At 64.2% G+C, this 115,086-nt stretch carries 105 protein-coding genes, 4 tRNA genes and 1 pseudogene (2 of these 110 only partly in view); 76 read left to right on the forward strand and 34 right to left on the reverse strand.

The window, feature by feature from the left end; all coding sequences use genetic code 11:
* The 4 genes in view from B7E02_RS03630 to B7E02_RS03645 are tightly spaced (each overlapping or abutting the next) and all read left to right on the forward strand, a layout consistent with a single transcriptional unit that may run on beyond the window.
* Positions 1-431, forward strand: the final stretch of a protein-coding gene (locus B7E02_RS03630) for an ABC transporter permease (protein WP_080793181.1). Its footprint begins 610 nt before the window's first position; only the last 431 of its 1,041 coding nucleotides appear in the window; the start codon falls outside the window, past its left edge; it ends in the stop codon at positions 429-431.
* On the forward strand, positions 428-1,285 hold the full coding sequence (locus B7E02_RS03635) for an ABC transporter permease (RefSeq protein WP_080793183.1): 858 nt from the start codon (positions 428-430) through the stop codon (positions 1,283-1,285). The genes B7E02_RS03630 and B7E02_RS03635 overlap by 4 nt, the downstream gene beginning before the upstream one ends.
* Positions 1,282-3,012: an ATP-binding cassette domain-containing protein gene (locus tag B7E02_RS03640; RefSeq protein WP_080793184.1), complete on the forward strand. Its 1,731-nt coding sequence runs from the start codon at positions 1,282-1,284 to the stop codon at positions 3,010-3,012. Before B7E02_RS03635 ends, B7E02_RS03640 begins: the two co-directional genes overlap by 4 nt.
* The gene (locus B7E02_RS03645) at positions 3,009-5,186 is read left to right on the forward strand and encodes a zinc-dependent metalloprotease (RefSeq protein WP_080793186.1); all 2,178 of its coding nucleotides are present in this window, start codon (positions 3,009-3,011) and stop codon (positions 5,184-5,186) included. The genes B7E02_RS03640 and B7E02_RS03645 overlap by 4 nt, the downstream gene beginning before the upstream one ends.
* Before the next feature lie 7 nt (positions 5,187-5,193).
* Here B7E02_RS03645 and B7E02_RS03650 read toward each other — a convergent pair whose 3' ends face one another.
* From B7E02_RS03650 to B7E02_RS03690, 9 genes are all read right to left on the reverse strand, one after another.
* On the reverse strand, positions 5,194-6,255 hold the full coding sequence (locus tag B7E02_RS03650) for an NAD(P)-dependent alcohol dehydrogenase (protein WP_080793188.1): 1,062 nt from the start codon (positions 6,253-6,255) through the stop codon (positions 5,194-5,196).
* A 45-nt stretch (positions 6,256-6,300) separates the two neighbouring features.
* Positions 6,301-7,248, reverse strand: a complete 948-nt coding sequence (locus B7E02_RS03655; RefSeq protein ID WP_080793190.1) for an arsenic resistance protein — start codon at positions 7,246-7,248, stop codon at positions 6,301-6,303.
* A 21-nt stretch (positions 7,249-7,269) separates the two neighbouring features.
* A complete protein-coding gene (gene rfbA / locus B7E02_RS03660; RefSeq protein WP_080793192.1) occupies positions 7,270-8,136 on the reverse strand; it encodes a glucose-1-phosphate thymidylyltransferase RfbA in 867 nt (288 codons plus the stop codon).
* Complete coding sequence (locus B7E02_RS03665; protein WP_080793194.1) at positions 8,133-9,536, reverse strand: sugar nucleotide-binding protein; 1,404 nt, start codon at positions 9,534-9,536, stop codon at positions 8,133-8,135. Before B7E02_RS03665 ends, rfbA begins: the two co-directional genes overlap by 4 nt.
* Positions 9,537-10,547: a dTDP-glucose 4,6-dehydratase gene (gene rfbB, locus B7E02_RS03670; RefSeq protein ID WP_080793196.1), complete on the reverse strand. Its 1,011-nt coding sequence runs from the start codon at positions 10,545-10,547 to the stop codon at positions 9,537-9,539.
* Between the two features lie 21 nt (positions 10,548-10,568).
* Positions 10,569-11,813, reverse strand: coding sequence for a hypothetical protein (locus B7E02_RS03675; RefSeq protein ID WP_080793198.1), 1,245 nt, complete (start codon positions 11,811-11,813; stop codon positions 10,569-10,571).
* Positions 11,810-13,198, reverse strand: a complete 1,389-nt coding sequence (locus B7E02_RS03680; RefSeq protein WP_080793199.1) for a M1 family metallopeptidase — start codon at positions 13,196-13,198, stop codon at positions 11,810-11,812. Before B7E02_RS03680 ends, B7E02_RS03675 begins: the two co-directional genes overlap by 4 nt.
* Positions 13,199-13,210: 12 nt before the next feature.
* Positions 13,211-15,226 (reverse strand): prolyl oligopeptidase family serine peptidase, encoded by a 2,016-nt coding sequence (locus tag B7E02_RS03685; RefSeq protein ID WP_080793201.1) that lies wholly within the window; start codon positions 15,224-15,226, stop codon positions 13,211-13,213.
* An 85-nt stretch (positions 15,227-15,311) separates the two neighbouring features.
* The gene (locus B7E02_RS03690; RefSeq protein ID WP_080793203.1) at positions 15,312-16,403 is read right to left on the reverse strand and encodes an alpha/beta hydrolase; all 1,092 of its coding nucleotides are present in this window, start codon (positions 16,401-16,403) and stop codon (positions 15,312-15,314) included.
* A gap of 570 nt (positions 16,404-16,973) precedes the next feature.
* Here B7E02_RS03690 and lpdA point away from each other — a divergent pair.
* On the forward strand, positions 16,974-18,383 hold the full coding sequence (gene lpdA, locus B7E02_RS03695; RefSeq protein ID WP_080793205.1) for a dihydrolipoyl dehydrogenase: 1,410 nt from the start codon (positions 16,974-16,976) through the stop codon (positions 18,381-18,383).
* Between the two features lie 70 nt (positions 18,384-18,453).
* Positions 18,454-18,963 (forward strand): Cys-tRNA(Pro) deacylase, encoded by a 510-nt coding sequence (ybaK, locus tag B7E02_RS03700; RefSeq protein WP_080793206.1) that lies wholly within the window; start codon positions 18,454-18,456, stop codon positions 18,961-18,963.
* Between the two features lie 37 nt (positions 18,964-19,000).
* Here the strand turns inward: ybaK and ramB are convergent, their stop codons facing one another.
* Positions 19,001-20,425, reverse strand: a complete 1,425-nt coding sequence (gene ramB, locus B7E02_RS03705) for an acetate metabolism transcriptional regulator RamB (RefSeq protein ID WP_080793208.1) — start codon at positions 20,423-20,425, stop codon at positions 19,001-19,003.
* 486 nt (positions 20,426-20,911) lie between these two features.
* Between ramB and B7E02_RS03710 the strand changes: the two genes are divergently transcribed.
* The 6 genes from B7E02_RS03710 (at position 20,912) to B7E02_RS14730 (ending at position 25,999) form a co-directional block, all read left to right on the forward strand.
* Positions 20,912-21,685 (forward strand): succinate dehydrogenase cytochrome b subunit, encoded by a 774-nt coding sequence (locus tag B7E02_RS03710; RefSeq protein WP_080793210.1) that lies wholly within the window; start codon positions 20,912-20,914, stop codon positions 21,683-21,685.
* A 22-nt stretch (positions 21,686-21,707) separates the two neighbouring features.
* Entirely contained in the window at positions 21,708-23,720 is a 2,013-nt protein-coding gene (locus B7E02_RS03715; RefSeq protein ID WP_080793212.1) for a fumarate reductase/succinate dehydrogenase flavoprotein subunit, read from the forward strand.
* Positions 23,720-24,469 carry a succinate dehydrogenase/fumarate reductase iron-sulfur subunit gene (locus B7E02_RS03720; RefSeq protein WP_080793213.1) on the forward strand — a complete coding sequence of 250 codons (750 nt, stop codon included), beginning with the start codon at positions 23,720-23,722 and terminating at the stop codon, positions 24,467-24,469. The genes B7E02_RS03715 and B7E02_RS03720 overlap by 1 nt, the downstream gene beginning before the upstream one ends.
* A gap of 57 nt (positions 24,470-24,526) precedes the next feature.
* Entirely contained in the window at positions 24,527-24,871 is a 345-nt protein-coding gene (locus B7E02_RS03725; protein WP_080794406.1) for a hypothetical protein, read from the forward strand.
* Positions 24,872-25,119: 248 nt separating this feature from the next.
* A complete protein-coding gene (locus B7E02_RS14725) occupies positions 25,120-25,515 on the forward strand; it encodes an IS5 family transposase (RefSeq protein ID WP_080793216.1) in 396 nt (131 codons plus the stop codon).
* Positions 25,499-25,999 (forward strand): IS5 family transposase, encoded by a 501-nt coding sequence (locus B7E02_RS14730; protein ID WP_218672379.1) that lies wholly within the window; start codon positions 25,499-25,501, stop codon positions 25,997-25,999. Before B7E02_RS14725 ends, B7E02_RS14730 begins: the two co-directional genes overlap by 17 nt.
* Positions 26,000-26,064: 65 nt before the next feature.
* Here the strand turns inward: B7E02_RS14730 and B7E02_RS03740 are convergent, their stop codons facing one another.
* Positions 26,065-27,045, reverse strand: coding sequence for a DNA glycosylase AlkZ-like family protein (locus B7E02_RS03740; protein ID WP_080793217.1), 981 nt, complete (start codon positions 27,043-27,045; stop codon positions 26,065-26,067).
* Positions 27,046-27,107: 62 nt separating this feature from the next.
* Here B7E02_RS03740 and B7E02_RS03745 point away from each other — a divergent pair, with 62 nt between their 5' ends.
* From B7E02_RS03745 to B7E02_RS03770, 6 genes are all read left to right on the forward strand, one after another.
* Positions 27,108-28,445, forward strand: a complete 1,338-nt coding sequence (locus B7E02_RS03745; protein WP_425429773.1) for a DUF445 domain-containing protein — start codon at positions 27,108-27,110, stop codon at positions 28,443-28,445.
* Between the two features lie 25 nt (positions 28,446-28,470).
* On the forward strand, positions 28,471-28,980 hold the full coding sequence (locus B7E02_RS03750) for a CGLAU_01105 family protein (RefSeq protein WP_080793224.1): 510 nt from the start codon (positions 28,471-28,473) through the stop codon (positions 28,978-28,980).
* Between the two features lie 27 nt (positions 28,981-29,007).
* Entirely contained in the window at positions 29,008-29,319 is a 312-nt protein-coding gene (locus tag B7E02_RS03755) for a DUF2516 family protein (protein ID WP_080793226.1), read from the forward strand.
* Between the two features lie 168 nt (positions 29,320-29,487).
* A complete protein-coding gene (locus tag B7E02_RS03760; RefSeq protein ID WP_425429774.1) occupies positions 29,488-30,138 on the forward strand; it encodes a TetR family transcriptional regulator in 651 nt (216 codons plus the stop codon).
* Positions 30,135-31,796, forward strand: coding sequence for an MDR family MFS transporter (locus B7E02_RS03765; protein WP_080793229.1), 1,662 nt, complete (start codon positions 30,135-30,137; stop codon positions 31,794-31,796). The genes B7E02_RS03760 and B7E02_RS03765 overlap by 4 nt, the downstream gene beginning before the upstream one ends.
* 95 nt (positions 31,797-31,891) lie before the next feature.
* The gene (locus B7E02_RS03770; RefSeq protein ID WP_080794411.1) at positions 31,892-33,445 is read left to right on the forward strand and encodes an MDR family MFS transporter; all 1,554 of its coding nucleotides are present in this window, start codon (positions 31,892-31,894) and stop codon (positions 33,443-33,445) included.
* Between the two features lie 158 nt (positions 33,446-33,603).
* On the opposite strand, the gene purU is transcribed toward B7E02_RS03770, so the two are convergent.
* Positions 33,604-34,518: a formyltetrahydrofolate deformylase gene (gene purU, locus B7E02_RS03775; RefSeq protein WP_080793231.1), complete on the reverse strand. Its 915-nt coding sequence runs from the start codon at positions 34,516-34,518 to the stop codon at positions 33,604-33,606.
* Between the two features lie 50 nt (positions 34,519-34,568).
* On the opposite strand from purU, the gene deoC reads away from it, so the two are divergent.
* Entirely contained in the window at positions 34,569-35,228 is a 660-nt protein-coding gene (deoC, locus tag B7E02_RS03780) for a deoxyribose-phosphate aldolase (protein WP_080793232.1), read from the forward strand.
* On the opposite strand, the gene B7E02_RS03785 is transcribed toward deoC, so the two are convergent.
* The 3 genes from B7E02_RS03785 to B7E02_RS03795 all read right to left on the reverse strand — a co-directional run bounded on the left by B7E02_RS03785 (position 35,217) and on the right by B7E02_RS03795 (position 38,568).
* Positions 35,217-35,543 carry a metal-sensitive transcriptional regulator gene (locus B7E02_RS03785; RefSeq protein ID WP_080793234.1) on the reverse strand — a complete coding sequence of 109 codons (327 nt, stop codon included), beginning with the start codon at positions 35,541-35,543 and terminating at the stop codon, positions 35,217-35,219. The genes deoC and B7E02_RS03785 overlap by 12 nt on opposite strands.
* Before the next feature lie 10 nt (positions 35,544-35,553).
* Complete coding sequence (locus B7E02_RS03790; RefSeq protein ID WP_080794414.1) at positions 35,554-37,767, reverse strand: heavy metal translocating P-type ATPase; 2,214 nt, start codon at positions 37,765-37,767, stop codon at positions 35,554-35,556.
* Positions 37,768-37,959: 192 nt separating this feature from the next.
* The gene (locus B7E02_RS03795) at positions 37,960-38,568 is read right to left on the reverse strand and encodes a hemin receptor (RefSeq protein ID WP_245802153.1); all 609 of its coding nucleotides are present in this window, start codon (positions 38,566-38,568) and stop codon (positions 37,960-37,962) included.
* A 221-nt stretch (positions 38,569-38,789) separates the two neighbouring features.
* Between B7E02_RS03795 and B7E02_RS03800 the strand changes: the two genes are divergently transcribed.
* From B7E02_RS03800 to B7E02_RS03820, 5 genes are all read left to right on the forward strand, one after another.
* Entirely contained in the window at positions 38,790-40,736 is a 1,947-nt protein-coding gene (locus tag B7E02_RS03800; protein ID WP_245802154.1) for an HtaA domain-containing protein, read from the forward strand.
* Between the two features lie 113 nt (positions 40,737-40,849).
* Positions 40,850-41,959, forward strand: a complete 1,110-nt coding sequence (locus B7E02_RS03805) for a heme/hemin ABC transporter substrate-binding protein (RefSeq protein WP_080793238.1) — start codon at positions 40,850-40,852, stop codon at positions 41,957-41,959.
* Positions 41,956-43,074, forward strand: coding sequence for a FecCD family ABC transporter permease (locus tag B7E02_RS03810; RefSeq protein WP_080793239.1), 1,119 nt, complete (start codon positions 41,956-41,958; stop codon positions 43,072-43,074). The genes B7E02_RS03805 and B7E02_RS03810 overlap by 4 nt, the downstream gene beginning before the upstream one ends.
* 17 nt (positions 43,075-43,091) lie before the next feature.
* Positions 43,092-43,913: a heme ABC transporter ATP-binding protein gene (locus B7E02_RS03815; protein WP_080793241.1), complete on the forward strand. Its 822-nt coding sequence runs from the start codon at positions 43,092-43,094 to the stop codon at positions 43,911-43,913.
* 310 nt (positions 43,914-44,223) lie between these two features.
* Positions 44,224-45,099 (forward strand): HtaA domain-containing protein, encoded by an 876-nt coding sequence (locus B7E02_RS03820; RefSeq protein WP_245802155.1) that lies wholly within the window; start codon positions 44,224-44,226, stop codon positions 45,097-45,099.
* A 107-nt stretch (positions 45,100-45,206) separates the two neighbouring features.
* Here B7E02_RS03820 and B7E02_RS03825 read toward each other — a convergent pair whose 3' ends face one another.
* The 3 genes from B7E02_RS03825 to B7E02_RS03835 form a co-directional block, all read right to left on the reverse strand.
* Positions 45,207-46,019: an LmeA family phospholipid-binding protein gene (locus tag B7E02_RS03825; protein WP_080793245.1), complete on the reverse strand. Its 813-nt coding sequence runs from the start codon at positions 46,017-46,019 to the stop codon at positions 45,207-45,209.
* Positions 46,020-46,087: 68 nt separating this feature from the next.
* The gene (locus B7E02_RS03830) at positions 46,088-46,903 is read right to left on the reverse strand and encodes a class I SAM-dependent methyltransferase (RefSeq protein ID WP_080793246.1); all 816 of its coding nucleotides are present in this window, start codon (positions 46,901-46,903) and stop codon (positions 46,088-46,090) included.
* A gap of 7 nt (positions 46,904-46,910) precedes the next feature.
* On the reverse strand, positions 46,911-47,414 hold the full coding sequence (locus B7E02_RS03835; protein WP_080793248.1) for a DUF2505 domain-containing protein: 504 nt from the start codon (positions 47,412-47,414) through the stop codon (positions 46,911-46,913).
* 24 nt (positions 47,415-47,438) lie between these two features.
* On the opposite strand from B7E02_RS03835, the gene B7E02_RS03840 reads away from it, so the two are divergent.
* Positions 47,439-48,572, forward strand: coding sequence for a UDP-N-acetylmuramate dehydrogenase (locus B7E02_RS03840; RefSeq protein ID WP_080793250.1), 1,134 nt, complete (start codon positions 47,439-47,441; stop codon positions 48,570-48,572).
* 117 nt (positions 48,573-48,689) lie between these two features.
* Here B7E02_RS03840 and B7E02_RS03845 read toward each other — a convergent pair whose 3' ends face one another.
* Positions 48,690-50,396 (reverse strand): long-chain-fatty-acid--CoA ligase, encoded by a 1,707-nt coding sequence (locus B7E02_RS03845; RefSeq protein ID WP_080793252.1) that lies wholly within the window; start codon positions 50,394-50,396, stop codon positions 48,690-48,692.
* A 93-nt stretch (positions 50,397-50,489) separates the two neighbouring features.
* On the opposite strand from B7E02_RS03845, the gene mshA reads away from it, so the two are divergent.
* Genes mshA through B7E02_RS03865 form a run of 4 tightly spaced genes read left to right on the forward strand, consistent with a single transcriptional unit; the run spans position 50,490 to position 54,525 of the window.
* Complete coding sequence (gene mshA / locus B7E02_RS03850; RefSeq protein ID WP_080793253.1) at positions 50,490-51,770, forward strand: D-inositol-3-phosphate glycosyltransferase; 1,281 nt, start codon at positions 50,490-50,492, stop codon at positions 51,768-51,770.
* Positions 51,771-51,826: 56 nt separating this feature from the next.
* Positions 51,827-52,573 (forward strand): phosphoglyceromutase, encoded by a 747-nt coding sequence (locus B7E02_RS03855; protein WP_080793255.1) that lies wholly within the window; start codon positions 51,827-51,829, stop codon positions 52,571-52,573.
* A 12-nt stretch (positions 52,574-52,585) separates the two neighbouring features.
* Positions 52,586-53,836, forward strand: coding sequence for a sensor histidine kinase (locus B7E02_RS03860; protein WP_080793257.1), 1,251 nt, complete (start codon positions 52,586-52,588; stop codon positions 53,834-53,836).
* Positions 53,833-54,525 carry a response regulator transcription factor gene (locus B7E02_RS03865; RefSeq protein WP_080793259.1) on the forward strand — a complete coding sequence of 231 codons (693 nt, stop codon included), beginning with the start codon at positions 53,833-53,835 and terminating at the stop codon, positions 54,523-54,525. Before B7E02_RS03860 ends, B7E02_RS03865 begins: the two co-directional genes overlap by 4 nt.
* A gap of 14 nt (positions 54,526-54,539) precedes the next feature.
* On the opposite strand, the gene B7E02_RS03870 is transcribed toward B7E02_RS03865, so the two are convergent.
* Complete coding sequence (locus B7E02_RS03870) at positions 54,540-57,113, reverse strand: ABC transporter permease (protein ID WP_080794416.1); 2,574 nt, start codon at positions 57,111-57,113, stop codon at positions 54,540-54,542.
* Positions 57,114-57,272: 159 nt separating this feature from the next.
* Positions 57,273-58,178 carry a DUF3109 family protein gene (locus tag B7E02_RS03875; RefSeq protein WP_080793261.1) on the reverse strand — a complete coding sequence of 302 codons (906 nt, stop codon included), beginning with the start codon at positions 58,176-58,178 and terminating at the stop codon, positions 57,273-57,275.
* Positions 58,179-58,211: 33 nt separating this feature from the next.
* Between B7E02_RS03875 and B7E02_RS03880 the strand changes: the two are divergent.
* The 5 genes and pseudogenes from B7E02_RS03880 to B7E02_RS03900 all read left to right on the forward strand — a co-directional run bounded on the left by B7E02_RS03880 (position 58,212) and on the right by B7E02_RS03900 (position 61,823).
* A pseudogene (locus B7E02_RS03880) lies at positions 58,212-59,141 on the forward strand (Ppx/GppA family phosphatase).
* A gap of 22 nt (positions 59,142-59,163) precedes the next feature.
* Positions 59,164-60,036 (forward strand): hypothetical protein, encoded by an 873-nt coding sequence (locus tag B7E02_RS03885; RefSeq protein WP_080793263.1) that lies wholly within the window; start codon positions 59,164-59,166, stop codon positions 60,034-60,036.
* Positions 60,037-60,127: 91 nt separating this feature from the next.
* Positions 60,128-60,943 (forward strand): pyrroline-5-carboxylate reductase, encoded by an 816-nt coding sequence (proC, locus tag B7E02_RS03890; RefSeq protein WP_080793265.1) that lies wholly within the window; start codon positions 60,128-60,130, stop codon positions 60,941-60,943.
* 255 nt (positions 60,944-61,198) lie between these two features.
* A complete protein-coding gene (locus tag B7E02_RS03895) occupies positions 61,199-61,390 on the forward strand; it encodes a helix-turn-helix domain-containing protein (RefSeq protein ID WP_080793266.1) in 192 nt (63 codons plus the stop codon).
* Between the two features lie 331 nt (positions 61,391-61,721).
* Positions 61,722-61,823 carry a 30S ribosomal protein bS22 gene (locus tag B7E02_RS03900; RefSeq protein ID WP_003855542.1) on the forward strand — a complete coding sequence of 34 codons (102 nt, stop codon included), beginning with the start codon at positions 61,722-61,724 and terminating at the stop codon, positions 61,821-61,823.
* 83 nt (positions 61,824-61,906) lie between these two features.
* Here the strand turns inward: B7E02_RS03900 and B7E02_RS03905 are convergent, their stop codons facing one another.
* A complete protein-coding gene (locus B7E02_RS03905; protein ID WP_080793268.1) occupies positions 61,907-62,968 on the reverse strand; it encodes an HAD-IB family hydrolase in 1,062 nt (353 codons plus the stop codon).
* 134 nt (positions 62,969-63,102) lie between these two features.
* On the opposite strand from B7E02_RS03905, the gene B7E02_RS03910 reads away from it, so the two are divergent.
* The 5 genes from B7E02_RS03910 to B7E02_RS03930 all read left to right on the forward strand — a co-directional run bounded on the left by B7E02_RS03910 (position 63,103) and on the right by B7E02_RS03930 (position 66,899).
* Positions 63,103-63,360, forward strand: a complete 258-nt coding sequence (locus tag B7E02_RS03910) for a glutaredoxin family protein (RefSeq protein WP_080793270.1) — start codon at positions 63,103-63,105, stop codon at positions 63,358-63,360.
* Between the two features lie 88 nt (positions 63,361-63,448).
* Positions 63,449-64,876, forward strand: coding sequence for a glutamyl-tRNA reductase (locus B7E02_RS03915; RefSeq protein ID WP_080793272.1), 1,428 nt, complete (start codon positions 63,449-63,451; stop codon positions 64,874-64,876).
* A 1-nt stretch (position 64,877) separates the two neighbouring features.
* Positions 64,878-65,777, forward strand: a complete 900-nt coding sequence (hemC, locus tag B7E02_RS03920) for a hydroxymethylbilane synthase (RefSeq protein WP_080793274.1) — start codon at positions 64,878-64,880, stop codon at positions 65,775-65,777.
* A 140-nt stretch (positions 65,778-65,917) separates the two neighbouring features.
* A complete protein-coding gene (locus B7E02_RS03925) occupies positions 65,918-66,286 on the forward strand; it encodes a hypothetical protein (protein WP_080794418.1) in 369 nt (122 codons plus the stop codon).
* Between the two features lie 79 nt (positions 66,287-66,365).
* Positions 66,366-66,899, forward strand: a complete 534-nt coding sequence (locus B7E02_RS03930; RefSeq protein WP_080793275.1) for a DJ-1/PfpI/YhbO family deglycase/protease — start codon at positions 66,366-66,368, stop codon at positions 66,897-66,899.
* Between the two features lie 32 nt (positions 66,900-66,931).
* Here B7E02_RS03930 and B7E02_RS03935 read toward each other — a convergent pair whose 3' ends face one another.
* Positions 66,932-67,249 (reverse strand): hypothetical protein, encoded by a 318-nt coding sequence (locus B7E02_RS03935; RefSeq protein WP_080793276.1) that lies wholly within the window; start codon positions 67,247-67,249, stop codon positions 66,932-66,934.
* Between the two features lie 439 nt (positions 67,250-67,688).
* Between B7E02_RS03935 and B7E02_RS03940 the strand changes: the two genes are divergently transcribed.
* The 13 genes from B7E02_RS03940 (at position 67,689) to ccsB (ending at position 83,304) form a co-directional block, all read left to right on the forward strand.
* Positions 67,689-69,482, forward strand: coding sequence for a bifunctional uroporphyrinogen-III C-methyltransferase/uroporphyrinogen-III synthase (locus B7E02_RS03940; RefSeq protein WP_080793278.1), 1,794 nt, complete (start codon positions 67,689-67,691; stop codon positions 69,480-69,482).
* A gap of 36 nt (positions 69,483-69,518) precedes the next feature.
* Positions 69,519-70,529 carry a porphobilinogen synthase gene (gene hemB / locus B7E02_RS03945; RefSeq protein ID WP_080793280.1) on the forward strand — a complete coding sequence of 337 codons (1,011 nt, stop codon included), beginning with the start codon at positions 69,519-69,521 and terminating at the stop codon, positions 70,527-70,529.
* 54 nt (positions 70,530-70,583) lie between these two features.
* Positions 70,584-71,162 carry a hypothetical protein gene (locus B7E02_RS03950; protein ID WP_245802156.1) on the forward strand — a complete coding sequence of 193 codons (579 nt, stop codon included), beginning with the start codon at positions 70,584-70,586 and terminating at the stop codon, positions 71,160-71,162.
* A 66-nt stretch (positions 71,163-71,228) separates the two neighbouring features.
* Positions 71,229-71,726: a hypothetical protein gene (locus B7E02_RS03955; protein ID WP_080794422.1), complete on the forward strand. Its 498-nt coding sequence runs from the start codon at positions 71,229-71,231 to the stop codon at positions 71,724-71,726.
* Between the two features lie 68 nt (positions 71,727-71,794).
* Positions 71,795-74,401 (forward strand): heavy metal translocating P-type ATPase, encoded by a 2,607-nt coding sequence (locus tag B7E02_RS03960; protein WP_080793282.1) that lies wholly within the window; start codon positions 71,795-71,797, stop codon positions 74,399-74,401.
* A gap of 144 nt (positions 74,402-74,545) precedes the next feature.
* The gene (gene hemE, locus B7E02_RS03965; protein WP_080793284.1) at positions 74,546-75,622 is read left to right on the forward strand and encodes a uroporphyrinogen decarboxylase; all 1,077 of its coding nucleotides are present in this window, start codon (positions 74,546-74,548) and stop codon (positions 75,620-75,622) included.
* Positions 75,623-75,634: 12 nt separating this feature from the next.
* The gene (locus tag B7E02_RS03970; protein ID WP_080793285.1) at positions 75,635-76,981 is read left to right on the forward strand and encodes a protoporphyrinogen oxidase; all 1,347 of its coding nucleotides are present in this window, start codon (positions 75,635-75,637) and stop codon (positions 76,979-76,981) included.
* 63 nt (positions 76,982-77,044) lie between these two features.
* Positions 77,045-78,382, forward strand: a complete 1,338-nt coding sequence (gene hemL / locus B7E02_RS03975; RefSeq protein ID WP_080793287.1) for a glutamate-1-semialdehyde 2,1-aminomutase — start codon at positions 77,045-77,047, stop codon at positions 78,380-78,382.
* A gap of 7 nt (positions 78,383-78,389) precedes the next feature.
* Complete coding sequence (locus B7E02_RS03980) at positions 78,390-78,998, forward strand: histidine phosphatase family protein (protein ID WP_080793289.1); 609 nt, start codon at positions 78,390-78,392, stop codon at positions 78,996-78,998.
* A 6-nt stretch (positions 78,999-79,004) separates the two neighbouring features.
* Positions 79,005-79,628, forward strand: a complete 624-nt coding sequence (locus B7E02_RS03985; protein WP_143336635.1) for a TlpA family protein disulfide reductase — start codon at positions 79,005-79,007, stop codon at positions 79,626-79,628.
* Positions 79,629-80,435 (forward strand): cytochrome c biogenesis CcdA family protein, encoded by an 807-nt coding sequence (locus tag B7E02_RS03990; RefSeq protein WP_080793290.1) that lies wholly within the window; start codon positions 79,629-79,631, stop codon positions 80,433-80,435. It abuts the gene before it with no gap.
* Between the two features lie 60 nt (positions 80,436-80,495).
* Positions 80,496-82,130 carry a cytochrome c biogenesis protein ResB gene (locus B7E02_RS03995; protein WP_080793293.1) on the forward strand — a complete coding sequence of 545 codons (1,635 nt, stop codon included), beginning with the start codon at positions 80,496-80,498 and terminating at the stop codon, positions 82,128-82,130.
* A gap of 148 nt (positions 82,131-82,278) precedes the next feature.
* On the forward strand, positions 82,279-83,304 hold the full coding sequence (ccsB, locus tag B7E02_RS04000; protein ID WP_080793295.1) for a c-type cytochrome biogenesis protein CcsB: 1,026 nt from the start codon (positions 82,279-82,281) through the stop codon (positions 83,302-83,304).
* 137 nt (positions 83,305-83,441) lie between these two features.
* Here ccsB and B7E02_RS04005 read toward each other — a convergent pair whose 3' ends face one another.
* Both B7E02_RS04005 and B7E02_RS04010 read right to left on the reverse strand, forming a co-directional pair.
* A complete protein-coding gene (locus B7E02_RS04005; protein WP_080793296.1) occupies positions 83,442-83,831 on the reverse strand; it encodes an ArsR/SmtB family transcription factor in 390 nt (129 codons plus the stop codon).
* Positions 83,832-83,976: 145 nt separating this feature from the next.
* Positions 83,977-84,333, reverse strand: coding sequence for a hypothetical protein (locus tag B7E02_RS04010; protein WP_080793298.1), 357 nt, complete (start codon positions 84,331-84,333; stop codon positions 83,977-83,979).
* Between the two features lie 93 nt (positions 84,334-84,426).
* On the opposite strand from B7E02_RS04010, the gene B7E02_RS04015 reads away from it, so the two are divergent.
* Positions 84,427-84,747, forward strand: a complete 321-nt coding sequence (locus B7E02_RS04015) for a DUF4229 domain-containing protein (protein ID WP_080793299.1) — start codon at positions 84,427-84,429, stop codon at positions 84,745-84,747.
* Between the two features lies 1 nt (position 84,748).
* Here the strand turns inward: B7E02_RS04015 and B7E02_RS04020 are convergent, their stop codons facing one another.
* The gene (locus B7E02_RS04020; protein WP_080793301.1) at positions 84,749-85,642 is read right to left on the reverse strand and encodes a 1,4-dihydroxy-2-naphthoate polyprenyltransferase; all 894 of its coding nucleotides are present in this window, start codon (positions 85,640-85,642) and stop codon (positions 84,749-84,751) included.
* Between the two features lie 152 nt (positions 85,643-85,794).
* On the opposite strand from B7E02_RS04020, the gene B7E02_RS04025 reads away from it, so the two are divergent.
* Positions 85,795-86,661, forward strand: coding sequence for a glycosyltransferase (locus B7E02_RS04025; protein WP_080794426.1), 867 nt, complete (start codon positions 85,795-85,797; stop codon positions 86,659-86,661).
* Here the strand turns inward: B7E02_RS04025 and menE are convergent.
* The 6 genes from menE to B7E02_RS04055 form a co-directional block, all read right to left on the reverse strand.
* Positions 86,658-87,788, reverse strand: coding sequence for an o-succinylbenzoate--CoA ligase (gene menE / locus B7E02_RS04030; protein ID WP_080793303.1), 1,131 nt, complete (start codon positions 87,786-87,788; stop codon positions 86,658-86,660). The genes B7E02_RS04025 and menE overlap by 4 nt on opposite strands.
* Positions 87,789-88,129: 341 nt before the next feature.
* A complete protein-coding gene (locus tag B7E02_RS04035) occupies positions 88,130-88,462 on the reverse strand; it encodes a DUF3349 domain-containing protein (protein ID WP_080793305.1) in 333 nt (110 codons plus the stop codon).
* Positions 88,463-88,520: 58 nt separating this feature from the next.
* Positions 88,521-88,796: a hypothetical protein gene (locus tag B7E02_RS04040; RefSeq protein WP_080793307.1), complete on the reverse strand. Its 276-nt coding sequence runs from the start codon at positions 88,794-88,796 to the stop codon at positions 88,521-88,523.
* Positions 88,797-90,020 carry an inorganic phosphate transporter gene (locus tag B7E02_RS04045; protein ID WP_080793309.1) on the reverse strand — a complete coding sequence of 408 codons (1,224 nt, stop codon included), beginning with the start codon at positions 90,018-90,020 and terminating at the stop codon, positions 88,797-88,799. It lies immediately after the preceding gene.
* A gap of 980 nt (positions 90,021-91,000) precedes the next feature.
* Positions 91,001-92,749: a DUF2075 domain-containing protein gene (locus tag B7E02_RS04050; RefSeq protein WP_080793311.1), complete on the reverse strand. Its 1,749-nt coding sequence runs from the start codon at positions 92,747-92,749 to the stop codon at positions 91,001-91,003.
* Positions 92,736-93,056, reverse strand: a complete 321-nt coding sequence (locus tag B7E02_RS04055) for a nucleotide pyrophosphohydrolase (protein WP_080793314.1) — start codon at positions 93,054-93,056, stop codon at positions 92,736-92,738. The genes B7E02_RS04050 and B7E02_RS04055 overlap by 14 nt, the downstream gene beginning before the upstream one ends.
* Positions 93,057-93,771: 715 nt before the next feature.
* Here B7E02_RS04055 and B7E02_RS14485 point away from each other — a divergent pair.
* On the forward strand, positions 93,772-94,167 hold the full coding sequence (locus B7E02_RS14485) for a transposase (protein WP_080793317.1): 396 nt from the start codon (positions 93,772-93,774) through the stop codon (positions 94,165-94,167).
* Positions 94,085-94,666, forward strand: coding sequence for an IS5 family transposase (locus B7E02_RS14920; protein WP_425429775.1), 582 nt, complete (start codon positions 94,085-94,087; stop codon positions 94,664-94,666). The genes B7E02_RS14485 and B7E02_RS14920 overlap by 83 nt, the downstream gene beginning before the upstream one ends.
* On the opposite strand, the gene B7E02_RS04070 is transcribed toward B7E02_RS14920, so the two are convergent.
* Complete coding sequence (locus tag B7E02_RS04070) at positions 94,663-95,622, reverse strand: 1,4-dihydroxy-2-naphthoyl-CoA synthase (protein WP_080793320.1); 960 nt, start codon at positions 95,620-95,622, stop codon at positions 94,663-94,665. The genes B7E02_RS14920 and B7E02_RS04070 overlap by 4 nt on opposite strands.
* Before the next feature lie 68 nt (positions 95,623-95,690).
* Here B7E02_RS04070 and B7E02_RS04075 point away from each other — a divergent pair, with 68 nt between their 5' ends.
* The 5 genes from B7E02_RS04075 (at position 95,691) to B7E02_RS04095 (ending at position 100,886) form a co-directional block, all read left to right on the forward strand.
* Positions 95,691-96,707, forward strand: coding sequence for an o-succinylbenzoate synthase (locus B7E02_RS04075; RefSeq protein WP_080793321.1), 1,017 nt, complete (start codon positions 95,691-95,693; stop codon positions 96,705-96,707).
* A gap of 40 nt (positions 96,708-96,747) precedes the next feature.
* A complete protein-coding gene (gene menD, locus B7E02_RS04080) occupies positions 96,748-98,379 on the forward strand; it encodes a 2-succinyl-5-enolpyruvyl-6-hydroxy-3-cyclohexene-1-carboxylic-acid synthase (protein WP_080793323.1) in 1,632 nt (543 codons plus the stop codon).
* A complete protein-coding gene (locus tag B7E02_RS04085; RefSeq protein ID WP_080793325.1) occupies positions 98,380-98,817 on the forward strand; it encodes a DUF3592 domain-containing protein in 438 nt (145 codons plus the stop codon).
* 101 nt (positions 98,818-98,918) lie between these two features.
* Complete coding sequence (locus B7E02_RS04090; protein WP_080793327.1) at positions 98,919-100,148, forward strand: glycosyltransferase family 4 protein; 1,230 nt, start codon at positions 98,919-98,921, stop codon at positions 100,146-100,148.
* Between the two features lie 45 nt (positions 100,149-100,193).
* Positions 100,194-100,886 carry a demethylmenaquinone methyltransferase gene (locus B7E02_RS04095; protein WP_080793329.1) on the forward strand — a complete coding sequence of 231 codons (693 nt, stop codon included), beginning with the start codon at positions 100,194-100,196 and terminating at the stop codon, positions 100,884-100,886.
* A gap of 7 nt (positions 100,887-100,893) precedes the next feature.
* On the opposite strand, the gene B7E02_RS04100 is transcribed toward B7E02_RS04095, so the two are convergent.
* On the reverse strand, positions 100,894-102,207 hold the full coding sequence (locus tag B7E02_RS04100) for a geranylgeranyl reductase family protein (RefSeq protein WP_080793332.1): 1,314 nt from the start codon (positions 102,205-102,207) through the stop codon (positions 100,894-100,896).
* 185 nt (positions 102,208-102,392) lie between these two features.
* Between B7E02_RS04100 and B7E02_RS04105 the strand changes: the two genes are divergently transcribed.
* From B7E02_RS04105 to rpoB, 15 genes are all read left to right on the forward strand, one after another.
* The gene (locus B7E02_RS04105; protein ID WP_080793334.1) at positions 102,393-103,445 is read left to right on the forward strand and encodes a polyprenyl synthetase family protein; all 1,053 of its coding nucleotides are present in this window, start codon (positions 102,393-102,395) and stop codon (positions 103,443-103,445) included.
* A gap of 78 nt (positions 103,446-103,523) precedes the next feature.
* Positions 103,524-103,606: transfer RNA gene (locus B7E02_RS04110), tRNA-Tyr, on the forward strand.
* A 284-nt stretch (positions 103,607-103,890) separates the two neighbouring features.
* Positions 103,891-103,963: transfer RNA gene (locus B7E02_RS04115), tRNA-Thr, on the forward strand.
* 58 nt (positions 103,964-104,021) lie between these two features.
* Positions 104,022-104,093: transfer RNA gene (locus B7E02_RS04120), tRNA-Met, on the forward strand.
* A 149-nt stretch (positions 104,094-104,242) separates the two neighbouring features.
* Positions 104,243-104,315, forward strand: a tRNA-Trp gene (locus B7E02_RS04125).
* Between the two features lie 26 nt (positions 104,316-104,341).
* Entirely contained in the window at positions 104,342-104,677 is a 336-nt protein-coding gene (gene secE, locus B7E02_RS04130; RefSeq protein ID WP_080793337.1) for a preprotein translocase subunit SecE, read from the forward strand.
* Positions 104,678-104,922: 245 nt separating this feature from the next.
* On the forward strand, positions 104,923-105,846 hold the full coding sequence (nusG, locus tag B7E02_RS04135) for a transcription termination/antitermination protein NusG (protein ID WP_080793341.1): 924 nt from the start codon (positions 104,923-104,925) through the stop codon (positions 105,844-105,846).
* A gap of 238 nt (positions 105,847-106,084) precedes the next feature.
* Complete coding sequence (gene rplK / locus B7E02_RS04140) at positions 106,085-106,516, forward strand: 50S ribosomal protein L11 (RefSeq protein ID WP_080794428.1); 432 nt, start codon at positions 106,085-106,087, stop codon at positions 106,514-106,516.
* A gap of 65 nt (positions 106,517-106,581) precedes the next feature.
* Positions 106,582-107,292, forward strand: a complete 711-nt coding sequence (gene rplA, locus B7E02_RS04145; RefSeq protein WP_080793343.1) for a 50S ribosomal protein L1 — start codon at positions 106,582-106,584, stop codon at positions 107,290-107,292.
* Positions 107,293-107,634: 342 nt separating this feature from the next.
* Positions 107,635-109,080: a phytoene desaturase family protein gene (locus B7E02_RS04150; RefSeq protein ID WP_080793345.1), complete on the forward strand. Its 1,446-nt coding sequence runs from the start codon at positions 107,635-107,637 to the stop codon at positions 109,078-109,080.
* Between the two features lie 9 nt (positions 109,081-109,089).
* Entirely contained in the window at positions 109,090-109,710 is a 621-nt protein-coding gene (locus tag B7E02_RS04155) for an SIMPL domain-containing protein (RefSeq protein ID WP_080793347.1), read from the forward strand.
* A 307-nt stretch (positions 109,711-110,017) separates the two neighbouring features.
* On the forward strand, positions 110,018-110,533 hold the full coding sequence (rplJ, locus tag B7E02_RS04160) for a 50S ribosomal protein L10 (RefSeq protein ID WP_080793351.1): 516 nt from the start codon (positions 110,018-110,020) through the stop codon (positions 110,531-110,533).
* Positions 110,534-110,615: 82 nt separating this feature from the next.
* Positions 110,616-111,002, forward strand: a complete 387-nt coding sequence (gene rplL / locus B7E02_RS04165) for a 50S ribosomal protein L7/L12 (RefSeq protein WP_080793353.1) — start codon at positions 110,616-110,618, stop codon at positions 111,000-111,002.
* A gap of 147 nt (positions 111,003-111,149) precedes the next feature.
* On the forward strand, positions 111,150-112,130 hold the full coding sequence (pgfA, locus tag B7E02_RS04170; RefSeq protein ID WP_080793356.1) for a cell envelope lipid trafficking protein PgfA: 981 nt from the start codon (positions 111,150-111,152) through the stop codon (positions 112,128-112,130).
* Positions 112,131-112,493: 363 nt separating this feature from the next.
* A protein-coding gene (rpoB, locus tag B7E02_RS04175; protein ID WP_080793358.1) for a DNA-directed RNA polymerase subunit beta crosses the window boundary here: on the forward strand, positions 112,494-115,086 show its 5' portion. The gene runs 905 nt beyond the window's last position; 2,593 of the gene's 3,498 nt are visible here — the first part of the coding sequence; the start codon lies at positions 112,494-112,496; the stop codon falls past the right edge of the window.

A 115,086-nucleotide genomic window follows, 5' to 3' on the forward strand; every position in this document is an offset into this window, starting at 1 on the left:
CCGACGGCCCCGCGGCACTCGTCCTCCCCGCACTTGCACTCTCGCTTCCTCTGGCGGCAATTCTGTCGCAGGTCCTCCGTGATGGAATTGAGAACGCGATGGAGCAGCCCTTCGCCCTGACCGTGCGTTCGCGCGGCGTCAGCGAATCGACTCTCAGACTCCGGCACGCGCTCCGGCATGCACTGCTTTCGGTATCCACCGTCTCCGGAACACTGCTCGGCGGCGTGCTCGCCGGTTCGATTCTCACCGAGACGGTGTTCGGACGCCCCGGCATCGGCCAGGTGATGCTGCTGGCGATCAGTTCCAGGGACATGCCACTGATTCTGGGACTGGTCGTGTTGTCAGCCCTGGTGTACTCCCTCGTCAACGCGATCATCGACGTGGGCTATGTGGTTATTGATCCACGTCTTCGGAAGGGAACCGGTTCATGAGTACGGCGAATGCCATTCTGGCTGCTCCGAGAATAGACAGCGCACGGCGGGTACCCGTGGGGACACTGCTGGCGGGACTGATTGTCATCGCCCTGGTCGCCGCCGCGCTGGTCCCGTCCCTGTTCACCTCCTTTGATCCGCGGGAGGCGGCCCTTGGTTCGGTTTTCCAGCCTCCATCACTCTCGCATCCCTTCGGCACCGACCAGCTGGGCCGTGACGTCTTCTCACGGGTGGTCCACGGCGCCCGCTATTCTCTGCTGATCGGGATCGGCGCGGCGCTGCTCTCCCTTGCGGTGGGCACCCTGCTCGGGCTGCTGTCGGTGTACCTGCCCCGGGGTCTCGACCGCCTGGCACAGAGGCTGATCGACATCCTCCTGGCGTTCCCGGAGCTGCTGCTCGCACTTGTGATCGTCGCGGTACTGGGGCGCGGACCGCTCAACACCCTCATCGCGGTGGGGCTGTCGGGCATCGCCGGTTACGCGCGACTCGTGCGGTCCCAGGTCCTCGCGGTCCGGTTGTCCGGATACGTCGAGCACGCGCGGGTGGTGGGGGAGAGCCCCGGCTGGATCATCTACCGCCACGTCCTGCCCAACATCATCCGGCCACTGGCCATCCTTGCAACGATCGGGGTGGGCACCTCGATCCTGTCCGCGTCCTCCCTCAGCTTCCTGGGGCTGGGCGTCGCCCCTCCGACACCGGAGTGGGGTGCGATCCTCTCCGAGGGACGCAGCTACCTTTCAGTGGCGCCCTGGACGAGCATCTTCCCGGCGACCGTCGTCGCCGTATCCGTCATCAGTATCACCGTTCTGGGGCGCAAGCTGCAGGCGGTCATTTCACGAGGAGGACAGCAATGATCAGTCAGGATCTAGACACCGAAACCCGGATCCGTCGGAAAACCACCGATCAGGGGCCCGGCGTGACGGGAGGGGAAGTCAGAACGGATCCGATCTTCTCGGTTCGTAATCTCACCGTCTCCTTTCCGGGGAGGGGCCCGGAACCCGTCGTCAACGGCGTTTCGCTGGATGCCCACCCCGGCGAGATTGTCGCACTGGTCGGTCAGTCCGGATCCGGGAAGTCCGTCACCGCCCGCACCCTGATCGGACTGGCGGGTGAGGATGCGGTTGTCCGGGCGGATGAGATCCGGCTCGGGGCCCGCAACCTCCAGGAGCTGACGGAGAAGCAGTGGCAGGGCATCCGCGGCAGGGAGATCGGATTCGTGCTCCAGGATGCGCTGACCTCCCTCGATCCGCTGCGCAGAATCGGCAAGGAGGTCGGTGAGGCGATCGGGAGGGCACCCCGTGCCCAGATCGACGCACAGGTGGAGAGGGCGCTGCTTCAGGCGGGGATCCCCGACCCCGAGATCCGCAGGCGGCAGTATTCCCATGAACTCTCCGGCGGATTGCGGCAGCGAGCCCTCATCGCATCGGCACTGGTCAATCAGCCGGGACTGATCATCGCCGACGAACCCACGACCGCCCTCGACGTCACCGTCCAGAAGCGGATACTCGAACTCCTGAGGGCACTGGCCGATGGTGGCCGCGCCATCCTGCTGATCTCCCACGATCTGGCTGTGGTGTCCTCCATCGCGGATCGGGTACTGGTCATGCGGCACGGTGAGATTGTGGAATCCGGTCCGACCGTCGAGGTCCTCGGCCGACCCCGTCACTCCTACACCCGCAGGCTCCTCGGCGCCATACCCAGCGAGCGGACCCGGGGCCGGAAGCTCCATGTTCCCGAGGGCGCTGAAGCCGCCGGCACCGAGTCCGCGGCGCACATCCACGAGGACACGCGGCAGTTCGATGCCCAGCCCCTGTTCACGGTCAGGAAGGCCACGGTGGTCTTCCCCGGGCCGAAGTCGAGCCGGCGCACCGCCCTCGACGGGGTTGATCTGCATATCCAACCAGGGGAAACCCTGGGTGTGGTCGGTGAATCCGGATCGGGAAAGAGCACCCTCGGACGGGCCATCATCGGACTTCAGAAATTGGACGAGGGGCGTATCGACGTCTTCGGCCAGCAGTGGAGCGCCCTGCCAGAAAGGCGCAGGCGGCCCCACCGCCACAGGGTGCAGACGATCACCCAGGACCCCCTCGGTTCCTTTGATCCGCAGTTCCGGGTTGATCAGCTACTTGAACAGCCACTCCGACTCCATTCCGGCCTGGACAGGCACGCTCGCCGTGAGGAGAGCCTCCGGCTCCTCGGACTCGTCGGCCTGGACGAGGCCACACTGACCGCGCGCCCGGGGCAGCTGTCGGGGGGCCAGCGACAGCGCGTGTCGATAGCGCAGGCACTGGCAGGCAAACCTGATCTGCTCATCGCCGATGAGCCGGTGTCCGCCCTCGACGTGATCACCCAGGCGCAGGTCCTCGATCTTCTCCAGGAAGTGCAGAAACTGACCGGCCTGGCGATGCTGTTCATCTCCCACGACCTGGGGGTGGTCCAGCATCTCAGTCACCGGATCGCGGTGATGAAGGATGGTCGGATCGTTGAGCAGGGCACCACCGATGAGGTGTTCCGCAACAGCCGTCACCCCTACACGCGAGAACTCCTCGATGCGGTTCCGACTCTGGAGGCGGTCGCATGAGTCGGCTGACCCGATCCGGGACCACACTCCTCCTGCCCTCCCACACCGGCAGGGCACTGATCTATGGAGCCATCGAACATGGTCTCGGTTCCAGCAGGATACTGATCGATCGCGGACAATCCACCAAGGTCCTGCTGGTGCGGTGGCGCAGCGACGGGGAACGTGTCGTCTTCGATTCGCTTCCGCACCGTCTCGGCAGCGGCAGCGGCGACGACGATGCTGACCTGGCGGTGACAGAAGCGTTCGCGACCGAGTTCCTGGCCGCGGTACCCGTGGTCGAGGGGCGTGGTGGGCTCGCCGTGGATATCACGGAACTTCTCCTGGCTGATCCCTTCCACCTCGCGGAATCGCTGTCGCAGCAACCCTGGGGAGGCGCCTCCGAGAAGAGCAGGTACAGAGTTGTTCCCGCGGCATCCCGGGTCCGTACCGACAGTGAGCGCGGTGACATCGCCACCGACCTGGTCTTCCGGAGGTCCCCGGGGGTAACGGATCCCCGCCACAACCCTTTCAGCACCTTCGCCTCCACCGAGGAGGAGGCCGAAAGCTGGCTGCCCTCCGACAACATATCCCTTACGCTGCGTACCTGGATCACAGCTGTGCCCGGGGAGGTGGCTGTGCTGGCGCACCATCCGAGGTCCGGGGGCAACGGACCGCGGAGCATTGATCCTCGACGAAGCGATCACATCGACCTCGCGGTCCAGCCACGATTCCGCCCCGGTGCGCCCATCACCTATCTTGTCGATCCCGCCATACCCGAACCCTTCCGGACTGCGGTGGTCGAGGGAGCGAACTGGTGGCGATCCGCCTTCGCGGAGGTGGGCATCACCTTCGAGGCACGGCTGCCACTTGCGGGGGAGTCATTGTGGGGCGAGCGCACCAACGCCATCTTCTGGGTGCACCGGACCGGCAGGGGCTGGTCCCTGGGCAATTCCCAGGCCGCACCGCTGACAGGGGAGATCCTGCGCGGAACCGTGCGCTTGGGCAGTGAGCGGATCATCCAGCTGCGCCAGTTGTTCGAGGCACTGCTCCAGCCCTACGGCGCCACCGATGAAAAGGAACGGTTGGACAGAATCGACTCCGTGCTCATTGAGCGTGTCCGTCTGCTGTCCGCCCACGAGATCGGGCACTCCTTCGGATTCGCGCACAACTTCACCACCCACACCCACCTGCGATCCTCGGTGATGGACTATCCTTTCCCCGCCCTCGGGCAATCAGCCGAACGCGGGGTGTTCTTCGCGGAGCGGGCCTATCCCACCGGCCTCTCCGACTGGGATGCCCGCCTGCTCAGATGGGCGTACCCGGAACGTAGCGGTGTGACCGGGAGGACCGATGCCCAGGGCTTTCTCACCGAGGGCGATGCCGCCGATGCCGTTTCATCTGCACCGTGGGTGTCGCGCCGCCCGGACGAAACCGGCGATGCCCTGAGCGGCCTTGGCCACATCCTGGATATCCGCCACCGTGCCCTGTCCACCTTCGGTTCCTCCGCGGCACCTCCGGAGGCGCAGCAGGGGGAGCTGCGGGACAGATACACCCGCCTGTTCCTGCTCCATCGATTCCAGGCCGAGGAGGTGGCGGGACTGCTCGCCGGGGTGGACTATGTCTATGACACGGTGGGTGGGTCGCGGCCCGTCGACCGGGTTTCCCCCGAGGTTCAGCGCCGTGCACTTGCAGCTCTCGCCGACCTGCTCACGGGTGGGATCGTGGATGTGCCTGCCGAGATCCTGAGGCTGGTACCGCCGGCGGCGGACCGCATCCCCGCGGGCCCGGCCGAGGTGGTGTCCCGGTTGGGGCGCCTGTTCGACCCGATCAGCCTGGGTGCTGCTGCCACGGCGGTCGTCGTCACGCAGGTGGTCAGCGCACCCCGCCTCAACCGGGTGTGGACGCAGGCACGCCATGACCCCGGATTCCCCGGGGTAACGGAGGTGACCGCAGCCCTCGCCCGGGCCTCCACCGTGGATAACGCCCATGTGGTGATTCACGCCGTGGTTCAGGTACTGGCCTCGGGAGAACTTCTCGCCGGCACGCAGGATGAGCTGCTGGCGCTGCTGTCCAGGTGGCCCGATGACCGGCAGGCTGAGAAGGCGCGCTGGGCGGCCGCGGTCTGGAGGGAGGATCCGAAGGCTGCGGTCCATCGCTTCCCCCTACCCACGGTGCCCCCGGGCGCGCCCCTGTAGAAGCGGACTAAACCGCCTCCACCTCGTTGAAGGTGGAGGTGTCGATGACGAAGCGGAACTGCACATCCCCGGCGACCACGCGGTCATAGGCCTCATCGACCCCGGTGACACCGATTTTCTCGATGCGTGCACCGAAACCGTGCTCCGCACAGAAGTCCAGCATCTCCTGCGTCTGCCGGATACCGCCGATGTTGGAACCGGTGAGAACCTTCGCGCCGCTGATCAGTGCATTGAAATGCAGGCTCTGCGCCGTGGGCGGGAGTCCGACCACGGCCATGACCCCGTGCGGTTTGAGCAGCCGCAGGTAGGAATCGACATCGATATCGGCGCTGATGGTGTTGAGGATGAAATCGAACTCGCCGCGGTGCTCCTCGAAGAATCCCTCCTTGGTCGTGGCCAGGGTGCGGTGGGCACCGAGCTCAGCGGCGATCTCCGCCTTCCGCAGCGACCGTGAGAGCACCGTCACCTCCGCTCCCTTGGCCGCGGCGATCTGCACCCCCATGTGGCCGAGCCCACCGAGCCCGAGGATCGCGACCTTGTCTCCACTTTTAATGTCCCAGCGGGTGATGGGGGAGTAGGTGGTGATCCCGGCGCACAGCAGGGGGGCCGCGACATCGAAATCCAGCTCATCGGGTATCCGGCAGACGAATCTCTCATTGACCACGATCCGCTCGGCGTAACCACCCTGGGTGACGGTGCCGTCGACGTCGATCGAGTTGTAGGTCCCGACGTTTCCCCTCAGACAGTTCTGCTCCTCACCGGCCACGCACTCCTCGCACTCGCCGCAGGAGTTGACCAGGCAGCCGACCCCGACCCGGTCGCCGACGCTGTATCGGCTCACGTCCGTGCCCACGGCGGAGACCACACCGGCGATCTCGTGACCGACGGTGAGCGGGAAATGTGCCTCCCCCCACTCATTGCGGATCGTGTGGATATCGCTGTGGCAGATGCCGGCGGCCCTGATCTCGATGACCACGTCATCCGGTCGCGGATCGCGCCGTTCGATCAGCTTCACCTGGAAAGGGGACTCCGGGTCGGTCTTCTGCAGTGCCTTGGTTGAGATACTCATGCGCGCAAGACTACATCGGCGCTCCCCGCACGGCACACGCGCAGGTCAACGGACCAGGAAGGGCACGACCCTGACATAGACGATCATGCCGACCAGCTCCACCAGGGTCTGGGTGACCACCACTGCCGCCACCAGCGCAAGCTCCGCCGGTAGGGCCAGCGCAAGCGGAAGAACTACGAGGGAGTTCCGCGTCGCCCCGGAAAAGACCAGGGCCCGGATACCCCGGGTATCCTGCCGGGCCATCCGGCCGACGAGGATACCCAGCGGGACCATGATGATAAGGAAGGCCACGAAGATCGGAATCACCGCGAGCAGCGCACCGAGTTCGGAGCGGACGGAGAGGATCTGTGACGCCACCACGACTGCGAGGGTGAGCATCATCAGCGGAACCATCAGGGCCTCGAAGAAGGCGCACACCCCGACCCCCGCCCGCGATGTCCGTGCGATGAACTGGGTGGCGGCGGCCAGTGCCAGGGGAACTAGAATCAGCAGGACAAATGCCTCGATGAAGGGGCCGATGTTTATGATCGCGCCGAGACCGGCATCGCTGAACAGGCTCATATAGACCGGAAGCAGCAGCATCTGCAACAGCATGAGCAGCGGCGACACCGCAAGCAGACGGTCATTGGCCGCCCCGGCGATGCCTGAGAACACGATCACATAGTCGATGCACGGGGCAAGCAGGACCAGCATCACCCCGATGGCCAGGGCGGGTTCGGCGGCGACTGGGCGGGTGAGCAGATACACCACGACCGGGACGATGATGAAGTTGAGGATCACCACCGCGCCGAGGAAGCGGGCATCCCGGAACACCCGCGGCAGTTCCACGAAGGGCACCCCGAGGAAGGTGGCGTAGAGCAGAAGCATGAGGACGGGATTGATCGCGGACTCCAGATGCCCCGCCACCCCGGGCGTGACCAGGCCCAGTCCTGCCCCGAAGGCCAGCGCCAGAATGTAGAGGACCACCTGGTGCCTGTTCCACCACTCGACCATGAATGTCCCGGGCCCGGTCGTTCAGGCTTCGTTCGCGGCGCGCAGGAGGTAGGTGCCGTAGCCGGACTTCCTCAACTGCTCACCGAGGGAGGCCAGCTGGGGGGCGTCGATGAATCCCTGCCGGTAGGCCGCGACCTCGGGGGAGCCGATGATGGTTCCGGTTCGTTTCTGCAGCACCTCCACATAGGCCGAGGCCTCGCTCATGGAATCGATCGTTCCGGTATCCAGCCAGACGTCACCGCGTTCGAGTCTCTGGACCGTCAGCGCGCCCCGGTTCAGATAGGCCTCGTTGACACTGGTGATCTCCAGTTCGCCGCGTTCGGAGGGGGTGATCCCGTGGGCGATCTCCACCACCCGGTTGTCGTAGAAGTACAGGCCCACCACCGCGAAATTCGATTTCGGTGCGGCCGGCTTCTCCTCGATGGATACGGCCCTGTTCCCGGCGTCGAACTCGACGACGCCGTAGCGTTCGGGATCGGAGACCTCGTAGGCGAAGACGATCCCGCCCTCCGGATCGACGCACTGCTTCAGAGCATGGCCCAGCTGTGCGCCGTCGAAGATGTTGTCGCCGAGCACCAGGGCGACATCGTCATCGCCGATGAAGTCCGCGCCGATGATGAACGCCTGTGCCAACCCGTCCGGGGAGGGCTGAACCGCGTACTCCAGGCTGATTCCCCACGCCGAACCGTCACCGAGCAGGCGGATGAAGGATTGCGAGTCCTCCGGCGTGGTGATGATCAGGATCTCCCTGATCCCCGCCTGGATCAGCGTGGTCAGGGGGTAGTAGATCATCGGCTTGTCATAGATCGGCATCAACTGCTTGGAAATGCCCCTGGTGATCGGGTAGAGGCGGGTGCCTGATCCGCCCGCGAGAATGATGCCCTTCATCTGTTTCTGATTCCTTCCAGATAGTCACCGAGGCGGTCCCGCCAGGGCGGTGCATGAAAACCGGCGGCCTCGATCCTGGAAAGGTCCAAAACCGAGTTCAGGGGGCGGGGAGCGGCCCCGGGCTTGTCGGCGAAGTACTCGGCCGTGCTCACCCCGGTGACCTGACCGGGATCATCATAGACGGCCCGGGCGATCTGTGCCCACGACACCGCCTCGCCGCTGTTGCTCAGGTTGTAGATTCCGAATTCGGCATCGGAGTTCAGCAGATGCTTGATGCCGGCGGCGATATCGACGGTGAAGCTCAGGCGACCGATCTGATCATCGACCACTTTCGGGGCGATACCACGGGCATCGAGTGAGGCCATGGTGGCAACGAAATTGGGTCCGTCGCCGATGACCCAGCTGGTGCGCACGACGTAGTGGCGTGGTGCGGTGGCGGCTGCGATGTCACCGGCTGCCTTGGACTGGCCGTAGACGCCGACCGGACACAGTGGGGCGTTCTCGGAATAGGCGCCGGTGGCGGTGCCGTCGAAGACATAGTCCGAGGACACGTGCACGAGGGTGATCTGATTGGCCGCGGCGATGCGTGCGAGGTTGGCCACGCCTGCGGCGTTCACCGCCCAGGCCGTGGCGCGGCCGGTGGTCTCGGCCGCATCGACGTTGGTATAGGCGGCCGCGTTGATGATGGTGGAGTACTGCCGCCACGGGCGGGCGGAGTCCAGATCGGGGGAGGTGATGTCGAGGTCGTTGTGGGTGAGGAACTCCGCGTCGGGGAACTGCGCGCGGAGTGCGGATCCCAGCTGCCCGGCCGCGCCGGTGACCAGGATCCTGCGTGGCGGCACCGGGCGGGCCCGCTCGAGCGGGGGATGGTTCCTGTCCTTGTCGGACACCTCCGTCAACGGCAGTGGCCAGTCGATGCCCAGGGAGGGGTCGGCGAGGTTGACAAAGGAGTAGCTGGCCTCGGGCGACCAGTGGTCGTTGACCAGATAGGTGTATGCGGTGCCGTCCTCCAGGGCCTGGAAGCCGTTGGCCACCCCGCGCGGGACATAGACGGCCCGGTCCACGGTGATGGTGGTGGTGGCCACCTTTCCGTAGGTCGGGGAGCCCTCACGCAGGTCGCACCAGGCACCGAAGACGCTGCCGGTGGCCACGGAGATGTATTTGTCCCAGGGTTCTGCGTGGAGCCCGCGGGTGACCCCGGCCTCGGCGTTGAAGCTGATGTTGTTCTGCACCGGGGCGAAATCGGGCAGGCCCAGGGCGGTCATCTTCTCGCGCTGCCAGTTCTCCTTGAACCAGCCGCGGTTGTCACCGTGGACGGGCAGGTCGTAGAAGACGAGTCCGTCGATGGCGGTCGGGGTGGCGCGAAGTTCCGTGTTGAATTCCGAGTTGAGCTCGCTCATTTACTGTCCCTGCCTGGCGTAGGTGGCCTCGACCCCGGCCTTGGCCTCACGCCACCAGGATTCGTTGTCGCGATACCAGGCGATGGTCTGTTCCAGCCCCTCGCGCATCCCGGAATCGACGTCGGTGTAGCGGGGGCGCCAGCCGAGCTCGCGGCGCAGTTTCGTGGAATCCATGGCGTAGCGCATGTCATGGCCGGGCCGGTCGTTGACATGCTCGTATGCGTCGGGTGCCCGCCCCATCAGTTCGCAGATCAGGGAGATGACGTGCTTGTTGTTGATGTGGTCGTTGTCGGCGCCGATGATGTAGGTCTCGCCGATGCGGCCCCGGTCCAGGATCAGGTGCACGGCCGCGTTATGGTCATCGACGTGGATCCAGTCGCGGACCTGCTCACCGGTGCCGTAGAGCTTCGGGGCCAGCCCGGCCAGAATATTGGTGATCTGGCGTGGGATGAACTTCTCTATGTGCTGGTAGGGGCCGTAGTTGTTGGAGCAGTTCGACATCGTCGCCCGAATGCCGAAGGAGCGGATCCAGGCGTGGACCAGATGGTCGGAGCCTGCCTTGGTCGCCGAGTAGGGCGAGGAGGGATTGTAGCGGGTGGTTTCGGTGAAGCGATTCGGGTCGTCGAGTTCCAGGTCGCCGAAGACCTCGTCGGTTGAGATGTGGTGGAAGCGGGTGCCGTGTCTGCGCACGGCCTCGAGCAGGGTGAAGGTGCCGTTGATGTTGGTGTGCACGAAGGGGGAGGGATCGGCCAGTGAGTTGTCGTTGTGTGATTCGGCGGCGAAGTGCACGGTGACGTCATGGGTGCCCACCAGGTCGTCGACAAGCTCGGTGTCGCAGATGTCGCCCTTGACCAGGTCGACCTCGAGGCCCGCGAGGTTGGCGGGGTTCCCCGCGTAGGTCAGTTTGTCCAGGACCGTGATGCGGTCATACTCGGGGTGGTGCGAGATGGTGTGGCGAACGAAGTTGGCACCGATGAAACCGGCGCCACCGGTGACGAGCAATGAAGTCATGGCACCAACTATACGGCCCGTTCACCCGAGCTTTTCGACGCTCCCCTCGGCGATTCCACCGGAACGCAGCAGAGCTGCGGCGTGCACGACCAGGCCCGCAAGCGGGCCGCAGATCAGTGCCAGTCCCGCGGCCGTCGCCAGTTCCCAGGGACCGAGCAGCAACCCGATGGCGACGGCGGTGGCCATCAGCCAGCCACCCAGGTACAGCCCGTGGCGGCCGTAGGCGATGCTCGCACAGCCGGTGACCATCAGCGTCGCAGTCGATGTCGCCCCGAGTGTCAGGACCGCGAGCAGGCTACCGGGCACCGCATAGATCTCCCTGGCCAGCAGCACCTCAAGGAGCCAGGGGCCGATCAGCCAGGCGAGCCCGGCACCGATGAGGCCGACCGTCCAGACGATCAGGAGGGGTGCGGCCAGGGCGCGCAGGGGAGCCTGCCTGTTCTGCACGAAACGGACGATGATCGCCGATTGGAACTGCTGCAGCGGCACCAGCAGGGGCGCACGGGTGAGGGTGACGGCGTAGATCACCGCGGCGGCGGTGACCGCCTGGCCCGTGGTGTCCGGATTCGTCAGTTTGACCAGGGTGGGAAAACCGGTGATCAGCACGGCCGTGGCGCCGGAGGCCGCCATCGCGGTCAGGGCCTGCCGGGTGAACACGGCGGCCGAGACGTCCGTGATCGATGACAGCGCGGCCCGTGCCTCGCGGGAGCCCGCGACGATGAAGATCCAGGATACGGCCCCGATCACGGTGATCACGAGGAACGCGAGGAGCTGGTAGCCCAGCAGCCAGGCGGCAACAGCCAGGATCATGCGCACACCGGTGTCCAGGGAGATCAACGCGGCGTACTGCTTCCACAGCTGGCATCCGGAGAGGATGCCCGAGATCGTGGCCTGCACCGCGTAGCTGCCCAGTCCCAGGGCCAGCATCGCCACGCTGATCCCCTGGTGGTCGCTGAGCAGGCGACCGATCCACAGGGGAGTGGTCGCGCCGAGGATCACGGCCGTCGCGGCGGCGGCGAACAGGGAGAAAACTATCGGGCGGATCGATCCGCGAGGTGCATCCGGGGCGCTTCTGGCCGCCGAGATGGCGCGGGTGGTCTCCTGCGTCAGGCCGGTCAGAACTCCGGTGCCTGCGAAGAACAGACCCCAGTAGGCGGTGAACTCCTCCGCCAGGGTGCTGGAATCGCCCAGGGCCCTGCCCGCGATGATGATTACCACGAAACCGGAGAGACCGGCGATGACGGTGGCCAGGGTCAGGTATTTCATGCGCCCTCGGGGAAGGGCGGCAGGGGGGTGCTCTTCAACCAGGAATCCCAGATGCGGTCGACCTCGGTGCCGGGGATACCGATCTCCGCGCAGGTCCTGTCGATGTGGCGGCGCAGGTCCACCGGCTCAACCACCGAGTGACGGCCCTCGGCGACGTAGGCGCGGATGGTGCGGAAGAAGGCCTCATCGCCGAGCAGGACGCGGACGGCGTGCACGGTCAGGGCGCCCCTCTTGTACACGCGGTCGTCGAACATGTCCCTCGGACCCGGATCGGAGAGCAGGATGTCCTGCGGCAGGGTGGACAGCACGTTGTAGAACTCCCTGGCACTGGTTTTCGCGGGAAGGCCGTGCGCCTCCTCCGCCCACAGCCATTCCGAATAGCAGGCGAAACCCTCATTGAGCCAGATGTCATTCCACTGCGCGAGCCCGAGGGAATTGCCGAACCACTGGTGTGACAGTTCGTGGGCGATCAGCCTCTCCCAGGTGTAGTCGCCGTCCGCGTGGTTGGCGCCGAAAATGGACAGGCCCTGGGCCTCCAGTGGAATCTCCAGTTCATCTTCGGTGACCACTACACGGTAGGTGATGAAGGGGTAGGGACCGAAGAGCCGCTCGTAGACGTCGAGCATGCGGGCCTGATCGGCGAAATCGTGCAGAACCCGCCTCCTCAGCGCCGGATCTGCGGAGGGGATGAACGCGGACACCCCGACACCGGACTGTGCCAGGCCGAGGGAGACCTGTTCGTAGGCACCTACCTGGATCGTGGCCAGGTAGGTCGCCATGGGTTGTTTCGTGCGGTAGTGCCAGCTGGTGGCGCTGCCCCGGGTGGTGCGATCGATCAGCTCGCCGTTGGCTACCACCGTGTAGCCGTTGTCCGCGGAGAAGCGGATATCAAAGTGCGCCTTCTCATCCGGGGTGTCATCGCAGGGGAACCAGCTCGGGGCACCGCAGGGCTGCGAGGCCACCAGGGCTCCGTTGCTGAGCTCCTCCCACCCGATCGGACCCCATTCGCTGCGCGTGGGCCGGGGATTTCCGCGGTACCGGATCTGGAGGGAAAACTCCTGGTCGACCGGGATCTCGTTGCGGAAGGTGATGCGCAGCTTCTTGTTGGCGTGCCGGAAGCGTGCCACCTGGACGTGTGTTCCGGCGGTGCCGGTGGCGGTGACCTTCTCCACCCGGATATTGGTGGACAGGTCCAGGGTCAGTGAATTGAGCGCCTGGTAGTTGTCCATCCGCAGCGTGGCGGTGCCGCTGAGCAGGTTGGGTGCCACCCGGTAGAGCAGATCGAGCTCATAGCGTCGGATGTGGAAGCCAAGATTGAAGTCCACGCCTGTGTAGGTGTCGCGGGTACCTGGGACCGGGGTGGAACGCAGCCTTCTCGTAGTCATCGTCTAGTGATGTTACCCCTCGGACAGGTCGAGAGCGGAGTCGATCCAGGTGTAGATCAGGGCCTCCACGTCCGCGACCTGCCTGTTGTCGCCGGCCCCGGCATGGCCGCCCTCGGTGTTTTCGTAATAGTCCACCGGCTGTCCCGCGTCGGCGAGCGCGCGGGCGAAGAGCCGGGCATGGGCCGGGTGAACCCGGTCATCACGGGTGGAGGTGGTCACCAGCGCGGGAGGGTAGGGCCGCGTCGCATGCCCGGCGATATTGTGCAGGGGGGAGTAGCGTTCAATCACCCGGCGCTCTTCCGGATCGTCCGGGTCGCCGTACTCCGCCATCCAGGAGGCTCCGGCGGAGAGCCGGTGATAGCGCAGCATGTCCGTGAGCGGGACCTGGATCACCGCCGCCCCGAAGGCCTCGGGGTACTGTGTCAGGGCCCCGCTGGTGAGCAGACCGCCGTTGGAGCCGCCACGGATGACAATCTGCGCAGGCGTGGCATAGCCTCGCTCCACCAGGTCCTCCAGGACCGCGCGGTGGTCCTCGAAGACGCGCATGCGGTTGAGTTTGGTCGCCCGGGAATGCCATTCGGGGCCGAACTCACCGCCACCGCGGATATTGGCCTCGACGAAGAAGCGGTTCCTCTCCAGCCAGGCGATGCCCCGGGTGACGGAGTGGGCAGGCGTCAGCGACACCTCGAATCCCCCATAGGCGTGGACCAGGGTGGGCCCTGGGCCGGGCGCGGCAAAGTCCCCGGAGATGAAGTAGGGGATCCTTGTCCCGTCCCTCGAGGTGGCCCAGTGCTGGCGGGTCCCCACCCCGGAATTGTCCCATTGCAGGGGGGCGTGTCTGACCTCGGTGAGGTCGGGGGAGACCGCGAGGTCCCCGCGCAGCAGGGTGGCAGGACTGGAGAAACTGGCGGCGGAGAGCCAGACCTCATCGCCGTCGAGCGCGGAGGTGGCCACCACATGTGCGCTGACGTGGTCCGGGAGCTGAAGCGGGCGCGGGGTGGCGGTGGGATCGCTGATCTCCAACAGCCGGATGGAGGTGGAGACGTTGTCCAGAAGTGTCAGCAATAAAAAGCTCCGGGTGAAACTCAGACCCTGCAGCGACACCGAGGCGGTCGGCAGGAAAACCGGCGCGAAATCCCTCGATCCCTCCAGGAAGGAGTCGAAGCCGATCACCCCGAGTCCGCCTGCGGGGATTCCCGAGAACTCGCTGCGGGGGTTGATGAACAGCCACTGGCGGTGGACAACCACCTCACAGTCGTCTGGTACCTCGAGAAGGCGCAGGCCGGAACTCGTTTCCACGAAGGTTTCGGAGTTGTAGAAGTCCAGCGCCCTGGAGGCGAAGGTGCGCTCCCAGCCGGGGGTGTGGTCCCGCCATGCGCCCACCGCAACGTCGTGCGGGTCGCCGGAGAAGAAGACGGGGGCGTCGGCAAGTGGTTGACCCCTCCGCCAGAGGCGGATACGCACGGGGTAACCGGAATCGGTGAGTGACCCCTCGCCGGTATCCGTGCCGATCAGCAGGGTATCGCGGTCCAACCAGCTGACATCCGTCTTGGCCTCGGTGACCGTGAAGGCACCGTCGGTGAGAAACCTACGGGTCTCCAGATCGAACTCCCTGATCACGGTGGCGTCCGCACCGCCGCGGGAGAGCCTGATCAGGGCGCGGTCGTGGGCGGGGGCGCGCACGTGGGCGCCCTTCCAGACCCAGTTCTCCTCCTCCTCCGCGGCGAGTGCATCGACATCTATGATTACCTCCCATGAGGGGGAGCCGGCCAGATAGGATTCCGAATCGCAGCTGCGCCAGACACCCCGGGGATGGTCGGCGTCACGCCAAAAGTTGTACAGTCTGTCTCCCCTGCGGGAGACATAGGCGATTCGCTCATCGGTGTCGAGGGCGGCCAGCAGGCGCCGCCTCAGCGACCCGTACTCAGCCTCGGACGCCAGTTTTTCAAGGGTGCGCCCGGACCACCCCTCGGCCCAGGCAAGGGCCTGCGGGGAGTCGATCTCGTCGAGGAAGCTGTAATCCGTCATGTCACTGAGCGTAGTGCGGCAGGGAACATGAAAACGGCACCACCTCGGTTGAGGTGGTGCCGTGCAAGGAATTCAGACTATCAGGTTAGATGCCGAAGGAGCGGGCGAAGGTGGTCCAGGAGCCACGGAGATCATCCTGCCACCAGCCCCAGGAGTGGGTTCCGGTGGGGCGGAGGTTCCAGTCGGCGGGGATTTCCAGGCCGTCCATCTTGGCCTTGAGATCGTGGGTGCACTTGTTGGTGGCGGCCTCGATGACGCCACCGGTGATGATCGTTTCACCCATCGCAGCTGAGAGGTAGCCGTCATTCAGGCCCTCGAAGCGCGGACTGGTTGCGGATTCCCATTCGCCGGCCAGGCCGGAGGCGTTGGAGACATAGATATCGGTTCCACGCAGCTTCTCGGCGTTGACGAGGGCGTCATTGTAGAGGTTGTACTCGCCCCCACGGGGTCCCCACATCTGCTCCGGGGTCGCGCCACCGCGGTTGAGGGTGATGCGGAGGTACTCCCAGGGCACCACCGTGGAGGTGGCCGCGCACCCGGAGAAGGAGGCCGCGGCATCATAGAAGCCCGGGAAGTGCTGCGGGAGAAGCAGGGAGGAGGTCGCGGACATGGACATGCCGGAGATGGCGCGCTGTCCGTCGGTGTTCAGCTTCTTCTCGATGGGACCGGGGAGTTCCTTGACCAGGAATGTCTCCCACTTCTGCTTGCCGCCCAGGTTCGCATTCTCCTCCACCCAGTCGGTGTAGTAGGAGAACTTCCCCGACATCGGGATGACCACATTGACGTTCTTGTCGAGGTAGAAGTCAATGGCATCGGTCTGCATGACCCAGTTGGCCGCACCCTCCCCGCCGTCACCGCCGTTGAGCAGGTAGATGACCGGGCGTGGACCCGACTTCTTGTCCGGGGTGATGACAACGAGGGGGACGTCCCGGTCCATGGCGGCGGAGTAGGCCCACATCTCCTTGACGCGGCCATCGTACTTGTTGATGATGGAGCGCCAGCGCGGTGCCTTCTGATCACCGTACTTCGGCCCTTCGGTGATCGTCGAGGGAACCGCGTCACCCGCAACTTCGGAGGGTGTGACCTCTGCGGCACCGGCCGTGGACGGCGCGACGACGGCGGACAAAGCGATACCCAGTGCGACGATCGGCGCTGTGAAGCGGCGAAGAATCTTCATATATCTTTTCCTCGTGAAGTCATGGCCTGTGGTTGCACGGCCCGTTTTCATTCCTGCACACCGCCGGACAGCGGAGCAACTTCTGGTTAGATCGGTACAAGCCAGATAAACGTTAACAGCTTCTTCTGAATTTGGTTACCCCAATGTCCATTCCACGGTGGGAGGCTGTGACGGGGCTGAGGGCGGGAACGGACACGCCCGGTGTGCGATTCGTCCCGGCCTGTTAACATTTTCCACCTGGCGGACGTTAGACCATCTAGACATCACACCCATCGCCGTTCCGCGCGGTGGGGTGCAGGCTCCCGATTCAAAAGGACATCTCAATGAATATCGTTGAACAGATCATCTTCTTCATCAACACCATCCTCGGCTACGGAATCCATGCGGGTTCCTCCGCCTCGAGCAACCTGTCCTACTCACTCGGGCTGTTCTGAACCCTGCTTTTCGACGCCCGCGGCGCACCCGGTGACGGTGCACCGCGGGCGTCGACGTGTGTGAGGGGAGGGGTGAATCTCCCCCTTATGTCCCGGATTGACCACACTTTCCCACCGAGCACGTATCCTTGGATGCGTGACTGAACATTATGACGTTGTTGTACTTGGCGCCGGCCCCGGAGGTTATGTCGCCGCTATCCGCGCATCCCAGCTTGGACTCAAGGTCGCTGTGGTGGAAAAGCAGTACTGGGGCGGTATCTGCCTCAACGTCGGCTGCATTCCCTCCAAGGCGCTGCTGAAAAACGCTGAGGTTGCCCACACCTTCAATCATGAGGCGAAGACCTTCGGTATCTCCGGCGAGGTCTCCTTCGATTACGGTGCCGCCCATGATCGTTCCCGGAAGGTTTCCGGAGGCATTGTCAAGGGTGTCCACTTCCTGATGAAGAAGAACAAGATCGATGAGATCGACGGCCTGGGTACCTTCAGGGACGCTCGGACGGTGGAGATCTCGGAAGGCAGGGACGCCGGGAAGACCATCACCTTCGACAACTGCATCATTGCCACCGGTTCCGTCGTGCGCTCCCTGCCGGGGGTGGAGCTCGGTGGGAACGTCGTCTCCTTCGAGGAGCAGATCCTGGACAGGGACCTGCCGGAGAAGATGGTCATCGTCGGCGCCGGCGCGATCGGTATGGAATTCGCCTACGTCCTGTCCAACTACGGTGTTGAGGTCACCATCGTGGAGTTCATGGACCGTGTGCTTCCCAATGAGGATGCCGACGTCTCCAAGGAGATGGCGAAGCAGTACAAGAAGCTCGGCGTCACACTGCTCACCGGGTACAAGACCACCGCGGTGCGTGACAACGGTGATTCCGTCGAGGTCGATGTGGAGTCCAAGGACGGCTCCAAGAAGGACACGCTCACGGTTGACCGCGCGATGATCTCCATCGGATTCGCCCCGCGCGTCGAGGGATTCGGCCTGGAGAACACCGGCGTGAAGCTCACCGAGCGCGGTGCCATCGACATCGATGATTTCATGCGCACCAACGTCGAGGGCATCTACGCCATCGGTGACGTCACCGCCAAACTGCAGCTCGCCCACGTCGCCGAGGCGCAGGGGGTCGTGGCCGCGGAGACCATCGCGGGTGCGGAGACACAGGAACTCGGCGATTACCAGATGATGCCGCGTGCGACCTTCTGCAACCCCCAGGTCGCATCCTTCGGCTACACCGAGGAGGGCGCCAGAAAGAAGTTCGAGGGCCGCGAGATCAAGACCGCCACCTTCCCCTTCTCCGCGAACGGCAAGGCCCAGGGACTCGCGGAGCCCGCGGGCTTTGTCAAGATCGTCGCCGATGCGGAGTTCGGTGAGCTCCTCGGTGCCCACCTGGTCGGCGCCAACGTCTCCGAACTGCTGCCCGAGCTGACGCTGGCACAGCGCTACGACCTCACCGCGGAGGAGATCGCACGCAACGTCCACACCCATCCGACCCTGTCGGAGGCGATCAAGGAAGCTGCCCACGGAATCTCCGGTCACATGATCAACTTCTAGACCCGGTCGGGGAACACCACGACCCGCCTCGGTGAACGGGGCGGGTTTTTGCATGCGTAAATTGGATGGCATGGCAAAGAAAATGGACTTCAGCCAGGCGACCCCCGCGCTTATCGCCCTCGGTGAGGCCGGTATCGCGTACGAGCTCGACATCCACGATGTCGATCTCCATTCCGCCAGGGGCTTCGCCCTCAATGCCGCTGAGACGATGGGGGTCGATCCGGACACCGTCTTCAAGACGCTGATGGCCGATGTCGACGGTGAACACGTGGTTGCAGTGGTTCCCGCGGACACCACACTCAATCTCAAGTCCCTGGCCCGGGCAGGCGGTGGCAAGCACGCGGGGATGATGGACGTCAAACGGGCGCAGACGGTGACGGGATACGTCGCCGGGGGGATCTCCCCGATCGGGCAGAAGACCGCGCACCGGGTATTTCTCGATGAGTCGGCGATCATCCACGAGAGGATCTATGTCAGCGCCGGGCGCCGCGGATGGTCGGTGATCATCCGGCCCGATGATCTACTGGCGATCACCGGCGGGGAGTACGCGGACATCGCCGACCATCCGCGGCGGGGCTGAGCCGGCACCGCGGATGGAGTGTAGATACCACGAACCCTCAGTAGGGTGCCACCGTCGATTCGTGCGCATCGATGTTGATGCGGCCGTGGACGGACGGGAAGGCGCGCTGGGCGCAGTTCTCACGGGTGCACACCCGGCAGCCCGATCCGATCGGTGTTGCCGTCGACAGATCCAGGAGGTTGAAACCGCGGGCGTAGACGGTCCGGTCGGCGTGCCTGGCCTCGCAGCCGAGACCGATGGCGAAGAGCTTGCCCGTCTCGCCGAAACGCGCCTCGTGGTGACGCACGGTCCGGGAGATCCACAGGTAGTTACGTCCGTCGGGCATCTGCGCGAACTGGCGCAGGATCTGACCGGGATTGGTGAAGGTCTCGAAGACGTTCCAGAGGGGACAGGTGCCGCCATAGTGGGTGAAGTGGAAGCCCGTGGCCGACTGGCGTTTGGACATGTTGCCGGCGCGGTCGACGCGGACGAAGGTAAAGGGGATGCCCCGGAGATTGGGCCGCTGCATCGTGGAGAGGCGGTGGGCGGTGGTTTCGTATCCGACACCGAAGAGTTGCCCGAGGTACTCGATATCGTATCCGGAGCGCTCCGCCTCGGCGTGGAAGGTCTTGTAGGGAAGCATCACCGCGGCGGCGAAGTAGGAGGCCACGCCGCGCCGGGCCAGGGTGCGGGCCTCCGGGGTGGACCACTGCGCGTCGTCGATGATGGACTCGATCAGGTCATTCGCCTCCAGAAAGCCCAGCTCGGTGGCCATGCGGAAGGCCTTCTGACCCGAGGACAGGCGCGCGTGGATGGACAGGATCCGGGTCTCCGGATCGAAATGGTGCAGGGTCCCCGATTCGTCCTTGGTGGTGGTGATGGTGACATCGTGGTCCAGCTGCAGGCGGCGGCTCAGCGCGTCCTCGGAGGATCGCACGTCATAGGGCTGCCATCCGATCTGGGCGGCGATGGCCTCGGCCCGCCGGTCCAGCCCGTCGAAGTAGTTCTGGCGGGCGTAGATGAAGTCGCGGACCTCCTCATGGGGCATGGTCACCGCCTCGGCGATGGGGCGTCGCTCCTCGGGGGTGCTGTGCCGGCTGTCCACGGCGATGGAGAGCTTATCGCGGACGTTTCGGTAGCGGCGGTGCATCTCCACCATGGCGCGGGCGAGCTGGGGATGGTTGTAGACCATCTCCGATAGCTCCTGGAGCTCGACGGTGGAAGGGTTGATCTCGCGGTCGAGCATGACGTCCTGGACCTCGGCAAGAAGACGGGAGTTATCATCGCGGGAGAAGAACGTGGCATCGACACCGAAGGCCTCGGTGATCCTCAGAAGGACCGGCACGGTGAGCGGCCGCACATCGTGTTCGATCTGATTGACATAGCTCGCGGACAGTCCGAGAGTCGCGGCCAGCGAGGCCTGGCTGAGATCTCTCTCGCGGCGGAGCTGGCGCAGCCTGGAACCCACATAAGTCTTTCCCATGGCACGACTATAGCGTGACGGGCATCACCTTAACCAAGATTGGCAGCGGTTTTTTGCAAACTTGCGGATTCCGCGATGTTTGCAGCGCCGCCAAGGGGGCGTGAGGGGTCTGCGGGGGACGGAGCCAGGGGCGCGGGGTGAAAAGCGTAGCCCGTCGATGTGGGCGAATCACCTGCGGGAACGCGGGTGGCCCCCAACGGTGCCGGCGTGGGTAATCTTTTCGGTTGATACCAAACGGGGTTGATATTGCCGGGAAAGGGACTTCTGTGAGGAAGCTCACGCCAGTCTGAAAGTGTATCGTTTCGCTCAGGTTTATGCAGGTAGAAAGGCTTAGCCGGATTTGCTGGCAAAGTTCAAACAGGTGAGGCTACCCTAATTAACTCACAAAGTGCGTGGTAACGGCCATCGGGGGGCTGAAAGTGGACGCTGTAAAACTAGTTAATCGAAGTTGGGGACACGTACAGTAATCGTGACACAGGAGGTGCCATGACTGTTAGAAATCCCGACCGTGAGGCAATCCGTCACGGAAAAATCACAACGGAGGCGCTGCGTCAGCGCCCCGCATATCCGACATGGGCAATGAAGCTGACCATGGCCATCACCGGCCTCATCTTCGGAGCTTTCGTTCTCGTTCACATGATCGGAAACCTGAAAATCTTCATGCCGGATTACGGACCGCAGTCCGCACATCCGGGTGAGCCGCAGATCAATGTCTACGGTGAGTTCCTGCGCGAGATGGGTGCGCCCATCTTCCCGCATTCCTCTCTTCTCTGGATCGTGCGCATTGTGCTGCTGGTCGCTCTCGTGCTGCACATCTACTGTGCATTCGCGCTGACCGCCCGTTCGCACAAGTCGCGCGGCAAGTTCCGCCGCACGAACCTGATGGGTGGACTCAATTCCTTCACCACCCGCTCCATGCTGATCACCGGCATCGTGCTGCTGGCCTTCATTATCTTCCACATCCTCGACCTGACCCTGGGTGTCGCCCCCGCCGCACCGGACGTCTTCGAGCACGGTGAGGTCTACGCCAACATGGTCGCCAGCTTCAGCCGCTGGCCGGTCGCGATCTGGTACATCATCGCCAACCTCGTTCTGTTCCTGCACCTGTCCCACGGCATCTGGCTCGCCGTGAGTGACCTGGGCATCACCGGTCGACGCTGGAGGTCCATCCTCCTCGCTGTCTCGTACATCGTTCCGGCAGCCGTCCTGATCGGCAACATCATCATCCCGTTCGTCATCGCAGTCGGCTGGGTCAGCTAGGTCAGAAGGTAGGAATATTTTAATGAGCACTCACTCAGACACCATCGAGCGTCCCGAGTTCAAGCAGCCCGTTTCAATCCTCAAAGAGGTCAAGCCCGGATCCGTGCTGGATGCCGCTGAGCCCCGGGGCGTCCCGACCAAGGACATGTGGGAGTACCAGAAGGACCACATGAACCTGGTCTCCCCGCTGAACCGTCGCAAGTTCCGCGTCCTGGTCGTCGGTACCGGCCTCTCCGGTGGTGCGGCCGCGGCCGCACTCGGCGAGCTCGGCTACGACGTGAAGGCATTCACCTACCACGACGCACCGCGTCGTGCGCACTCCATCGCCGCGCAGGGTGGCGTCAACTCCGCCCGCGGCAAGAAGGTGGACAACGACGGTGCCTACCGGCACGTCAAGGACACGGTCAAGGGCGGCGACTACCGCTGCCGCGAGTCCGACTGCTGGCGCCTGGCGGTTGAGTCCGTCCGCGTCATCGACCACATGAACGCCATCGGCGCACCCTTCGCCCGCGAATACGGCGGCACGCTGGCAACCCGTTCCTTCGGTGGTGTGCAGGTCTCCAGGACCTACTACACCCGCGGTCAGACCGGCCAGCAGCTCCAGCTGTCCACCGCGTCCTCCCTGCAGCGTCAGATCCACCTCAAGGCCGTGGAGATCTTCACCCACAACGAGATGGTTGATGTCATCGTCGCCGAGCGTGACGGACAGCGGCGGTGCGAGGGCCTTATCATGCGCAACCTGATCACCGGCGAACTGACTGCGCACACCGGTCACGCGGTGATCCTGGCCACCGGCGGTTATGGCAACGTCTACCACATGTCGACCCTGGCGAAGAACTCCAACGCCTCTGCCATCATGCGCGCCTACGAGGCCGGAGCATACTTTGCCTCGCCCTCCTTCATCCAGTTCCACCCGACCGGCCTTCCGGTCAACTCGACCTGGCAGTCAAAGACGATTCTGATGTCGGAGTCGCTGCGAAACGACGGCCGCATCTGGTCACCGAAGGTGCCCAAGGACGACCGCGACCCCAACAGCATCCCCGAGGACGAGCGCGACTACTTCCTCGAGCGTCGCTACCCGGCATTCGGAAACCTGGTTCCCCGCGACGTGGCCTCCCGTGCCATCTCGCAGCAGATCAACGCCGGTCTCGGCGTCGGCCCGCTGCACAATGCCGCCTACCTGGATTTCCGTGACGCCACGGAGCGACTCGGCCAGGACACCATCCGCGAGCGCTACTCCAACCTCTTCACCATGTACGAGGAGGCCATCGGCGAGGATCCCTACTCCAGCCCGATGCGTATCGCTCCTACCTGCCACTTCACCATGGGTGGGCTGTGGACGGACTTCAATGAGATGACCTCCATCCCCGGTCTCTTCTGCGCAGGCGAGGCGTCCTGGACCTATCACGGGGCGAACCGTCTCGGTGCGAACTCCCTGCTCTCTGCCTCCGTCGACGGCTGGTTCACCCTGCCCTTCACCATCCCCAACTACCTCGGACCCCTGCTGGGAACCGAGCGGCTGGCTGAGGATTCACCGGAGGCGGTGGCCGCCCTCGAGCGCGCCCAGGCGCGTATTGAGAAGCTGATGAACATTCGCGGTGAGAACCCGCACGGACCCGAGTTCTACCACCGTCAGCTCGGTGACATCCTTTACTTCGCCTGTGGTGTGGCGCGAAATGTCAAGGATCTGCAGGAGGGCATTGACAAGATCCGTGCGCTCCGCAAGGATTTCTGGGCCAACATGCGCATCACCGGCACCCCCGACGAGATGAACCAGGTTCTCGAATACGCGGCCCGCGTCGCGGACTACATCGACCTGGGCGAGCTCATGTGCGTGGATGCTCTCGACCGCGACGAGTCCTGTGGTGCCCACTTCCGCGACGATCACCTCTCCGAGGACGGCGAGGCAGAGCGCAACGATGACGAGTGGTGCTTTGTCTCCGCATGGGAGCCCGGCGAGAACGGGACCTTCATCCGGCACGCGGAGCCACTGTTCTTCGAGTCAATCCCGCTGCAGACAAGGAACTACAAGTAATGAAACTTCATCTTGAGATCTGGCGTCAGGCTGGACCCACTGCTGAGGGCAAGTTTGAGACGGTCAACGTCGACGACGCTGTTGCCCAGATGTCCATTCTGGAACTGCTGGACCACGTGAACAACAAGTTCATCGAGGAGGGGCGAGAGCCCTTCGCCTTCGCCTCCGACTGCCGTGAAGGCATCTGTGGCACCTGCGGTCTGCTGGTCAACGGTCGTCCCCACGGAGCCGATCAGAACAAGCCTGCCTGTGCGCAGCGTCTGGTCAGCTACAACGATGGCGACACCCTGACCATCGAGCCTCTGCGTTCCGCGGCGTACCCGGTGATCAAGGACATGGTCGTTGATCGTTCCGCACTGGATCGCGTCATGGAGCACGGCGGCTACGTCTCCATCAACGCGGGTACCGCCCCTGATGCGGACACCCTCCACGTCAACCACCAGACCGCCGAGCTCGCGCTCGACCACGCGGCCTGCATCGGTTGCGGTGCCTGCGTGGCGGCCTGCCCCAATGGAGCGGCCCATCTGTTCACCGGTGCAAAGCTCGTTCACCTCTCACTGCTGCCCCTGGGCAAGGAGGAGCGTGGGCTCCGCGCACGGAAGATGGTCGATGAGATGGAGACCAATTTCGGACACTGCTCGCTCTACGGAGAGTGCGCTGACGTCTGCCCGGCAGGTATCCCCCTCACCGCTGTGGCAGCGGTCACCAAAGAGCGTGCGCGTGCAGCTTTCCGCAACAAGGCCGACTAGGCTGTAGAGTCAGAGAATTATTCCGCAGGCTTCCTAGAAGAAAGACGAGTGAACGCCATGTCCTCCGCTTCCCGTTCCGCACAGGCTCAGAAAGCTAAAGCTACCGAGCGTATGCACTATGTCCAGGGCTATGTGCCGGTCAGCTACGCGGCCGCGCACTCCTCCCTGTCCCGCGCCTCAACCTGGGTGGGCATGGCGCTGCTCCTGAGCGCACTCGCCGGCATCGGCACCATGATCTTCGCCGCGGGTTCCGCAACGGTGGGAAGCCAGGAGCACTGGGTGACCTATATGTGGATCGGCGCGGTCATGACCGTGATCATGCTCGTCGGCGGAGCTTATGGAATCATTCACGGTCGCCGCGAGTTTCACCGCTATGCCCGTGAGACGGGCCGCTCCCAGTAGCCGACGCCTCCACCCGACCGCGGAAACCCTCCGTCCCCACCGCTTCCACACCGGAAGCGATCCGGGGGCGGGTTTTCTGCATCCTGGGACCGTTTCCGGTGCCCGCGGCCGATCAATTGGTCTGAGAGGGTGCAGAGAACAATCGTCCTGATCGTCGGAGCGCTGATCACACTGATCATGGTGATCAACCTCGCGCAGCTAGGGCGTGTCTTGCAAATGAATTCTGTGGGAGCTGAGATCGTGGAGGTATGTCTCGATTCCAGCTCCTCTCAGACGACCAATGGACACTGATTGCTGATTTGTTGCCTGGTCCCACGGGCAAGAAGGGCCGCCCGTTCGCCGACGCCCGACTGATGGTCGAGGGGATCATTTACCGGTATCGATGCGGGATCGCGTGGCGAGACCTTCCTGATGCTTTCGGGCCTTGGCAAACGGTCTGGGCGTGGCATAGGCGCATGGCCGACGATGGTGTCTGGGATCGGGCGCAAGCGCGTCTGCACGAGTACGCAGACCGCGAGGGCCTGCTCGACTGGTCGGTATCGGTGGATTCCACGATCGCTCGTGCGCATCAGCACGCGACCAACACCAAACGCGTAAAAAAGGGCTATATCGAATTACAAGAATCCGCTGACCGAGCCGCCTGACCACGCAGTCGGCCGTTCTCGGGGCGGCTTGTCAACGAAAACACATCAGCTCGTCGATGGGCGCGGCCTGCCGCTGGTGACGATTTGCTCAGCGGGACAGGATGGTGACTCGCCGATGTTCATCCCGCTCATGGAACAAGTGCGGGTCGGCCGTCGCACCAGGCCCGATGCCGCGCTCTGCGACAAGGCGTACTCCTCGCGGGCGAACCGGGCGTACTTGCGCAGGCGTGGCATCGAAGCGGTGATCCCCGAACCTCGTGATCAGCAGGGGCATCGGAAGCGGCGCGGCATGCAGGGTGGCAGGCCTGCGAAGTTTGATGCGGAGAAGTATCGGGGAAGGAACGTGATCGAGCGTGGCTATTGCCGGTTGAAACAGTGGCGAGGACTCGCGACTCGGTATGACAAGCTCGCGATCGTGTACCGGGCCGCAGTTGTCCTCAACGGAGTGATCGCGTGGCTCAACCTTTTACAAGACACGCCCTAGCCATGGAGTACTTCGAGCAGGACTCCGGGGTCGGCACAACCCCGACCACCCGGCCGGCGTCCCCCTTAGAGCGGCAGCGCCTCGCCGCGGACGACACGGAAGGGCTTGAAGATGCCGTTGCGGCCCGGGCCGATGGAGAACTGGTGTGCCGGATCCATCACGTGGCTGCGGTCGCTGTAGGACAACAGGTACTCATCGAAGGCGGGAAGTGTGATCTCCCGGCCCAGGGCGGCCTCGACCTCCGCGGCGCTGACATCCTCCGCCCATGCGGGTATCCACAGCTGTTCCCCGGAGGGACCGTCGACGCGGTGAGCCTCCCCGGCGGACTCGATGATGGACAGTCCCCGCCTGACCTCACGCACCGTCAGCCCGGTCCACCACTGCAGATCCTTCACACCGGCGGCCCCGCGTGAACCGAGGTACCTGCCGGTCACCTCCTGCAGTGCCGCATCCCCGTGCAGGTCGTGTTGTCCCGGGGCGATGGCGTCGAGAAGCACGAAGGTGTCCCCACCGCCCACCGGTGGTCCCTGGACAATCTCCCCCTCGCCCCCGAAGTGCCGCAGCAGGTGCTGACCGCGTCCGCCCTGCGGATCCACGCCGACCGAGGCGAACAGCCCGTAGGCGGTGTCGCGGGTCACGGGTTCGGTGCAGGCGGCGAACAGAGCATCCCTGGCCCGATCGACCGCGGCATCATCAAGCCCGAGGGCGGGCCGCCGCTTGGCAGAGGCCGCGAGCACCCGTGGTGAGCACAGCAGCGTCATCCACCGCACATCACAGGCGGCCAGGAGCTGGTGGGTACCCCTCTGCGACCAGCTGCGAATCAACTGTGAGGACGCGAGCGCCTCGGCCGCACCCGCGGAACCGTTGCGCAGATCGATGGCGTTAATCGCCGCGGTTCTCTGCTGCGCCTGGGTGGCGAGCATGTGGCTTGCGACGCCCACCGCACCGGCACCGACCGATCCACGCGGCCCTGCCGCCGAGGCCGCCAGCAGCTGGCCCACCAGGCGCAGGGCGCGCAGCCGGTCCAGGGGCAATGGCCTACTCATAACTGACAAGGTAGCAGGGGTCCCCCGGGTCCGGCTCTCCTCGGCTTCACCGGGCAGACATAATGGGGGCTATGGGAAAACACCAGACATCCGATCTATCTGTCGCATCGGAGAAAACCTCCGCGGTTCCCGGCCCGTCGCCCGAGGTCGAGGCGCAGCGCCGCAGGGACCTGCGCAGGCACAAGGCCGTGGCGACCGGACTGCTTATCTTCGCCGCCGTCGTCTATCTGCTGTGCCGTTTCGTCGAGACGCGGGAGGGGGAGACCGCGACCTGGGTCGGTTTTCTGCGCGCCGCGGCCGAGGCGGGCATGATCGGCGGGCTGGCGGATTGGTTCGCGGTGACCGCGTTGTTCCGCTATCCCATGGGCCTGAAGATTCCCCATACCGCGATTATCAGGCGGAAGAAGGATCAGCTCGGTGAGGCGCTCAGCGGATTCGTCGGGGAGAACTTCCTCAATGCACCGCTGATCACGGAGAAGGTCAGACAGGCGAAAATCCCCGATCGTCTGGGGGAGTGGCTGTCGCAGCCGTCGAACGGGGAAAAGGTGTCCCGGGAGGCGGGAAAGCTGACGGCCAACGTCATCCGGGCGATCGACCCGAAGGATGCGGAGGCCGTGATCAACTCCGCGCTGATAGAGAAACTCGCGGAGCCGGAATGGGGGCCTCCCGCGGGACGGCTGCTCGAGCAGCTGATCGCCGAGGGCAAGGCGGAGCCGGTGGTCCAGGAGCTCAGCGTCTGGCTCCACCGGAAGGCGCTGGGATCCGAGGAGCTGATCACCCGTCTGCTCAACGAGCGTCGACCCATCTGGGCACCGAAGTTCATCAATGAACTGGTGGGGGACAAGGTCTACCGGGAACTGATTCAGTTCACCGAGGCCGTCGCAGAGGATCCCGATCATGAGGCCAGGCAGGCGGTGCGCCGCTTCCTCGGGCAGCTTGCCACTGACCTGCAGCATGATTCGAAGATGATCGCGCGCGTCGAGGAGGTCAAGGCCGATGTCATGGGTTCCGAGGCCATCGCCAGGGTGGCCCCGACCGTGTGGGTCTCCGCCTCGACCTCGCTGATTGATGCGACGTCCAATCCCGAGTCGATCCTGCGCCGGAAGATCGCCGAGCTGTCGGTGACCTGGGGCGGCAGGCTGCTCGATGATGCCGGGCTCAGGGCCTCGCTGGACAAGAGGATCACCGGTGCGGCGGCCTTCCTCGCCGACAACTACGCCCCCGAGGTCACCGGGATCATCTCCGAGACGATCGAGCGTTGGGATGCTGACGAGGCCTCGGACAAGATCGAACTGATGGTGGGCAAGGACCTGCAGTACATTCGCCTCAACGGAACTATAGTGGGTGCGCTCGCAGGGTTGGCCATTTACACTGTATCTCATCTGATGTTCGGCGCATGAGGGTTGACATGACAGGAGATGCGGCATGAGTGGCGAGGAAGACAGGGACGGCGTCCTGAACAAATGGGGGCAGGCCGGTTCCGCAGCGGGTGACCTGGCGGGCAAGGTCACCAGGAAAGTCCGCGAGGATCTCGGCGACGACAGTGGGGAGGGAATCGGCAAACTGAAGGCGGACGCCTCCGGTGCGCTGGATTCGATCAGGAAGGCGGACTCGCGGGAGGATTATCTCCAGGCTGGCAGGGAGATCGCCCGCGATGCGGGCGGATTCATCAAGGGTGTGGCCGAGTCCGTGAAGTCCGTGGTCGCAGAGGAGGGTGACGCCACAAGGGCGGCCTTTGCCTCCGCGGTCGAGTCCTCCAGGGACAGGTTCGATGACGCCGTGGACAGTGTTCGTTCCAAACGCGGGGCGAGAAAGGCGGAGAAGGAGGAGGGGACGCAACCGAATTCCCCGGATGCCACGAAGGATGCGGAAGAGGATATCATCGACGGAGAGGTCGTTGCCGAACAGGGCGACACCGGGACACCGACGCCGTAGAACTACCAAGGAAGTTTCCGATACATCATGGACCTGACATTGCTGTCATATGGCACCTCCCTGGTCATCCAGGGGATCTACCTGCTGATCGCCGTCACGGGATTCATCGGCGCCGTGTTGGCGGCCGGTACCCGTGAGGACGCCTTCGAGGTGGCGGGCAGGCAGAACAAATGGATCTGGGTGGCCATTCTCGGGGCATCGGGCTTCGTGCTCTTTCTCAGCGGGGTGGGGTTGGCCGTGCCGTTCCTCAGCTGGGCGGCCATGGTGTTCATCGGGCTCTACTGGTGGGACGTCCGTCCCCAGATCAACGGCATCCTCCGCGGGGCCGGCGGCTGGTAGCCCCGGCCGTGTGATGCCCTCGTCGGCGTCGAGAAGCGAGGTTGTCCCCGCCCTGTGTGGCGGGTATTTTTGCATCTGTGTGTGCTATCTCACCCTCGCGGTATGTGGTCGCTAAATTCACCCGGTGCAATATTGCACCCAGTGTAAGTTTGCACTAGGTTTACTTGGGTGACTGAAGAACAACCCTCCCTCCGGGAATTGAAACGACGCCGAACCTTCGATGCGATCATGGACAACGCGACCCGTCTCTTCCTCGAGAAGGGCTTCGACAGCGTCACCGTCGAGGACATCTGCACGGCAACGGGAGTGTCCAAGCGGACATTCTTCAACTACATCCCGTCAAAGGAAGTCGCCGCGATCGGACCCGGCCCACGGGCTCCCAGCGAGGAGGAGATCGCATGCTTCCTCGCCACCAGACATGACAATGTCCTGGAGGTTGTCTTCGATCTCGTCGTTGATCTGTTCGGGATCCAGGACCATCAGGATGATTCCTTTCAGCGTGAGCTCCTGCGGCGCCGCAAGGAGATCCGGGTGCGGCACCAGGATCTGGCGCTTCAGCACTTCGCCCGATTCCATCAGGCGCGTGCGGAGCTGGAGAACCTCCTGACCGACTATTACGACCGCTGGCCGGATACCCAGCAGCTCGATGCCTCGCCACAAACCGAGGCCACCACAGTGGTCGGGACCCTGATCGCCGCAGTTTTTCAAGGAGCGCGGGCCTGGCACGAGCTGGACGGGGCGCAAGCCGCCGACTTCCGCGCCTGCTGCCATCAAGCACTCACCAATATCTTTCTTCTTCAAGGCGGACGAACCATATGACTCCAAGCAACAACGGTGACAAGAACGACCTGCTCAACCAGGACCGTCCCGTCACCACCATCTCCAGAAGCGGTGCACCGGCCGCACACGTGCCCACCAACCACGGACAGGCCCCGGAAGAGGTCGCAGCAAAATCCGGTGGACATCTCAAACTGATCATCGGTGCGCTCATGCTCGCCATGCTGCTCAGCTCACTCGGGCAGACCATCTTCGGTTCCGCGCTGCCGACCATCGTCGGCGAGCTCGGTGGCGTCGACCACATGACCTGGGTGATCACGGCCTTCCTGCTCGGTCAGACCATTTCGCTGCCGATCTTCGGAAAGCTCGGCGATCAGCTGGGACGCAAGTACCTGTTCATGTTCGCGATCGTCCTGTTTCTGGTGGGCTCCATGATCGGCGCTCTCGCGCAGAACATGAGCACGCTGATCGTCGCCCGCGCACTGCAGGGCATCGCCGGTGGCGGCCTGATGATCCTCTCCCAGGCGATCACCGCCGATGTCACCACTCCCCGTGAGAGGGCGAAGTACATGGGAGTCATGGGTTCGGTGTTCGGCTTCAGCTCCGTGATCGGCCCGCTGCTCGGCGGCTGGTTCACCGACGGACCCGGTTGGCGCTGGGGACTGTGGCTGAACGTGCCCATCGGTGTCATCGCGCTGATCGCGATCACCGTTTTCCTGAAACTGCCCCGGCGGGAGCGGAGGAAGGTGCGCATCGACTGGCTCGGTTCGCTTTTCATGGCGATCGCCACGACCGCACTGGTACTCACCGTGACCTGGGGTGGCAATGAATACGAGTGGGGTTCCCCCATGATCATCGGTCTGGCGCTGACCGCCGTCGTCGCCACCGTGATCTTCGTCTTCGTTGAACTCCGCGCCACCGATCCGCTGGTCCCGATGTTCCTGTTCAAGAACCGCAACTTCGTGCTCACGGCGGTCGCCGGCGTCGGTGTCGGGCTGTTCATGATCGGCACGATCTCCTACATGCCGACCTATCTCCAGATGGTGCACGGACTCAATCCGACCCAGGCCGGACTGATGCTCATTCCGATGATGGTCGGCCTGATCGGCACCTCGATCGTGGTGGGCAACATGGTATCGGCCTCCGGCCGGTACAAGTGGTACCCCTTCACCGGCATGCTCATCATCGTCGGTGCCCTGGTGCTGCTGTCCACACTCGAACCCGCCGACCCGCTGTGGCTGATCGGCATCTACTTCTTCGCCTTCGGCTTCGGCCTCGGCTGCGCGATGCAGATTCTGGTGCTCATCGTCCAGAACTCCTTCCCGGTCACCATGGTGGGAACGGCCACCGGAGCCAACAACTTCTTCCGTCAGATCGGTGGCTCCGTCGGGGCCGCGCTCATCGGCGGAATGTTCATCACCAACCTGGGAAACCGCTTCACCGAGTATGTGCCCGCCGCGGTGGCATCCATGGGTGGGGAGGGCGCGGGCGCCGCCGGTCAACTAGGCTCCTTTGATGGAGCGCAGAATCTCACCCCGCATCTGGTGATGGACCTGCCCGCTCCCATTCGCGAAGCAATCCAACTGGCCTACAACGATGCTCTCACCCCCATCTTCCTGGCACTCGTGCCCCTTGCTGCGCTTGCAGCCTGTCTGCTGTTCTTCATCCGCGAAGAGCACCTGAAAGAAACGAACGACTAGTGAAAAACCAAGAAACACACGAGCGTGACGACGCCGCGACCGCGGGAGCGGCCGTCACAGTCAAGCCCCAGAAGCGGGGCAAACGCGAATCATCGATGACCCCGGAACAGCAGAAGAAGGTCTGGTGGGTGCTCGGCGCCCTGATGGTGGCCATGATGATGGCCAGCCTCGACCAGATGATCTTCGGCACGGCCCTGCCCACCATCGTCGGCGAGCTCGGCGGCGTGGACCACATGATGTGGGTGATCACCGCGTATCTGCTGGCCGAAACCGTCATGCTCCCCATCTACGGCAAGCTCGGTGACCTCGTCGGACGCAAGAGCCTGTTCATCGGGGCCCTGGTCGTGTTCCTCGCTGGTTCCATCATCGGTGGTCTCGCCAACTCCATGGTCGCGCTGATCGTCGGTCGCGCGGTGCAGGGCATCGGCGGCGGCGGACTGATGATCCTCTCCCAGGCGATCATCGCCGATGTCGTCCCCGCCAGGGAACGTGGCCGGTACATGGGTGTCATGGGCGGGGTATTCGGACTCTCCGCCGTTCTCGGGCCCCTGCTCGGTGGCTGGTTCACCGAGGGCCCGGGCTGGCGCTGGGTCTTCTGGATGAACATCCCCCTGGGACTCATCGCCATCGGCGTCGCCGTCTACTTCCTGGACATTCCGAAGAGGAACGTGAAGTTCCACTGGGACTACCTGGGCACCTTCTTCATGATCGTGGCCACCACCTCCCTCATCCTGTTCACCACCTGGGGCGGCTCACGCTATGAGTGGTCGGATCCGATCATCATCGGCCTGATCCTTGCCACCGTCATCGCCGCCGTGCTGCTGGTGATCGTGGAACTGCGCGCCAAGGATCCCCTGGTCCCAATGGAGTTCTTCAAGAACATCAACTTCTCCCTCACCACCATCGCCGGCCTGGTACTCGGTGTGGCCATGTTCGGTGTGGTCGGCTACCTCCCGACCTATCTGCAGATGGTCCACAACATCAACGCCACCGAGGCCGGCTACATGATGATCCCCATGATGGTGGGCCTGATGGGCACCTCCATCTGGACGGGTATCCAGATCAGCAGGTCGGGCAGCTACAAATGGTATCCGCCTTTCGGCCTGGCGATCACCTTCGTTTCGCTGCTCCTGTTCAGCACGCTGACCATTGAGACGACGCTCTGGCAGATCGGTATCTATCTGTTCGTCCTGGGTGTCGGACTCGGCTTCGCCATGCAGGTCCTCGTTCTCATCGTCCAGAACACCCTGCCCACCGCAGTGGTGGGTTCGGCCACGGCGGTGAACAACTTCTTCCGCCAGATCGGTTCCTCCCTTGGTTCCGCGCTGGTGGGCGGAATCTTCGTGGGCAACCTCGGCACCCTGATGTCCGAGCGGCTGCCCGGTGCAATTGCCCAGCTGACCCCCGCGGAGCAGGCGGCGCTGGCGCAGACGGGCGGGCTGGACTCCAATGATGTCACCCCGGCCCTGGTCAAGGAGTTCCCCCCGGTGCTCCACGATGCCTTCGCCGGTGCCTACAATGATGCGCTGACCCCGGTGTTCTTCATCATGATGCCGCTGATTGCCGCGGCCTTCGTGCTGCTGCTGTTCATCCGCAAGGAGAAGCTGCGCGAGACCACCACCGATGAAGCACCGGTGGCGGCCCACTAGGTTTCCCGCAACGAACCCCCGGTCCCCTCCCCAACCCGGGGGAGGGGACCGGGGGATTCTGTCATGCCGGGACCGATTCTTCGCCTCGATCCGGTGGAGGAGCGGTGGCGCACAACAGCGGTCACCTCACCGCGCAACGGCCGACACCGCCCGGTGGTTTAATCGAAGACCACGGTGCGGTTGCCATAGACGAGCACCCGGTCCTCGAGGTGGAACCTCAGGCCCCGGGCCAGCACCTGCTTCTCCGCATCGCGTCCCAGTCGCTTCATCTCGGCGGGGGTGTCCTTGTGTGTCACCCGGATGACGTCCTGTTCGATGATGGGCCCGTCATCGAGATCCGGGGTGGCGTAGTGGCAGGTGGCGCCGATGAGCTTGACACCCCTTCCATAGGCCTGGTGATAGGGGCGCGCGCCCATGAAGGAGGGCAGGAAGCTGTGGTGGATGTTGAGTACGCGACCGGCCCACATCTCGCACAGGTCGGGGGGAAGGATCTGCATGAACCGCGCAAGCACGATCGCATCGGGATCGAACCCGTTGACGATCTCCGCAACCTCATCGAAGGCCCTCCGCTTGCCCACCGCGTCCCTGGGGAAGGGGACGTGGAAGAACGGGACGCCGTGGTTCTCCGCAATGTATTCGAGGTTGTCGTGGTTGCCCACCACCGCGACCACCTCCATGGGGTAGTCGTTCTCGGCGACGCGCCCCAGGAGGTCGTGGAGGCAGTGGCCCTCCTTGGAGACCAGGAGAACGGCCTTCTTCACCTGGGCGGTGTCGGTGAACCGCCAGCGGGCGCGGGGTCCGAACTCCTCCGCCACCTCGCTGAATTCCGCACGCAGCTGCTCGATGGGAATATCAATCGATTCCGCACGCACGGCCTGGCGGGTGAAGAACCAGTTGCTGTCGGGGTCGGTGAAATAACCGGCCTCGGTGATCCAGCCACCGCGTTCGGCGAGGAAGGAGGAGAGCCTGGCCACGATGCCGGTGGAGTCGGGACAGCCGAAGGTGAGCACGTACTGCCGTTCCTCGGGTGCCGTGCTGGGTCGATTCCGGATTTCGGGAGTACTCGGGGTCATTGCAGGGATTCTACTTCACCCCTCCGCCACCTCCCATCTAGGCTTGGTGCATGAGCATTTCCCGCAGTGAGCTGGCAGCGATCATCGACAACGCACGCTTGGGGCCGGAGGTCACCCCCGCGGAGATCGATGAGCTTATCGGCAGCTCACTCGGCCTCGGCGTGGGCGGCATCTGGGTCCCGGCATCCATGGTGGGACTGACCAGGTCAGCCCAGGAACGGGGGCTGCGCGTGGGCACCGTGGCGGGATTCCCCCATGGAAAGTCGGTTGCGCTGATCAAGGCCGCGGAGGCCCGGTTCGCGGTGCAGAACGGGGCCTCAGCGATCGGCGTCGTGCCCGACATCGCCGCGGTGAAGGTGGCGGATGAGAACGCGCTGCTCTCCGAGATGGTTGCCGTCCGCGAAGCCGTTCCCTCGCCGGTGCTGCTCACGGTAATCATTGAGGCTGCGGTGCTCGATGAACGGGCCATCACCGTGGCCACCCGTGCAGCCCGCGCAGCCGGTGCTGATTTCGTCGCGACATCCACCGGTTTCCATCCCGCCGGAGGGGCATCGCCGGAGGCGGTGAAGATGATCGCCGCCGCAGCTCAGGGCCTGATCGGGGTCACGGCCTCCGGTGGTATCGCAACCTTCGCGCAGGCCGAGGAGCTCGTCCGGGCCGGAGCCACCCGGATTCTTACCTCCGGGGCGGGGGAGATCCTAGGCCCGTGAGAAGCGGGCGATGGCATCGGAGACTTCCTTGATCTTGGTGTCCAGCTCCCCACCGCCTAGCTCGGCGGCATCGCGCAGGCAGTGCTTCATATGGTCGTCGAGAAGACCGAGGGCGACCTTGCGCAGCGCCGAGTTGACCGCCGAGATCTGGGTGAGGATGTCTATGCAGTACTGTTCCTCGTCGATCATCCGCTGGATTCCCCGCACCTGACCCTCGATGCGTTTGAGTCTGGCCAGATAGCGGTCCTTCTCGCCGATGTAGCCATGATGTGCATGGTGGTCGTGGTGGTCCTGGCAGACGGTTTCATTGTGCATGGCCACTCCTTCAAGAGCTGTGTGTGGTGGAGAATCCGCGCAGGCGCAGTGAGTTGGACACCACGAACACGGAGGAAAAGGCCATCGCGATGCCGGCGAGCATGGGGTTGAGCAGGCCAAGGGCCGCGACCGGGATCAGGGCGATATTGTAGGCGAAGGCCCAGAAGAGGTTGCCCCTGATCGTCCCCAGGGTGCGGCGGGAGAGCCGGATGGCACCACCGGCCGAGCGGAGATCGTTGCTCATCAGTGTGATGTCCGAGGCCTCGATGGCGACATCGGTGCCCGCTCCCATCGCCAGGCCCAGATCCGCCTGTGCGAGTGCGGCGGCGTCATTGACCCCGTCGCCGACCATCGCGACGTTTCTGCCGAGCCGTTGAAGACGTTCGATCTCCTCGACCTTCTGTTCGGGCAGGACCCCGGCGATGACATTCGCGGGATCGATACCCACCTCCTGTGCCACCGCGGTTGCGGCGCCCTCGTTGTCGCCGGTGAGCAGAACCGGGGTCAGCCCCAGATCCTTCAGGGTGGCGACAGCCTCGGCGGAGGTGTCCTTGACGGTGTCACGGACGGTGATCACACCCGCCGCCGTACCGTCGACCTGTACCACCACCGGGGTTGCGCCGAGGCCCTGTGCCTCGGTGAATGCGGCATCCAGGGCGTCGTCAAGCGTGGCAGGGGGGCGTCCGACCGTGACGCTTCGTCCGTCTACCGTTCCCCTCACGCCGTGGCCGGCGAGGTTCTCAAAGCCGGTGACACGCTTCGTCTCGCCCGCTGCCTTCGCTATCGCCTGCGCGATGGGATGTTCGGAGGCCGCCTCCACGGCTCCGGCCAGCGCCAGGACCTGTTGTGCTGCGAATCCGTCGGCGACGGTGACATCGGTGACCGACATGATGCCGGAGGTGACCGTGCCGGTCTTGTCCATGACGATGGTATCCACCTTCTTCGTGGATTCGAGCACCTCGGGGCCCTTGATCAGCAGGCCGAGCTGCGCGCCGCGGCCGGTGCCGACCAGCAGGGCCGTGGGAGTGGCCAGGCCGAGGGCGCAGGGGCAGGCGATGATGAGCACGGCGACCGCGGCGGTGAACGCGGGTGCCAGGCCGGCATCGGTGAACACAAAGTGCGCGATCAGCGTCAGGATGGCGATGACGATGACCGTGGGGACGAAGACCTGCGAGATGCGGTCGACGAGGCGTTGGACCGGCGCCTTCCTCGACTGGGCGTCGGTGACCAGCTTGGCCATCCGGGCAAGCGTTGTATCCCCTCCCGTGCGGGTGACCTCCACCAGGAGCCGGCCGGAGGTGTTCAGTGTCGCACCGGTGACGGGGGAGCCCTCGGTGACCTCCACCGGGATGGATTCGCCCGTGAGCATCGATTCATCGACCGCGGAACTGCCGTCCACCACGCGACCGTCGGTTGCGATCTTCTCCCCGGGTCGGGTGACAAAGATGTCTCCGACCTGAAGTGATGACACCGGGACGCGGACCTCGGCGTGATCGCGGATCACAGCTGCGTCCTTGGCGCCCATGTTCAACAGCGCTCGCAGCGCCTCCGAGGACTGTCCCTTCGCCCGGGTCTCGAACCAGCGGCCCAGAAGGAGGAAGGAGATCACCACGGCAACGGTTTCCAGATAGATCTCATCCATCGTCGAGCCGGAGGGAAGGAGGTGGACCTCCATTTTCATGCCGGCGTGGCCGGCGCTGCCGATGAACAGCGCCCACAGCGACCAGAGGTAGGCGGCGGAGGTTCCCAGCGAGACCAGGGTGTCCATGGTGAAGGAGCCATGCCGCAGATTGGTCAGGGTGGCGGAATGGAAGGGTGTCCCTCCCCAGAAAAAGATCGGGGTGACCATGGTCAGCACGGCCCATTGCCAGTTGGTGAACTGCAGCGCGGGAACCATGCTGAGCAGGACGACGGGAACCGTCAGGGCCGCCGAGATGACGAGCCGGTGCCTGAGGTCTCCGGCCTCGCTGTCGCGGGCCGCGTCGATGCGGCTCTGTCCGTCCCGGACCTCGGTGGTGCCCGTCGCCTCCCCGGGTGCCTTGGCGCCCATGGTGAAGGCGTCATATCCTGCGGCCTTGACGGTGTTGACGATGGTGTCCGTGTCCGCCTTGGATGGGTCATAGGAGACGGAGGCCGATTCAGTTGCGTAGTTGACATTGGCGTCGATCCCGTCGACCCTGTTGAGTTTGCGTTCGATGCGGGCGGAGCAGGAGGTGCAGGTCATGCCCGTGATGCCCAGATCGACGTGGACCAGGTTCGGTGCGGCCGGAAGTTGTGTCAATTTAGTCAGTCCCTGAGTAGATGCGCAATGCTTCGATGCACCCCACCATATACCCCTGGGGGGTATAACTCAAGGGTGTGGACAGCCCGGGCGGCGGGGGGAAGGGTCCGTCCGGAGTTGGTGGTGCCGTCCGGCTCAGGGTCGGATGGGGTTGACAGGTGTACCGGAGAGATCCAGCACGGAGGTGTCCCCCGTGGTGTGGGGTGCGCCCGTTGAATCCCGCGGAGCCGGGGACTGGTGGTGCGGTGCCCGGTCGGGGTCCGGCTTTTTCCTGCCGAGCCAGACGGGGGAGAGGCCGGGCATGAACCATGTGGTGATGAAGGCAATCACGGCTGCCGCGACGGCGCCCCAGTTGATTCCGCCACGGGTGAGGAGATCCGCGGGGAGGAAATAGCCGATGCCGAGACTGGAGGCCGCGATGAAGGCCCAGAAGACGGGGACGAACAGGTTCGTGTTCACGTTGTTGAGCAGCGCACTCTCCGCCCATGGCTCCCGTGGGAAGCGGGTGCGCGCCTCTCTGCGGATCCTCCGTTTCACGGAGGCGGCCGGAACCGCGAGGCTGATGATCACCAGCGCCAGACCGGCGATGGTGACAACGATATCCATGCCCGCCGCGCCGTAGGCGAGCGTGGCCGCCGCGACCCCGGTGGATATCCGTTCGCCGGAGGAGACCGGAATCGGGGTCCCGGGGTCAACGTCGGGGTAGAGACTGGTGAAGGCGTCATGTGTGTGGTGGTCCTGCATTGCTGATTCCTGTTCTTCCCCCACCTCTAAATGGGGTAGTCAACCTTTCGGGCGCTTACGAAACTCTATGAAAGTAAGTTAGCATAACCTTATCTTGTCGGGGTTGGGCTCTGAACGGTCTCCAGCCCCGCCCTGATGTGCGCCTTGATTTTCACTGACGTCTTGATGAAATGGGACCCCTAATAATGCATCTCTTCTCCGATTCTCCACCTGCGAAAGCGGTGAAACCGCTGCGAGCCGCGTGTGCGGTGGTGGCCACGCTGCTGATCGTGCTGTCGATGTCCGTCGTGTGCGGCCGTGGACCCGAGGCGTCGGCCCAGACCTCCTACCGAACCGCGAACGGTGGCTCCCTCAACTGGGGATTCAAACAGAGTTTCCGAAACTACATCACCACGGGTGCGGCCAGGGGAGGCATCGAGGTCGGTGACGGCGCCGGCGACGACGGCCGGAACTTCAGCTTCCCTCCCCGGGAGAACGGCACCGCCGTCGACAGTGATTCCTCGGGCACGGTGGCGCTTCAGGGATCCGTCCACTTCTACGGACACCGCTCCAACGATGTGTGGATTCTTGACATGACGATCTCGGACTTCAAGGTTCGGGTCGACGGCAGCCGGGCGCAGATCATCGCGGACGTGGTCTCCCGCGAATTCAAGGGGATGACCTATGAAGATCTCGGTGACTACATCGTCTCCAGCGACATCCCGATCGCCGACGTGAATCTCAACAGTCCCGCCAGTTTCCGCGCGGGCGCCATCGATCTCTCGGGCACTTCGGTGATATCCCCCGGTGCGGTTCAGGCATTCGGTGGCTTCTATGAGCAGGGGCAGCAGTTCGACGACACCTCGGGATCCCTGAGCGTCGGCGACACCTCCACCGCTCCGAGTTCCGGAGGTACCTCAGGCTCCGGCGGTGGGGCCAAAGCCGACTGCTCAGCCGGCGCGCTGGGGGTCAGTGCCACGGGGGGAGCACAGGATGGCACCCTCGGACTGATCCAGAGTGTCAATGACAGCATCGCAATGTGGAACAACCTCCTGGTGAACTCCGAGCGTCTTTTCTGCAATCTGGATACCCTCCAAGCCCGGCTGAAGCCACAGACCACCTCTGCCCCGGCGAACTCCGTCGCGGCGGGCGGTTCCGGTATCGGGGGAGGGACCACCGTCTCGAATGCGGGCACGGCCGCACAGGGTGGTGCCAACGGAAACACCGCGGCAGCGGGGGCTGCGCGCAGCGTCGGCGGCACCGGAGGTGTCAGCGGGAGCGGCAACCCCAGCGGAGCCGCCACCTCCGGTGCGGCACCAGCGGGGGCGGGCGGTGCCGCGGCCTCCGGTTCGGCGCCCGCCGGCGGCTCCTCGGTGTGCACGGCCGAGGGGGCGGTGGGTGTGACCCAGTCCCAACTGACCTGGGGGGTCAAGCAGTCGTTCCAGAACTACATCCGCGGATCCATAGCCAAGGGACAGCGGGAACTCAACGGTGTCGGCTTCGAGAACCAGCAGTTCGTCTTCGCAGGAAGCAACGGCTCGGTGACGCCCTCGGCACAGTCGGGGACAATTCTCTATCCCGGTTCAGTACACTTCACCGGGCACGGTGGAATCCTCAACCTGCGGCTGTCCAATATCGAGATCACCTTCAACGGTAACAGCGGGGAGCTGATCGCGGATGTGGTCTCCAGCGATATGGAAGGATCCAGCAGGGACTATGGCCGAACCGTGGTGGGCACACTGAACTTCAGTTCGCTGAACGTCGCGGAGACACAAGCCTCGGGTACCGCCGGTGTGATCCTGTCGGCCGCCGGCTCTCAGGCCTTCGCGGAGTTCTATCAGCCGGGTCAGCGGCTTGACCCCCTCTCCTTCACCGCCGCACTGGGTGGAGCGGCCAACTGCGCGGCATCCCAGGGATCCGGTGGATCGGGCAGCGCAGTCGCGGGAGTCAGTGGCGGGGGCATGGATGCCGTCGCCGCGGGGGCCACCTCGCCAACCTTCGGAGAGGCGACAACCTCAGATTCCTACGGCAACGGAGAGGGAAACCAGTTCCGGATCAGGTCCACCGGCGAGGATACCGGGGGAGGCCTCGGCCTGGACACCGGAACCACCCTGATGCTGATCGTCGCCGCGTTCATCGTCGCCGGCGGATCGATGACCAGGTTCACCGCCAGCAATCCCACGGGATAACAAGGTCCCGTTCCGGAGTTCCCGCCCGCACCATCGTGCGGGCCTCCGTTTTGTGCCGTACCGGCGCACCGTCCTTCCAGAATTTATAGATACATTTAAGAGGTGGAACTGATATGAACACGACATCAGGGGTGCGGAGCCGTCCCTCACTGCGCGGGGCGGTCACGGCAGTTGCAGTCGCGATGAGCCTCGCCCTGTCATCATGTGCGTCCTGGGATTCCCCGGGGACATCATCCGGCAACGAGGAGCTGATCCAGCAGCTGGAGAACGCGGATCATTCCAGCGACCCGCACACGTTCACCGGGATGAGTCTCGTCGATGACATCGGCGATGTGGAACCGGTCACCGACCGCGCGGAACCCAGCCTTCCGGTCCAGCTGACCGATGCTGATGGATTCGACGTGGAGGTCACCGATGTCTCCCGGATCCTTCCCCTGGATCTCTATGGAACATACTCCAAAACGATCGCCGGAATCGGCCTGGCGGACAATATTGTGGGGCGCACCGTCAGCTCGACGGAACCGGCGCTGGCGGATGTGCCCGTGGTCACCACGGGTGGACACAACCTCAACGCAGAGGCCATCCTGGAGATAAATCCGACATTGATTATCATCGACCATTCCATCGGTCCCCGCGAGGTGATCGAGCAGCTGCGCAATTCGGGAATCACCACCGTGGTCATGGATCCGACGCGGACGATCGCATCCATCGGCGACGACATCATCGACATTGCCTCGGTGGTCGGTCTTGCGGACGAGGGTGAGAAGCTGGCGCAGCGCTCGGTCACCGAGGTTGACCAGGCCAGGGGTGTGGTGCAGGAGCTGGTTCCCGAGGATCCGCTGCGCATGGTCTTTCTCTACGCCCGCGGCACGGGAGGCGTGTTCTTCATTATCGGCGACGCCTATGGCGGACGCGACCTGATTGAAGGGCTCGGTGGGCGTGATATGGCCGCCGAGCACGGCATCGAGGATTTGGCACCGGCCAATGCCGAGGCGTTGGCGGAGCTGGATCCCGAGGTCTTCGTGATGATGTCGGAGGGGCTGGTGTCCACCGGCGGTATTGACGGGCTGCTCCAACGTCCCGGCATCGCCCAGACCACGGCGGGAAGGAACCAGCGCATCCTTGCCCTCCCCGATGGACAGTCACTGGCCTTCGGGGCGCAGACGGGCGAGCTTCTGCTGCGCGCCTCGCGTGAGCTCTACCTCCCGGAGTCTGAGCGATGAGCCACGGGGTGGAGCGGGCAGTCCCGCCCCCGTCCTCTCAATCAGCCCGGTCGCAGCCCGGTACCGCGCAGCTGGCCCGGTTGGAGCGCTCGGTGCTCGCCAGGCGCCGGGCAACCCGGATCGCGCTCTTCGTGGGTCTGGGAATCCTGCTCCTGGCCACGGCCCTGTGGTCGATCATTGTCGGGCAGTACACGATCCCGCTCGCGGATCTCCCCGGTGTCCTTGCGGCCGGACCGCTGGGTGCCACCACGATGCCCGAACAGGTGGTGTGGCAGATCCGGATTCCCCGGATCGTTCTCGGGATCCTGGTCGGTGCGGCGCTGGGCGTCTCGGGGGCCCTGATGCAGGCGGTGTTCTCCAATCCGTTGGCTGAACCGTCTGTGATCGGTGTGACCTCGGGTGCCGGCGTGGGGGCGGCATTCGTCATCGTGTTCAATCTCACCTTCCTCGGGACCTCGACCATTGCCTTCGGTGCCTTCGTCACGGCCGTGATCACCACCGTTCTGGTGTATCAGCTGGCCAGGAGCAGCGGCCGGGTCCAGGTGATCAACCTCATTCTCACCGGTATCGCGGTCAACGCGGTCAGCGGGGCGATCATCTCCTTCTTCGTCTACCTCGCCCCGACAACCTCCCGAGATGAGATCGTCTTCTGGCAGATGGGCTCCCTGAACGGTTCGCAGTGGTCGCATGTGTCGGTGGTGCTCGTCATCGCCGTCGTCGGTATGTTCGTCGCATGGCGTTTGGGACGTCACCTCGATGTCCTCGCGCTGGGGGAGAGCGCCGCGGGGCACGTGGGGCTCAATGTCGGCCGGCTGCGGCTGATCGCGATCGGCGCCTCGACGCTGCTCACCGCCGGTGCGGTGGCCTATGCGGGTCTGATCGGTTTCGTCGGGCTGATCATCCCACATCTGTTGCGCACCATCACCGGGCCGGCGAACAGAATCCTCATTCCCGCCTCCGCGCTGGGTGGTGCCGTGCTCATCTGTCTCTCCGATATCGCGGCCAGGACCGTTGTTCCCTACGCGGATCTCCCGATCGGAATCTTCACCGCGCTGGTCGGTGGTCCGACATTTTTCATACTCCTGCGCCGCATGCTGAAGAAGGGGGGCCACTGATCGTGGCAGCCACAGAAATGATCACCGTTGACAACGTCACGGTTGCCATCGGAGAGAAGAAGCTTCTCGACGGCGTCACCATGTCCGCAGCCGCGGGTGAGGTGCTCGGCCTCATCGGCCCCAACGGTGCCGGAAAATCCACACTGCTCGCGGTTCTCACCGGTGACAGGGACAGGATCGCGGGTGAGGTCAGGATAGGTGGTTTCGACCCGGCCACGGCCTCTCCACTTCACATGGCGCAGCTGCGGGCCGTGATGCTCCAGGATGTCTCGGTCGCGTTCTCCTTCCTCGTCTGGGACGTGGTGGAGATGGGGCGCCGACCCTGGGAGAAGACCTCCGATCCCGAGACCGACCGCGCGGTGATCGAGGTCGCCCTCGAAGCCACCGGCGTCTCCCATCTTGCGGAGCGCGAGATCACCACCCTCTCCGGCGGTGAGAAGGCGAGGGTCGCGCTGTCCCGGGTGCTCGCCCAGCAGACCCCCGTAGTGCTTCTCGACGAACCGACCGCAGCCATGGACATCGGCCACCAGGAACAGACCCTGGGGATCGCCCGTGCGCTGGCGCGCAGCGGTGCGGCCGTGATCGTCGTCATGCACGACCTCAATGCCGCGGCGGCCTACTGTGACCGCGTGGTCTGTCTTGAGAGGGGACGGGTGGTTGCCCAGGGGACGGTGGATGAGGTGTACACCTCCGAGATTCTCAGTGGGGTCTACGGCTGGCCGATCAGGGTCGAACGCCACCGGGACGAGAGCAATAGAAAAAGTGTGCGAGTTATACCGCAAAGAGCGACGCCTGATATCTCTAGCTTGGGATTTCTCAGTGCTAACAGCGGAATTTGAGCGGTTTGTTTCGAACTTTTGATTGCATTGGGAAGCATCTCACCGTGTATACGCAGTGAATTTAGGAAAGGCTACCCTATAGCGGGGGTGCGATCAGTCCTTTTTGGAGTTTCTTAAGTTAGCATTACCTTCACCGGCGAACTGCAGATTTCGTATCGCCTGAATGACAACTTCCGAAACTCAAGAATTGGGGATAGATATGGCGCTTTTCTCGTCTCGTGGATGGGCAATGGCCGTCGGCGTCGCTGTGGCGGCATCTGCACTTGTAGTACCAACCGCATCCGCCCAGGCGGATGGGACCTGTAAGAATGTGAAGACCACCACCACCGGTACCGCCAATTGGAATGTGAAGGAATCCTTCAACAACTACCTTGAGGGTCCCATCGCAAACGGTACCGCCTATCAGTACAAGGGTGGCATCCAGGTACGGGATGGAGTCCAGACCTCCGGGACCAAAAGCGGCCGAACCTTCTCCTGGCCGGTCAATTCCTCCTCGACTGATGTGACCGCCGGCGTGGTGGAGCACAAGGGTGGCGTCCACTGGACCGGCCACAATCACTACAAGGGTGAGGATGCCACCCAGGTTGATGACAATTTCATCCTGGACCTAGACTTCTCCAATATCGTGGTAGACGTCGAGGGTAACACCGGGACCCTGGCCGTGGACTACAAGTCCCGCGAGTTCATCAACACCGAGACCGTCGGCAAGTTCCTCAGCGGAAAGCGCGCCGAGCTTGCGCAGATCACCTTCGATTCCACTCCTGATCTCACGCAGCCCACGGTCTCCGTGAAGGGAAAGACCAAACTCACCGGCGCAGGCGTCGCAGTGTTCGGCAACTTCTACGGTCAAGGCGATCCTCTGGCGGACATCACCCTCAATCTCACCAACACCGAGGAGTGCCTCGACGCACCGCCGACGACCCCGAAGCCCACCACCCCCAAGCCCTCGACCCCGGGTTCCTCAGCTCCGGGCTCCAGCACCCCGGGCTCCAGCACCCCGGGCTCAAGCACGGACCCCAAGCCGAGCACGGACCCCAAGCCGAGCACCCCCGGTTCCAGCGACCTGTCGGAGCTGACGGGGATTGTCAACTCCTTCCTCAACGTCGGAACCCTGGTCGGGCTGGGCGGACTGCTCGCTGCGGTCTTCGGTTACATCATCCAGAGCGTGCAGAACTGGAACAAGTAGCCACCGGCTGATTCGGGCATCACTAACACTGCTCCCCGCGAGCTGGGTATCCCATCAGGGAAAACCAGCCTGCGGGGAGAATTTGTTCCACGCTTTGGATGGGATGTCTACGCCGCCGGCTCCAGCGTGCGGACATTGATATTCTGACCGGTCAGGTCGATCTTCAGTCCGTTGTCCAGGACTTCGATGCCCGCCACCTGCAGGCCACCGGCGACCTGATCCACGGAGCTCTGAAGACCCTCGGTGAGCGCCGCGGAGACTTCCTCGGGAAGTCCGATACCGAAGAGCTGGGATTCCAGCACCTCGAAGGAGACCTGGCCGTTGTCAACGGTGGGGCGAAGTGTCAGCCCGGCCGCTCCGCCGGTGAACTCGACCTCAACGGCCCCCGCCGCGGGATCCGAGGTCACATCCGTGATCTGGATGAGCTCCTGGAGGAGTTGCTGTGCAAAATCGGTGCTCTCTCCCCCGCCCATCTGGGTCGACATCTCCCTCTGCACCGTGGCCAGAATGAAATCATCGGTGGCGAAGGTGGTGATGTCCATGCTCCTTGCCGTGGGATTCTCCGTATCGCTGATGTTCAGGCCCTTGAGGGTGACGGTGGCCTGCGGTGTTCCCAGAATCTCGGGTGTCTGGCCGGCACCGCCGGGGTAGGTGATGGACAGGGTTTCGGGAGTGTTCACCGTCACCTCTCCGATGCTGTTCCTCGCGATGCCGAGCAGCAGGGGAGTCGGTCCGAAGGAAATGGAGGGTTCCTCTTCCACCGTGACACCCTGTTCGGCGACCTGGTCGGCGAACTGCGCCTTCAGTCTGTTGCCGATGAACCAGCGCAGTCCGAACTCGGCGATGAGCAGGAACAGGAGGATCACCGCGATGACGATGATCAGAACTTTGGAAATAGCGGATCCCTTTGATTTAGCCACGCCCTCCAGTCTCCCTCATCGGCTGCCGCGGGCAAAGCCAGCGCGCTGCACAATCCGGTAACAACTTCTTAGCAGTCGGGTGCGACGGTTTCCCAGGGAACGGTGAGCAGGGCGTCCCGGCTGCGTCCGCGTGCCACATGAACCGGCCAACCCTGGTCGATCATCATCGCGCGCGCCTTCTCCCAGCGCACGCGCGGGCCGTAGGGTTCCCAGCCCGCGGCATGATCCCAGGCGCGGTCGGCGGCGCCGAGGAGGGTGTGGATTCTCTCCCCGGGGACGTTGCGGTGGATGAGGACCTTGGGAAGCCGCTCGGCGACATCCGAGGGTTGTGGGACATCCGAGGGCTGCCACGCCAGGGTCAGCGTGCGGGGGCCGGAGGCATCGAGAAGGATCCAGCTGCAGCGCCGCCCCAGCTCATCGCAGGTGCCCTCGATGAACACCCCGCCGGGCGCAAGCCGGGAGATGACGGTGGCCCAGGCGTCCTCGACCTGCCCGACGTCATATTGGCGGAGCACGTTGAAGGCGCGGACCAGATGCGGGGTGTGGCCCGCGAGCTCGAAGCCACCCAGTTCGAAGGTCACGCCGTGTTGTGCGGGCAGCACCCGCTCCGGATTGATCTCCAGTCCAACGACCCGGGCGTCGACACGCATCCGGTGCAGCCACGGCCCCCATTCCGCGGTGGTGGTGTGGCTGGCGCCGTAGCCGAGATCGAGTGCCAGGGGGTGCGCTGCCCGCGCCATCAGTTCACGGATGCGGGGGTGGTGGAAGCACCAGCGGTCAAACCGTCTGAGACGGTTGACCCCGGTGGTGCCCCGGGTGATCACGCCAATCGGCTTTGCTGTGCGACCGAACTCGGCGCGCAGGTTGTGCGCGTGATCAACCATTGATGCGCTAGATGTTCTCGGAGATCCACTTCTCGGTCAGCGCGCCCTCGTTGGTGAAGAGCTCACCCAGCGCCTCGGCGACCTTGGGCTCGATGGCCGGACCCATGAAGGGGATGTTCACGGAGACCTCGTTGCTGTAGGACAGGGTGGAGGTGGCATCATCGCCGGAGAGCGCGATGGTGCCGTTGAAATCGACCGGGGTTCCCTTGACATCGGCGGTGTAATCGATCTGTGCGTTGTTTCCGTCGAGTGCCCCGATGGTGAGAACGCGCTTGACCTTGAGCGCCTGGCTGATCATTGCGCGCACGGCCTCGGGGAGGATCTCCAGCGGAAGAACCTCGAAGAGGGTGGCCACAGCGGTGCCGTCATTATGGGAGAAGTCGTTGACCTCGCCGGGCTCGGGGCTCAGATTCGCCACGATATAGGACCAGTAGTCGGGGTTGTTGAAGGCCTCGTGGACCTTCGCCGCGGGCTGGTTGATCGTTACTGTGTTGTCATTGCGCGTTGCCATGCCGTTAAGACTACCGTTAGTGGGGTGTTGGATTCACCGCTGACCCAGAAACTTGCCGCCATTGACGGTGTTGAGCTTGATCGCGAGGTCACCTTCGCCGGACTGACAACCCTCCACGTCGGAGGGAAACCCCTGCTCGCACTGCGTTGCTCCACACGCACCGCGGTGGTCGAGGCGGTGCGGCTTCTCGACGCCCACACCTGCCCCCTGCTCATCGTCGGCGGGGGTTCCAACCTCGTCGTCGCCGATGGCGATATCCCGGTGGTGGCCGTGGTCATCGAAGCCGATGATGTCTCCCTCAATCTCGCCAGCGGCGTTGTCACGGCGGAGGCCGGGGCGGAATGGGATGATGTGGTCTCCCTCGCCGTCGCGGCGGGGATGGGTGGGATCGAGTGCCTCTCGGGCATCCCCGGTTCGGCGGGGGCCACCCCGGTGCAAAACGTCGGGGCCTATGGAACCGAGGTCTCCGATGTCCTTCTGCGCGTCGAGCTTCTCGACCGTGCCTCCGGTGAGGTGTCCTGGGAGCCGGCGGCATCGCTTGATCTGGCCTACCGATACTCGAATCTGAAATTCACCGAACGTGCCGTCGTCCTGGCCGTTGAGCTGCAGTTGTCCACGGATGGGATGTCCGCTCCGCTTCGTTTCGGCGAGCTCGCCCGACGTCTCGCGGTGTCCGAGGGGGAGGACGCCGCAGGTGAGGTGCGCCGCCCGTGCGGGCTGGTGCGCGAGACGGTCCTGGAACTGCGACGCGCCAAGGGCATGGTGGTCGAGGCCGCCGATCACGATACCTGGTCCGCCGGCTCCTTCTTCACCAACCCGGTGGTCCCGACGTCGCATGCGGATGAGGTAGAGGCCGTCGCGGGTTCCCCGATGCCCCGCTACGGCGCGGGGGAGGGCAGGGAGAAGCTCTCCGCAGCGTGGCTGATCGAGCGTGCGGGCTTTGCCAGGGGATTCCCGGGAGGCGGCGCGCCGGCTGCCCTGTCCTCCAAGCACACCCTCGCACTGACCAACCGCGGTGAGGCCACCGCCACCGACGTGGTGGAACTGGCCAGGCGGATCAGGGACGGCGTTTTCGCACGATTCGGGGTGCGGCTGGTTCCCGAGCCGGTGTGGGTGGGGGTGGCACTGGATCCGGAGGATTCCGGTGACCGGGACTGAGCCACTCCGCTCCCGCAGGACAGGCTCCACGTTTGAAGGGCCCTCCCCCGTGATGGCCCTGCACGGATCCCTCGAACACCGTGGGCGGCGGTGGCCTCCCACCGGCGAGGACCGAAACTACCTGCCCAACTTGTTCAGCAGCTCCTCCTGCACCTCGCGGCGCCGGATCTTGCCCATCTGGTCCCGGGGCAGTTCCTCGAAGTGGTAGAAGGTCCGCGGGACCTTGTACCTGGTGAGGTTCTCGCGGGCGAAGTCCTTGAGGCCCTCGGGATCGAGCGCGGCACCTTCGACGAGAGTGATGGCGGCGACCACGTTCTCGGAGCCGTCCTCACGGGGAATGCCGACGACCGCGGCGTCCTCGATTTCCGGGTGGGCGGTGAGAACCTCTTCGACCTCCGCCGGGTAGACGTTGAATCCGCCGGTTATGATGACCTCCTTGATCCGGGCCACCAGGCGGATGAAACCATCCTCCTCCATGATTCCGACATCTCCGGTGCGGTACCAGCCCTTGTGGAAGGACTTCTCCGTCGCCTCCGGGTGGTTGAGGTAGCCGGTGAACACCTGGGGACCCTTGACCAGCACCTCGCCCTCGGTGCCATCCGGCTGGGTCTCATCGAGGTTATCGGGGTTGGCGATGCGCACGAGGGTATCCGGGAAGGGGATTCCGACATAGCCGGGACGGCGATCGCCGTTCATGGGGTTGCCCACGATGATCGGGGAGGTCTCGGTCAGTCCGTAGCCCTCGACAAGGCGTCCACCGGTGTGGCTCTCCCAGCGCTCGACCGTGCGCACCGGAAGGGTGGAGGCGCCGGAGAAGGAGTTGCGGATGCCCTTGATATCGATGCCCTGGGAATCGGAGGCATCGACGATCTTCTCGTAGAGGGTGGGCACGCCCGGCAGGAAGGAGGGCGTGTGCTTCTTCATGATGTCCATGATCAGGTCGATTCGGGGGGTGGGCAGCAGCACCATCTCCCCGCCGATGAACACCGAGAGCGTGCAGACCATGGTCAGCCCGTAGGCGTGGAACATCGGCAGTGCCCCGAGCAGGCGCTCGGGCTTGTCACCGAGCTGCGGAACCCAGTGCTTGCCCTGCAGGATGTTGGCGAAGAGATTGCCGTGGGATAGTTGTGCGCCCTTGGGCTTGCCCGTGGTGCCGGAGGTGTAGAGGATCAGTGCGATTGAATCCTTGTCGACCGTCGACTCGGAGGTGATGTCCTCACCCTCGCCGCCCAGCGCGGAGCCGGTGAGAACCTCCCAGGGCACCGTGTTCGGAGCCGCGCCGGAGAGTGATTCCCGGCTCTTCCGCAGCGCGGGAATGGGCAGTTTCAGGGCGAAACGCTGGATTGCGGGCATGGCGTGGATCATGTTCACCGAGACGATGGTCTCCAGCGAGGTGGTGCCGCGCAGCTTCTCCAGGGTGGAGGCCGCCTTGTCCCATGCGATGACCACGCGCGCCCCGTGATCCTGGAAGGGGCCCTCCAGTTCATGGGCGGTGTAGAGGGGGTTGTGCTCGATGGCGGTGGCGCCGAGCTTGAGCACGGCGTAGAAGGCCGCGATGTGCTGGGGGCAGTTGGGCAGTGCGATGGCCACACGGTCACCCGCGCGAACTCCCAGCGCGCGCAGGCCGGCCGCGGCGCGACGGACATCCTTGTCCAGGTCGGCGTAGCTCTGCGTCCGACCGAAGAAATAGGTGGCCGGCTTCTCCGCATTGATGGCGAGGTTGTTGTCGTAGACATCGAGCAAGGTGGTGTCACCATAGTCCAGCGTGTGCGGTGTCCATTCCGCGTAGTGCTCAAGCCAGGCCCTGGTCTCGTATGCCGACATGATGTCCCTTCAATTGAGTTCTGTGATGCTCTCCACAATCACTTTTGTGTCCGAGTATAACGAGTAGTCTGGCCTGCTGTTTAAGATGGCCTCATGCGCGTTGCGATGATCTCCATGCACACCTCGCCCCTGCAGCAGCCGGGAACCGGCGACTCGGGTGGAATGAATGTCTACATTCTCTCCACCGCGACGGAACTGGCCAGGCAGGGGGTGCAGGTGGACATCTACACCAGGGCCACGCGCCCCTCCCAGGGGGAGATCGTCCACGTGGCCCCGAACCTGCGGGTGATCAACATCATCGCCGGCCCCTATGAGGGGCTGGCCAAGGAGGAGCTGCCGACCCAGCTGGCCGCCTTCTCCGGTGGCGTGATGCTCTTCGCGCGCCGGGAGCATGTGGAATACGACCTCATCCACTCCCACTACTGGCTGTCCGGTCAGGTCGGTTGGCTGTTGCGCGATCTGTGGCGGATCCCGCTGGTCCACACCGCGCACACCCTGGCCGCGGTGAAGAACTTCTACCGTTCCGAGGAGGACTCCCCGGAATCGGAGGCGCGCCGGATCTGTGAGCAGCAGCTCGTTGATATCGCCGATGCGCTGGCGGTGAACACCCCGGAGGAGGCCAGGGACCTGGAGCACCACTATGACGCCGATCCCGAGAGCATCACGGTGGTCTCGCCCGGCGCCAATGTCGATCTCTACACGCCCGGAAATGACCGCGCCACGGAACGCTCGCGACGTGAACTCGGGGTTCCGCTGCACGCGAAGGTCATAGCTTTCGTGGGCAGGCTCCAGCCCTTCAAGGGGCCGCAGGTCCTGATCCGGGCGGTGGCGGAGCTGTGCCGCCGTGATCCGCAGCGCAACCTGCGGGTGCTTATCTGTGGTGGCCCCTCGGGGCCGAGCGCAACCCCCGAAACCTACCGCACCCTGGCCTGTGAGATGGGCGTCGAGAAGCGGATCCGTTTCCTTGAACCGCGGCCGCCGGAGGAGCTGGTCTCCGTCTACCGCGCCGCCGATATCGTCGCGGTGCCCAGTTTCAACGAGTCCTTCGGGCTTGTCGCCATGGAGGCGCAGGCCACCGGGACCCCGGTGGTCGCCGCGCGGGTGGGGGGTCTGCCGATCGCGGTGGCGGAGGGGGAGACGGGACTGCTTGTCGACGGCCACGACCCCGTGACCTGGGCGGACGCGCTGGCTGCACTGCTTGACGACGACGCCACCCGCAGCCGCATGGGACAGGATGCCGTGTTCCACGCCCGCGCTTTCTCCTGGGCCGCCACCGCGGCCCAGCTGTCCTCGCTCTACTCGGAGGTGGTCGCCACCGAGGTCTCGCCGTCGACCCCGCGTCAGGCGCGGGGAGCCCGCGACACCGCGTGGTAGGAGAAACTCCATCGTTCGGCGAGCATCCGTGCGTACAAAGTGGCAAACTGAAAGGCATGACAAACGGAAAACTGATTCTTCTTCGTCACGGTCAGAGTGAGTGGAACGCATCAAACCAGTTCACCGGCTGGGTTGACGTGGACCTCACCGAAAAGGGCGAGGCCGAGGCCAAGCGGGGCGGTGAGCTGCTCGTGGAGTCCGGGGTCCTCCCCGAGGTCGTCTACACCTCCCTCCTGCGTCGTGCCATCCGCACCGCGAACATCTCCCTGAACGCCGCGGATCGCCACTGGATCCCCGTCGTGCGCGACTGGCGCCTCAACGAGCGCCACTACGGTGCGCTGCAGGGTCTCAACAAGGCGGAGACCAAGGACAAGTACGGTGAGGAGCAGTTCATGGAATGGCGCCGCTCCTACAACACCCCGCCGCCCGAGCTCGCCGATGACGCCGAGTACTCCCAGGCCCATGATCCGCGGTACGCCAATCTCGAACAGGTCCCGCGTACCGAGTGCCTGAAGGACGTCGTCGAGCGTTTCGTCCCCTACTTCGAGGAGGAGATCCTTCCCCGCGCCAAGAGGGGTGAGATCGTCCTGATCGCCGCCCACGGTAACTCCCTGCGCGCTCTGGTCAAGCACCTGGATGGAATCTCCGACGAGGATATCGCCGGCCTGAACATCCCCACCGGCATCCCGCTGGTCTACGAGATCACCCCTGAAGGTGGCGTGGTCAACCCCGGCGGCACCTACCTCGATCCCGAGGCGGCGGCGGCGGGTGCCGCAGCCGTGGCCAATCAGGGTAGTAAGTAGTTTCCACACAGTTTGAGCACATTCCTCGCATTCCTGGTGGGCGTGGCCGTAACCGGCCTCGCCCTACCCGCCTATGGGTGGGTGAAGGAACGTCTGCGCCGGCACCGTTCGGCGCAGACGTTGTCGGAGAATCAGGTCACCACCGTCGGCCAGGTGCTCCACCTGGCCATCCAGGGCTCACCGACCGGAATCACGGTGATCGACCGTACCGGCGAGGTGGTCCTGTCCAACAGCAGGGCCCACGAACTCGGCATCGTCCACGAGCGCACTGTCAACGCCCAGGTCAGACGCGTTGCGCAGGAGGCCTTCGATGACCAGGAGACCCACGCGGTTGATATCACCTCGCAGGTTTCGGCACGCAAGCCCGGCAACCGCATCACCGCGGTGCAGGCAGTGGTCAAACCTCTGACCCTCATCGATGACCGTTTCGTCATCGTCTACGCCTCCGATGAGTCCGAGAATGTGCGCATGGAATCCGCGCGCCGGGACTTCGTGGCCAACGTCTCCCATGAACTGAAGACCCCCGTCGGGGGCATGGCGCTGCTCGCGGAGGCACTGGTGGAATCCGCCGATGATCCCGAGCAGGTCCGTTACTTCGGCGAGCGTCTGCGCCGTGAGGCCCACCGGTTGGCGGACATGATCAATGAGCTGATCTCCCTGTCCAAGCTCCAGGGTGCGGAACGCCTGCCGGACATGGAACCGATCCGGGTCGATGATCTCATCGACGAGGCGATCGAGCGCAACCAGCTGGCCGCGGACAATGCCAACATCACCCTGGTCAGGGGAGACCGGACCAATGTCTGGGTCGATGCCGAGAGGTCGCTGCTCGTTACCGCCCTGGCGAACCTGATCAGCAACGCCATCAACTACTCGCCGAAATCCGTTCCGGTCTCGGTATCCCAGAAGGTCACCAATGACGTGGTCCTGATCAGGGTGACAGACCGCGGTATCGGCATCGCTCCGGAGGATCAGGAAAGGGTCTTTGAGCGCTTCTTCCGCGTGGATAAGGCGCGATCGAGGCAAACGGGCGGAACCGGCCTCGGACTGGCTATTGTTAAGCATGTGATGGCCAATCACGGTGGCAGCATCAGTCTGTGGTCCCGCCCGGGTGTGGGATCGACCTTCACGCTTGAACTGCCGGTTCACCATCCCGAGTCCGCTGCCCCCGCCGTTTCCCCCGAATCGCGCAAGGGGCCGGCACTGGACTCACAACTTCGTTCGACCGCGTCCCGGGTAGCCGGACGCCGAAAGGAAAAGACATGACGACGATCCTGATTGTCGAAGATGAGGAATCGCTGGCCGATCCGCTGGCCTTCCTTCTGCGCAAGGAGGGGTTCGACACCGTCATCGCGGGGGACGGCCCCACGGCTCTCGTCGAGTTCGAACGCAATGACATCGATATCGTGCTCCTTGACCTCATGCTGCCGGGAATGTCCGGCACCGATGTGTGCAAGCAGCTGCGCAACACCTCCTCGGTACCCGTGATCATGGTGACCGCGCGCGACTCCGAGATTGACAAGGTCGTCGGCCTCGAACTCGGCGCCGACGATTACGTGACCAAGCCCTATTCATCACGGGAACTGATCGCGCGCATCCGGGCGGTGCTGCGGCGCCAGGGCTCGGAGTCGGAGTCCGATGAGCTTTCCGACGACCAGATCCTCGAGGGCGGGCGGGTTCGCATGGATGTAGAGAGCCACACCGTCACCGTCGACGGGGAGCCGGTGAGCATGCCGCTGAAGGAGTTCGATCTCCTGGAGTACCTGCTGCGCAACTCCGGTCGGGTGCTCACCCGCGGCCAGTTGATCGACCGCATCTGGGGGGCCGACTACGTCGGTGACACCAAGACGCTCGACGTGCACGTCAAGAGGCTCCGCTCGAAGATCGAGGCGGAGCCCTCCCGCCCGCGGTATCTGGTGACCGTCCGCGGACTCGGATACAAGTTCGAGTTGTAGGCCCCCGGGGGTCCTCAGTCCGCGATCGCCTCGAGCGGATTGGTCCTCCCCGCCCGTCGCGCCGGGAAATAGGCGGCCGTGGAACCGATGACGACGCTGGCGATGAGCATCAGGCCTATCTGCGTCCAGGGGATCTCCACCGGCGCCATGCCGCGGCTGCGTAGCGCACTCACCACGGCCCAGCCCACAATCGTGCCGCCGAGGATGCCCATGATCGCCCCGTGAATGGAGATCACGACGGATTCCAGGGTGACCATCAACTGGATCTGGGAGCGCTGCACACCGGTTGCGCGGAGGACCCCGAGCTCCCTCGTCCGTTCGCTCAGTGAAAGCACCAGTGTATTGACGATTCCGAGGACCGCGATGATCACCGCCAGGGCGAGCAGCCCGTAGACGATTCCGAGCAGCTGATTGATCTGGGTGCCCAGCCCGCCACGGAATTCATCCTTCGACTTGACCTGGACGATCAGGAACTCCGCCACGGCCGAGGTCAGTTCGGATCTCATTGCCTCCTCACTCTGCGTCCCATCGGTGTTGATGAAAACCTGCGAGCGGTGGAAATCGCCCTCGCTGGTGATCACCCGCTGCGCGGCGGACATGGTGACAACGAGATGGCCCAGCAGGCCGGTTTCCGCGTATATCCCGGTGACCGGAACCACGATGCCGTCACCTGTGCCGTAGGGGCTCACGGTGACCAGATCGCCGACCTTGAGATCGGACTGGCTGGCATAGGTGGTGGAGATCATGACACCGGGCTGGTCACCGGCGGGTGCCGATCCCTGCCGGATGGCTACGTCGAGGAAGTCGGCGAGATCGCCATCGAAGACCGTGGTGGATTCATTGTCCCAGCCGTCCACGGCCATACTGACCGTCATCAGCGTTCCCACCTCGGTGACCCCCGGGGTGTCCGCGGCCCGTTTGGCCACTGCGGGTGACAGGGAGAGTGAGCGCGAACCGTCCGAGGGCTGTCCCGGAATGGTGGTGCCGCCGATGGAATCGAGGACGAAGGGGGCGAGGACCGAGGATTCCACCGTACTGAACACACTCGCCCTGGTTGTTGCCCCGATGACGCCGACGCACGACACCAGGCCGACGCTCAGTGTCACGGCGAGCGCGGTTGTCGCCGAACGACGCGGATTCCTCAGAACGTTTCGCCGCGCCAGGCGCCCGATGGCGCGGAAGGGCAGGCAGACGATGACCCCGATGGTCCCGGAGGCGACCCGGATCAACGGTGCCCCGGCCAGTGCCAGCCCGAGGAACCCCAGCACCGTACCCGCGCCCACCATGCCAAGGCGGGTCTCGGAGGGCAGCTCACTGCCATTGATGGCGGATACGAGAGCTCCGGCGACGCTGACACTGGTCCCCAGCGTCAGCAGCACCGATGCCACGATGTAACGGGCACGGGAGAGCACACCGGATCTGGCGTCCGCGTCGGAGAAGGACTGGACGGGGGGCAGCATCCCGGCGCGGCGGGCGGGATCAAGGGCACTGAGGACCGTGGAGGCGATGGCAAAGATGATGGGCAGGATGAAGGACCCGGGTGTCAGCGCCATTTCAATGGAGGACAGTTCACTGCCACGGTGGTTGAGCACGGCAACGAGCGCGAGCACCACCCCGAACCCCACGGCGACGCCTCCGAGCGCACCGATGATCGAAATCACCGCTGCCTCCATGACCACGGAGAACCCGATCTGGAAGGAGGACGCCCCGAGGCTGCGCAGGAGAGCGAACTCGCTGGTCCGCCGCGCCACGATCATGGCGAAGGTGTTGGCGATGATGAAGGCACCCACCACGAGCGCGATACCGGCGAAGGCGATCAGGATATAGGTGATGAATTCCAGCTGGCGGACGGAGTCCCCGGTGGTCCTTTCGATGATCTGTTCCGGAAGCAGTGGTGTCAGGGTGGGGAACTGCTGGCCGATCCGGTTGCGGACACTCATCGGATCCACGCCGTCCCGAACCGCGATGACCACCTGGGAGGCGTTTCTGCCGTCGGTGAACAGCTCGAGGTAGCGCTCCTCGGTGAATCCCACACCGATCCAGCCAGCGACATCGGAGTCCGCCCTGAAGATTCCGCTGACCGAAACGGTGATCCTCTCGGTCGGGGTGATCACAGTGACCTCGTCGCCGGGGGAGATCCCTCCCCGTCTGGCGGCGGACTCATTGATGATCACTTCACCGTCGTCGTGGGGGGAGCTGCCCTTGATGATCTGCGGCTCCGGCCTGACCCAGTCCCCGGACGGGTACATGGAGAAGGGGTGCGCCCCGGAGGAACCAGCCTGCAGCGGCTGCCCGGAGGGGTCGGTGAGGATCAGGGCGGACAGTCCCGCCTTCTGGGTTCCGGAAGGCGTTCCCGGGCCGTCGCCGACGATGTTGACGGCACGGATGTCGGGGGAGCGCTGGAGCTGTTCCACGACGGCGAGGGGGACGCCGTCCAGATTGGACTGTGATCCGACCACGCCCACATCCACCCCGGCCACCCCGGCGTCGGTGATGGAGACGAAGGATCTCTCCAGTGAGTTGGTCAGCAACAGGGAGCCGCAGAGAAACGCGGTGCCGAGGACCACGGACAGCAGGGTGAGCAGCATGCGGAGCTTGTTTGCCGACACCTCCCGGAAGGTGATCGTGCGCAGCGGTGAGCTGAGGAACGCCCGGACCATACCGAGCGCACCCCGGCGCGACCCGCTGACGGTGATGACGACCTCCTGATGGTGTCCGAGTGGTCAGTGACTTCTCATCATTAAAGCTTAACCGCGGGACCTCGGCTGCGCGCTCGCCGGATGGGTGGCAAGGGCAGAGGGTGCGACCTCCCTTGCGTGCCGACGCCCCCGCAGGTGTTCCACCAGCACAGCGTAGGCCTCATCGCCCATGAGCGCGCGCAGTTCGGTCTCCTGGGTGATCCACATCGGTTCGGAGGCGGTGTGACAGCGTGGGGCGGTGGTGCAGTACCAGTCGAAGTCCTCGCCGCCGTTGCCCCAGCCCCGTCTGTTGTATTCGGTGATGGTGGTGCGGAGGATCTCCTGGCCGTCGGCACGCTGCTCGTAGGCCTCCAGCCGGCGCAGGGGAAGCTGCCAGCAGACCTCGGGTTTGACCACGGTCAGATCACGGCCCGTGGAGACGGCCCACTGGTGGAGTGCGCATCCGGCCCCGCTCGCCCAACCCCGCCGGTTGGCGAAGATGCATGCGCCGTCGATGGTTCTTGTCTTCAGCGCCGGTTCCGGTTCGCCCTCGTCATCGTCGAGCTCATCCCACTCCAGCCAGGGTTCGATGTCGGTGCCGTCATCGCCTTCGAAGAAGGCGTCCGTGTTCGACGGGCGCAGCTGCCAGAATCCGGTGGGCATCTCGGCCACGGCGTCGTAAAGCTGGTCCCTGTCCGTCTCGTCGGCGAGGAAGGCACCATGCACGCAGCACCCGACGTCGGAATTCCCGGCGTCGATCCCCAGGCAGTCGGAGGTGCCGAAGGTGCAGTTCCAATGGGACTCAAGCCAGGTCACATCAATGCTGAACTGATGATTCACGTCGATGGGGCTGGTGAATTCGAACCAGTCGCGGGGGAAGTCCGGGGGCAGTTCCTCGCCCGATCGGATGGAGCGTGCGGCGGGTGAGGATTCGGGAAAGCCCAGAAAAACCGGTGTAGAAGATGGCCAATTCACACTTTGCCACCCTAGACCGTCTAACCTTTAGGTGTGAGATTAGGTGTATTGGACGTGGGCAGCAACACTGTCCACCTAGTTGCAGTCGACGCGCGCCCGGGTGGACATCCCACTCCGATGAGTAATTGGCGCACCCCGTTGCGTCTCGTCGAGCTCATCGACGACTCCGGGGCCATCGGCGACAAGGGGCGGAACAAACTGACCGCCGCTGTCGCGGAGGCCGCGGAGCTGACCGATCAGCTCGGGTGCGTCGAGGTCATGCCCTTCGCCACCTCTGCGGTGCGCTCGGCAACCAACAGCGAGGAAATCCTCGACCATGTGGAGAAGGAGACCGGGGTTCGCCTGCAGATCCTCTCCGGTGAGGAGGAGGCCAGGCTGACGTTCCTGGCCGTGCGTCGCTGGTACGGGTGGTCCGCCGGCCGGATCACCAACCTCGACATCGGCGGAGGGTCCCTGGAGATCTCCTCGGGATCGGATGAGGATCCAGATCTGGCGTTCTAGCTCGATCTCGGAGCGGGGCGTCTGACGCACCAGTGGTTCGACACCGACCCGCCCGCGCGAAAGAAGATCAACCTGCTGCGCGACTACATCGATGCCGAGCTGGTCGAAGCGGCGCGGTCGATGCGCACCCTCGGTCCGGCGCGCCTGGCGGTGGGAACGTCGAAAACCTTCCGCACGCTGGCGCGTCTGACCGGTGCGGCGCCCTCATCGGCCGGCCCACATGTTCAGCGGACACTGACGGCCCCCGGTCTCCGGCAGCTCATCGCCTTCATCTCACGAATGACCGCAGCCGACCGCGCAGAGCTCGAGGGGATCAGTGCGGACCGTTCCCACCAGATCGTCGCCGGGGCTCTGGTGGCCGAGGCCGCGATGAGGGCACTGGACATCGAGAAGGTGGAGATCTGTCCATGGGCGCTGCGTGAAGGCGTCATCCTGAACCGGATCGACAAGGGACTTGAATAACCAGGGAAGGGAGTAGGCGAACATGAGCGAGGAAAAACTCACCGTCGCTGAGCTGATGGCACGTGCCGCCAAGGAGGGCCATGGCGGTGACGCCCCACGGTCACGCCGTCGTCGGCGCAGCCTTGAGGAGGGCGGCGTCTCCGTGGCGGAGCTCACCGGTTCCATTCCGGCCGTCAAGGATAAGCCAGTGGAGTCGCGCCACTCCTCCGTGCCCATTGATGCACCTACCGACACCCCCGTGGCGGAGACGCCGGAGCCGCAACAGCCCGCGGAACCGTCTGTGCCGTCGGAGCCGCTTGAACAGCCGCAGCAGCCGCAGCAGCCGCAGCTCAAGGTGGTCCCGGCCGCGAAGGAAAAGCCCGTGCCCGAGGCTTCGAAGAGGGAGCCCGAAAGGCACACCCCGAGCGATGATGAGACCATGGTGATCTCCATCGTCGACGAGAAGGATCCCATCCGGCTGACCACCGGGGCCTTCCCCGTGGTTCCCGCCTCGGCGGAGAAGCAGGCCGTGGTGGCCGGCACCGGGCAGGATCACCTCGGTGCGGAAGCCGCAGCCGAGGCCGAGTTCGCGGATTCCGGGGCGCCCACCGACCTCACCGGGGAGCTGGAGGCGGTATCCATCGATGAGGAGGAAGAGGAGGGCAGGGGTTCGATCCTGTCCATCATCCTCATGGCGCTGGTGGGTGTCGTGCTGGGGGTCCTGGTGTTCCTCGGTTTCCAGATCCTGTGGGAGCGTCTGGACAGGTGGATCGTCAGCATCCTCGCCATCGCGGTCACCCTCGGAGGGGTCGGGGTTATTCACGCCCTGCGCACCTCCAGGGATGGTTTCAGCATGGTCCTGGCGGCACTTGTCGGTCTGGTGATGACTTTCGGCCCACTTGCCACGGTGCTCTAGCTGCACCTTCCCGCGGTGATAAGACCCGGCGATCGCGCCGGATTGTTGTTTCTGCTCGCGTTCGCGGGGGTCGCGGTGGCAAGGTGGAGGCATGACAACAATCGCAATCATCGGCGGGGGGCAGATCGGTGAGGCGCTGACCTCAGGGCTCGTCGCCTCCGGCATTAACCCGATCAACATCAGGGTGACCAACCGCAATGAGGAACGGGGGCGGGCGCTCAAGGAGCGCTACGGAATCACGCCCGAGACCGACAACACCAAGGCGGTGGAGGAGGCCGACGTGGTCTTCCTCTGCGTCAAGCCGAAGGGCATCCTGTCCGTGCTGGCTGAGATCGCACCGACGCTCGACAGCAACAACATCCAGTCTGTGGTGGTGTCCATGGCGGCCGGAATCAACCTCGCCACCATGGAGGAGCATGTTTCCGCCGGACTGCCCATCGTCCGCGTGATGCCGAATACGCCGATGCTGGTGCGCAAGGGGATGTCCACGGTCACCGGCGGCAGGTTCGTCACCACGGAGCAGGTGGAGCTCGTCTCCAGGCTGCTGGGGGCGGTAGGTGAGGTCCTCGTCGTCCCGGAGTCCGACATCGACGCGGTCACCGCAGTTGCGGGCAGTTCCCCCGCGTACCTGTTCCTGTTCGCGGAGGCACTCATCGACGCCGGAGTCTCCCTCGGGCTTACCCGTGCAGCGGCGAAGGAGCTGGCGGTGACCTCGCTCCACGGCGCGGCCACGATGCTCAAGGAGACGGGGGAGGAACCGGCCGTGCTCAAGGCCGGGGTCTCCTCGCCCGCCGGCACCACCGTCGCCGCCCTCCGGGAGCTGGAGGAGAGTGGACTGCGCGGTGCGCTCTTCCGGGCGACTCAAAAATGCGCAGACAGATCCGCCGAAATGGGTGCAGCCGGGTGACACCCTCTGTGTTATCTGCTCGTTATCGCCTCGTTGCAGGAGCTGTTCCCCGAAAAAATTACAGTCCAGTAATTCGATTCTGACCTGGGACTTTGTCCTCTGTTTTTTCTTCCATGTGAGAACCCACTGGGCCAATCAGTAACATTTGTCGCACTATTCACAGGTTTCACGCTAAGCTGAACCAGGCACGTGCGTGATCGTTCTGCGGGAGGGGAAGCCCGCAGCGCGCGACTTGCTGAAGGGTAAGGATGATTTATGGCTAGAGAAGAACAGGGAACCTTCCTGACGGTTGCCGAGGTCGCGGAGATCATGCGCGTTTCCAAGATGACCGTCTACCGGCTCGTTCACTCCGGTGAGCTCCCGGCGGTTCGAGTGGGACGCTCCTTTCGCGTCCATGAGAAAGCGGTCAACGACTACCTGGACTCCTCCTTTTACGAGGCGGGATAAGCCACCGGTGGACGGGCCGATTCCCACTGCAAGGAGCCTTCCTATCTGATCCCCGCGGGATCGGGTAGGAAGGTTTTTTCTTTCCCCGGTCACGAGTGTCCGGGTGCTTTTTTGGTGGCCCGAACCCCACAAGGTAAGATGGTTCCCATTCGTGCCAGCGCACACCAATGGAATCAGCCTTCACGGCCGGCCATGTGGATTTCTTCACCACTGTCGCTATGGTCCACGGTGACTTCACGGGCATCTCGGTGACTGTGACCGAATGTGCACTTCGGCAACTGTGCTGGCAGGTTTTGTACGTACAACATCGATTGAAGCGAGGGAAACCTTTATGGGTTCTGTCATCAAGAAGCGCCGCAAGCGCATGTCCAAGAAGAAGCACCGCAAGATGCTGCGCCGTACCCGCGTCCAGCGTAGAAAACTCGGTAAGTAGATCTTCGCTCAACACCACCTGCTCATTGTGTGCAGGTGGTGTTTGGTTTCTGGGCCGTGAGGGGAGTCGGTCGGAGAAATGGGTCAGTGCCGTTGCCGGCGCAGCCGCCAGCCGGTCACACTGAATGCCGCTGTCACCAGTGCGGGGATGCCGAAGGTGCGCACCGCCCTCCGGATGTTGCGGAAGTCCCGAATTTCCCAGCCCCGCCGGGCGGCCTCTCTGCGCAGCTTCTTGTCCGGGTTGACGGCCACCGCCGTCCCCACCATGGAGAGCATGGGCAGATCGTTGATGGAATCGGAGTATGCGGTGCAGCGCGACAGGTCGAGCTGCTCGATAGCCGCCAGTGCCGCGACGGCGTGGCGTTTTCCGGGACCGTGGAGGATGTCGCCGACGAGCCTTCCGGTGAACACGCCATCCTTGGACTCCGCGACCGTACCGATCGCACCGGTGAAGCCGAGCCGCCTGGCCAGAATCTGGGCGAGCTGGACCGGGGTGGCCGATACCAGCCAGACCTGGTGTCCGGCCGCGATGTGCATGTCGGCGAGCTGCTTGGTGCCCGGCCACATCTTGTCGATCATCGTCTTGTCGACGATCTCCTCGCACATCTCCACGAGGCCGCTCACGGACCGCCCCTTGATGAAGGCGAGGGCCTGCTGCCTCCCCGAGTCGACGTCCTCAGCGTTCTCCGATCCCGAGACCTTGAACTTTATCTGCTTCCACACCACGGGCAGGATCTCGCGGATGCGTATGAAGCGTTTGCGGAAGAGACCCTGGGCGAACACGATCAGCGAGGAACCCTGGATCAGGGTGTTGTCCACATCGAAGAAGGCGGCCGCACCGGCATCCTGCGGGACATCGGGATCGGGTGCGTTGACGTGAACCGCTCCGGCGGACTCGATGGCCCCGGACACGGAATCGACACCTGAGTTGAAGTCATCGAGGTCGAGGCCGTAGACCTGGGCCACCGCGCCCGCGGCCGCCGCCTCCCCTGCCTCGCGCTGGGCTTGCTCGCCGAGTGGCGGCAGGGCACGGTCCTCGAGAAAACGGCGGAGGTTTCCACGGGTGGCGCTCCATTCCAGGAGAAAATCCTCCGGGGTGCCGCTCACGTCGAAGCCTTCACTGCCCTTGCCTGTGGCTGAGTTCATGAGCTGGCGGAAACCTTCCTCGTGCCTAATCGGGGGAAACCCCCGACGTAACTGCCCCTTCGGCACGATCGGTGGGTATCGTGTCCATGGTAAAGCTTTGTGCGCGTGGATGCGCGCGGAGGGGACGGGTCCGGATGGAAAGGTCGACGGTGGCCCCTGTGCATACTGTGGAGTTGATCGTCAGAAACAATTGCGGTTCCTGTGAGCGCGTCAGGGAGCAGATCACCCCCGTTCTGGAGGAGGCCGGCGTGGAGCTGATCATCAGCAACGTCGATGAGGATCCGGCACTGAAGATCGAGTTCGGGGACCGTGTGCCGGTTATTCTGATCGATGATGAGGAGTTCGCCTGCTGGGAAATCGACAACGATGACTTAGCCAAGGCTTTGTTGTAAGACGCGCGTTCTGACAGTAGCGTGAATTAAATATTCAACATTCATCCTTTTTGATGATCAGTACCTCAATTGAAAGACTGGTGAGACAGTGAGTGTGCTCGTTGTGGGAATGTCCCACAGGTCTGCACCTGTGGCGCTTCTTGAGCGACTCAGCATGGACGACGCGGTACGTGGTCAGACAACCTCCTCTCTCCTGGACCGCGCCTCGCTCTCCGAGGCGCTGATCGTCTCCACCTGCAACAGGCTGGAGGTGTACACCGTCACCACCAGCTTCCACACCGGAGTCAACGACGTTGTAGAGGTTCTCCATGAGGTCAGCGGGGTCGACATTGAAACACTCCGTGGCTACCTCTACGTCCGCTACGCTGATGCCGCCGCCGAGCACATGCTCGTGGTCACCGCGGGTCTGGACTCCATGGTGGTGGGCGAGCAGCAGATCATCGGCCAGATGCGCACCGCCTACCAGCAGGCCACCGAGGCGGGGGCGGTCGGTCCGGCACTGCACTCGCTCACCCAGGCCGCGCTGCACACCGGCAAACGCGTGCACGCCGAGACCGATGTCGATGATGCAGGTGCGTCGATGGTCTCCTTCGCCGTGGCGGAGGCGATGGGGATCATGGGCCGCGGTGACGGTGGGGACAGCGGCAGTCCGCTGGCCGGCACCGTCGCACTGGTGCTCGGGGCAGGGGCGATGAGCTCCCTCGCGGCCTCCCATCTGGGCAGGTTGGGCGTCGACAAGCTTGTCATGTCGAACCGGACGCGCTCGCGGGCGGAGCGGATGGCCGAACACTCCCGGGAGGCGGGTGTACCCGCCTCCGTGGTGGACTTCACCGATCGGGCCTCGGTGCTCCCCGAGGTGGACATCGTCGTTTCCGCCACCGGTGCGGACGAGTTCACGGTCAGACCGGAGGACATCCCGGCAGGTTCCCGGTTGATGCTCATCGATCTCTCCATGCCCAGGGACATCGATGATGCCTGCGCGAACACCGAGGGGGTCGACCTGGTCAACATTGAGAGTCTGCACCGTGCCACCCGCGAGGACCCCTCCGGCGACCTCGGGGGCGGCTCCGGTGCGCTGCGTATCGTGCGCGAGGAACTGGATGCGTTCACCTCGGCGCAGCGCATCCGTGACGTCGTGCCGGCGGTGTCCGCCCTGCGCAGGCAGACCACCGTCCTGATGAACGAGGAGCTGGACCGCCTGCGCGCGCGCACCCGCAACATGGATGACGCCGACTGGAACGAGGTCACCCGGACCGTGCGCCGGGTGGTGGACAAGCTGTTGCATGAACCGACGGTGCGGGTCAAGGAACTGGCCGCACGTTCGGGCACGGTCTCCTATGAATCCGCCCTTCAGGAGCTTTTCGGCCTGGAGATCCTCCAGTCGACGGCCGCACCCGCGACAACCTCGGTTAACGTGGAGGATCTGCCGGATGCGGGTATCGTCGCCATCGTTAACTCACCGGTTAACCAGACAGGGAGCCAGCTTCCTGCCACCGCTCAGATCTCCAGGGAGTGACATGACTCTGAAAATTGGTACCCGAGGTTCACAACTGGCCACCACACAGGCCGGAACCGTTCGAGACCTGCTGAAGAACTTCGGCCGTGACGCCGAACTGACCATCATCACCACACCGGGCGACACCAACATGTCGCCGGTGGAGCGTATCGGCGTCGGGGTGTTCACCCAGGCCCTGCGCGAAGCCCTCATCGACGGCGAATGTGATATCGCCGTGCATTCCTTCAAGGATCTGCCCACCGCCGCCGATCCCCGTTTCCACCTCGTGGTTCCCGGTCGCGCCGATGTCAGGGAGGCGCTGATCGCGCGGGACGGTCTCACCCTCGAGGAGCTCCCGGAGGGCGCGCGGGTGGGAACCTCCGCGCCGCGCCGTATCGCCCAGCTCCGTGCACTTCGCCCCGACCTGGACATCCGGCCGCTGCGCGGCAACATCAACACCCGCATGGGAAAGGTCGAATCCGGTGAGCTTGACGCGGTGGTGCTCGCCTATGCAGGGCTCAGCCGCCTGGGTATCGGCGAGCGTGCCACCGAGGTCTTCGCCCCGGAGGTGTTCATCCCGGCCCCCGCCCAGGGGGCGCTGGCGGTCGAGTGCCGGGCCACGGACACCTCCACCGTGACCGCGCTGGACATGATCATGCATGCGGACACCTTCGTCCGCTCCATCGCCGAGCGCACCGTGCTCAACCGGCTCGAGGCCGGCTGCACCGCCCCTGTGGCCGCCTATTCCACCCTCGCCGGATACACCGGGGACACCATGGAACTGACCGCGGCGGTGTTCGGTCTCGATGGAAGGAAGCAGCTGGTCTTTTCCGCGGAGGGACCCGGGCAGCGGCCGGAAGAGCTCGGTGAGACCGTGGCGGCGCAGCTGATCGAGGACGGCGCGGCGGAACTGCTGGGGTAGGCGTCCACCACGGCTGCATCCGGGGGTGCACGTCGAGTCGCACCGGATTCCCCTGCCAAACCCAGGAGTTTTTCATCGGGGCGTGGAAGAATACAACCGTCCCTCATCGTTTGCTGATTCATGGAAGAGATCCGCTCACCGTGGCTGAATTGATAATCACCAACAAGAACCTCACCGTACGACTCCGATGGTGGGAGAAGCTTGGTGCCAGGCGCAGTCATCTGACGGTCCCGCGGCGCGCGATCCGCAGCATCGAGGTGGTGGACAACGCCTACACCCTCGCGCAGCTGCCGGGCCGTGGTTCCCTCACCCACATCCCGGGGGCCTTCGTCGCCGGCACCCGCGCCACGGATCTCAAGGTCCCCGAAGTACGGGAGAACGTTTTCAGCGTGTGCCTGCGGAATTCCCCCGGTCTGGTCATTGATCTGGAGAACGTCAGCATCGGCCGGATCATCATCTCCACACCGAATGCCCGCGAGTACGCCTCGCAGCTCAGCTCCACCAGCTAACCGGGCGGAATCTGACACACACCCTCTTCTTGGCTACCCTCGGGACACACAGCAATCCATCGAGTAGAGGGAGAAGAACATGTCCAAGAAGATTCTCGTGGTCTCGACTGAATTCGGAACCGAACGTGATGAGATCGTCGTGCCCGTCCAGAAGCTCCGGGCCCTCGGCCACGAGGTGACCGTTGCCACCCCCTCCGGAGGGGAGGTGCAGACGGTGCTCGGTGACAAGGACTGGGATGTCACAGTCCCGGCGGACCGGGCACTCAACGGGGTGCCGGGGGATGAGTTCGATGTCATTCTCCTGCCCGGCGGTACCGTCAACTCAGACCAGACGCGGATCAACGAGGACATACGGGCGTTGCTGCGGGCCCAGGCCTCCGCGGGGCGGGCAATCGCCGCGATCTGTCACGCACCCTGGTCACTCATTGACGCGGGCATCGCCCGCGACAAAAACCTGACGTCCTACATTTCCGTGAAGCTCGATCTGGAGAATGCCGGTGCCCACTGGGTCGACCAGTCGGTCAAGGTCTGCGGCGCCGGCGGCTGGACACTGATCACCTCGCGCAACCCCGGCGATCTCGAGGACTTCATCCACGCCATCGACGCCGCCTGATTCCCGCGCGGGCCGCAGGTGGGGCAGTGGGCTCAGAGCACCTTCGGTTCCTCGGTGTCGATCAGCCCCTTGGCCTCGGCAAATCCGGTGCCGGTGAGTTCACGGTGCCTGTTGATGGCGGCGATACCCCTGCCCCGGCGCCGCAGGCCGATGACATCCGGGTGCAGGGTTGGGCGTGGTTTCACCAGGGAGGCCGGAGTGGAGGTAGCTTCTCCGCCGGTGGCGGTGAACAGGGTGTCGATCAACTGCCGCTGCCGCGCCACCGTCAGCTCCAGATCGGCGATGAGACGCCGCAGATCGGCGAGGTCGTCCGCGCCGGGGAGTGACCGAACATCGGTACCAACTTCCACATGAGTGCTCCTCGGGGCCTCCGGTGTGGCACAGGTGGGGTGGAGATCGGAATGTTCCATCGGTGGAACAGCTGTCACCAGTGGGGATCACCGGTCGGTGTGGGAAATCCGGAGGTATGCGTCCCGTCCAGTGGACAGGGGTGGACAGGGGGATGCCCGCCCGCGGTCGAGCGGGCGTTTTCCTAAAACGGCATCACTGAATTATCGTGTATATACCACACGGTGAACGTCCCGCGAGAGGGTGGTCGCTTTTAACCACAGGCATCTTCCGAGCCGCTCGCAGGCGTGAATTTGTGCGTCGACCAGTTTCGTCCTCATCCGTTGACTGGCCAGTGTCCATCATCATCCGGGCAACCGTTGTCTATCCACATCATAGAAAACGCCCGCGGTGCTGATGCACGTTGGTCGTCCTAACGGACAAGAACCAGAAAAGATATTGATGACTATCGCCTACAAGGCCGAGATGGCCGACACCACCGGGCTCGAAACCAGCCAGGTTTCCGAGACCAGCGGTGTCGACGCAACCGCGAAAGATCAACGTGCGCAGCTCAGGGTGCAGGCAGAGCTTTCGGCGGAGTTGATTCCGGGCAAGGTCATTTTTGTCGGAGCTGGGCCGGGAAACCCTGATCTGCTGACCGTTCGCGCCCGCGAAGTGCTCGGACACACGGTCCGTGCCATCACCGATGCCCAGGTGCTCGATGGTGTCCGGGCCTTTCTCGCCTCCGAGATTCCCGTGCCCGAGGACAAACTCAAGGCCGCGCGGGAGGAGTACGAGCGCATGTGCGCCGAGGCGAAGGAGTCGGGTGCGCGTCGCAGGCCCGCCCGTCCCGCAGATCCCACCGCGGCGGAGATCATCGAGGTCACCGAATCCGATCCCGCACGCATCGTCGAACTGGTGGAGCGGGAACTGGCCAAGGGTGGCGATGTCATCCGACTGGTCACCGGGAACCCTTTGAGCAGCGATTCCACACTTGCGGAGATCACCGCTGTCGCCGAGGCGGGGATAGAGTTCCAGGTGGTTCCGGGGATGTCGCTACCCGCGACGGTTCCCGCCTTCGCGGGAATCGCCCTGGGATCGACCTACACCGAGACCGACGTCAGCGGCTCGGCGGCGTCCGCGGTCGACTGGGATCAGCTCGCCTCGGCCCCGCAGCCGCTGGTGCTGCAGGCGCGCGCCGGGGACCTTCCCGGAATCGCCACGGAGCTCAGGGCCCGCAACCTGCCCCTGGAGACCCCGGTGTCGGTGACCGCCCACGGCACCACCCGGATGCAGCGCACCTACGACACCACGCTGGGCACCCTCGGGAAGCTCGACGCGGATCTCAGCGGTCCGCTCGTGGTCACGCTCGGCAAGGGGGTCGACGACCGTTCCAAGTACTCCTGGTGGGAGAACCGCTCCCTCTACGGATGGAGGGTCCTGGTCCCGCGTGCCAAGCAGCAGGCCGGTCCCATGAGTGCCCGCCTCAGCAGCCACGGGGCCATCCCGCAGGAGGTGCCCACGATCTCCGTCGAACCGCCGCGCAACCCGGCCCAGATGGAGCGCGCGATCAAGGGGATCGTCGAGGGGCGCTACCAGTGGGTGGTTCTCACCAGCGTCAATGCCGTGAAGGCGGTCTGGGACAAGATCATCGAATTCGGATTGGATTCACGCTCCTTCGCCGGTGTGCGCATCGCCGCGGTGGGGGAGAAGACCGCCGAGCAGATCAGGGCGCTGGGTATCACCCCCGAGCTGCTTCCCCCGCACACCAGGCAGAATGCGCAGGGACTGGTGGATGTCTTCCCCGAGTACGTCGAGGAGCTCGATCCGGTCGGACGCGTCCTGCTGCCCCGGGCGGACATCGCAACCGACGTCCTCGTCGACGGACTGCAGGAACTGGGCTGGGAGGTCGATGATGTCGTGGCCTACCGCACCGTCCGTGCGGCCCCGCCGAGCGCGGAGATCCGGGACATGATCAAGGCCGGTGGCTTCGACGCCGTCTGCTTCACCTCCTCCTCGACGGTGAAGAACCTCGTCGGTATCGCCGGTAAACCCCACCAGCGCACCATCATCGCCTGCATCGGACCGATGACCGCCGCCACGGCACAGGAACTGGGCCTGCGGGTCGATGTCGTTCCGGAGGTCGCCGAGGTGCCCGAGCTTGTCGACGCCCTGGCCGAGCACGTGGCCACCCTGCGTGCGGCCGGCCAGCTGCCGCCGCCGCGCAAGAAGCGCAGGCGTCGAAAAGCGTCCTAGGCTAAGAGACACACATTCTCAACGAAGGGTTTCATTGTGACCGCAGACTATTCCAGCCACCTCATCCGCCGTCCCCGTCGACTCCGCTCAACCCCGGCGATGCGGGAACTGGTTGCGGAAACCTCACTGCGCCCCGCGGATCTGATTCTTCCGATGTTCATCGCCGACGGAATCACCGAGGCCAGGGAGATATCCTCCATGCCCGGCGTGTACCAGCACACCGAGCAGTCCCTGCTGCGGGCGGCCGGGGAGGCGCTTGATGCCGGTGTGCGGTGCGTGGACCTTTTCGGGGTGCCGTTGGCGGAGGACAAGGATGCCACCGGATCCCAGGCTTGGGATGATGGCGGTGTGCTCAACCGCGGGCTGGCCGCGTTGCGCAGGGAGTTCGGCGATGATCTCATTGTCATGGCCGATACCTGCCTCGATGAATTCACCGACCACGGACACTGCGGCGTCGTCTCCACCGACCGTTTCGGCGCGACCGTGGTGGACAATGACGCCACGCTTGCGCTGTACCAGAAGATGGCGCTCGCCCAGGCACGAGCCGGGGCGCACATGATCAGCCCCTCGGGAATGATGGACGGACAGATCGCCGCGATCCGCGCCGCACTCGACGGGGAGGGATTCCAGGACGTGTCCATCATGGCCTACTCCGCGAAGTACGCCTCCGCTTTCTTCGGACCCTTCCGCGAGGCGGTCGGCTCCTCGCTCCGCGGCGATCGCCGCACCTACCAGCAGGATCCCGCCAACATCAGGGAGTCGCTCCTGGAGGTCCGCCTCGACGTCGAGGAGGGTGCCGATATCGTCATGGTCAAACCCGCGCTGCCCTATCTGGACGTGCTGACCAAAGTCGCCGAGATCTCCCCGGTCCCGGTGGCCGCCTACCAGGTCTCCGGTGAGTACGCGATGATCCAGGCCGCCGGCGCCAACGGCTGGGTGGACAGGGACGCTGTCATGATGGAATCGCTGATCTCCATCAGGCGCGCGGGGGCCGATCAGATACTCACCTACTTCGCCACCACGGCGGCCCGCGCCCTCCGGGGCTGAGCGAAACCGGGTCGACTGTTGCCGGATCGGTGGGATGGTTAAACTGGTTCACCTATGAGCACCCCCTCGAGCAACACCCCGCCCGCATCCCCGCCGAAACACGCCTCCGGGGACAAGGGCACCGTCGGGCGGCGCCCGGAGGTGGTCAGACTCATGCTGATCCTGTGGACGGTGATGGTGGGCCTGGAGCTCGTCCACCAGATCATCAATGTGATCATGAGCCTGCTCGACCCCTCGGAGCTCAAGGCCGCGGCGCGCCAGCAGGCCGCCGCCGAGGGGCTGGCCGACAATGTCGTTGATTCCGCGGCGATCTCGTCAATCCTCCTGCTCGGGTTGTTCAACCTGATCATCATCGGTGTTCTGGCCTGGATGCTCGCGATGATCGCCAGGAGGAGCAGGATGGCCGTCACCGCCCGGTTGATGTTGACGGTGTTCAGTCTGTTCTTCGTGCTGCGCTCCCTCATGCTCTTTTTCGCCGCCCCCGGCGGGACGGCGGTTCCGATCGCCTGGTACGCGGTCGACGGGTCCCTGCAGATCCTGATCTCGGTGATCGGCGTCCTGGCGGTGCTGATGTCGAGGAAGCCGGAGTCGGTGGAATGGATCGGGACCAGGGAACCGCTCGACAGGCGATAGCGGAGCTTTCCGCCTACGCTGGTTTGTGATTTGTCACCGATACCGATGGAGTCCGCCGTGCCCACCATGTTTCCCACCCCCGCAACCGGTGGCGATGACCTGAATCGCCGGCAGCGGCCGACCGCCGAGGGCGATGGCCTGCCCACCTCCCTCAAGGCCGCGTTCTGGCTGCTGCTGGGGACCTCGGTGCTGCTGGTGCTCTCCGGCCTGGTCCTTCTCACATCCGGCTACACGGGCGATGATTCGGCCAGCGCGGAGTACCGCGAGCAGGTGATCAACAATCAGAAGTTCATCGGCGGGATCAACGCCTTCGCGGGAATCGTGGTGGCTGCCCTGACCTCCCAGGTACCCAGAGGCGGAAAGAACGTCCGGAGGCTCCTCCTGGCCATCATCGTGCTGCTCCTGCTGGTGAACCTGCTGGCCTTCGTGGTCCGCATGGGCGGATTCGCGCTCGCTGTCATCGGGGTACTGCTGGCTCTGGGTGCACTGCTGTTGTACCGGCCGGCGGCCAGTGACCACATCGAGCGAAACCACATGGCGCGTTCGTCGACCAGGAATAGTTGAGCCTTTCCGCCTCCGCCGGTTCTATACTTTGGTCACCGCTATTTCCGTTCGAGACTTGAAGGACGCCCGTGCCGGATCAGGATCATGTTGACCACGCCATAAGTGATGCCAAGGTGGCGGCGCTGCGGGCCGGTGTCGGCGCACACACCGGCGATGATGAACTGGAGGCAGAGGGCAGACACCGCAGCTCACTGTCCTTTGAACTCGAGGGACTCAAGGGCGCACCCTCGGTCGCGGCGATCAAGGCCGATCTGGAGAAGATCCCCGGAGTCTCGGCGACGGTGGTCTATCCCACATCCATGGCATGGGTCACGGCGAATGACCGGGTCGATCCGGAGATGCTCATCCATGTTTTCGCCGCGCACGGGGTGCGTGCACACCTGACCCCCGGGTCGCTACTGCGGCGCAGCCACCGTCTCAACATGGAGGCCGACCGGGAGGCGCGGGTGGAGCGCTTCCGCAGGCGCGCGAAATCCCGCAGTGTCAGCCCACGGGTGCGTCGACACGCCCGTGAGGAGCACATCGCCGCACTCCGCGCCAGGGAGTCGGGCTGGATCTCGGCGACCTCGGATCAACGGGAGCAGCTCAGGACCAGCAGCGGGGACGTGCTGTTCACCGCACGGGCCCTGATCACGCCATTGCGCCTGGTGCTCTGCCTGCCGCCGGCGCTCGCCGTGTTGCTGATCTCCTATGTGTCCAGCTGGCAGTTCGACTACTGGCAGTGGGTCGTCGCAGCGCTCGCCCTGCCCGTGGTCACCTGGGGGGCCTGGCCCTTCCACCGTGCCGCGGCCGGCGGCCTGCGCAGGGGCATCTCGGCGCTTGACGCGGCGGGCTCCGGGGCGGTGATCCTGGCCTATCTCTGGTCGCTCGCCATGCTGCTGCTCACCGCAGCGGGGGAACCGGGATGGCGCTCCCAGCCCCAGTGGTTCGCCTTCAGCCAGGGCGGTATCGCCCAGAACGAGGTGTTCTTCGACGTCGCCTGCGGGATCACCGTGATTCTGCTCGCCGGTCGTCTGCTGACCAGAAGGTCCAGCCAGTCCCGACTGCTCACCGAACTCGACGCGGCGAAAGTGGATCCGCAACATGTGGTCACGGTGGTCCGCAGGGACCGCTCGCGTGCGCTCACCCTCAGGCTCGACATTCCCGTCTCCGAGGTCCGCGTCAACGACGATGTCATCGTGCCCCCGGGCGCGCGGGTCCCGGTGGACGGTCAGATCATCGGTGGGGGGACAACCATCGAGGCGAGCATCATCATGGGACAGGACCGCAGGAAGGTCAAGGTCAATGATCCCGTCTACGCGGGTGGTGTGAACCTGGACAGCGAGATCAAGGTCCGCGCCCTGCGCACCGGGCACAACACCCGCATCGCCGCGGTCAGGAGGTGGGTCACCGAGGCCATGGCGCGGGAAAACAGGCACAACCGCGCCTCCCTGAAGTCCGCGGGTTCACTCGTTCCGGCCGCCTTCATCCTGGCCGTCGTTGATTTCTGCCTGTGGGCGCTGATCTCGGGGAACATCAATGCCGGATTCACCACCGCGCTCGCGGTTCTGGCCTGCGTCGGCCCCGTCGCGCTGGCGCTGTCCACCGCGCTGGCCACACGCAACACCATTGAGGCCGCGGCCCGCCACGGCATGCTTATCCGCTCCGGCGAGGTCTTCAGGGTGCTCGACGACGTGGACACCGCGATCTTCAACCGCCTGGGAACCCTCACCGACGGCGGGATGACGGTGGAGACCATCACCGCGGACAAGGGCGAGGACGCCGAGCTCGTGCTCCGTGTGGCCGGCGCGCTGTCCATGGAATCCAACCACGCGGTCTCCCAGGCGCTGGTCAAGGCCGCCCGCGAGGCCCGGGACTTCGGTACCGGTGGCGTCCAGGTCCCGCACTGGATCGATGTCGGGGAGGTCGAGATCACCGAGGACGGTGCGTTCAAGGCGAGCGTGCAGATCCCTCTTCCCGATTCCGACGGCACCCTGCACATGCGTTCGGTCGATGCGATGCTGTGGCGGCCCCGTTCGATGACGGAGGTCCGCAGTTCCCTGAGTCCCCGGCTCGCCGCGGCGGCCACTTCGGGTGGAGCGCCCCTGGTCGTCCGGTGGAAGGGGAAGGACAGGGGGGTGATCACCCTCCACGACGGGGTGAAGCCGGATGCGGACGAGGCCATCAAGGCGCTCGAGGACCTGGGGATAGAAACCATCATGCTCAGCCGCGACACCTATCCGGTATCCAGACGTTACGCGGACAGCCTGGGCATCACCCATGTGCTGGCGGGTATAGCGCCGGGGAAGAAGTCCCAGTCGGTGCGTTCGGTGCATACCAGGGGCTCGACGGTGGCGATGATCGGTGACAGTTCCGTCATGGACTGTCTGCGGGTCGCCGACGTGGGCCTGCTCATGGGGGTGGACGATCCCAAGGATCTGCGCGATGACTCCGATGACCCGGCGGCCGACGTGGTCCTGATGAGGCCGCAGGTGATGGCCGTGCCGCTGATCTTCAAACTGGCAAGGCGCTACGTCCGACTGGTCAATGGCAACATCGGGTTCGCCTGGGCCTACAACGCGGTGGCCGTGGTGCTGGCGGTATCGGGACTATTGCACCCCATGGCGGCCACCGTGGTGATGCTCGGCTCCTCGCTGCTGATCGAATGGCGTTCCCTGCGGGCCCGACGCCTCTAGGATTGCGGTGCCGGGGCACGGGGGAGGGCCCGCCCCCGTTATCCGGGATGTCCGCCGGTCATCCACACTTCGGTTGATATCGGGATCATTCCTAAGGTTCGGCTTTGTTTCCCCGCACGCCGTCGATGGTGCAAGATTGAACCCATGTGTCCCGAAACGATTCCGTCCACCCGACGTACCCTGAACAACGCGCCCATTCTCGACGCCGTGAGCGGCACCACCCCCACCAGGACGCCGGTCTGGTTCATGCGCCAGGCGGGCAGGTCCCTGCCGGAGTATCTCAAGCTGCGTGAGGGAATCAGCATGCTGGATTCCTGTTTCCAACCCGAACTCCTCGCCGAGATCACCCTGCAGCCGGTGCGCAGGCACGACGTCGACGCCGCCATCCTGTTCTCCGACATCGTCGTGCCTTTGCGTGCCGCCGGGGTGGAGGTCGAAATCGTCCCCGGGCGCGGTCCCGTGCTGGCACACCCCATCCGCACGCGCGCGGATGTTGATGCCCTTCCGATTCTCGACCATGATGTCCCGGAGGTCGCGGCGGGTATTGCCATCATCCTCGAGGAACTCAATGATCAACAGGCCCTGATCGGCTTCGCCGGTGCCCCCTTCACCCTCGCCAGCTACCTCGTCGAGGGCGGTCCCTCCAAGAACCATGAGCGGACCAAGGCGATGATGCACGGCGATCCTGCGACCTGGCACGCACTGATGGAGCGACTGGTGCCCACGGTGGTCAACTTCCTCGAGGTTCAGATCGACGCCGGTATCGACGCCATGCAGCTCTTCGATTCCTGGGCGGGCTTCCTCACAGCCCGCGATTACGAGCGGTACGTCCTTCCCCATTCCACCGAGATCTTCTCGCGGATCGAACGCCACCGGATTCCGCGGATCCATTTCGGTGTGGGCACCGGTGAGCTGCTGGGATCGATGAGCAGGGCGGGGTCCGAGGTGATGGGCGTTGACTGGCGGGTACCGCTCGACACCGCGGCACGGCGGATCTCCGCCGCCTCCGGCCCCAGGGTGCTGCAGGGAAACCTCGACCCTGCGATGCTCTTCGCGGGGACAGCGGCGCTGAGCGAGGAGATCGCGCGCATCAAGGCGGAGGCCGACGCGGCGATCGCCGCGGGCGATGCGCGGGGGCACATCTTTAACCTCGGGCATGGCGTGCTGCCCAACACCAATGCCGAGGACATCACCGAGGCCGTTCGGATCATCCACTCCTAAGGAAGTCTTCTTATGCGCTATGCCATCATCGGTGCCGGCCTGTCGGGTCTGACCGCAGCCTACGAGATCCACAGGGCCGATCCGACGGCTCACATCGACGTGCTGGAGGCGGGTGAGCGCATCGGGGGCAAACTGTTCACGGTGCCCTTCGCCTCCGGCCCCACCGACATGGGCGCCGAGGCCTACCTGGCAGCCCGGGGTGACGCCACGGAGTTCTTCACCGAGCTCGGCCTCCGCGACTCTCTGGTCTCCCCCTCAAACGCACGCTCGCTGCTCTATGCCGGTGGCGAGCTCCGCGGCATTCCCCGCGGCGGGGTGATGGGGATTCCGGCCGAGCTTGCCGACGCCTCCGCCACGGAACCGACGGTGTCCTGGGAGGTCGGTGGTGACGCCTCGGTCGGCGCGCTGGTGCGCGCCGCCTACGGCGAAGAGATAGTGGACACCCTCGTTTCCGCACTGCTCGGAGGGGTGTATTCCTCCACCGCCGACGATCTCGGTGTCCGCGCGACGATCCCCGCCCTCGCCCAGGCGCTGGACACCCTCGCCGAGTCCGGTGAGCCGCTGAGGCTCAGCTCCGCGGTGAAACTCGTGGAGGAGGGACGGCGCGGTTCCACAGCCTCGAAACCGGTGTTCGGCACCTTCCGCGGAGGCTACGCCGAACTCTATGAGACTCTGGCGGAGAAATCGGGCGCCGATATCCACCTGGACTGTTTCGTGTCGTCCATCACCGCGCGCGAGGGCGGCTTCGAGGTCAAGGGCGGTGTGGGGATATACGATCGGATCGTCCTCGCCGTCCCGGCACCCACCGCAGCCGTGCTGCTGCGCGACATCGCCCCCGGCGCCTCCCCCCACCTCAACTCGATCCGGCTCGCCTCCTCGGTGGTGGTGGGCATGAAGTTCGATGCCGCGGAGGGACTTCCCGAGGCATCGGGAATACTCGTGGCGGCCAATGAACCCGGGATCACGGCCAAGGCCTTCACCTTCTCCTCACGGAAGTGGCCGCATCTCGGCGACCGCGGCGGTGCACTGGTACGTGCCTCCTTCGGCAGACTCGGCGATGATGCCGCGGTGCGCATGGACGAGGATGAGCTGGTGGACATCGCACTGGATGATCTGCACCGGATCACCGGTTTTGACGGCCGGGCCGCCGGGTTGTCGGAGATCTACGTGCAGCGCTGGTTCGGTGGACTGCCCGCCTACGGGGTCGGCCATCTCTCGGTGGCGGCCGCGGCCCGCGGGGAGATCGCCAGGATCGAGGGCCTGGAGGCCATCGGGGCATGGGCGGGGGGAGTGGGAGTACCCGCGGTGATCGCCGATGCCCGCGCAGCCGTCGCCCGCCTGACCGGTGCCGGGAATTGATTCCCTGCTTCGAGGTTTTCCCTGTCAATTCCGTAGATTGGTTTCACAGCATGAATCAATACAATGATTGACATGACTTCATCCCCATCGGGCACGTCGATGAACACGGCCCGTTCCGCAGAATGGTTCACCAAGGCGAAAAAACTCACCCCGGGGGGAGTCAACTCCCCGGTCAGAGCGTTCGGATCGGTCGGGGGGCAGACCCGCTTCATCGAAAGCGCATCGGGCTCCACGCTGGTTGACGTCGATGGAAACACCTATGTGGATCTGGTGTGTTCCTGGGGTCCCATGCTCATGGGACACGCGCATCCCGTTGTGCTGGATGCGGTCCGCGCCGCCCTGGCCAAAGGTCTGTCCTTCGGGGCGCCGACGATCGGCGAGGTGGAGCTGGCGGAGGATATCATCAGGCGCACCTCGGTCGAGGAGGTGCGCCTGGTCAACTCCGGGACTGAGGCGACCATGTCCGCCGTTCGCCTGGCCCGCGGTTACACCCGCCGCCCGAAGATCCTGAAGTTCGAAGGCTGCTACCACGGCCACGTGGATGCGCTCCTGGCCTCCGCCGGTTCCGGAGTCGCCACCTACTCCCTTCCCGATTCCCCCGGTATCACCGGCGCGCAGACCGCCGACACCATCGTTGTCCCTTATAACGACATTGAGGCCGTGCGCAACGCCTTCGCACAGTATCCGGGCCAGATCGCCTGCATCATCACCGAGGCGGCGGCGGGCAACATGGGAACGGTGGCACCCCGGGAGAATTTCAATGACAAGCTCCTGGCCATCGCCCACGCGGATGGCGCGCTGCTGATCATCGACGAGGTCATGACCGGCTTCCGCACCTCCTACCGCGGCTGGTACGGCATTGACAGGGTGACGGCGGATCTGGTCACCTTTGGAAAGGTCATCTCCGGCGGACTGCCGGCGGCCGCCTTCGGCGGCAAGGCCGAGATCATGTCCATGCTGGCCCCGCAGGGGCCGGTCTACCAGGCGGGCACGCTGTCCGGAAACCCTGTTGCTGTTGCGGCGGGGCGGGCGTCGTTAAGCCTGGCCGATGAGGCGCTCTACGCAACCATCGATGCCAACGCCGACCGGCTCGGCGGTCTGATCTCCGCCGCGCTCGGCAGGGAGGGCGTCGCCCACCACATCCAGCGCGCCTCGAACATGCTCTCCATCCGCTTCGCGGAGGGGGAGGGGCACAACTTCAGTGACATGAAAGCCGCCGACACCTTCCGATTCGCACCCTTCTTCCAGACCCTGCTCGACCATGGCGTCTATGCCCCGCCGAGTGTTTTCGAGACCTGGTTTGTGTCCTCGGCACTTGGCGAGGATGATTTCCAGAAGATTGATGATGCCCTGATCCCCGCAGCACGCGCGGCCGCCGCCGCCACTGCGCCAACCGCGTAAAGGTGCCATGAGTTCCACGATCGTTCACCTCGTCCGCCACGGCGAGGTCCACAACCCCGAGAAGATCCTCTACGGCCGGATGCCCGGATACCGGCTGTCCGAGCGGGGTCGCAACCAGGCCGCCGCCACCGCAGCCTCCTTCCGTGGCCACGATGTGGTCCATCTGGCCGCCTCCCCGCTGCAGCGGGCCCAGGAGACTGCCCAGGCGTTCGCGCAGGTCACCGGATTGGAGGTGCTCACCGACGAGGATCTGCTGGAGGCGGGCAACCGCTTCGAGGGCCTCCGGACCAAGGGATTGCGTTCCCAGCTGTGGAACCCGATCAGGTGGCAGCTGATGACCAGGCCCTCCCTGCCCAGTTGGGGCGAGCACTATTCGGTCATCGAGGCGCGGATGATGGACGCGGTGGAACGGGCACGGCTGGCCGCCGAGGGCCATGAGGCGATCCTGGTCAGCCACCAGCTGCCGATCGTGTGCGTACAGCGCAGTGTCCGCGGCCAGGGTCTGGGCCACAATCCCGCGGCCCGCCAGTGCGATCTGGCATCGGTGACCTCGCTGATCTTCCGTCAGCAGGAGATCGTCGACATCTGTTACACCGAACCAGCGCAGGAGATCTGATCCACCGTGTCCAGAACCCGACTCGCCGCAGCCATGACAGCCGTGGCCCTCGCCTCCGTGACCCTGGTCGCCTGTGGCGAAGACAGCACCGCCGGCACCGACGCCGTGGCCGTCGGTGGGACCTTCCAGTTCCATTCACCGGGTGGGCAGACGGAGATTTTCTATGATCAGGCCGATCGTCAGCCGCTTCCGGAGATCAGCGGTGATTCGCTGATGCAGGAGGGCACCACGATTTCACTGTCGGATTTCGAGGACCAGGTTGTCGTGCTCAACGCCTGGGGACAGTGGTGCGCCCCCTGCCGCTCGGAATCCGATGACCTCCAGGCCATCCAGGATGAACTCCAGACCGCGGGTGGTGCGGCCGGCCCGGTGGGCACCGTGCTCGGAATCAACGTCCGTGACTACTCACGGGAGATCGCACAGGATTTTGTCACCGACAACGGCCTGACCTACCCCAGCATCTACGACCCGCCGTTCATGACGGCCGCGGCACTCGGCGGAGTCCCGGCCTCGGTCATCCCCACCACGATCATCCTGGACCGGCAGCACCGGCCGGCGGCGGTGTTCCTGCGTGAGGTGACCGCCGGGGACGTCCTCGACGTGGCACTTCCGCTGGTGGACGAGACCTAGATGCTCACGATCACCGCAGCCCAGGGTCTTGGCCAGCAGTTCGCCGACACCGCGGCGTCGGGTCCCCTCCTGCTGGGGATCCTCGCGGCGGCCGCGGCCGGGCTGGTCTCCTTCGCCAGCCCCTGCGTCGTTCCCCTCGTCCCCGGGTACATCTCCTACCTCGCCGGTGTGGTCGGGGGAGAGGTGGAGTACACCTCGGGTGGCACAAGGGTGAAGACCCGCCGCGGTCGGGTTGCCGGAGCGGCGCTGATGTTCATCCTCGGGTTCACCGTGGTGTTCGTCCTCGCCACCGCCACCGTCTTCGGTGCCATCAGTGTGCTCACCCTCAACGCGGAGACCCTGATGCGGGTCGGTGGCGTGATCACCATCATCATGGGGTTCGTGTTCATGGGGTTCGTCCCCGGAATGCAGAGGGATACCCGGATGGCACCCAAACGATGGACCACCTGGCTCGGCGCACCACTGCTCGGCGGGGTCTTCGCCCTCGGCTGGACGCCCTGTCTCGGACCGACCCTGGCCGCGATCATTTCCGTGTCCGCGGGCACCGAGGGAATGACGGCCGCCCGCGGAGTGATCCTGATCATCGGGTACTGTCTCGGCCTCGGTTTGCCGTTCCTCCTGCTCGCGCTGGGATCCACCAGGGCACTCCATGCCGTGGACTGGCTGCGGCGGAACTCCCGCCGTATCCAGATCTTCGGCGGGGTCATGCTGGTACTGGTCGGAGTGGCGCTGCTGTCCGGAACCTGGGCGATCTTCATCAACTGGATCCGGCAGTGGACAGTGGAGTACGGCGCCACCCTGCTCTAGCGCCTTCACCGCAGGCGGTAAATCAACAATCACAACGCGAGGAAGAGAAGCAGCAAGCAAATGCTCAAAACAGTGAAGGTGTACGCAAGGAAGGCGTGGCACTGGCTCACGAGTATGAGAACGGCACTCGCCCTGCTGTTCCTCCTGGCGGTTGCCGCTATTCCGGGTGCGCTGCTCCCGCAGCGCTCCCTCAACGAGGGCAACGTCCAGGAGTACCTCGAGAGCAACGGTCGGCTCGCCGAGATCTACGACAGGCTCCAGCTCTTCGACGTGTTCTCCTCCTCCTGGTTCACAGCGATCTACATGCTGCTGCTGATCTCCCTCGTCGGATGCATTCTGCCGCGCACCTGGGACCACTACAAGGCACTGCGCGCTCCGGTGGTGCGGGCTCCGCGGAACCTCTCCCGACTCGCCCACCACGGGCAGGGGAGCATTGACAAGCCGGCCGCCGAGGTCGAGGCCGATGCCCGCAGGCTGCTCAAGGGTTGGAAGATCACCGCGTACACGCCGGCGGAAGACCGCGCGGGGGCGGCGTCGATCGCGGCCGAGAAGGGTTACATCAGGGAGTTCTTCAACCTTGTTTTCCACCTCGGCCTGGTCTGCGTCATCGTCACCGCCGGTCTGGGGCGGCTTTTCTACTATGAGGGCCACGTCATCGTGGTCACCGACGGGGAGCAGAGTTCGCAGAACTCGATGTTCTGCAACACCGCCACCGCCAATTATGACTCCTTCCGTGCGGGTGCGAATTTCGACGGGACGGGCCTGAGTACCTTCTGTTTCGAGGCGCACGACTTCTCCGCCGATTATCTGCCCAACGGTCAGGCGGAGATGTTCCGGTCCAACATCTCCTACGCCCTCGGCGATGACATCAACACCGATCCCGCCACCTGGGAGGACTATGAACTCCGGGTCAACCATCCGCTGCGGATCGCGGGCGACCGCGTCTACCTGCAGGGACACGGTTTCGCACCGACCTTCTCGGTGAAGTGGCCCAATGGCGAGACCCGGACCCAGACGGTCCAGTGGCGTCCGGACGATCCGACCTTCTTCCTCTCCTCCGGGGTCATGCGCTTCGATCCCCCGGCCGGAATGTTCCCGGATCTCTATGAGCGTCGCCAGAATCAGCTGGCCATCCAGGGATTGTTCGCCCCCACCGCGGAATGGAGTGGGGAGAACGGTGAGCTGCTGACCTCGGCCTACCCCGCCATGCGTGATCCGGCGGTGGCCATTGACATCTACCGTGGTGACAACGGCCTGGACACCGGTGTCGGGCAGTCGCTGTTCTCCCTGGACACCTCGCTGATGCACAGCGGTCAGCTGCAGCGCATTGAACGCGTGAACCTGCAGGCCGGTGACACCGTGACTCTGGACGACGGCACCGAGGTCACCTTCGACGGTGCCTCGGAGTTCGCCAACTACCAGATCAGCCACGACCCCAGTCAGGTGTGGGTCCTGGTGGCCACCAGCATCACACTGGTCGCCCTTGTGGGATCGCTGATGATCAGGCGTCGTCGTATCTGGGTGCGTTTCTATCCGCAGCCCGATGGCGGCACCCGCGTCGAGACCGGTGGCCTTGCCCGCACCGACCGCGCGGGTTGGGGCTCGGAGTATGAGGTCTTCCATAACAAACTCCTCGGTATCGAGGAGACCGATGAGGAGGACGAGGTCTACTTCGATGATGAGGACCGTGATTGATGGAGGTCCTTTATGCTGGTCACAGCTAGTTCACAGTTCCTTTGAGTTTTCCACACCCGTTCAGGTGAGCATTGGTTGTCATCCCGGTTGAGCGGGTAGTGTGTCATCAAAACCGCACAATTCGTATGAGATAAGGGTGGCCCAACCCATGCCGGTCAATCAGACATTTGCGACGTTCTCGGACACCGCTTTCGAAACCGCGTTTGTCGTATACTTCCTCGCACTGATTCTGTCATTGGTGTACTACGTCAAGCAGCAGGGCATCATCGATGCCCGACGCGAAGCCATGCGCGTTCAAGAGGAGCGCTCACTGGTCAGTGTGGGGGCCGCGGATGCGGACTCCGCCCCACTTTCCGAGGACGTGGATCTCAATGCGGGTCTGGTTCCCGATGAGGCGCTGGCGGCTCGTGAGGGCAAGGCCCGCAAGCTGGCGAACATGACGCAGTCGCTGATGTGGCTGGGCGTGCTCATCCACCTGGCCTCGATCGTGCTGCGCGCACTCTCCGCTTCGCGCTTTCCCTTCGGCAACCTCTACGAGTACGTGCTGGTGATCACCTTCTGCGCGATGTTCCTGGCGGCCTGTGCGCTGCAGCGCCCGCAGCTGCGTGTCATGTGGCCCTGGGTGGTCACCCCGATGCTCGGACTGCTGTTCTTCGGTGGGACGAAGCTGTACGCCGATTCGGCTCCGGTGGTTCCCGCACTGCAGTCCTTCTGGTACCCGATTCACGTCTCCACCGTGTCCATCGGAGCGTCGATAGGCATGGTTTCCGGTATTGCCTCCCTGCTGTACCTGCTGCGCATGTGGCAGCCGAAGGGACGGGAGAAGGGCTTTTTCGGAGGTGTGGCCAAGCCGCTGCCCTCGGCGAAGACCCTGGACAACCTCGCCTACAAGACCGCGATCTGGACCGTACCCATCTTCGGTCTGGGGATCGTGCTCGGCGCGGTGTGGGCTGAGGCCGCATGGGGCAGGTTCTGGGGATGGGACCCGAAGGAGACGATGGCCTTCATCACCTGGATCCTCTATGCCGGCTACCTGCACGCGCGAGCCACCGCCGGATGGCGCGACACGAAGGCCGCCTGGATCAATATCGTGGCGCTGGGGACAATGGTGTTCAATCTCTTTTTCATCAACATGGTTGTCTCCGGCCTGCACTCCTACGCCGGACTGAACTAACCGCAGGTCATCGCGGGTGACCCTAAATCACCCGCATCCTTGTGCCGCACCCTTTCCGGGGGTGCGGCTTTTTCATGCCCAAGATCAACGGAGCCGGGTGCCCCGGCGTCCGGTGCGATCAGCGTGGTCCCGGCAGTTCAGTGGAGGTGGCTCCGGGGCATGGAGAGAACGGAGGTGAGCACCTCGGTCACCGTCTCCGAGTTCTCGGGGTTGATCGAGTAGTAGCCCCATCTGCCGTCCTTTCTCCTGGTGACCAGATCCACGCTGAGCAGCTTTTTCATATGGTGGGTGATCGTGGGGGCGGAGAGGCCGAGCGTGTTCGCCAGGCTGTTCGAGCTGATCCCCGCGTTCGGCTGGGAGGCGATGAGGTAGAGGATGCGTAGACGTGTCGGGTCTCCGAGGGCCTTGAAGAAGTCGCTGGCCAGGTCCGCTCGTGCATTCAGTTCACCGGGTGGGACAGCAGATAGTCTGTCCACGACCGGCTCGGAGGAGCGGGGGTGCGGGCGATGCGGCGTTGGGGAGGCCATGCGTCCACTATATAGGTTTGGATTACCTAATTTTCACCCGGGGTGCCCTTCCGCGCCCTTCCGCGCCCTTCCGCGCCCTTCCGCGCCCTTCCGCGCCCTTCCGCGCTCCTCCCACGTCGATCCCCGGTGACCTGGATTCGCGGCCTCAGGGGTTCGTCCCCTTCCCCTCCCCGGACTGGTCATCGTCGTCGCGTTGATTCTCCGCGTCCTGATCGGGGCCTTCCGTCTCCTTCGGCCCCGTGGGGTCGGAATAGCGCTCCCGGGCTCGCTTCATCCGGTCCTCCTCCTCCCGGAGGGCGGCTTCCTGGGCACGCCGCTGTTTGAAGCGGTTCTTCTCGATGTTCCAGAGGAATTCCTCGTCATCGTCGGGTCCCTTGATTTCGCGCGCGGATGCGGATCCGCCCCGTCGCTGTTGGTTTCCCTTCCAGGTGGACGGCTTGAACGCCATCCACAGCAGCACGATCGCTGCGACAATGAGCAGTAGAAGCAAGAGTCTTCCCATCTTGTGCCTCCTAAAAAGTCTTCCTCCCCTCCACAATACGTGGCCCGTGGTGGCTTCTTTCTGTGGAAGGAGGGTTTGAGTAGGGTAAAGCGTGTGAGTGAGTCCATCAGCAACCAGCAGCCCGAACTAGATCGCAACGTCCAGAGATCCGCGCGCCGGAACGTCATCGTCTATGCGGGCGCGAGGGTGCTGCTCGTGGTGGTGTTGACCCTGATCATCCAGGGTCTGGCCTGGCTGATCAGTTCGCCGGTGCCGCTGGTGATGTCCGCGATGCTGGCACTTGTCGTGGCATTTCCCCTGTCCATGCTGATCTTCGACAGCCTGCGCATCAACGCCACGCGCGCGGTCGGCCAGTGGGACGCCCAGCGCAGGGCGCACCGTGCCTGGGTTCAGCAGGAACTGGCCGACCGCTGAGCTAGAGCCAGGCCAGTGCGGCGGCGGTCACCACGGCCCACACCGCCATCCCACGCCCGGTCATGCCGAGTACCGGGATAAGTTCCCTGCCCTTGAGTCCCCGGATGATCGGCAACGCACCGGCGAGGTAGAGCGGCAGTGCGATCAGAGCGAGCAGCACGGGAAGCGTCGCCGCAGCCATAAGCACCGTCATGATGAACGGTGTGCAGACCAGCCCGATGAACAGTCTCCTGGATCCGGCATCCCCCAGGCGCACGGCCAGGGTGATCTTTCCGGCGGCGGCGTCGCTCGGGATGTCTCGGATGTTGTTCGCCAGATTCACCGCAGAGGATGACGCCCCGATGCCGACGGCCGCCGCCAGGCCAAGCCAGCTCACCGCACCGCTCTGGGTGAACTCGGTGCCCAGGACGGCCACCAGACCGAAGAAGATGAACACCGCGAGTTCTCCGAGGCCCATGTATCCGTAGGGCCGTGAGCCCCCGGTGTAGAACCAAGCGGCCAGGACGCAGATGACGCCGCCGAGCAGTAGCCACCACGCACTGCTCAGGCTCAGCGCCGTTCCCGCGATGCCGGCGACACCGAAGCTGATGAAGGCCGCCATTTTCACCTGTCGTGGTCGTGCCAGTCCCGAGCCCGTGAGCCTGAGCGGCCCGGAGCGATCATCATCGGTGCCACGGACCCCGTCGGAGTAGTCGTTGGCGAAGTTGACACCGATGATCAGCGCCCAGGCCACCAGGGCCGCGAGGATGGCCTTCCACCAGACGAATCCCCCGTGGTAGGCGGCCACCCCGGTGCCTGCGATAACGGGGGAGAATGCATTGGCCCACGTGTGTGGGCGGGCACCCTCGAGCCATTGGGATGCGGTGGGGCGCGGGGAACCAGAGATTTCAGACATGGTCCCCATCTTTCCCCATCAGCGGTGCGTTGGCGTAAATGCCCATGGACGGTGCGGAGGGCGCGGTTGGGGCTATTGTGTTTGGGAGGTAGGAGAACGGGTGTCTGGACCGTCACCCGTTAATCGGATTGATGGAGGTGAGCCCGGATTCCATGTGGATCGGATATGCGGTTTCCCAGATTGCGAGCATCTTCCTCACCTTCCTCAGGATGGTGCCCCTTTCGTTTCGGAACAGGTTCTCACACGCTCAAATTCCGGATGACGGCGATGTGGTCGTTTCCCTGACCACCCATGGGAGCCGACTCGCTCACGCCCATCTGACCATTGAATCCATCGCCAGGGGTTACCTCAAATCGCCGATCGTGCTCTGGCTGGATGAGGGGGATTTCAACGGGGTCTGGCCGGCCACCATCACCCGCCTGGTGGACCGCGGGCTGCAGGTCAAATGCAGCGACGGCTCCTACGGCCCGCACACCAAGTACTGGGGTGAGTTCCGGGAACTGCGGGGAAGTGGAAAGCGCGTGGTCACCGTGGACGATGACATGATCTATCCGGAGTGGTTCCTGCAACGGCTGTTGTTCATCGGTGATCTGCGCACCGACGTCGTGGTCGCCTACCGTGCCCACCGCATTGAACTCCGGGACGGACGGATGCTGCCCTACGTCAAGTGGACTCCCGCCAACACCTCGGAGGCCTCCTTCCTGCACTTTGCCACGGGCGTGTCGGGTGTCCTCTATCCCTCGAGTTTCATCGAGTACGTCGTTGAACAGGGGGACGTGTTCCTTCAGGGATGCCGGAGGGCGGATGATGTGTGGCTCCATGTCTGCGCACTGCGATCGGGACACCCGATCCGGCAGGTCTACGCCAAGCCCCGGCACTTCGCGGTGGTGCCCACGACCCAGCTGGGGGCCCTGGTGGTGGGCAACACCCTCATGGGCGGAAACGACGAGCAGATCGCACACGTGTACACAAGGGAGGATGTGCAGATCCTCATCGAGGCCAGTCGCAGGGAGGACTAGAACAACCTCGATACCGCCCGCCGGTCTACCTTTCCCGGGCCGATCATAGGCAGCGCGGACAGGTGCATCAGCTGTTTGGGCAGCTGCCACCGCGGCAGATCATCGAGCCCCTCGATGATCGCTGCGGGGGAGGGGGTTCCGGAGTAGACCGCTACGATGGCCTGACCGAGCCGGGGGTCCGGGATTCCGACCACGCAGGCGGCACTGACTCCCTTGATGTCGGCGATCGCACGCTCCAGGACCTCCGGATGCAGTTTCAGTCCACCGGAGTCGATGACCGCGTCGAGCCGTCCGGTGACGGTGAGTCGGCCGTCGACAAGCTCCCCTGCGTCCGAGGTCCTGAACCAGCCTGCTTCGCTGAAGGCCTCGGACCCCGCCTCGTTGCGGTAGCCCCTGGCTATCATCGGGCCACCGAGTTCGATCCGGGAATCGCGCACCCGGCCACGGGCGCCGGGCAGCGGGCGACCGTCGTAGACGCAGCCGCCGGCGGTCTCCGAGGAACCGTAGGTGGTGACGATGCTGATGCTGAGCGCGGCGGCCGCCTCGCCCGCCCGGTGGCTCAGGGCCGCCCCACCGATCAGGATCGCGTCGAAGAGACGGAGGCCCTCGATGCCCTCCAGGGTGTCCATCGCCTTGAGAAGCTGCATGGGCGTCAGCGCGGTGTAGATGCGGTCGCCGGTTTCCTTGAGCTCGCGGGCGGCCGCGGTGAACTCCGTGACATCGAAACCCCCGCTGAGATTGAGTGCCAGGGGTTCGACCCCGGCGACCAGGGAACGGATGAGAACCTGGATTCCGGCGATGTGGTGGGCGGGCATCGCAAGCAGCCACTGCCCCTCCCCGCCCAACCGGGCGTGGGTGGCATCGGCCGAACTGATCAGGTTCCCGGCCGTCAGCAGGGCCCCCTTGGGCGTCCCCGTGGATCCGGAGGTCGACATCACCAGCGCTATCTCCGCGTCGATCGGCTGTCCGGCCCGCTGGGATGCCGCCAGAAGCTGTGCCCGCGCCGGGTCCTGCGCGGGCACGGGGAGAAAGGAATGCTTGCCGACGACCGCGGCCTCCAGCTGCTCAATGATGGCGGTCGGTTCGGCCAGGCTGACGGGCAGAACCTCGAGGGTGTGGGGGGACATGGGAGTTGAGTTTAACCGGGCTCCAAAGGAGCCGACACATTCCTCAGGGCCGTGACCCCGGCGGGGCCGCCCTCAGGAGTGGTCGAGAACCGCGAGTATGCCGATGCTGTCGATTCGGCACGGGCCCGACGATCCCGGCTCCGTACTGAGCCAATGGATGAATCTGCTGAACGTGCTCATTGGTGCGCCTCCTCGGAATGCTCTCTGCGAACTGGTGGAACCAACTCTAAATAAGAACTCAAGGTTACGCAAGGGTAAATAGAAGTTTAACAATGTCTGGGGTGGGTGCCTTTTCCGGACGTTCGGGCATGGCCGGCGGTGGCGGAGTGGGGAACACCGGGTCAGGAAACCGGGAAGCCGGCATCCTTCAACGCGTCCCGGATCCGCGTGATGTCCTCCTCCAGGGGAGCCTGGGCGTGGATCCTCAGGATCAGTCTTCCGATCTGTTCGCGGGTGATCGGTTCCGGGCGCAGCGTCGTCGATTCCCCCTCGGCGATGATCATCTCGGTCAGTTCCCTGAGATCGGCCTCGGTGAGTTCACGTTCAAGTACGTAGAAGAGGGCGAAGGTGTCATGATTGGGAATGCCGTTGGGATATCCCTGGCGCAGCCAGTTGAGCACGCGGGCCGCGACGCCGGGGCGTGCGGTGGATCGATCCTGGGATTTTTCGCTCACACCTGGTCATTTTAACAAGGTGTCGCCGAGATGCACCCAATATATGTGGGGCGTTGTGCTACGCCTCCGTGCCGAAGATGTCCACCCCGAGGTACTGGTGGATCGTGCCCTTGGTGATCCACAGGATGCCGACGGCGATCGCCAGGATGATCACCGCGAAACACAGTACCGCCGCCACCTTCCCCGGCGTTGTGGATGAGGCCCCGCCATCGGAGGTGGAGGGCCCGTGAGCCAGTCGGATGCCCAGGGCGAACAGCGCCGGGAGTCCGGCGCCCAGTACGATGCCGACGATGGTGACCTCGATGAGGCTTCCGAAGAGTGCGGAGAAGTTCATTTACCTGGATTCCTCAATCTTGGGCGCGGGCGTTCCCACCGATTCGGCGGCAGGCACCGTGGCATCGGACTCCGCATCCCATTCCTGGTTCACGTTGTCTGGATTGACCGGGGCCTTGCGCGACTCGGCGAAGATGTAGCCGGAGAGGCCGAGGAGGACGGTGAAGGCCACCAGCACGCCGACCATGTCCGTGGAGACCAGTCCGACCCCGTGTGCGAGCCACCAGCACAGCGCACCGACAAGTGCGGAACAGGGCAGGGTGATCACCCACGCCACGGCCATGCGCCCCGCGACCGACCAGCGCACCGATGCGCCCCTGCGGCCGATCCCGGTACCCATGATGGAGCCGGTGGCCACGTGGGTGGTCGACAGCGCCATGCCGAAATGCGAGGAGGTGAGGATGATCGCTGCGGAGGAGGTTTCGGCGGCCATTCCCTGGGGGGAATCGATTTCCACCAGTCCCTTGCCCAGGGTGCGGATCACCCGCCAGCCACCCATGTAGGTTCCGATGGCGATGGCCAGGGCACAGGATGCCTTGATCCAGAAGGGGATATCGGCCTCCGCGCCGATATGTCCGGTGGCCACCAGCGAAAGGAAGATCACGCCCATCGTCTTCTGTGCGTCATTGGTTCCATGGGCGAGGGAGACCAGGGAGGCAGATCCGATCTGCCCCCACCGGAAGTAGCGGTTCTTGTCGCGGTCGTCGACGGAGGAGGTGATCGCGTACACGGCGAAGGTTCCGATCGCCGCCACCAATCCGGCCACCACGGGGGCGGCGAGTGCGGGCAGGATCATCTTGGACACCACACCGCTCCACACGACACCGCCGAAACCGAGCGACGCGATCGCGGCACCGATGAGGCCTCCGAAGAGGGCGTGGGAGGAGCTGGACGGGATGCCGAGCAGCCAGGTCAGGAGGTTCCAGGTGATGGCTCCGATGAGGCCTGCGAAGACAACGAGGAGGAGTCGGTGGGAGTCCCACGCGTCGCTGAGGTCGAATTCATCGAGGTTGACAATACCCTTGGCCACCGTGGTGGCCACCTCAACGGAGAGGAAGGCCCCGATGAGGTTGAGGGTGGCGGAGAGGGCGACCGCGACCTTTGGGCGGAGTGCTCCGGTGGCGATGGATGTGGCCATGGCGTTGCCGGTGTCGTGGAATCCGTTCGTGAAGTCAAAGGCCAGGGCCGTTGCTATCACGATCAGCAAGATGATCAACTCAGTCACGACTATGCAGTATGCACTAATCGGGACGGCGATCGGGCATCGAATACCGGCGTTTAACTGCTAAACCGCAGGGTGTGTCCGGGAGCTCAACCCGCAATGGGGGTGGGCACGTGTACTGGGGTTGCCATGATCATTGGGTCCGGCCCATTTTTGACATGCGCTTTTCCTGTCGACTTATGCCTCACGCGCGGCTAGGTAAATTTTTTAGGACTTAGGTGGACACAATGAACCAAACAGATGAACAGTGAGTGAATTTTGACACCCTGCCCTGAGCTCCCCGAAGGGGAGGGGCCGCCCGCGACGGGCGGGAAGTGCGCGGGCGGCCCTGGAACATCTGAGGGGGAGGTTGATAACACTCCGGCTCGGATGACATGACTGCGGGTCGCAGGTGGCAGCCGGGGGAAAGCGGCAGGTCCTTTGGCATCCTCGTAACGCACCACCGACCCCTACCTGCGCAGCACAGCTCTTCAGCCTGATCGTCGGTCACCCGAGGACTCGACGCCGTGGTGCTCAACGTTTCAAACTCTCACCGGGCTGGCGGAATCCAGGTGGAGGCCCCGACCAGAACCTGCAAACCCCTCGCGTGGTCAATTCCATCTGCGTCAGGGCATCAACGACCACGCGCCCGGTGGGGTGCTGCGACGTCCTCGATGACGAGCAGAAGGACACCGGTGCGGGATTCCGGATAGGGGCGCGCAGATGCGTCGTGTCGGCTGGGGTGGGGTCGGTGGCGCTAATGATCGACGATGGTTCGTGCCACGCCTTCCCTCGCGTTCGCAGGTGCTCTTGCTCCAGGGTTAAGCAGCGGAGGTTAGGGCCGAACCGACCGTGGTCCAACTGGAAAGCCCGACGGTTCCATCGCTGGTTGCTTACCGGGTCTGAGCTTTTGGTGGAGCGAACTGGGAACGAACCTATTTTCTTATCCGGACACCGCAGCGTCTACTCCGCGGCGGATTCGCTGACCGTAAGCCGGGGAATCCTCATCCTTTAACAGGAAAATACCTGCCCAGGTACTCTCTGAGTCCCGGGTCGATGACATAAAGAAAGGTCCCTTTGATCGCCCTGGTCAAGAGGACTGCGTAGATGTTGGTTATGTACTTGAGCAGGTCCTGTTCAGTAGTTGTCTGCCCGCGCATCTTGTTGCTCTTTTTCCCTTGGCGGTCAAAGTAGTTCGACTTTTCCGCAAACAAGCCAAGCTCCGGGGTGTATCTGAGATCGGCACCAACAATGACACCCGCGTAATTGAGGTCATAGCCCTGAATGGTGTGGATAGACCCTGCTTCGTTCACGGCATTGTCAGAGGAAACCCAATCAACCACCGCGGTGTTCCACTGATACCTGACGCCGTCGCCCAAATCTATGTCAAAGGCTTCCGGGTCCTTCTTGCTTACCCAATCCCAAGCGTAGCCGGCGACGATCCGGGAGAGACCCGACTCTTGTTCGAGACTCTTGATGGTCGAGTCGAACTCAGCCGGTGAATCTATGATGGCCAGATCGTACCCCTCGAAATTCAGCCTTTCCGTCGGTGGGATCGGGGACAGTACCTCCTGCACATATTTGATGTAGTCCCGGCCTCCCAGGCTGCGCATTTGGGTATGCAACCTGTAATTCCTGTTATCCGGCACTGAGGTCAGCAGAGCCTGAAACTCCTCCTTCGGCAGATCATTCGGTCGGATTGACTGTGCCAGATCAAGCATGAGGATCACGTGACGCGATTTCTTCATCAACCATTCCAACTGCGAGGCTTGAGGGTTCTCACCGTTGAACAGCCGCTGATTGATGTTATTGAACCTCTTTGTCAATGCGGGGACCGATTGCGATGAGTACTGGTTGAGCCGATGAGCCTCATCGACGATCAGAACATCGAAGGTGTCGGGAGACTCAGCAACGGTGAACGCTGACATAACCATCGACTTCTCCAGACCGGGAGTGGCAGCGAAGACCCTCTCGAAGGATCTGCGGAGAGCCTGCTGAGGAACCACAACGCCGATCTTCAGGTTCCTGAAACGTTCCCGCGTTCCCTCAACGAAGAATTCCGAGAACATTTCGTCGCCGTCGATATCCTCGCCACCACTGAACTCTGAGATGTCACGCAGCAGCTTGGCCAGATAGATGGCGACAATGGTCTTGCCCGTGCCGGGATCTCCCTGCACAACAACCATGCTGCCGAGTTCCCTGCTCGCAACCAGATCCTCACTTAGCCCCTCGAGTATGTCCATTATGGCAAGACCTTGGTCGTTGTTCAGTGCCTTGAAGGGAGATAGTTTAAAGAGTTCGGAGTTGACGATCTCGGGAATACTGCGCTGAAAAAGCCCGGCGTTTCTCAGCTCATCGAATATCTCACCGAAGGTCTCCTGATAACGGTCCCGGCGGTAGTAGTCCGCATTGGAGATGCCCATGTTGCGATTGAGGACCTCATTCTCGCCATCTCCAAAAGCAAGGCTGATCAGAAATGACTCCAGATCAAGACAGACGGACTTGTTGAAGGTGTCGTCGAGGACCACGCGAACGGTCCTGAGATCAAGGTCCTTCTTGCCTTCGAGATGCTGCTTCATACGCGTATTGAAGTTCCTTGATTCGCCGATGTAGATTCGACCCCTCTGTGTCGTCGAGCGTGCCGGGCGATTCAGGATGTACACCACCGGCCAGTTGACCAGATGACGGTTATTCCTTGTTGAGTCGATCAAATCCACATCGAAATCAAACTGTTGGATCTCAAAGCCGGTCATACTTCTCCGACTTTCCAAACGCTTTGTTGACCGGATACTTCTTCTCCGTAAGCGCGAGTTTCTCCAGGACGATTGTTCCCGGATCGACATCAAGCTTCATCGCCAGGAAATAGCAGTAGGTCAACACATCGGCCAACTCAAGCCTTACCTGTTCCTCATCCCCCCTGGCATTCCACTGAAAACACTCAAGCAGCTCGGCGGCTTCGATGCCTATGCTTTTCGCAAGGTTCTCCCGGGAATGAAACTGCTCCCAATCCCGAACTTGAGCGAACTTCCTCAGGCCTGCAAAAACCTGCTCAGTATCCATAACAGGTGATATTAACAACTGGGGAATTCCCCGAAAAGGGGCAGCGGTACCTTCCTCCTCCCGAGTCGGTCGCGGCGATCCGGGTCGTGTCCTTCACCGTGTGGGGTACACGGGGATTGCAGTCAGGATAACAGCCAGGATTTGAATTTCTCCCGCTCACCGTGTCCGAGCGCGAGGTACCAGGACTCGACCGGGGTAGATGAATGACCTCCCACTTTGCGCACTGTGCGGGACTGCCAGCCCGTCCCCAGCATCCGGATCCAGGGGATCGTCGTCCTGAAGAGACAGAGTCGGACTCAACCCGGTGATCCAATGGGACCCCTGTGCTGGTCGGGTCGGGATGTCGTCGTCGCATCAGCGGGGGTGATCAACTGAACAGGTCTGCGACGTCGATAGGCAGTGACCTTCAGGATCCGGCCACGGGTTCCCTCAACTCCGCCTGCCAGCAGCCGAGGTGCTCGGGCAGGACATGCCAGAGAACTCAGGTCCAGTGGCGGCGGATCACGCCCCGATGATCCGGCAGGAGCAGGGAATGGATGACCGCTTTGTCCCCCGCTGGACTGCAGGAGCGGTTGGTTGCCTGTTTGCTGTTCGCCGGCCGGCCACATCCGTGAATCCGGCGAGACGGACCGCGATCACGAATCAACAGCTGACGGCATGCGCTCTAGGGCGTGTCTGATAATTGAGGGTAGCGCGGCATGGGACCATAGATCCCGTGTCGCGCTTCCAACTTCTCACCGATGACCAATGGGCCCTGATCTCCGATAAGCTGCCCCATCGCACCGGCAAAAAGGGTCGCCCCTTCTCCGACCCCCGACTCATGCTCGAAGGCATCATCTACCGGATCCGCTGCGGTATTCCCTGGCGTGACCTGCCGGAATGCTTCGGATCCTGGCAAACCGTCTACCACTGGCACAACCGTATGGCCAAAGACGGCACCTTCGATGAGATCGTGACCACCCTGATTGCCGCAGCCGACCACCAAGGCCTGGTGGATTGGTCGGTCAGCATCGACTCGACGATCAGTCGTGCCCATCAGCACGCTACGAATATCACCCGCCACACAGGGGGCTTTGTCGAATTACAACAATCGGCTGACCGAGCGGCCTGACCACGGTTTCGGACGCTCCCGGGGTGGGCTATCAACCAAGACCCATGCCCTAGTCGATGGGCAGGGCCTGCCCCTGGTGATCTTGATCGGCCCTGGTCACGCCGGTGACAACCCGCAGGCGGTTCCCTTATTGGAGGGCCTGTGGGTTCCTCGGCCGATCGGTCGGCCGCGTACCCGGCCGGATGAACTACGCGGTGACAAGGCGTATTCCTCGCGGGAAGTGCGCTCTTGGTGCCGGAAACACCGGGTCAAGGTGACCATCCCGGAGCCTGATGACCGGATCCGGAACAGACAGCGGAAAGGCTCGAAGGGTGGCCGGCCTCCGAAGTTCGACGCGACTTCCTATAGGGGTCGTAACGTGGTGGAACGTCGGTTCTGTGAGTTCAAGAACTGGCGAGGTATAGCTACTCGCTACGACAAATTATGTGTGGTGTTCCGGTCTGGGGTGATGTGTAGAGCGATGGTCGCCTGGCTGAACCATTTATCAAACACGCCCTAGTAGTAGTAGGGGAACCGGGACCAGTCGGGATCCCGCTTCTCCAGGAAGGACTCCTTGCCCTCGACCGCTTCATCGGTCATGTAGGCAAGTCGCGTCGCCTCGCCGGCGAAGACCTGCTGCCCCATCAGGCCGTCGTCGGTGAGATTGAAGGCGAATTTCAGCATGCGCTGCGCGGTGGGGGACTTGCTGTTGATCTCGCGCGCAGCCTGAATGGCCTCCTCCTCCAACTCACCGTGGTCGGCGACGATGTTCACCGCACCCATCTGCTGCATCCGCTCGGCACCATAGGTGCGGCCAAGGTGGAAGATCTCGCGGGCGTTCTTCTGGCCCACCATCTTTGCCAGGTAGGCGGAGCCGTAGCCGGCATCGAAGGACCCGACATCGGCATCGGTCTGTTTGAAGCGTGCCTCCTGGCGGGAGGCGATCGTCAGATCACAGACGACGTGGAGGGAATGCCCGCCTCCCGCGGCCCATCCGTTGACCACGGCGATGACCACCTTGGGCATGGTGCGGATCAGGCGTTGCACCTCGAGGATGTGCAGGCGACCGCCCTCCACCCTGGCCCGCGCCTCATCGATGCCGGAGGCGTCGGCACCGCTGTCGTTGGCGTCATGGGAGGTGGCGTACTGGTAGCCGGAGCGGCCCCGGATACGCTGATCCCCGCCGGAGCAGAAGGCCCAGCCGCCGTCCCTGGCACTCGGGCCGTTGCCGGTGAGCAGCACGGTTCCCACATCCGGTGTGCGGCGGGCATGATCGAGGGCGCGGTAGAGCTCATCGACGGTGTGCGGGCGGAACGCGTTGCGGACCTCCGGCCGGTTGAACGCGATTCTCACGGTGCCGTCGGCGCGCGTGGTGCCGACGTGGCGGTGGTAGGTGATGTCGGTGAGTCCGTCGAAACCCTCCACGGTGCGCCATTGCGCGGGATCGAAGGGATTGTCGGTGGAGTATTCAGTCATGTCCCACAGCTTAGAAGTTCCACCCGCCGGTGGTACCGGTCGCCGCCGGCTTATCTAGAGTTGGGTCCATGACAATCCCAACCGTCGATGAGATCCTCGACCGCGCCCATGTCGTGGCCCTGCCCATGAAGGTGAGGTTCCGGGGGGTGGACACGCGTGAGGCGCTGCTCATCGACGGGCCCGCCGGATGGGGTGAGTTCGGGCCCTTCCTCGAGTACGGACCCCGGGAGTCCGCGGCGTGGCTGGCATCGGGAATAGAGGCCGCCTGGCGCGGCTTCCCGGCACCGCTGCGCGATCGCATCGAGGTCAACGCCACCATTCCCGCCGTCGACGCGGATCAGGTGGCGCAACTACTGGAGAACTACCCCGGGTGCCGGACCGTGAAGGTCAAGGTTGCGGAGAAGGGACAGCTTCTCGACGCCGATGTGGCACGGGTCGCCGCAGTGCGTGCGGCCCGGCCGGGCGCGGTGATCCGCGTCGACGCCAACTGCGGGTGGAGCGTCGGGGAGGCGGTGGCGGCGGCGGAGGCCCTCGGCCCCCTCGACTATCTCGAGCAACCCTGCGCAACGCTGGAGGAGCTCCGCTCGGTACGTGGGATTCTGCAACGCAGGGGAATCTTCACCCGCGTCGCAGCCGATGAATCCATCCGCAGATCCGATGATCCCTATCGGGTGGCGGAGCTGCGTGCCGCGGATGTCGCCGTGGTCAAGGTCGCCCCCCTCGGCGGTGTCCGTCGGGTTCTCGGGATCGCGGCGCACCTGCGGGCGCGGAGCATGGACATCACCGTGGCCAGTGCGCTGGACACCGCGGTCGGCATGAACGCGGGACTGGCCGCGGTGGCAGCGCTCCCGAGATTTGAGGACGATGATCTCATGGACGCCCCTCCGGCACCGGCGGGGCTGGCAACATCCCGGCTGTTCATTGAGGATGTCGCCGCACCCCGTCAGATCCGGGACGGGTTCCTGTCCACCGCGGTGCTGGAACCCGAGGAGGCACGGCTGAGCGGACTCGCCGCCTCGGCGGCCCGACGCGACTGGTGGTTCGAGCGGGTGCGCCGGGCGTGTGCGTTCCTGGCGGAAAACTAGCTCGACCGGGCCCCGGAACCGATGATCTAGACTGTTGTCCATGCCCAGTACCACCGCTCAGGAACTCGCAAGCGCCGTCATTGATTCCCTGGCCCCGCACGTCACCGATGTGGTGCTGTGCCCCGGTTCCCGCAATTCCCCCCTGGCGCTGGAGGTGCTCTCCAGGTCGTATCTCAGGGTGCAGGTGCGCATTGATGAGCGAAGCGCGGCGTTTCTCGCCCTCGGAATCTCCAGGGTCCAGCGCCGCCCGGTCGTGGTGATCATGACCTCGGGTACCGCGGTGGCCAATTGCATTCCCGCGATGACTGAGGCCGCATACGCCCATGTCCCGCTGATCGTTCTCTCCGCCGACCGGCCGGGCCACCTGGTGGGCACAGGTGCCAGCCAGACCATCGCACAGATCGGCATTTTCGGTGCCGTGGCGCCGACGGTGCAGGTCAACAGCATCGCCGAGGTGCCCGCGATCACCGCGGAACTGCAGGCGGGGGCGTCGCAAAGCCCGCGGCACATCAACGTCGCCTTTGACACCCCGCTGCTTGGGGAGGAGCTTCCCGGGCTGCACGGTGAGAACCGTCAGGTCAGCTGGCCGCACCGCTGGGTTGACCACGGCACGATCGCCATCGATCTCTCGGAGAACACCCTCGTCGTAGCGGGCGACGAGGCATGGGAGGTGGAGGGGCTGGAGGACGTGCCGACGATCGCCGAGCCGACCGCACCGGTACCGTTCCGCCCCGTCCACCCCCTGGCCGCGGAGATTCTGCTCAAGGAGCAGGTCTCGGCCGAGGGCTACGTGATCAACACCCGGCCCGACCACGTGGTGGTCGTCGGCCACCCCACGCTGCACCGCGGGGTGATCTCCCTGATCACCGACCGGAATATCCGCCTCAGTGTCCTGTCCCGGACCGGTACCGTCACCGATCCCGGACGCCACGCAGACCAGGTGGGCACGGATGTCCGGGTCAGCGGGGAGCAGGACACGCAGTGGTTGAAGATCTGTGCCGCCGCGTCCGACCTCGCCGCCGAGGGCGTGCGCACGGTGCTGGAGAAACAGGAGCACGGGTTCACCGGCCTGCACGTGGCCGCGGCTGTCGCCGACACTCTGGGTACAGGTGACACCGTCTTCGCGGCGGCATCCAACCCGATCAGGGATCTCGGTGTCGTCGGCCTCCCCTTCGACGGAGTGGACGTCTTCTCACCGCGCGGAACCGCGGGCATCGACGGTTCGGTGTCCCAGGCCATCGGGACCGCCCTTGCCGTCCAGGCCCGTCACCCCGGGGAGATCAGGGCGCCCCGGACCGTCGCCCTGCTCGGTGACCTCGCCTTTCTCCACGACATCGGCGGGCTGCTCATCGGCCCGGACGAACCTCACCCGGAGAACCTGGCCATCGTGGTGGCCAACGACAACGGCGGGGGCATCTTCGAACTCCTGGAAACCGGCGCGCCGGGTCTGCGCCCAAGCTTCGAGCGCGCCTTCGGCACCCCGCATGACGCATCCATCGCGCGGCTGTGTGCCGGATACGGGGTGGAACACCGCGTGGTGGACAACCTCCGGGACCTCATCGTGGCGCTGGTGGAGGCCGTCGAGGTCTCCGGATTCATCGTCATCGAGGCACGCACGGGTCGGGACACCCGCCGTGCCCTCCAGCGAGATCTGATGTCGCAGGTGCGGTAGATGCTCAGGCACAGGATCATCAGACGCGCCCGGCAGCTGGTCATAGCCATGTACGCCATCGCGCTGCTCGGTTGCGCGGCCCTGGTGATCGGACCCTATCTCAACGACCGTTCAATTGAGTCGAATCAGGGCAGGGCCCTGGCGCAGGTGGTCAATGTCGGCAGCTACCGCACCACCGTGGACTTTCAGGACGACAACGGGATCTACCATTCGCCCGCGACCGGGCTGCTCTATCCCACCGGACTGGGTGAGGGGCAGAAGGTGTGGGTCAACTACGCCATCGATGATCCGGATCTCGTGAAGGTCGAGGGCCGCGAGTGGACCCTGTCCGTGGTCCCCGCGCTCAGCGTGGCGGCTGTTGCAAGCGCCATCGCGGGACTATTATGGTTCGCTGTCGGATTGATTGCCGGGAAGTCACGCAATCCGGAAGTGTTTTAATGGGACGTTAATATCATTGAGTTGAAGAGTTAACCAGAGTTCTCATTAAGGTCATGTGAGGTTCATCGCCTGGACGGTGTGATGTGGAGATAATGGAACCCATGCGGGTAGCAATCGTTGCAGAGTCCTTCCTCCCCAATGTCAATGGGGTCACCAATTCGGTTCTCCGTGTCCTGGAGCACCTGAAAGCAAACGGACACGAGGCGATGGTGATCGCGCCGGGGGCGCGGGAGTTCGAGGAGGAGATCGGCTCCTATCTCGGATTCGAGATCGTCCGTGTGCCCACCGTGCGCGTCCCCCTGATTGATTCGCTGCCCATCGGCGTCCCCCTTCCCTCCGTGACCTCTGTCCTGCGCGCGTACAACCCCGATATCATCCACCTCGCTTCGCCCTTCGTTCTCGGCGGGGCGGGTGCCTTCGCCGCCCGCCAGCTGAGGATCCCCGCGATCGCGATCTACCAGACCGATGTGGCTGGGTTCTCGCAGCGCTACCACCTCGCGCCCCTGGCCGCAGCGAGCTGGGAGTGGATCAGAACGGTTCACAACGTCTGTCAGCGCACCCTGGCGCCCTCCTCGATGAGCATCGGTGAGCTCAGGGAGCACGGTGTCCATGACATCTACCACTGGGCCCGCGGTGTGGACGCGGTCCGGTTCCATCCCTCGAAGCGTTCCCGTTTCCTCAGGCGGAGCTGGGACCGCAGCGGGAGGAAGAAGATCGTCGGTTTCGTCGGGCGTCTGGCCTCCGAGAAGGGGGTGGAGCGTCTGATCAGCCTCTCCGGACGCTCCGATATCCAGCTGGTGATCGTCGGGGACGGCCCCGAGGCCAAGTACCTGCAGGAGAAGATGCCCGATGCGATCTTCACCGGAGCTCTCGGCGGGGAGGAGCTCGCCCGGACCTATGCGTCCTTCGATCTCTTCGTCCATCCGGGGGAGTTCGAGACCTTCTGCCAGACCATCCAGGAGGCACAGGCTTCCGGGGTACCCACCATCGGCCCCCGCGCCGGAGGGCCCATCGATCTGATCGAGGACGGCGTCAACGGACTGCTCCTGGACGTAGTCGGTTTCGGCGAGAGCCTTCCCGTCGCCGCCGAATGGATCCTGGATGACTCCCGGCACGGACGACTGCGGAAGGCCGCCCGGGAAGGCGTGCAGGAGAAGACCTGGGATGCGCTCTGTGGCCAACTCCACCGCCACTACCTCGAGGTCATCGAGCAGTCCCACCGTGTGCCGCTGACCTACTTCGGTCCCAGCCCCGAGGCTGCGAAAATGCCCAAATGGGCGGCCCGGGCGCTCGGGGTCAGGGTGGACGCCTTCTCCGGCATCGAGGTCTAACCCTGCACGGGTACACGGCCGTGGCGGTGGCATAGACTATCGACTGTGGCTAAGGCATCCCTGGACAAAGATCCCTTCGACGTGGCATCAATGTTCGATGACGTCGGGGACAAGTACGATCTGACCAATACGGTCCTCTCCTTCGGGCAGGACCGGATGTGGCGCAGACGCACCCGCGAAAGACTCAACCTCAAACCCGGCGAGAAGGTTCTCGATCTCGCCGCGGGCACCGCGGTGTCCACCGTCGAGATGGCGAAATCCGGAGCATGGTGCGTCGCCTGCGACTTCTCCCAGGGCATGCTGGCCGCGGGAAGGCGACGCCCGGTTCCCAAGGTTGTCGGTGATGCCATGCGGCTTCCCTTCGCCGACGGGACCTTCGATGCCGTGACCATCTCCTACGGGCTGCGCAACATCCACGACCACCGCGCCGGGTTGCGGGAGATGGCCAGGGTGACAAAGCCGGGGGGCCGGCTGACCGTGGCGGAGTTCTCCACACCGGTGGTTCCAGTTTTCGGCACCGTGTACAAGGAGTACCTGATGCGTCTTCTCCCTACCGTCGCACGCGCCGTGTCCTCCAACCCCGAGGCCTACGTCTACCTCGCGGAATCGATCCGCGCCTGGCCCGACCAGGAGGAGCTGGCGGAGCAGATCAACGCCAACGGCTGGTCCGACTGCGGTTGGCAGAACCTCACCCTCGGGATCGTAGCGCTGCACTCTGCGGTCAAACCCGCCGCGTAGTTTCACCTCAGCGGACGGTCGAGTCCCACAGAGGTGTTCCCCGTCTCGCCGCCGCGACCACGGCTCCCGCACCCCGCCACAGCCTGGCCATGATATCGCCGTCCTCCTCGGTGATGAGGTTGCCCATCAACCGGGCGGCCGCGGGCATGAGCAGCTGGGCCAGTGGACCGCGGAAGCCGATCGGCCCGACCAGCGGAAGGAAGGTGGGGTAGGTCAGCGCCCGCGCCGCGGTCCGGGCGAGCAGGAAGGCCTCACCGTAGTTCTCCCTGAGCACATGGGGCCAGAGCAGGGTGAAGTCACGGCCAGGACCCCCGGAGATCAGGGACACCGCAAGCTCGGCGGTCTCCAAGCCGTAGTCGATGCCCTCGCCGTTGAGTGGGTTGACGCAGGCGGCGGAATCACCGATCAGCATCCAGTTGGGGCCGGCGACATTGGACACCGCACCCCCCATCGGTAACAGGGCGGAGGCCACATCCCGTTCCGTTCCCAGCCTCCACTGTGGGCGCTGCTGGGAGGCATAGAAGGTAAGGAGCTTCTTCGTGTTTATCTGGGCTGGCCTGGAATCGGTGGACAGAGCGCCGCAGCCGAGGTTCACGGTGCCATCGCCGAGTGGGAAGATCCATCCGTATCCGGGCTGCACGACACCGGATTCGTCTCGGAGCTCGAGGTGGGAGTGGATCCAGTCCTCCCCGGAGTACGGGGTGGGGCAGTAGGAGCGCGCTGCGATGCCGTAGACCTCCCCTCGGTGCCAGATCCTACCGAGCTTCCTTCCGAACACCGAGCGCACCCCGTCGGCGACGATGACATGGCCGGCCCGGACGGTGCGGCGTCTTCCCGCGTGGTTGACCACCACCGACTCCAGGCGCGATCCGGAGAACCGTGGAGTGTCAGCAGTGGCGGACTCCCACACCGTCACGGCGCCGAACTCCCCGGCCGTGCGCAGGATCAGGTTGTCCAGGCTCGCCCTGGTCATGGCCGAACCCACGTTGCCGAAGGCGGAATCGGGCCATGGCGCCTCAACGGAACCGCCGAAACCATGGAGTTTGAGGCCCCGGTTTGAGTAGGCGCGCGTGATCTCCTCCGCCAGCCCGAGCTTCTCCAGCTGGTGGACGGCGCGGGGTGTCAGCCCGTCCCCGCAGGTCTTGTCCCGGGGGAAGGACTGGGCGTCGATAAGAAGGACCTCGAGTCCGGCCCGCGCCGCGTGAATCGCGGCGGCCGATCCGGATGGTCCCGCACCGACGATGAGCACATCGGTTGAGACCCCGTCGTCGCCGGCGGGAAGTGGGACGGGTTTCTGGGAAGGCGTGGACACGGACACCATTGTCGCAGGGGACGGCCCCCAAGGACCACCCTGGGGTGCTTGATGTGGCGTTCGTGGACTACGGTTAGACAGAAAAGCTTTCACGTCCAAGGAGCTGGAATCGCCGGAGGCGCCATTGAAACCCGACCGGGCCGAGGGTGCACACCGCGCAGATGACCAGACACGATCACCAAAGGTTGCGATGAATGAGTAACGGCCGAACCGTTCCAACCCGTTCCCACGGGCTTGAACAGACTGGTGCAGCTGGACATGGTGCACCGCAGGTCGAACTTGGTGATCCCGAGCTGACCGCCAGGATCGACGAGGCCATGGCGAAGGTGGAGGAACTGCTCGGCGAGGAACTGAGCAGCGGCGCGGACTTTCTCGTGGACAAGGTCACGCATCTGACCAGGGCCGGTGGCAAGCGCTTCCGGCCGATGTTCGCGCTTCTGGCCTCCGAGTACGGTTCCCGGCCCCTGTCCGGCGATGTCATCCGAGCGGCCACGGTCGTGGAGATCACGCATCTGGCCACGCTCTACCACGATGATGTGATGGATGAGGCGACCATGCGGCGCGGGGTGCCCAGTGCCAATGCGCGCTGGGGTAACTCGGTGGCTATTCTCGCGGGCGACATTCTTCTCGCCAGGGCCTCAAAGGTGATGAGCGAACTCGGCACCGAGACCGTGGCCCATTTCGCCGAGACGTTCGGGGAGCTGGTGACCGGACAGATGCGGGAGACGGTCGGCCCACAGGGCGGTGACCCCATCCAGCACTACATGGACGTGATCAGGGAGAAGACCGGTGTTCTCATCGCATCGGCGGGATTCCTCGGTGCCACCCACGGCGGTGCCACCACCGATCAGATCCGGGCACTGCAGCGCTTCGGTTCAGCCATCGGGATGATATTCCAGATCGTCGATGACATGATCGATATCTTTTCCGACTCCCGGGAATCCGGGAAGACCCCCGGTACGGATCTGCGTGAGGGGGTGTTCACGCTTCCCGTGCTCTATGCGATGCGCGAGGACAACGAGATCGGGCGGGAACTGCGGGGCATACTCACCGGCCCCATCGAGGACGACGCCACCGTCGAACACGTCCTGGACCTGCTGGCCAGGTCCGGAGGCCGGGAGAAGGCACTCGCCGATGTCCACCACTACATGGACCTCGCCGAGGAGGAACTCGCCCGTCTTCCGGAGAACTCCGTCACCGAGGCGCTGCGCAACCTCGCTGCGTACACGGTACGTCGGGTGGGCTAGAAAACCGGATCTGAGCTGCCGATTTGCGCGATGATCGGATGCTCATAGTAGAGTGTGTATCGCACCCGAGCGGTGCTTGCCGGATTGCCCGAGCGGCCAATGGGAGCGGACTGTAAATCCGTCGGCTTTTGCCTACGCAGGTTCGAATCCTGCATCCGGCACAACATACCCGCTGAACCCCTTTCATGGGGGGTCAGCGGGTTTTTAGGTTTTCGTCCCGGCGGGGTCCGCCCATCGACGCCCTGAGGGCGCCCGGAACTGCCCCCGGGAGCGGGGGACCGGGTGCGCGGACCTGCGGCCGCGGAGCCCTTCGGGGACCTTCTGCGGTCTGAAACCACCGGTTTACGTGCGGATTTGTGTAGCACACCATGATCGGGTTAATCTTCTTAAGGCTTCAACGGAGCGGCCAAGGGAAAACCCACGGCATCACTCCGGAGGATGCTTCGCCCCCTTAGCTCAGTCGGTAGAGCGTTTCCATGGTAAGGAAAAGGTCAACAGTTCGATTCTGTTAGGGGGCTCTGTTGTTTTTCACCTGCGGCACCCAACCGGTTCATCGTGGGCGATGAACAGCATCTTGGCGGTGTAGCTCAGTGGTAGAGCAAGCGACTCATAATCGCTGTGTCGCGAGTTCAATTCTCGCCATCGCTACTGCGGATTGTTCCCGGGGGAACCGGGAACGGTGCCTGTGAGGGTGCTTTTCGCAAAACTATGGGCCAATCAACCACTTGCACGCCGTTTTCTGTGGAAGCGGACGTCGTCTGGTAGAGTTGTCCGTGCTACAAGTGATTGTGGCCTATAGGGGCGTAGCTCAATTGGCAGAGCAACGGTCTCCAAAACCGTAGGTTGCAGGTTCAAGTCCTGTCGCCCCTGCAAAGTTTTTCAACCCGAGGAGTGTTGTGAGCGACGATCAATCCACTGGACCAAGCGGAGCTTCACGTCCCACGGGCAAGCGTCAGCTCTCCGGGGTATCCACAACCTCCACGGCCGGCTACGAGGCCAAGGTCGCCGGTTCGACGCGTGCCACGAACGAGGATGACACCAAGTTCGGCGGCGGAACCCTCTCATTCCTGCCCGAGGTCGTCAGCGAGATCCGCAAGGTGATCTGGCCCACAGCAAAGCAGATGGTCATCTACACCGTCGTCGTCATCGTCTTCCTGATCATCCTCACGGCACTGGTTTCGGGAGTGGACTTCCTCGCAGGGCTCGGAGTTGAGAAGATCCTCACCCCTTAGGCTAAGATGATCTGGTCAGGTTTTCATCCCGCTGGTTCCGCAAGGAGCCGGCGGGATAATTTTTACCCCATCGCCTGAATCGACATCCGCCCCCGGCGGCCGGATGTGAGGCGTGCGTCCGGGCAGTAGCATGGACGGGAAGAGGACGATCACCACGGTGACCGCCATCCACGCCGCGGCGCCGCATGCACCATCGTGCCGGTGGGTATGGAGTTACAACACTAGAGGTTTGGAGAACACGGACAATGAGCGAAGAGAACACCGACGGGTTCGCCGTCGAGGAGCAGCCGATTCAGGAAGCGGACCTGGAGATCGCAGAGACCGGGGACGCCGATCTCGTCGAGCCGACCGAGGAGACCGCCGAGGACGTGGTCGAGCTCGCAGAGGCAGTGGACGCAGAGCAGGCGGCGGACACCGTGGACGCAGCGGACTCGGGGGATGGAGTCGATGACGCCCCGGAGGTCACCGATCTCGCACAGGCGGCCGCCGCACTCGGTGACACCGAGGAGGATGACGCCGATGCCGAGTACCGCGCCCGGCTGCGCCAGTTCACCCGAGATCTCAAGAAGCAGCCCGGGGCCTGGTACATCATCCAGTGCTATTCCGGTTATGAGAACAAGGTCAAGGCCAACCTGGACATGCGCGCGCAGACCCTCGAGGTCGAGGATGACATCTACGATGTCGTCGTGCCGATCGAGCAGGTCACCGAGATCCGTGACGGCAAGCGCAAGCTGATCAAGCGCAAGCTGCTGCCGGGCTACGTCCTCGTGCGCATGGACATGAATGATCGCGTTTGGTCCGTGGTGCGCGACACCCCCGGTGTGACCAGCTTCGTGGGCAACGAGGGAAATGCGACCCCGGTCAAGCACCGCGATGTGGCGAAGTTCCTCATGCCGCAGGAGCAGGCGGTCACCACCGGCGAGGCCGCCGCGGTGAACTCCGATGGTGAGCAGGTCGTGGCCATGCCCTCCGACACCGCCGCGCCCAAGCTCTCCGTGGACTTCCAGGTCGGCGAGGCCGTCACCATCCTCACCGGTGCCTTCGCGTCGGTATCCGCGACGATCTCCTCGATCGATGTGGACAACCAGAAGCTCGAGGCGCTGGTGTCCATCTTCGGGCGTGAGACCCCGGTCGACCTGAAGTTCGATCAGGTGGAGAAGGTCAGCTAAACCGGAACACCGTGTTTCGTGGAGCCCCGTCGGATCCAGGCTTTGGATCGGCGGGGCTCCATTGTGTAGAGTTGATATCCGCGTGTTTTTCCAACGCGCATTCATACATTCATCCCCGGTGGCCCGGTTACACGAAGACCCAATGAAAGTTGTTGGCAGTGGGACCGAGCATCCGGACGGTGCGGTGCGGGGTTTCATCGTCTCCACCACCACCGGTAACAAGGAAGCAGGGCAAACGATGGCTCCCAAGAAGAAGGTCTCCGGCCTTATCAAGCTCCAGATCCAGGCCGGACAGGCCAACCCGGCACCGCCGGTCGGTCCCGCACTGGGCGCCCATGGTGTCAACATCATGGAATTCTGCAAGGCCTACAATGCCGCAACCGAGAACCAGCGCGGCAATGTGATCCCTGTCGAGATCACGGTCTATGAGGACCGTTCCTTCACTTTCAAGCTGAAGACCCCGCCCGCCGCGAAGCTGCTGCTCAAGGCTGCCGGCCTGCAGAAGGGTTCCGGGGTTCCGCACACCCAGAAGGTGGGCAAGGTCACCATCGCCCAGGTCCGCGAGATCGCCGAGACCAAGAAGGAAGACCTCAACGCACGCGACATCGACGCCGCTGCGAAGATCATCGCCGGTACCGCCCGTTCCATGGGCATCACCGTCGAGGGCTAGTTTTTAACCACCGTGGCAGGGCCAGCTCCGGCCCGCACCACAAATTCCTAGAAGGGGAATTTCCAATGAGCAAGAAGTCAAAGGCATACCGCGAAGCGGTGGCCAAGGTCGATTCGACCCGCGAGTACAGCCCGATCGAGGCCGCTGCGCTGGTCAAGGAGACCGCAACCAAGAACTATGACGCCTCCGTGGATGTTGCCATCCGCCTCGGCGTCGACCCCCGCAAGGCAGACCAGCTGGTCCGCGGCACCGTCTCCCTGCCCAACGGCACCGGTAAGACCGTCCGCGTCGCCGTCTTCGCCGCCGGCGAGAAGGCATCCGAGGCTGAGGCCGCGGGAGCCGATTTCGTGGGCACCGACGAGCTCGTCGAGCGTATCCAGGGCGGATGGACCGACTTCGACGTCGCCATCGCCACCCCGGATCAGATGGCCAAGATCGGCCGTATCGCGCGCGTGCTCGGCCCCCGTGGACTGATGCCGAACCCGAAGACCGGTACCGTGACCAACGATGTGGCCAAGGCCATCGAAGAGGTCAAGGGTGGCAAGATCTCCTTCCGCGTGGACAAGGCTTCGAACCTGCACGCCTCGATCGGCAAGGCATCCTTCGATGCCAAGGCCCTGGCTGAGAACTACGGAGCTCTCCTCGACGAGCTCCTGCGTCTGAAGCCCTCCTCCTCCAAGGGTATCTACCTGAAGAAGATCACCCTGTCCTCCACCACGGGCCCCGGCATCCCGGTTGATGCCCACGTGGTGAAGAACTACGCAGAGCAGGTCTAAACACACGGGCTATACCCGTCCGGTTCTCCCCCTCCCGCAGAGTCACTGTGCGGGGCGGGGGAGTTTCGCTATTGTGGCGCCCATGCAGGACTCCTATGCCCCGCCCCGCACAGTGACTCTGCGGGAGGGGGAGAACCGGACGGGTATAGCCCACCACCGCCGACGGTGGCGTCGTCAGGCGTCGGCACGTCCGCACCGACCTGCGGCTTGCTCCCGAGGGTGCGCCAAGCGGGGGATATGCCACCATCGATGGTGCTCTGCCGCGGAATCCCACCGGTGCCGCGGTCTCCGGGAGACGCGCAGCGACGGCGGTGAGGATGTGACCGTGCGTTACGGTTCCTCATGAGCAGGCGTGCGGCAATCGTCGGGTCCGGGCCCAACGGCCTGACCGCCGCGGCCCTCCTCGCCCGTGCGGGGTGGGAGGTCGACGTCTATGAACAGGCCGATGTGCCCGGCGGTGCCGGACGATCGTCGGATGTGCTCGGCCCTGGAACCATTGTCGATCTCGGGGCGGCGGGACATCCCTTCGGTATCGCCAGTCCCGCCTTCCGTGAGCTGGACCTCGCAGCGCACGGACTGGAGTGGAGGCATTCGCGCTATCCCATGGCGCACCCACTGGACAACGGTGAGGTGGCGCTGCTGCACAGGGGTGTCGGGGACACCGCGCGGGGGTTGGGCGGTGATGGACGGGCGTGGCGTCTGCTGCATGCGGACCTGACCCGGCAGGTGGATCTCCACCTTGACAACCTCCTCGGACCGGTTCTCCGCGTTCCGCCGCACCCGCTGGCCCTGCTCGCCTTCGGACCACGGGCGCTTCCCCCTGCCCGCGCCCTGGCCACCGCGGCGTTCCGGGGCGAGCGGGCACGGGTGCTGTTCACCGGCAGCGCCGTGCACGCGATGGCCGCCCCGTCCACGCCGATGACCTCCGCCTTCGGCCTGCTCTTCGGCGCCCTCGGCATGAGCAGGGGATGGCCGGTCGCAGCGGGTGGCACGCGGTCCGTTGTCGCCGCGCTGGAGGGGGCGCTCACCGCCCACGGTGGCCGCATCCACACCGGGCACGAGGTCGGTGATCTGCGGGAACTCTCCGGTGCCGACGCCGTGATCGTCAACATGACCCCACGCCAGGTACTGGGGCTCGGTGGCCTGGATGCGGTACCGCGGAGCATGTGGTCCTGGCGCTATGGCCCCGGCGCCCACAAACTCGACATCCTGCTTGACGGCCCGGTGCCCTGGGACAACCCCGCGGTCTCGGATGCCACCACCGTCCACGTCTGTGGAAGCACCGCGGAGATCGACACCGCGGAGCGGCAGGCGGTGGCGGGGACGGTACCGGAGCGTCCCTTCGTGCTCCTGTGCCAGCAGCAGGTGGCCGATCCCTCGCGTTCGGCGGATCCGCGGGAGCACGTGGTGTGGGCCTATGCGCACGTGCCGGCCGGCTCGGCGGATCCCCGGGTCAGGGATCGAATCATTGCGCAGATCGAGCGTTTCGCCCCCGGTTTCACCTCGCGGATCATCAGGGTGGTCGAGCACACCCCGCGGGATCTGGAGAGGTGGGACCCCAACCTCGTCGGCGGGGACGTCGCCGGCGGTGCCACCACTGGGATCCAGGCGGTGCGGCGCATGCCGGTGCGCCTGGGCGGGAACCTCTACATGGCCTCCGCCTCGTCTGCGCCGGGGGGAGGGGTCCACGGGATGCCAGGGTACTGGGCGGCGCGGGCGGTGCTCCAGGACGCCGCGGGATGGGGAGGCCCGCGCCTTGGGCCACCTCGACGGAATCGGCTGCATTAGGGTGGGGGCATGAGTGAACACACTGTGCGGGCCTCCGCCCGGGTGGGCGTCGTGGTGCTCGCCGACATCTGGCGGCTGCAGCTCCAGGTCCAGGCGAGGGACAACCAGCAGGACCAGGCTTTTCGACGCCGCCAACGGGCGGTGGACACCGTCCGGCGGGTACTCGACGGAACCGGCGTCCATTCCTTCGACGAGGTGCTCCGGGATGACCTCCACCATGATGGCGCCGTGGTGGCAACCTGGTCGATATCGGTCTCCGGTGGGATCACCGAGCAGACGGTCGTCCGGGAGATCACTGCGCGCCTGGCCGCAGAGCCCGATGTCCTCATCAGCGGCCCCGAGTGGGAACTGGCAGTGGCATCCCGTCGTCAGGCCCGGCTGCGTGCACTCGGCGAGGCCGCGGAGAAGGCGCGGGAGGATGCGGAGGCCATGGTCACCGTCCTGAGGCGGCGGCTGGGTCAGCTGATCAGAGTCGAGTCCGGTGACGGCTCGCGCAATTCCCCGATGATGCTGCGGACCGCGGTGGCGGCTGGTGCCGGCGAGATGCCAGGGCGCACCCTCGAGCTCGAGCTTGAACCGCCTGAGATCGATATCGATGCGGAGGCGACCGTGACCTATGAGGTGGTGTAGCCGCGATTTGGTGTTCACCGGCCCTTCGCACTAAGGTGGTGTTTCGAAGTTTGAACAACCGGGTCCCGCATCCGGTTGAACTCAAGGTTCACCGAAGACCGTTGGTCATCCGCCTTCCGGCGGGTCGAAGGTTCCACATCAAATGGAACGGCCCACGCAGGAGACACTTGAACGCCTTGGATTCCCTTCAATGTGGAATGTGATGCGCCCTGTGCTCTTGCACGGGGCTTTTTTCGTGGGTAGTCCAACCCGTGGAGAAGGCTCCGCGGATGAAGAAGATTACACATAGAGGAAAGGAGGCGAAGTAATGGCAAACCCAAAGAACACAGCAGCTCTGGCCGAGCTCAAGAACCGTTTCGCTGAGACCGATGCAATCGTGCTCACCGAATACCGCGGTCTCTCCGTGGCTCAGACCACCGAACTGCGTAAGGCACTGGGTGATGATGTCCAGTACTCCGTCGCCAAGAACACCCTTGTCAAGATTGCCGCCAAAGAGGCCGGCATTGAGGGCCTTGATGATCTCCTGACCGGTCCGACCGCTGTCGCCTTCATCAAGGGCGAGGCCGTCGACACTGCAAAGGTGCTGAAGAAATTCGGCGGCGACAACAAGGCACTCGTAGTCAAGGGTGGCTACATGGACGGCAACGCACTGACCGCAGATCAGGTCAATGCGATCGCCGAGCTGGACAACCGCGAGACCACTCTCGCGAAGCTTGCCGGCGCCATGAAGGGCAACTTGGCAAAGGCCGCTGGCCTGTTCAACGCCCCTGCTTCCCAGGTCGCACGCCTCGCAGCTGCGCTCCAGGAGAAGAAGGAAGCATAAAGTCGCCTCCCGGCGCACGACGTTTCAAACCACAATCATGTTTTCGGGACTCAGGTAGTCCCGACAAGGAAAGGATGCCACCATGGCTAAGCTCACCAAGGACGAGCTCATTGAGGCTTTCAAGGAAATGACCCTGATCGAGCTCTCCGAGTTCGTCAAGGAGTTCGAAGAGGTCTTCGAGGTCACCGCTGCCGCTCCGGTCGCTGTCGCCGCTGCAGGCGGTGCAGACGCAGGTGCTGGTGCCGCTGAGGAGAAGACCGAGTTCGACGTCGTCCTCGAGGATGCCGGCGCCAAGAAGATCGGCGTGATCAAGGCTGTCCGCGAGCTCGTCTCCGGCCTGGGCCTGAAGGAAGCCAAGGAGCTCGTCGAGTCCGCACCGAAGGCTATCATCGAGGGTGCAAGCAAGGACGACGCTGAGGCTGCAAAGGCAAAGCTCGAAGAGGCTGGCGCAAAGGTCACCCTCAAGTAGGAATACCTCCTACCGCATTTTCGAGTCAACCCCGTCACCGGATTCCGTTCCGGGAGGCGGGGTTTTCCCGTACCCTGACCGCGGAGCCCAGCCCGCCCGGCTCAGCTGGTGGCAGGGGGCGCGGGGCACTGCGGTAACATCGTCGTCATGCTGCCCAAAACCAGGATCTTCTCCGCGCTGCTGCTCGGACTGGGCGTGGCACTGATTGTGTGGGGGTCCGTCGCCCCCCGTTTTGTGCACGCCGATGGCCGTCTCCCCGTCGATCTCGATGCGACCACCTACACCCTCATCGATGACACGGTGCTGACCCGGCTCAACTCGGAACCCGGTGGGCGGGTGCTCGAGGTCCCGGTCAGTCATCAGATCCATTTCGAGGTCGTCGACCCCGTGGACGCCGAGCACGCCACCCTGCGGGTGGGGGACAGCTTCATGCGGGAGAGCTATCAGCAGGAGCAGGACCGCCTGATCTCCGCATCCATCGCGAGTCTTCGTGTCGAGCGCTTCAGCGGGGAGATCGTGTCCGAGGTCGTCCTCAGCGATCAGCTGGCATCGCCTCCTGCTACCTTCGACGCCGAGGGGATCTATCTGAAGTTCCCCACCGACGCCCAGCCGACGACCTACCAGGTCCTCGACCCGGCGCTGCGAGCCACCCGCGCGGCCGACTTCATCGACTCCACCCGGATCGAGGGGCGCGAGGTGATGCACTACCGGCAGACGATTGACAATGAGAATGTGGCCACTCTCTTCGCCGGCCCGCTCAACACCACCACCTTCACAGCCGAGGACGGGTCGACGAGCCAGGGATACCTCTTCCATAACGCAACCCGTGATTTCTGGGTGGATCAGAAGACGGGACTGATCGTGGACATGTCCGAGTCGATCGATAACTTCTACGGCACACGGGACGGCCGTAAGGTTGACCAGGTCCTGCTTTTCGACGCCTCCCTTCCGCAGGATCAGGTCTCCACACTGGTCCAGCAGGCGGCGGATGTGCCGGACGGCAGCGTGGCCAGGACGGCCAACCTCATCGTTTTGATTCTCGGTGTGATTCTCGCGCTGATCGGAGCCGCCGGCAGTTTCGGGCTGTTCAGCAGGGCAAACGCGAAATCGACGGAGCGGAAACGCTGAATCGGCCGCGGCGCGGGAACAGGAAGCGCCCGCGTCGGATTGCGCCGGGGGCGGGGTTGTTTGCTAGGGTGCCCATGTAACAGGGAATGACCGCCGATCGCGGTCGGGAGTTGACCCCTTTACTTTCATGCGCCTGTGGTATAGGCTGAGTCGTTGCGTTGGAATTCGTGGCTTTTTTGCGGTTCCGGATATGGGAGACCTTGCTCGAAATGGCTTGAAAAAGTCGATTTGACAAGGTCATTCAGTGCTATCTGGAGTAGGAAGCGAGCCACCACCATTCCACAGCAGACCAATTGCTCAAAATACCAGCGGATCTGTTGTTCGGTGAGGCCTTGACCAGCCCCTCGGACACTACCGCGTGAGGTGCTGGAAGGACCCATCTTGGCAGTCTCCCGCCAGACCAAGTCAGTCGTCGATATCCCCGGCGCACCGCAGCGTTACTCCTTCGCTAAGGTGACCGCGCCCATTGAGGTGCCCGGGTTGCTAGATCTTCAGCTCGATTCTTTCTCCTGGCTGATCGGTACGCCCGAGTGGCGCGCTCGTCAGAAGGAAGAATTCGGGGAGGAAGCACGCATTACGAGCGGACTTGAGAATATTCTCGAGGAGCTCTCCCCAATCCAGGACTACTCTGGAAACATGTCCCTGAGCCTTTCGGAGCCACGCTTCGAGGACGTCAAGAACACCATTGACGAGGCCAAGGAAAAAGACATCAACTACGCGGCGCCACTGTACGTGACCGCGGAGTTCGTCAACAACACCACCGGTGAGATCAAGTCCCAGACCGTCTTCATCGGTGATTTCCCGATGATGACGGACAAGGGAACCTTCATCATCAACGGAACCGAGCGTGTCGTGGTCAGCCAGCTTGTGCGTTCGCCTGGCGTGTACTTCGACCAGACCATCGACAAGTCCACCGAACGCCCCCTGCACGCGGTGAAGGTTATTCCCTCCCGTGGCGCGTGGCTGGAGTTTGACGTCGATAAGCGCGACACCGTCGGTGTCCGCATCGACCGCAAGCGTCGGCAGCCGGTCACCGTCCTGCTGAAGGCACTGGGCTGGACCAGTGAGCAGATCACCGAGCGTTTCGGTTTCTCCGAGATCATGATGTCCACCCTCGAATCCGACGGTGTGGCCAACACCGACGAGGCACTGCTGGAGATCTACCGCAAGCAGCGTCCCGGCGAGCAGCCCACCCGCGATCTCGCCCAGTCGCTGCTGGACAACAGCTTCTTCCGTGCCAAGCGCTACGACCTCGCGAGAGTCGGACGGTACAAGGTTAACCGCAAGCTCGGCCTCGGCGGTGACAATGACGGTCTGATGACGCTGACCGAGGAGGACATCGCCACCACCATCGAGTACCTGGTGCGTCTGCACGCGGGTGAGCGTTCCATGACCTCTCCCACCGGCGAGGTCATCCCCGTGGAAACCGATGATATCGACCACTTCGGTAACCGTCGCCTGCGCACCGTCGGTGAGCTGATCCAGAATCAGGTCCGGGTCGGACTCTCCCGCATGGAGCGCGTTGTCCGGGAGCGCATGACCACCCAGGATGCGGAGTCGATCACCCCGACCTCGCTGATCAACGTGCGTCCCGTCTCCGCGGCGATCCGCGAGTTCTTCGGTACCTCCCAGCTCTCGCAGTTCATGGACCAGAACAACTCCCTGTCGGGTCTGACGCACAAGCGCCGCCTGTCGGCTCTCGGCCCGGGCGGTCTGTCCCGTGAGCGCGCCGGCATCGAGGTGCGCGACGTGCACCCCTCGCACTACGGACGAATGTGCCCCATTGAAACCCCTGAGGGCCCCAACATTGGTCTGATCGGTTCCCTGGCGTCCTATGCGCGCGTGAACCCCTTCGGATTCATCGAGACCCCCTACCGTCGTGTGGTCGACGGCCACCTCACCGATCAGATCGATTATCTGACCGCCGATGAGGAGGACCGCTACGTGGTCGCCCAGGCCAACACGCACTACGACAGTGAGGGTTCCATCACCGATGAGACCGTCACGGTGCGCCTGAAGGACGGTGACATCGCCATGGTCAACCGCACCGAGGTTGACTACATGGACGTCTCCCCGCGCCAGATGGTCTCGGTGGGAACCGCGATGATTCCCTTCCTCGAGCACGACGATGCCAACCGTGCCCTGATGGGCGCCAACATGCAGAAGCAGGCCGTGCCGCTGATCCGTGCCGAGGCACCCTTCGTGGGCACCGGCATGGAGCAGCGCGCCGCCTATGACGCGGGCGATCTGGTGATCACCCCGAAGTCGGGTGTCGTGGAGAATGTCTCCGCCGACATCATCACCATCATGGATGATGCGGGCAAGCGGGACACCTACATGCTGCGCAAGTTCCAGCGCACCAACCAGGGCACCAGCTACAACCAGAAGCCCCTGGTCAACATCGGAGACCGCGTCGAGGCCGGTCAGGTGATCGCCGACGGCCCCGGCACCTATAACGGTGAGATGGCGCTCGGACGCAACCTGCTCGTGGCATTCATGCCGTGGGAGGGTCACAACTACGAGGACGCGATCATCCTCAACCAGCGCATCGTGGAGGAGGACATCCTGACCTCCATCCACATCGAGGAGCACGAGATCGATGCCCGCGACACCAAGCTCGGTGCCGAGGAGATTACCCGTGACATCCCCAATGTCTCCGAGGATGTGCTCAAGGATCTCGATGAGCGCGGCATCGTCCGCATCGGCGCCGACGTCCGCGACGGCGACATCCTGGTGGGCAAGGTAACCCCGAAGGGCGAGACCGAGCTGACACCGGAGGAGCGCCTGCTGCGCGCCATCTTCGGTGAGAAGGCGCGTGAGGTCCGCGACACCTCCATGAAGGTGCCGCACGGTGAGACCGGCAAGGTCATCGGCGTCCGCCGCTTCTCCCGCGAGGATGATGACGATCTGGCCCCGGGTGTCAACGAGATGATCCGCATCTACGTCGCCCAGAAGC

Source organism: Corynebacterium pacaense (assembly GCF_900169525.1).
GTDB lineage: Bacteria > Actinomycetota > Actinomycetes > Mycobacteriales > Mycobacteriaceae > Corynebacterium > Corynebacterium pacaense.

What these genes read in the sequence shown, in the direction of transcription:
- B7E02_RS03910 (WP_080793270.1), top strand. Translation starts at nt 63,103, where the DNA reads ATGGAAAGGTCGACGGTGGCCCCTGTGCATACTGTGGAGTTGATCGTC.
- hemC (WP_080793274.1), top strand. Translation starts at nt 64,878, where the DNA reads ATGACTCTGAAAATTGGTACCCGAGGTTCACAACTGGCCACCACACAG.
- B7E02_RS03870 (WP_080794416.1), bottom strand. Translation starts at nt 57,113, where the DNA reads ATGCTGCTCACCCTGCTGTCCGTGGTCCTCGGCACCGCGTTTCTCTGC.
- B7E02_RS04150 (WP_080793345.1), top strand. Translation starts at nt 107,635, where the DNA reads ATGAGCAGGCGTGCGGCAATCGTCGGGTCCGGGCCCAACGGCCTGACC.
- hemE (WP_080793284.1), top strand. Translation starts at nt 74,546, where the DNA reads ATGTGTCCCGAAACGATTCCGTCCACCCGACGTACCCTGAACAACGCG.
- B7E02_RS03645 (WP_080793186.1), top strand. Translation starts at nt 3,009, where the DNA reads ATGAGTCGGCTGACCCGATCCGGGACCACACTCCTCCTGCCCTCCCAC.
- B7E02_RS04040 (WP_080793307.1), bottom strand. Translation starts at nt 88,796, where the DNA reads ATGAACTTCTCCGCACTCTTCGGAAGCCTCATCGAGGTCACCATCGTC.
- B7E02_RS04005 (WP_080793296.1), bottom strand. Translation starts at nt 83,831, where the DNA reads ATGGCCTCCCCAACGCCGCATCGCCCGCACCCCCGCTCCTCCGAGCCG.
- B7E02_RS03765 (WP_080793229.1), top strand. Translation starts at nt 30,135, where the DNA reads ATGACTCCAAGCAACAACGGTGACAAGAACGACCTGCTCAACCAGGAC.
- B7E02_RS03750 (WP_080793224.1), top strand. Translation starts at nt 28,471, where the DNA reads ATGAGTGGCGAGGAAGACAGGGACGGCGTCCTGAACAAATGGGGGCAG.
- B7E02_RS03795 (WP_245802153.1), bottom strand. Translation starts at nt 38,568, where the DNA reads ATGCAGGACCACCACACACATGACGCCTTCACCAGTCTCTACCCCGAC.
- rfbA (WP_080793192.1), bottom strand. Translation starts at nt 8,136, where the DNA reads ATGAAGGGCATCATTCTCGCGGGCGGATCAGGCACCCGCCTCTACCCG.
- B7E02_RS03715 (WP_080793212.1), top strand. Translation starts at nt 21,708, where the DNA reads ATGAGCACTCACTCAGACACCATCGAGCGTCCCGAGTTCAAGCAGCCC.
- deoC (WP_080793232.1), top strand. Translation starts at nt 34,569, where the DNA reads ATGAGCATTTCCCGCAGTGAGCTGGCAGCGATCATCGACAACGCACGC.
- B7E02_RS03785 (WP_080793234.1), bottom strand. Translation starts at nt 35,543, where the DNA reads ATGCACAATGAAACCGTCTGCCAGGACCACCACGACCACCATGCACAT.
- rplA (WP_080793343.1), top strand. Translation starts at nt 106,582, where the DNA reads ATGAGCAAGAAGTCAAAGGCATACCGCGAAGCGGTGGCCAAGGTCGAT.
- B7E02_RS03635 (WP_080793183.1), top strand. Translation starts at nt 428, where the DNA reads ATGAGTACGGCGAATGCCATTCTGGCTGCTCCGAGAATAGACAGCGCA.
- B7E02_RS04055 (WP_080793314.1), bottom strand. Translation starts at nt 93,056, where the DNA reads ATGGATACTGAGCAGGTTTTTGCAGGCCTGAGGAAGTTCGCTCAAGTT.
- B7E02_RS04050 (WP_080793311.1), bottom strand. Translation starts at nt 92,749, where the DNA reads ATGACCGGCTTTGAGATCCAACAGTTTGATTTCGATGTGGATTTGATC.
- B7E02_RS03955 (WP_080794422.1), top strand. Translation starts at nt 71,229, where the DNA reads ATGTTTCCCACCCCCGCAACCGGTGGCGATGACCTGAATCGCCGGCAG.
- B7E02_RS03930 (WP_080793275.1), top strand. Translation starts at nt 66,366, where the DNA reads ATGTCCAAGAAGATTCTCGTGGTCTCGACTGAATTCGGAACCGAACGT.
- B7E02_RS03710 (WP_080793210.1), top strand. Translation starts at nt 20,912, where the DNA reads ATGACTGTTAGAAATCCCGACCGTGAGGCAATCCGTCACGGAAAAATC.
- nusG (WP_080793341.1), top strand. Translation starts at nt 104,923, where the DNA reads ATGAGCGAAGAGAACACCGACGGGTTCGCCGTCGAGGAGCAGCCGATT.
- B7E02_RS04075 (WP_080793321.1), top strand. Translation starts at nt 95,691, where the DNA reads ATGACAATCCCAACCGTCGATGAGATCCTCGACCGCGCCCATGTCGTG.
- rplL (WP_080793353.1), top strand. Translation starts at nt 110,616, where the DNA reads ATGGCTAAGCTCACCAAGGACGAGCTCATTGAGGCTTTCAAGGAAATG.
- B7E02_RS03685 (WP_080793201.1), bottom strand. Translation starts at nt 15,226, where the DNA reads ATGACGGATTACAGCTTCCTCGACGAGATCGACTCCCCGCAGGCCCTT.
- B7E02_RS04020 (WP_080793301.1), bottom strand. Translation starts at nt 85,642, where the DNA reads ATGTCTGAAATCTCTGGTTCCCCGCGCCCCACCGCATCCCAATGGCTC.
- B7E02_RS04105 (WP_080793334.1), top strand. Translation starts at nt 102,393, where the DNA reads ATGAGTAACGGCCGAACCGTTCCAACCCGTTCCCACGGGCTTGAACAG.
- B7E02_RS03650 (WP_080793188.1), bottom strand. Translation starts at nt 6,255, where the DNA reads ATGAGTATCTCAACCAAGGCACTGCAGAAGACCGACCCGGAGTCCCCT.
- B7E02_RS03725 (WP_080794406.1), top strand. Translation starts at nt 24,527, where the DNA reads ATGTCCTCCGCTTCCCGTTCCGCACAGGCTCAGAAAGCTAAAGCTACC.
- ramB (WP_080793208.1), bottom strand. Translation starts at nt 20,425, where the DNA reads ATGGGAAAGACTTATGTGGGTTCCAGGCTGCGCCAGCTCCGCCGCGAG.
- B7E02_RS04100 (WP_080793332.1), bottom strand. Translation starts at nt 102,207, where the DNA reads ATGGTGTCCGTGTCCACGCCTTCCCAGAAACCCGTCCCACTTCCCGCC.
- B7E02_RS03790 (WP_080794414.1), bottom strand. Translation starts at nt 37,767, where the DNA reads ATGACCTGCACCTCCTGCTCCGCCCGCATCGAACGCAAACTCAACAGG.
- B7E02_RS03640 (WP_080793184.1), top strand. Translation starts at nt 1,282, where the DNA reads ATGATCAGTCAGGATCTAGACACCGAAACCCGGATCCGTCGGAAAACC.
- B7E02_RS03990 (WP_080793290.1), top strand. Translation starts at nt 79,629, where the DNA reads ATGCTCACGATCACCGCAGCCCAGGGTCTTGGCCAGCAGTTCGCCGAC.
- B7E02_RS03980 (WP_080793289.1), top strand. Translation starts at nt 78,390, where the DNA reads ATGAGTTCCACGATCGTTCACCTCGTCCGCCACGGCGAGGTCCACAAC.
- B7E02_RS03690 (WP_080793203.1), bottom strand. Translation starts at nt 16,403, where the DNA reads ATGAAGATTCTTCGCCGCTTCACAGCGCCGATCGTCGCACTGGGTATC.
- ybaK (WP_080793206.1), top strand. Translation starts at nt 18,454, where the DNA reads ATGGCAAAGAAAATGGACTTCAGCCAGGCGACCCCCGCGCTTATCGCC.
- B7E02_RS03740 (WP_080793217.1), bottom strand. Translation starts at nt 27,045, where the DNA reads ATGAGTAGGCCATTGCCCCTGGACCGGCTGCGCGCCCTGCGCCTGGTG.
- B7E02_RS03885 (WP_080793263.1), top strand. Translation starts at nt 59,164, where the DNA reads ATGAGCGAGGAAAAACTCACCGTCGCTGAGCTGATGGCACGTGCCGCC.
- B7E02_RS03845 (WP_080793252.1), bottom strand. Translation starts at nt 50,396, where the DNA reads ATGTCGGCATACGAGACCAGGGCCTGGCTTGAGCACTACGCGGAATGG.
- B7E02_RS03900 (WP_003855542.1), top strand. Translation starts at nt 61,722, where the DNA reads ATGGGTTCTGTCATCAAGAAGCGCCGCAAGCGCATGTCCAAGAAGAAG.
- rfbB (WP_080793196.1), bottom strand. Translation starts at nt 10,547, where the DNA reads ATGACTTCATTGCTCGTCACCGGTGGCGCCGGTTTCATCGGTGCCAAC.
- B7E02_RS03815 (WP_080793241.1), top strand. Translation starts at nt 43,092, where the DNA reads ATGATCACCGTTGACAACGTCACGGTTGCCATCGGAGAGAAGAAGCTT.
- hemL (WP_080793287.1), top strand. Translation starts at nt 77,045, where the DNA reads ATGATTGACATGACTTCATCCCCATCGGGCACGTCGATGAACACGGCC.
- B7E02_RS03865 (WP_080793259.1), top strand. Translation starts at nt 53,833, where the DNA reads ATGACGACGATCCTGATTGTCGAAGATGAGGAATCGCTGGCCGATCCG.
- menD (WP_080793323.1), top strand. Translation starts at nt 96,748, where the DNA reads ATGCCCAGTACCACCGCTCAGGAACTCGCAAGCGCCGTCATTGATTCC.
- B7E02_RS03830 (WP_080793246.1), bottom strand. Translation starts at nt 46,903, where the DNA reads ATGGTTGATCACGCGCACAACCTGCGCGCCGAGTTCGGTCGCACAGCA.
- B7E02_RS03770 (WP_080794411.1), top strand. Translation starts at nt 31,892, where the DNA reads ATGACCCCGGAACAGCAGAAGAAGGTCTGGTGGGTGCTCGGCGCCCTG.
- B7E02_RS03940 (WP_080793278.1), top strand. Translation starts at nt 67,689, where the DNA reads ATGACTATCGCCTACAAGGCCGAGATGGCCGACACCACCGGGCTCGAA.
- rplK (WP_080794428.1), top strand. Translation starts at nt 106,085, where the DNA reads ATGGCTCCCAAGAAGAAGGTCTCCGGCCTTATCAAGCTCCAGATCCAG.
- B7E02_RS03905 (WP_080793268.1), bottom strand. Translation starts at nt 62,968, where the DNA reads ATGAACTCAGCCACAGGCAAGGGCAGTGAAGGCTTCGACGTGAGCGGC.
- B7E02_RS03950 (WP_245802156.1), top strand. Translation starts at nt 70,584, where the DNA reads ATGAGCACCCCCTCGAGCAACACCCCGCCCGCATCCCCGCCGAAACAC.
- B7E02_RS03995 (WP_080793293.1), top strand. Translation starts at nt 80,496, where the DNA reads ATGCTCAAAACAGTGAAGGTGTACGCAAGGAAGGCGTGGCACTGGCTC.
- B7E02_RS03680 (WP_080793199.1), bottom strand. Translation starts at nt 13,198, where the DNA reads ATGACTACGAGAAGGCTGCGTTCCACCCCGGTCCCAGGTACCCGCGAC.
- ccsB (WP_080793295.1), top strand. Translation starts at nt 82,279, where the DNA reads ATGCCGGTCAATCAGACATTTGCGACGTTCTCGGACACCGCTTTCGAA.
- B7E02_RS04085 (WP_080793325.1), top strand. Translation starts at nt 98,380, where the DNA reads ATGCTCAGGCACAGGATCATCAGACGCGCCCGGCAGCTGGTCATAGCC.
- B7E02_RS03655 (WP_080793190.1), bottom strand. Translation starts at nt 7,248, where the DNA reads ATGGTCGAGTGGTGGAACAGGCACCAGGTGGTCCTCTACATTCTGGCG.
- mshA (WP_080793253.1), top strand. Translation starts at nt 50,490, where the DNA reads ATGCGCGTTGCGATGATCTCCATGCACACCTCGCCCCTGCAGCAGCCG.
- B7E02_RS03745 (WP_425429773.1), top strand. Translation starts at nt 27,108, where the DNA reads ATGGGGGCTATGGGAAAACACCAGACATCCGATCTATCTGTCGCATCG.
- proC (WP_080793265.1), top strand. Translation starts at nt 60,128, where the DNA reads ATGACAACAATCGCAATCATCGGCGGGGGGCAGATCGGTGAGGCGCTG.
- B7E02_RS03810 (WP_080793239.1), top strand. Translation starts at nt 41,956, where the DNA reads ATGAGCCACGGGGTGGAGCGGGCAGTCCCGCCCCCGTCCTCTCAATCA.
- B7E02_RS04155 (WP_080793347.1), top strand. Translation starts at nt 109,090, where the DNA reads ATGAGTGAACACACTGTGCGGGCCTCCGCCCGGGTGGGCGTCGTGGTG.
- B7E02_RS03970 (WP_080793285.1), top strand. Translation starts at nt 75,635, where the DNA reads ATGCGCTATGCCATCATCGGTGCCGGCCTGTCGGGTCTGACCGCAGCC.
- B7E02_RS03675 (WP_080793198.1), bottom strand. Translation starts at nt 11,813, where the DNA reads ATGAAATACCTGACCCTGGCCACCGTCATCGCCGGTCTCTCCGGTTTC.
- rplJ (WP_080793351.1), top strand. Translation starts at nt 110,018, where the DNA reads ATGGCAAACCCAAAGAACACAGCAGCTCTGGCCGAGCTCAAGAACCGT.
- B7E02_RS04025 (WP_080794426.1), top strand. Translation starts at nt 85,795, where the DNA reads ATGTGGATCGGATATGCGGTTTCCCAGATTGCGAGCATCTTCCTCACC.
- B7E02_RS03720 (WP_080793213.1), top strand. Translation starts at nt 23,720, where the DNA reads ATGAAACTTCATCTTGAGATCTGGCGTCAGGCTGGACCCACTGCTGAG.
- B7E02_RS04090 (WP_080793327.1), top strand. Translation starts at nt 98,919, where the DNA reads ATGCGGGTAGCAATCGTTGCAGAGTCCTTCCTCCCCAATGTCAATGGG.
- B7E02_RS14725 (WP_080793216.1), top strand. Translation starts at nt 25,120, where the DNA reads ATGTCTCGATTCCAGCTCCTCTCAGACGACCAATGGACACTGATTGCT.
- B7E02_RS04070 (WP_080793320.1), bottom strand. Translation starts at nt 95,622, where the DNA reads ATGACTGAATACTCCACCGACAATCCCTTCGATCCCGCGCAATGGCGC.
- B7E02_RS03755 (WP_080793226.1), top strand. Translation starts at nt 29,008, where the DNA reads ATGGACCTGACATTGCTGTCATATGGCACCTCCCTGGTCATCCAGGGG.
- B7E02_RS03895 (WP_080793266.1), top strand. Translation starts at nt 61,199, where the DNA reads ATGGCTAGAGAAGAACAGGGAACCTTCCTGACGGTTGCCGAGGTCGCG.
- B7E02_RS03805 (WP_080793238.1), top strand. Translation starts at nt 40,850, where the DNA reads ATGAACACGACATCAGGGGTGCGGAGCCGTCCCTCACTGCGCGGGGCG.
- menE (WP_080793303.1), bottom strand. Translation starts at nt 87,788, where the DNA reads ATGTCCCCCCACACCCTCGAGGTTCTGCCCGTCAGCCTGGCCGAACCG.
- B7E02_RS04010 (WP_080793298.1), bottom strand. Translation starts at nt 84,333, where the DNA reads ATGGGAAGACTCTTGCTTCTACTGCTCATTGTCGCAGCGATCGTGCTG.
- B7E02_RS03835 (WP_080793248.1), bottom strand. Translation starts at nt 47,414, where the DNA reads ATGGCAACGCGCAATGACAACACAGTAACGATCAACCAGCCCGCGGCG.
- B7E02_RS03855 (WP_080793255.1), top strand. Translation starts at nt 51,827, where the DNA reads ATGACAAACGGAAAACTGATTCTTCTTCGTCACGGTCAGAGTGAGTGG.
- purU (WP_080793231.1), bottom strand. Translation starts at nt 34,518, where the DNA reads ATGACCCCGAGTACTCCCGAAATCCGGAATCGACCCAGCACGGCACCC.
- pgfA (WP_080793356.1), top strand. Translation starts at nt 111,150, where the DNA reads ATGCTGCCCAAAACCAGGATCTTCTCCGCGCTGCTGCTCGGACTGGGC.
- B7E02_RS03665 (WP_080793194.1), bottom strand. Translation starts at nt 9,536, where the DNA reads ATGAGCGAGCTCAACTCGGAATTCAACACGGAACTTCGCGCCACCCCG.